The following is a 114,011-nucleotide window of genomic DNA, read 5'->3' as shown; positions in this document are numbered from 1 at the left end:
CGACGGCGCTCGCGTCCTGGTGACCGGCGCCTCCCGCGGCATCGGCCGGGCCATCGCGGTTGCTTGCGCCGAGGCCGGGGCGGATGTCGCCCTCGCCGCCCGGCGCGCCGAATCGCTGTACGACGTGGAGCAGGAGGTGCGCAAGCTCGGCCGGCAGACCGTGCTTGTGTGTGGTGACCTCGCGGACGCCGGGACGGCCGCACGGCTCGTGGACGAGGCGGCCGCAGGGCTGGGCGGCCTCGACATCCTCGTGCACAACGCGAGCGTGTTCCCGGCCGACGACAACGGCACCTCCTACCTTGTGCCCTTTGAACAGAGCGGCTCCGCCGAGTGGGACCCGCTGCTTGCCGTCAACATCGGCGCCACCGTCGACCTGTGCCGCGCCGCCCACCCCCATCTCGCCGCCTCCCCGAAAGCGGCCGTCGTCCTGGTGTCGTCCGTCGCCGGGCTCATCGCCACCCCGGCGATGGAGGCGTACGCCGTCACGAAGGCCGCCCAACTCTCCCTGATGCGTTCGCTGTCCGTCGGCTGGGCCCGGCAGGGCATCCGGGTCAACGCGCTGTGCCCCGGCTGGGTCCGCACCGACATGACCGAGCCGATGCAGCAGCACGCGCCGCTGTCGGACTGGCTCATGAGCCATGTACCGCAAGGCCGTTGGCTGACCCCCGCCGAAGTCGCCGCCGCCGCGCTCTTCCTGGCCGCCCCCGCGTCCTCGGCCGTCACCGGACACGCCCTGGTCTGCGACGGCGGCGTGTCGGTCCCGGACGGCGGTCTCGCAGGCATCCCCAAGCCCGCCTCGCCCTTCGCCGCCTGACGCCGTACCCGCCCGGCCCCGCCCTAGGTCACCAACCGCCCCAGCAGGAGCGACAGATGACGGATCAGCAGACGCACTCGCCGTCGGAGACGAACGACGACGCGTCCCTCCGACAGGACGACGAGTCTTTTCCGCGACCGCCCCACCAGTGGGTCGTGGGGGAGTCCTTCCAACACGCCAGCGTCCAGCCGGACTTCACCACCGCCGCCCAACTCCGCGACCGCCTGCGCCGACAGCCCCCCGACCAGGACAACCCCCTGCGCATCCGCCCGGGCCTCGGCGTCGACGACACCGAGTGGAGCGACCTCGCCTCCGAACTCCTCAAGGCCTACGGCACGGCAGTGCTCCCCGAAGGCCGCCCGCCCACCGCCGTCCCCCGCCACAGCGTCCTCAAGCACAGCCGCGACAACGTCCTCATCGGCGACGCACATGTCGAAGGGGACGCGTTCCAGGCACAGTTGGCCGTCGTCAACGACACCGAGATGCTCCGGGACCACACCGCGGACCAGCAGCACGTCCCCGGCATGCTCCTCATCGAGGCGTCGATCCAACTCGTCACCTGGGCCGTGTCGGAGATCTGGCTGCCGCCCGCCGGGCATCCGCCCTACTACGCCGTGATGCACGCCAGCGCCTTCGAGTTCAGCCGGTTCGTGTTCCCGCTGCCCACCCGCCTGACCGGTACGTTCACCCGCACCGGCCCGGTCGAGGACGACAAGATCCCGCTCAGCGCCGAGGTGCTGGTGCACCAGGCCGGCCAGGACTGCAGCCGGGTCCGCATCGACCTGCACGCCTTCCGCCCGGCCCTCGTCTTCGCCATCGAGGACGGCCAGGCCCGGCGCACCCTGCTGCGCGCCACCCCCGCCGCATGACCACCGACCGGACGGCCACCGGGGCCGCACCATCGCTCAGGCAACTCCTCCACGGGGAAGGCCAGTTCGCCGTCGACGGCCTGGACGGCCTGCTCGACACCCCACCCTTCAAACGGACCGCACCGCCCTGCGGCCCCGAACGCCACGCCCGGACCTACGACCGGCTGCGCGCCCTGGGGGAGTGGGTCGGCGGTGCGAACGTCCTGCACCGGGACCCCGCCCGGCTCCTCGCCGCACTGGAATGGTCCGCCACCGTCGACCCACCCCTCTTCCTCGCCGGCACCGTGCAGTACGCGGTATGCGTCGCCGCCATGACCGAACTCGGCAGGCCAGGCCCCTACTTGGCCCCGTTGCTCGACGAGGTCGACCGGCACGAGACCTTCGGCTCCATCATGATCACCGAGGTCGGCCGGGGGAACAGCCACCTCGCCACCCGCACCGAGGCCCGATTCGACCCCGCCACACGGGAGTTCACCCTACGGACCCCCGACCCCGCCGCCGCCAAGTTCATGTCGCACGTCGCCGGCACCGGCCGCGCCCACATGGCCATCGTCTACGCCCGCCTCCTCCACGGAGACCAGGAGTGTGGAGTGTTCCCCTTCGCGGTCCGCATCCGCGACGGCGACCGGATCACCGACGGCATCCGCATCACGGAACTCCCCGAGACCACCTCGGTCCCGCTCAACTACGCCCTCGTCACCTTCGACAACACCCGCGTCCCGTACGACGGTTGGCTCCGCGACGACGCCTCCATCGCACCCGACGGCCAGTTCACCGACCCCCTCGGCGACCCGGACCGACGCCTGGTGCGCTCCCTCTCGGTCTCCTCCAACGCCTCCACCGGAGCCGCCGCCGCCCTCACCGCGGCAGCCCGCGCCGCCGTCACCATCGGCATCCGCCACAGCCAACACCGCCTGACCATGGGCCGGTTGCGCACCGACCTCCCCGTGCTGAACTACCGCACCCAGCAAGAAGCCCTCTACGGCGTCCTCGCTGAGGTGTACGCGTGCAGCCTCCTCGTCGCACGGGTCAAGGCGGAGTACGTACGCCGGCGAAGTGCCCGCGCCGACCTGTCCGAGGCCCACCGGCCGGTGTGGGCACCCTGGGCCTCGGTCAGCCGCGAGCAGGCTCTGACCAAGGCGGCCGCGACCCGTATCCTCCAGCACGCGGCCGGAGTCTGCCGCGAACGGGCGGGCGCCCAGGGCCTGTTGACCGTCAACCGGCTCCTCGAGTACGAGGGCCTGGCGCAGGTGTACCAGGCCGCCGCGGGAGACAACCTCCTCATCCGGCTCGACGCGGGAAAGCAGCTCGTCGAGGACCTCACGCACACCGTGTCCGCCCCGACCACCGTGGGCGACCTTGTATCACCCAGCGGAGCACTGGCGTTGGCGCTCCTCCGCGAGCGCGGCCTCCTCACCGAACTGCGGGGCCGCGTCGACACCGTCTCGGTCGCGGAGAGGAACTCCTTCGAGACCTGGAACCCCCTCCTCCCCGACCTCGTCACCCTCGCCGACGCACACCAACAGCGCCTGCTGCTGGAGGCGTTCGCGACAGCGGTGGCCGACGCCGAATCCCCGGACACCGGCGAGGGGGCACATCTCCCGGGCCTGCACGCCCTCCACACCCTGTACGCCCTGAAGTCACTGGAACAGACGCTGACTTGGCACCTGGAGTGCGGCTCGCTCACCGCCTCGGACGCGGTCCGCGTGCACCTCGAACGCGACCGCGCCCTGGATTCCGTACACCCGCATCTCGCCGTCCTCCTGGACGGATTCGCGCTGCCGGACGCGCGGTTGGGGGCTCCGATGGCCGAACACGACGTCGTGGCGGCCCTGTTCGCGAGCGGTGAGCCGGCGCCGTGAACTCCGTAGCGGTGATCACCGGACTGGGGGCCTCCCTGCCGCCGGACCGGATCACCAACGAACACCTCGTGCGGGAGGGCCTGGAGACCTCGGACGCGTGGATCCGCAGCCGTACCGGGATCGAGAGCCGTCACCGCGTACGCCCGGGCATCGCGACCGGAGATCTCGCGGTGGCCGCCGGGCGCGGGGCACTGGAGTCGGCCGGCGCGCACGACGCCGGGCTGCTGATCCTGGCGACCACCACCCCCGACCGACGCTGCCCGGCCACCGCACCCGAGGTGGCCGCCCGGCTCGGCATGACCGGCACCCCGGCGTTCGACCTCGCGGCCGTCTGCTCGGGCTTCGTCTACGGAGCAGCCATCGCCTCGGCCGTGCTCATGGCGGGCGCGTACGACAGCGTGCTGCTCGTCGCCGCCGAGACCTACTCCACGATCGTCGACCCGCACGACCGGGGGACCGCCGTCATCTTCGGCGACGGCGCGGGCGCCGCGTACCTCACCCGAGGACACCGAGGGGATCCCGGAGCCCTCGTCCACTTCGACCTCGGCAGCGACGGCACGGGCAGCGACCTCATCACCATCCCGGCCGGCGGCTCCAGTTCGCCGTACACAGAGGCATCACCACGGCAGGACCGCTACTTCCGGATGCGCGGCCGGGAGGTGTACGCGCGGGCCGTACGGCAGATGGCCGCCTCCTCACGCGCGGTTCTCGCCCGGGCCGGGTGGTCCACCGACTCCGTCGCCGCCTTCGTCGCGCACCAGGCCAACCAGCGCATCCTCGACTCCGTGGCCCACCGGCTCGGCATCCCGCTGGACCGCTGCCACGGCAACCTCCGCGACGTAGGCAACACCGCGGCGGCCTCCCTGCCCCTCGCCCTCGCCGACACCGCCGCCCGCGACGCCGTACGACCAGGCGCCCGCACCCTCCTCACCGCCTTCGGCGGCGGCCTGACCTGGGGCTCGATCGCCATGACCTGGCCACAGGCGAAACCCGTACGGCACCCACCCCACCCCCGCCCCGCGCACAAGGAGACCGACACATGTCTGCCGTCTACGACCGTCTCGTGACCACCCTGACCCGCAAGTTCGACGTACCCGCCGACCTCGTCCGGCCGGATGCGACCTACGACGAGCTCGGCCTCGACTCCCTCGCCGTGATGGAGCTGTTCCTGACACTGCAGGAGGAATGGGCGGTACCGCTCGACGACTCCGAGGCCGTGGGCACCCTCACCGTGCGGGAGACCGCCGACCTCGTCGAGAAGCTGAAGGCGGAGGCGGAGGCGTGATACCCGCGGGGCGTGCGCCGGAAGTGGTCGTGACGGGGATCGGCCTGGTCACCCCGGCGGGCATCGGGCGCGAACACACCTGGGAGCGCGTCTGTTCCGGTCGCTCCACGGCCACGGACGACCCGGAGCTGGAGGGACTGTCCGTCGGCTTCTCCTGCCGGGTCCCCGGCTTCGACCCGGCCGCGCTGGTGCCGGGAGTGCAGCACTGGCGCGTCGACCGCTACACGTTCCTCGCCCTCGCGGCGGCCTGGGAAGCGGTCGCGGACGCCGGTCTGGCGCCGGAGAGTTGGGACGGCGACCGGGTCGCCGTGGTCATCGGCTCGGCAGCGGGCGGAGTCGCCACCCTCGCGGAACAGCAGGACCGGCTGCGGGAACGGGGGCCGGGCCTGGTCTCCCCACTCACGCTGCCCATGTTCCTGCCCAACATGGCAGCCGGCGACATAGCCGCCGACCTGCGCGCACGCGGCCCGAACCTCCACACGGGCACGGCCTGCGCCTCCGGCGCCACCGCGATCGGCATCGCCGTGGACCTCCTCCGCGCGGACGCCTGCGACCTCGCGCTGGCCGGCGGCGCCGACGCCATGGTGACCCGGCTCTGCGCCGCCGCCTTCGCCCGTATGGGAGCCCTCTCCCGGCGCGCCGAGGACCCGGCGGCGGCCTCCCGCCCCTTCGACACCGACCGCGACGGCTTCGTCCTCGCCGAGGGCGCGGGCGTCCTCGTCCTCGAACGCGCCCCCGACGCCGTCGCCCGCCGGGTCCGCCGCTACGCCACGCTCGCGGGCCACGGCGCGTCCGCAGACGCCCACCACCAGACGGCACCCCACCCGCAGGGCGCCGGCGCCGAACTCGCCCTGCGCCGGGCCCTGTTGGACGCGGACGCCTCACCCGCAGACGTCGACCATGTGAACGCCCACGGGACCAGCACCCCGATGAACGACCGGGTCGAAGGCGCGGTGATCGAACGGCTGCTGACCGGCCGCCCCTCCGTCACCGCCACCAAGGGCGTCACCGGACACACCATGGGCGCCGCCGGAGCGATCGAGGCCGCCCTCACCGCCCTCACCGTCTTCCACGCGACCACCCCACCCACGGCCAACCTCCAACGTCCGCTCAGTGAAGCTGAATTGGACCTGGTGAGCGGTACGGCCAGAACCGGCAAAGTGGCCCTGGCCCTCAGCAACTCGTTCGGCTTCGGCGGCCACAACGAGGTGCTGGCCTTCCGGCCGGCCTGAGCGGGTGGGTACGGCGGCGCTGCGCATGTCGAACGGATCAATCACCGTGGTCACGGCCCCTCAAGGAATGGGAAATGGTGGCGGCTATAGGCCGGGAATTCCAAAAAGGATAATGATCGATATCTTTATTGCAGGCTGAGGCGCGTCGTGCAGCCGCCGATCGGCCTATCCCGCTGTCCGGCCCATGCGTCCGTGCGTCCGTGCGCCCGGCGATGCGCCCCACCGGGAGTGAATCCCATGCGGGAGCGTGAACCGACGGCCTGACTCGGTCGAGGGAGTGGCGAATGGCGCGGACACGTGTTCCCAATGCCCGGCTGCGCGCGCTGTTGGAGGAGACGGAATGGACCCAGGGCGGCCTCGCCCGAGCCGTGAACACGGTGGCCGCCGAGACCGGACTGACACTTCGCAACGACCGCACCACCGTGGCCCATTGGCTGGCCGGCAGTGAGCCCATGCCGCGTGTGCGGCCACTCGTCTGCGAGGCGCTGAGTCGACGGTGCGGCCGTGTCATCACGGCGGAGGAAGCGGGATTCGCGGGGGCCGCGGAGCAAGTCCCGTTTGTTGGTGGGAAGTCGGCGTCCGGGGGCGCGAACGGCCTGGTCGGACTCCTGCACGGGTTATCCGGCTCGGTTCCCTATCGGCCCGCTCGGACCCGGCCTGCGGACCGGGTCACCGCCACCCGCGTGACCGAGGTGCAGAACAAGCGGAACCCGGCGGCGCTGTTCTTCACCCGGATCCTCCAGGCACAGGGCGGCGGCTTCGCGCGCGGCACCCTCCGTACCTATCTCGCCGAGGCGCTGGCCGGACAACTGCGGGGCGCACGAGGGGAGATGCGGCGGGAGCGCTACGCCGAGGCATCCCAACTCGCCCTGGTACTGGGCCGTATGTACGCGGACGACCTGCGCAACGGCGAGGCCCAGCACTGCTACCTGACGGCACGGGAGCTGGCGACCACCGCCGGGAACCGCGAGTTGACCGTGATAGCGCTGCGGACCCTGAGCGCGCAGGCGTACGGCCTGGGACATCTCCGGATCGCCGACGAGACGGCGCGTGCCGCTGTCGAGGCCGCGCGGAACACACCGCGCGCCGTACGGGCCTTCGCCCAGGCCCAGTTGGCGGTGACGGCCGCGAGTCGCGGTGAACGCGGGGAGTCGTTGCGTGCGCTCGCCATGGCCGAGGAGGGCGTGGGCGGGAGTGCGGCGGGGCGGCATCCGTTCGAGTCGTATGCGCGCGCGGACTTCGAATTCCAGCGGGGTGAGGCCCTGATGGCGCTGCGCCGGGCCGAGGAGGCGGTGCCCGCGTTCGAGTACGCGCTCGCTGCCCGTACCCCGGAGGATCGCCGGGGCGCGGCACTCACCCGGCTGCGGCTGGCGGACGTACTCCTGCCGCTGGGGCGTGTGGACGAAACGCGGGCGCTGGAAAGGGAGTTGGCGGAGCAAAGCGATGGGCTGCGTTCGGCGGCGGTCGTGCGGCGGAGGGAGGCCTTGCGGCGGTCGCTGCTGCGGTTCGGCGGGGGGCGGAATGCGGCCGGGGGGCGGGACGCCTCGTAGCGGATGCCGTATTCGCCGTATGCCGTTTTCAGTACGTCGAAATGTGGAATCGCGTCGGCGATTGTTCGGTATCCGGTGCTCTTTGTGGTGGACGCCCGCCCGTCCATCGAGCGGACGGGCGTCCGTCGCGGGGCAACAGGCCCGTCCGTGCGGGTGAATTACGCGTTCGTCGCGAACGACAGGGTGCCGGTGGCGGTCGGTTCGCCGTCCTGGGAGATCTGGAAGGTCCAGCCGTCGTCGGCCGGCGCGCACTCGACGTGGACGGGGGAGTTCCATTCGGTGAAGCGAAGGGCGTGCATGTGGCAGCCGTTCAGCCGGCCGGAGGAGGCCCCGGCCAGGCAGGCCGCCTGCCGGGCCGCCTCCAGGAGGACCATGCCGGGAACGTGGTCGCTGGGGTGGTCGAAGAAGCGGGGGTGGCGCAGATCGGCGGGTGCCACCAACAGGGCGCTGGAGGGGTCGCGGACCAGCATCACGTCGCCGGGGGACGGGACCGACACCTCGGCGGGCGAGGGCCGGTCGTGCACGGTGCCCGGGACGGGAGCGGCGGCCGCGTTCGGGCCGCGGAACAGCTCGTACTCCTTGTCGGACAGGACACGGACGCGTCCGACGGCCGAGCCGAAATCCCGTCCGGCTGCGGAGAATTGAAGCCGCACGCTCAGCGCGACCGGATAGGGGACGTCGTCCACGTGGCGTACGTCGAACACCTCTGCCCGGCACAACACGTCGGTGGCGCCGTAACCGACCACCGGTTCCGCGCCGTTGTCGATCCGGAAGCCGACGTTTCTGATCACGGGCCTGCTCGTGCCCGGGGCGCCGAGGAACTTCTGGCAGAGGTACAGGCCGACTTGGCGGATGGTCTCGGCGGCGAGCATGGGGTCGTGGTGCTCGGTGGGAAGGGTGCCGGAATCGGATGTGGGGGACGCGGCGTACTGGCGCGGCCACTGCGCGGCGAGGAGGAAATGGCCGTCGGACAGTTTTCGGGCGTCGGTGAGCAGGACTTCGGCGACCGCGTTCCGGTGCACGAGGGTCCGCGACACGCAGCTGTCCCAGCTCAGGGTGAGGGGTTCCAGGTCCGGGTTCAGGTCTGATTGCGGGGCGGCTTCGGGCGGTGCAGGAAGGCGTGATGCAGTCATAAAATAATAGAAGCTATGGTTCTTCGGCATGCGTGCGGGAAACGGTTGCCTGTCGGCTAGATTCACCGGAAAAGACGATCCGGAACGCACGACAGGGGCGACCGAGAAAATGCAGGAACGTGCGGAAGCCACTCGGCGGGCTGTTCTGGCGACGGCCGCCGTGCTGTTCGAACAGCATGGGTACGTCGGTACGAGCATCAGCGATGTGGCGCGTACGAGCGGGTACACCAGCGGGGCGATCTATTTCCATTTCGGCAGCAAGGAAGGGCTGGCCCGGGGTGTTCTGGAAGCCCATTTCGCCGAATGGCCGCGCTATGTGGAGCATTGGGAATCCGGGGACGCTCCCGTACTCGACCGGCTGGTGGGGCTGAGCCTCGCCGTGGCCCGGGAATTCCGCGACAACGTGATCGTCCGCGCGGGCAACAGGCTCTGGAGCGAACGCAAGACCATCCCCGTGTCCCTGCCCCGGCCCTTCGTGGGGTGGATCGACGCGACCGCGCGCATGCTGACCGCCGCTGCGGCAGCGGGCGAACTCGCCCCCGGCACGGACCCCGAGCGCGCCGCACGCGTCCTCGTCTCCAGCTTCTTCGGCACCCACACCGTCTCCGACGCGCTGAACGACCGCCGCAACGTCGAGGAAGCGGTCACCGACCTGTGGCTGATGCTGCTCCCCGGACTGCAGGCGGCGCCGACCGATCCGGTGAGGTGTCTGGACGCGGCGAGAGCGCTGTTGGAGGCCACCCGGGGGCGGATCGCGCCTGTGTGAGGGCGACGGTGGCCGAAGGTCACGCAGTGGGCGTGCCTCAGACGACGGGCCAGTTGCGCAGGGCGGCGGCGGCCAGTTCCTGGAGTTCGTCCCGGCCGACACCGCTCGCGGCCTGCACGGCGAGGCCGTAGCCGAAGGTCGTGACGTAGCGGGCCAGCAGCCCCGGGTCGGTCTCCGGCGGCAAGTCGCCCTCGTCCAAGGAGCGTTGGAACCGTTCGCGGACGCAGGAGTAGCCGTCGTTGCGCCAGGCGACGAGGAGGTCGCGGACTTCCTGGCCGGCGTCGCTGGTGGACAGCGCGCCCTGGACGCCCAGGCAGCCGTGGGGCTGGGCGGGTCGGGTGGTGGTGCGGACCGTGCCGGCGAGGATCGCCGTGGCGACGCCGAGGGCGGTGGGTTCCTCCAGGGCGCGGGCCATGTACGCGCTCGGACCTTCGGTGTAGCGCTCCAGGACCTTGCGGAACAGGTCCTCCTTGTTGCCGAAGGCCGCGTACATGCTCGTCGTGGAGATGCCCATCGCGTTCGTCAGTCTCGCGGTGCCGGCCCCCTCGTAGCCGTGTTCCCAGAACACCAGCATGGCGCGCTCGAGCGCCTCGTCGGCGTCGAATCCTCGCGGTCGGCCGATGGGGCTGCTGTTCTTCTTCCTCGTCTCCACCCCCGCAGCCTACCTCTTCCGCATCGATCGCTACAGAAGTGCTAACGTTCGACTTCCGCAGCGATCGTTGCGGAAGTCGACGGGGCTGCTCATGTCCGGCGGGGCCGCCCCGCAGAAGGGACCTCTCATGTCCGACCGCGACCTGCGCGCGTTCTACCTGCGCTACCTCGAGTCGCTCAACGCCCACAAGTTCGACGGCATGGACGAGTTCATCGACGACCGGACCACCCTGAACGGTGAGCCGGCCACGCGGGACGACCTCATCGCGGTCCAGAAGCACGACGTCGAAGCGGTTCCCGACCTCCACTGGGAACTGAAGGAACTCCTCTTCGACGGCGACCGGTTGGCCGCCCGGCTGGTCAACACCGGTACTCCGGCGAAGGAGTGGCTCGGCGTCGCTCCCACCGGTGCCTCGTTCGAGATCGTCGAGTACGCCATCTATCAGGTCCGCGACGGGCGGTTCGTGCACATGACCGCGCTGCACGACGCCGGTGAACTCTCCCGGCAACTGACCGCCTGACCAACCGACTTGGAGGACACATCATGACCATCACGCTGATCACCGGAGCCAACAAGGGCATCGGCTTCGAGACCGCCAGGCAGCTCCTGGCGCTGGGCCATGTCGTCTACATAGGCGCCCGTGACGCCGAACGGGGCGAGAAGGCCGCGGCGGCACTCGGGGCACGGTTCGTGCAACTCGACGTGACCGACGACGCGTCGGTGAGCCAGGCACTGGCGACGATCGACTCGGCCGAGGGGCGACTCGACGTCCTGGTGAACAACGCGGGCATCCTCGGGGACGGCGTCCTCGACGGCCCCACCGCCCTCCGGGCCTTCGACACCAACGCGGTCGGAGTCGTACGGGTCACCGAGGCGGCGCTGCCCCTGCTGCGCAAGTCGGCCAACCCGACGGTGGTCACCGTCTCCAGCAGCGCCGGGTCGTTCTGGGCGGTGACCAACCCCGAACGGCCGGAGTTCAACCTGCCGTTGGCGCTCTACTCCGCCTCCAAGGCCGCGGCGACCATGCTGACGGTCCAGTACGCCAAGTCCCAGCCAGGCATCAAGTTCAACGCGGTCGAGCCCGGCACCACCGCGACCGACCTGACCGCCGCGTTCGGCATCGGACGGGCGCCGGAGGAGAGCGCCGAGGTCGTCGTACGCCTGGCGACCCTCGACGCGGACGGGCCGACGGGGACCTTTCAGGACGAGGGCGGGGTGGTGCCCTGGTAAGGCCGGGGGTGTCGAAACTCCGGTCGGCTCAGTCCTCCGAACCCTGCGGTGCCCTACGGCCCTTGCGGGTGTCGATCACCGAGTCGGCGAGCGGCACCACGATCCAGCACACGTACGCCCAGTGGGTGACGAGGGAGACCGGGATCGAGATCAGGAAGCCGAGGGCGACCATGCCTATGCGGCGGATGGAGCGGGAGAAGATCTCGGGCGGGGTGCCGGGGCGGGCGAGGCCTTCGCGGGGGATCTCGCGGACCATCAGGATGAACAGGAGGCAGGCCGCGCACTGGACGGCGGCGTAGAAGACGAAACGGGACTGGAAGGCTCCGTGGCCACCGATCACGTCGGTCGCGAACGGGGTGATCACCAGGGTGAGCAGCCAGTACATGGTGTAGGACGTCAACCGGCTGTTCGTCGCCGTGACATGGCGGAACACGCGGTGGTGCGCGCGCCAGTGCGCGGCGATCACCACGAAGCTGATCATGAACGCCAGGTAGCTCTCGCGGTGCGACGTGGCCGAGTGCCACATCTCGGAGTTGGTCGATCCCTCCGGTACCGGAAGCTCCAGAGCCAGCAGGGTGAGGGCGATGGCGACCACCGCGTCGCCGAAGAACGTGAGCCGCTCGGCGGACACCGCGCGGATCTCCATGTCCTCGTCCGCGGACGGCAGTTCGTGATCATTCGAGACATCCATGGCAGCAGAGAATGCCACAAGGGGCAGGGCGGCCCGGACGCGTGGTGCGCCGGGGGTCCGGGCGGGGGAGTGGTACTGCTGGTCCTACCCGTACCGCTGGCGGCAGACGGGGAGCGAAGAGGATCATCGCAAGGGCAGCGCACGGCCCCACCCGGAGACCGAAGACAGCCAGGTGATCGCGCCGCGTTCGTCGAGACATCGTCCAACTCCCCTACGCGGGCGCCGAGTTCACCGAACGCGCAGAACGGACAGCCACATGACCATGGCCTACCTCGCACAGCCCGAACAGCAGCAGAAACTCGAATGGCTCGACGGCGGCCAGTTCGCCGTCCTCCTGGACGCGGCGGCGACCGGCGGACAGCTCACCGTGGGACGGTTCTCCGTGTCCAGGGGTGAGGCACCGCCGTACCACACGCACACCCGTGAGGACGAGGTCTTCATGCTCATCAAGGGCAGTGCGCTGCTGTGGTGCGACGACGAGGAGATGGAGCTGACGGAGGGCGGCATCGTCTTCCTGCCGCGCAACGTCCCGCACGGTTACCGGATCACCTCCGACACGGCCGACCTGCTGATGATCGCCACACCGGGCGGCATCGAGGGCATGTTCCGGCACGCGGGACGTGACCTCACGACCCCGCGCCCCGAGGGTTTCGAGATCTCGCGGGACCTCATGGCCGAGGCCGCCGACATGTACGGCCAGATCGTCGTCGGACCGCCGCGCTGACCTGGGGCTGCCGTTCGACCCGCACCACCGCATCGACCAGAACCACGAAAGGCACAGCCATGTCCCGGCAACAGCGCCAGGCCCTCGAGGAGATGCTGCGGCACGGTCCGCTCGACCTCGGCGGGGACGTCGCCCAACAGCGCGCTCTCTTCCACGACATGATGACGTCCATCCCGTTGCCGCCCGATGTCTCGACCTCGGAGGGCGAACTGGGCGGCGTGCCGGTCGTCACCGTCGAGACACCGGAGAACGGCCCGGCGACCGTGCTGCTGTATCTGCACGGTGGCGCGTACGCCATCGGCTCGGCGGCCGACGCCGCGGGACTCGCCGCCGAGGTCTCCCGGCGTACCGGCGCACGCGCCGTCTGTGTCGACTACCGGCTGGCGCCCGAGCATCCGTTCCCCGCGGCGGTCGACGACGCCCTCGCCGTGTACCGGGCCCTGCTCGACGACGGGATGTCCAGCTCCGACATCGCCTTCGTCGGTGAGTCCGCGGGTGGCGGTCTCGTCGCCGCGGCGCTGGTCGCCGTCAAGGACGCGGGGCTGCCCCAGCCCGCCTCGGCCGCGGTCTTCTCGCCGTGGGCCGACCTGAGCGTGTCCGGCGACAGCGCCGTCAGCAAGGCAGCGGTCGACGCCTCGCTGACCCCGGAGGGCCTGCGCATCCGTGCCCGCGACTACCTCCGCGACACGGACCCCACCACCCCGCACGCCAGCCCCGTCTTCGCCGACCTGACCGGCGTGGCACCACTGTTCATCCAGGTCGGTTCGTACGAGATCCTCCTGGACGACGCGGTACGGCTGGCCGCGCGCGCCGCCGCGCACGACGTCCACGTCGAGCTGCAGGTCTGGCCCGAAGTCCCGCACGTCTTCCAGGCGTTCGCCGCGATGCTCGACGAGGGGGCCGCCGCGCTCGATGCGGCCGGGGCGTTCATTCGGGCCCGCTGGAACGAGGGCGCCGACACGGTTGCCGACGCGGCCGGTGAGGCGGTCTCGGCCGTCGCGGCGTCGTAGACCGCCGAGTAAAGACTCCACCGAGCGGAGGCCGAACTTTCCTTTGTCGTGCGGTAGTTGAACGACAATGTTGTTCATGGCTACGACGAACCACTTCGGGATCGCTCTGCGGGGGTGGCGTGAACGGGTGTCGCCTCAGGACAGTGGACTGGAGGTGGACGGGGACCGGCGCATCCCCGGGTTGCGCCGGGAGGAGGTCGCCCGGCTCGCCGGTCTGTCCGTCGACTACGTGGTCCGGCTGGAGCAGGGGCGCGCCCGGAACCCCTCGGCCCAGGTGGTCACCGCGCTGGCCAGGGCGCTGCGCCTCGAACCGGCCGAGCGCGACCACCTGTTCCGCTGCGCCCACCTCGCCCCGCCCCCGGCCGGCAACGTGTCCCGGCACGTACCCGCCCGAGTGCACCGTCTGGTCGGCCAGTTGGCGGGGACTCCCACCGCGGTGTTCGCCGCCGACTGGACCCTCGTCGGCTGGAACGGCATGTGGTCGGAGACGATCGGCGATCCCCGCGCGTACGGCTGGGAGGAGCGCAACCTCGTGGCCGGCATGTTCCGGACGGCCGATGGGCGGGGGCGCGGACCGATCGGGGCCTGGCCGGTCCGGTCCTGGGCCGGCGAGGAGGTCGAGGAGGAGGACCTCGTCGCCGACCTGCGGGTGACGGCCGCCGCCCACCCGCAGGACGCGCGCCTCGCCGCCTTCGTCGACCGCATGCTCCACTCCAGCCCACGCTTCGCCCATCTGTGGTCCAACGGCACCGCCCGCCCACACGTCGGCGACCGCAAGACCGTCGAGCACCCCCGGGTCGGGGACCTCGATCTCGACCTCGACGTGGTGATGGCCGCCGGCACCGATCTGAGAATCGTCACGTACACGGCGGCCGTCGGCACGACCGACGCGGAGCGGATGGACGTGTTACGCGCCGCCTGTGCGCCGCTCGGGCCGAGGGTGCCGAGGTAGGCGACCGCGCCGGGGGACTGGGTGAAGTCCCACTCGGGGTGCGGATCTGGGAGTCCAGGCGGCGGACGAGTTCGCCGTGGTGTGGTTCGGGTGCTGTCGGGCCGGTCCGTGCTGTTTGTTAGGCTCCCCTTGCCTCCCGCGGGGGAAGTCCGGTGAGAGTCCGGCGCTGACCCGCAACGGTGTGCGTGGCGACCTCGGTCGTCGCGCGAGTCCGATCGCCCGTGGGTGGTGCGACCCGTTGACTGCTCGCCGTGGACTGCGAGAGGGGACCGAGCGGCCTGCACGGTCGTCCGGGCTGTCTCCTCGATCGAGGCTCATCAGGCGGCCCCAGGTGAAGGACCGCCGCTCGTGTTCCGTCGTTCGAAGGTCGGCTCCGGCTCTGGCCGGAGTCCGGGGCGTGACCCCCGCCGAATACCCCAACCTCTATTGCTGAGCGGGCTGTTGCTCCTGCTCTGCGTCTCCCTCTTGTGCGGTGTCGGTCTCGGCGCCGCCGGAATCGGCACGGCGGACATGTTCCGGTTCCTGTGGGCCGGGGCCACCGGCGGCACCGTCCACGCCTCCGACGCCGCCGCCTACACCATCGTCTGGGAGATCCGGCTGCCCCGGGTCGTCCTCGCGGCCGTCGTCGGCGCCGGGCTCTCGGCGGTCGGCGTCGCCGTGCAGGCCATGGTCCGCAACGCGCTCGCCGATCCCTTCGTACTCGGCATCTCCTCGGGCGCGGCCGTCGGCGCCAACGCCGTCATCCTGCTGGGCGCCTTCGCCGGACTGGGGGTGTGGGCGCTGTCGGCGTCCGCGTTCGTCTCGGCGCTCGCCGCCATGGTCCTCGTCTACGCCGTGGCCCGCTCGCCGCACGGCCTCACCCCGCTGCGGCTGATCCTGACGGGCACCGCGCTGGCCTACGGCTTCGAGGCCGTCACCACCGTGATGGTGTTCGGCGCGGCCCGGGGCGAGGCGGCCCGCTCGGCCATGATGTGGCTGCTGGGGAGCCTCGGCGGGGCGACCTGGGCGCAGGTTCCGCTGGCCGCCGTCACCGTGGTGGCCGGCTGGGTGTGGCTGCGTCGGCGCGCGGAGTCGCTCAACGCCCTCGCGATGGGGGACGAGACCTCCGCCGCGCTCGGCGTCCAACCCGCCCGTCTGCGGCGGGAGTTGTTCCTCGTGACGGCCGGCGTCACCGGGACCGTGGTCGCCGTGAGCGGTGCCATCGGGTTCGTCGGGCTGATGGTGCCGCACCTCGTGCGGATGCTCGTCGGCGCCGATCATCGCCGGGTCCTCGCGGTCGCCCCGCCGGCCGGAGCGGTGCTGCTGGTGTGGGCGGACGTACTGTCCCGGCTGCTCCTGGCGCCCGCCGAACTGCCGGTCGGCGTGATCACCGCGGTCGTCGGAGTGCCCGCCTTCCTGCTGCTGATGCGGCGCGGCGGCTATGCGTTCGGGGGGCGTTGATGAGGCTCGACATAGAAGGGCTGTCGGTCGACGCGGGCGCGGTGCGGCTCGTCGAGGACATCCGGCTCAGCGTGGACAGCGGAGCCTTCGTCGGGCTCGTCGGCCCCAACGGGAGTGGGAAATCAACCCTGTTGAGGTGCGTGTACCGGGCGCTGCGACCGGCCGACGGGGCAGTGCGGCTGGACGGCGACGACGTACACGCCATGGAACCGCGGGCCGCGGCACGGCAGTTGGCCGCGCTGCCGCAGGAGTCGTCGGCCGAGTTCGACTTCACCGTCGCCGAAGTGGTCGCCATGGGACGGCTGCCCCACCGGGACCGCACCGCCGCCTCGGACCGGGAGATCTGTGCCGGAGCGATGGAACGCACCGGTGTCACCCATCTCGCCGGCCGGGGCTTCCTCGCCCTGTCCGGCGGCGAGCGGCAGCGCGTCCTGATCGCCCGCGCGCTCGCCCAGCGGCCCCGCGTCCTGGTCCTCGACGAACCCACCAACCACCTCGACATCGCCCACCAGTTGGACGTGCTGTCCCTGGTCCGCGGCAGCGGCCTGACCGTCCTCGCGGCCCTGCACGACCTGAACCTCGCCGCCGCCCACTGCGACCTGCTGTACGTGATCTCCGGCGGCCGGATCGTCGCCTCGGGACCACCGCACGACGTCCTCCGACCCGCCCTGCTCGCCGAGGTGTTCGGGGTCCGCGCGCATCCGGTGCGGCACCCGGAGACCGGCGCCGTCCAGCTCCTGTTCGACCTGCTCCCGCCCACCGTCTGAAGGACAACTCCCGCTATGCGCAAGCTGCTTGCCGCCGCACTCTGTCTCGCCGCGACCGCCACCGCAGGGTGCGGCGCCACGGTCGAGTCCTCACCGAAGGCCGCCGAGTCGTCCGCCGTCACCCTCACCAACTGCGGCCGGAAGGTGACGTACGACAAGGTCCCCGAGCGGGTCGTCACCAATGACGTCGGCATCACCGAGCTGATGTTCGCCCTCGGACTGGAGAACCGCATGGCCGGGTTCGCCATGCCCGACGACAAGGGCGACCTCACCGACGTGCCCTGGAAGGACGGCTACCAGAAGGTGAAGTGGCTGTCCAAGGACCAGCTCACCAAGGAGAACGTCCTCGACGCCCGCGCCGACCTGGTCTTCGCCGGCTGGAACTACGGCTTCAGCGACGACGGCGGCTTCACCCCCGACGCCCTCAAGAAGCTCGGCATCCCGTCGTACATCCTCACCGAGTCCTGCCGCAACGGCCGTACGGACAGTTCGCGCGGCATCATGCCGCCCCTGAGCGCCCTCTACACCGACCTCACCAACCTCGGAAAGCTCTTCGGCGTCGAGCAGCGCGCGGCCGCACTGATCGCCGACTTCAAGAAGCAGATCGCCGCCGTCCACACCAAGGCCCCGGCGAAGAGCCCCAAGGTCTTCCTCTACGACAGCGGCCAGGACTCGCCGTTCACCTCCGGCCGCTTCGCCGCCCCCGACCAGATCATCAGCGAGGCCGGCGGCGTCAACGTCATGCATGACGTCGACGACTCCTGGACCACGGTCGGCTGGGAGAGCGTCGTGCAGCGCGACCCCGACGTGATCGTGATCTGCGACTACGGGGACGTGAGCGCCGAACAGAAGAAGAAGTTCCTCCTCTCCTACGCCCCGCTGCGCAACGTCTCGGCGATCAAGCACCACCGGATCTTCGTCCTGGACTACGTCGACCTCGTCGAGAGCCCCCGTAATCCGTCGGCCATCGCCCGCCTCGGCTCGTATCTGCGGACGGTGGCAGCTGCAGAAGGGTCCCAATAGGGACGCGGCTGTGACACCGGGGGCCGGGCACTCCGAGCGGGGTCCGATTGGTACCCCCGCGCGGGGGTACTCGGCCCCCATGATGATCGCCGAGAAAGAACACATGGAGCTCGCCGTGTCCGGTGCCGCGATGGGCTTGGTGGTGGCCGTGGCCGGTGGTCTCGTCATCGTCGCGCTGCTGGTCTGGGCCGTCCGGCTGGGGATCAAGGTACGGGAGCGGGAGCCGGCGCCGCCGCTCCCCGAGGAGCAGCCCCAGCTGCCGGAGACCGGTGCCGTCCGTGAGGTGCAGGAGCGCCGGGAGCCCGACGAGGTGCCGCAGACCGGCGACGGTGGTGAGCGGCTGAAGCCGCACGAGATCCACCAGTCCGGCAGCAAGCGCAGCGACAACCAGGACCGCCCGCGCTGGGACGCGGGGTCCGGCGGTTCCTGATGGCCGACACCCGGACCGTACGCGCGGGGCGCCGCAGCCTCACCGTCCACCGGCCCGACAAGGTGCTGTTCCCCGCCGACGGGAACGGCAAGGAGTACACGAAGGGCGACCTCGTCGCGTACTACCGCGCCGTCGCGCCCTTCATTGTGCCGCACCTGCGGGGACGCCCGCTGATGCTGGAGCGGCACCCGGACGGGATCGACGGCCCCCGGTTCATGCAGAAGAACGTTCCGGAGCACTACCCGGACTGGATCGAACGCGTGGAGGTCGCCAAGGAGGACGGGACGGTCACACACCTCGTGTGCGACGACACCGCCACCCTTGTGTACCTCGCCGACCAGGCCTGCGTCACCCCGCACCGCTGGCTGTCGCGGGCCGGCAAGGAACACCGGCCCGACCGCCTGGTCTTCGACCTCGACCCGCCGACCGGGGACGACTTCCCCGCCGTACGCCAAGCCGCCCTGCTCCTGCGGGAGTTGCTCGATGAACTGCGGCTGCCGTCCGCGCCGATGACCACAGGATCGCGCGGTCTGCACCTGGTCGTGCCCCTCGACGGACGGCAGGACTTCGACGCCGTGCGCGCCTTCGCCAAGGACGTCGCCGACCACCTCGCCGATGCGCACCCCGGCCGACTCACCACCGCCGCGCGGAAGAAGGACCGCGGGGAGCGCCTCTACCTCGACATACAGCGCAACGGTTACGCGCAGACCGCCGTCGCCCCCTACGCCGTCCGCGCGAAACCCGGAGCCCCGGTCGCCGTGCCGATCAGCTGGGATCAACTCGACGACCCGGACCTCGACGCCCGCCGCTGGACCATCGCCGACGCCGTGGACCAGGCCCACACCAACCCCTGGGCGGGACTTGTGAGTCGGGGACGATCCCTCACTCCGGCCGCGCGACGACTGGACGGTCTGCGCGGCTGAGTCACCTCCCTGCCGCCCCGAAGATCATCCCGAGACGACTGACGGCTCTCTCGCGGGGTACTCACCGGTTCATGCGAATGAGTGTGGTGGACGTGGGGTCGAACACGGTGCGGCTCGTGGTGGCGGATCTCCGGGACGGTGTACCGCTGCCCGTGCACACGGCCAAGTGGAAGCTACGGCTCTCCGAGCGCGTCGGCCAGCCGTACGGGGAGATCCCCGAGGACTCCGTACGCCAGCTCGTGAGTGCCGTGTCGGCCGCCGCTGAGACCGCCCGGAACTGGGGCGCCGCGGGGCCACTCGCCTTCGCCACTGCGGTGGTTCGCGGCGCGCCGAACCGGCTCGACGTTCTCCGCGCGGTGCGCACCGAGACCGGCGTACGGCTCTGCACCCTCCCGGGAGAGGTCGAGGGCGAGCTGACGTTCCTCGGCGCGAGACGCTGGATGGGCTGGCGCGCCGGACCGCTCGCCCTCTTCGACATCGGCGGCGGCTCCTTCGAAGTCGCCTTCGGCCGCGGCCGGTTGCCCGACTTCGTCGCGTCCCTGCCGCTCGGCGCGGGCCGGCTGACCCGGGACTTCTTCCACGGCCAGGACCCGCCGCCCGGGAACGCCGTCAAGGCGCTGCGCCGCGAGGTACGGCATCAACTCCGGGACGTGGCCGCCCGGATCCGCTGGGAAGGGCCCCGGACCACCGTCGTGACCTCCCGCACCTTCCAGCAGCTGGCCCGGCTCTGCGGCGCAGCTCCAGGACGCCAAGGTCCCTTCGTGGAACGGCGGTTGGCGCGCTCGGAGCTGCGCGATGGCCTCGATCGGCTGGCCGCGCTCCCGTCCACCGACCGGGCTCAACTCCCCGGTGTCTCGGCACCGCGCGCCGCGCAGAGCCTGGCCGGAGCGGTGGTCGGGCACACGGCCATGAAGCTCACCGGCATCAAGACCGTCACCGTCTGCCCCTGGGGCATCCGCGAGGGCGTGCTGCTGCGGTACATGGAGGACGGCGGGTCGTGGTGGAAGGAGATGACACGGATCAGCGACGACGCGGAGGCCATGGGCGCGCTCGCCCTGCGGATCGCGCCGATGCCGGAACCGGCGCCCGTCGGCGGGTAGGGGGCGCGGGCGCCGTCCCGCGCTACGCCGGGCGGGAGATCTCCGCGACCGCCAGGGAGATCCTCCGCTGCAGATGGTCGGGCAGCGGCGCTCCGTTGACCGAGTCGACCAGTTCCTCGGCCAGTTGATGGAGTTTGGTGTTCGTGTGCTGGGAGACGGAGACCAGGACGTTCCAGGCGTCCTCGGGGCTGAGGCCGAAGGAGGCCATCAGGACTCCGCGGGCCAGGTCGATGACCGGCCGGGTCAGCATCGCGCGCTTGAGCTGCACGACTTCGATGCGCAGCTCCTCGGCCTCGTCGGACACCCCGTACTCCTCCATGAGGTCATGCGTCGTCGCGGAGGGTCCGCGCCAGGCGTTGACCACCCCGTCGGCGGGCGGACGGCCGGGGTCGAACAGCGACGACGTGTCGGTGAGCGTGAACAGTCGGTCGACCTCCGCGCTGAGCGCCCGGACGGCGACCGTCTTGCCGTCCGCCAGGGCGATCCGGCGGACGCGCAGCAGGGCGTTGAGCCCGGAGCAGTCGCAGAAACCGACCCCGGCCAGATCGAGGTCCAGACCGTCGGACGACCGGGCCAGCGCCAGCCGCAGGGCGGTCTGCACCGTCTGTTCCGAGTCGATGTCGATCTCCCCGGACACCACGACGGCGATCCGGGTCCCGGCCGGCCGCGTCGCGATCTTCAGTGAGGCGGAGGCCGGGAGGGGAAGGGGAGCCGACGGAGGATCCGCCGCGAGGACGGGGGTCACCGCGCAGACCGTCCGGACCTGACTTCCGGAGGAGACGCAACGCTCGTGTTCCACCATGGCTGCCGCTCCTGAGGCATCCGCCCTGTTTTCTGCCCGTTCAAGTCTTGCCCGGTGCAGCTGACGCGTCAAGATATACACGAAATCTATTTCGTGTCTCGAGATACGTGAAAGCTGGGCCCTATGCTGGGGTCATGGACGGAGTATCCGAGACGCATACGGGGTGGACGTTCCTCACCAGCCATGCGCGCGTGCTGGCCGCGATCGCCGAGGACCGCCGCACCCGTATCCGTGACATCGCCGTGCGATGCAGGCTCACCGAAAGAGCGGTCCAGAAGATCATTTCCGATCTTGAACAGGACGGCTATCTCACCCACACGCGGGAGGGGCGGACCAACGCGTACCGCATCCAGCCCGGGACCATCCTGCGACATCCGGCCGAGGCCGGGATGACTGTCGAGGCGCTGCTGTCCGCCCTCGCACAGCACGACGATCAGCGCGACGACCGGCGGGAGCACACCGGCGCGGCGGTGAACTCGCCGAGTGATGGCGGGGATTGACCGACGCCGGTGGCCGACGAACCGGTGACGGTCCGTCGACCACCGTGTCTCTCAGGGTCGGTCGTGTGCCGTGACCTACCTACCTGTCACCGCGGCCGGTCCGCTCACCCTCCACCACGGCCTCCGCGAGTTCCCGCGCCGAGGCGTAGCGGGCGTCCCGCGGCAGGCGTTCCACCGGCTCGACCAGACTGTCCGGCGCGTACTTCTCGCGCAGCACGCCGCCCAGTTCACGCGGTCCCGCGGGGAACGAGGTGCGGCCAAGGATCTTCGCCAGCTCCAGCCGGACCGCCTCCAGCGGCACGGCCGTGCCGCCCGGGGTCACGGGCCCGCCCGCGATCACCGGGTCGTCGTCCGCGGTCGGCTCCGGGTCGTTCCACTCCTCGGTCCGGGTCGAACGCCCGGAACGCAGCAGCCCCTGCAGTTCGTGCTTCATCTCCTCGTCTCGGTGGACGCTCAGTCGGTCGCTTCCGCGTTCCATCACTCGCTCCATGTCTGTCGGGGGAGTCCGGCGCCTACCCGAGGTCGTGGGGCCGACACGTCCGTCCGACCGGCCACCTCTTTCCTCACCATTCGTCACGATTTGGCGGCTGGGAGCCATCGGCGTCGTACAGGTGTTTCAAGGTGCTCCGAGGGGGAAGGCGCCCTATGAGTGCTTCGGACAGGAGGCACGTCCGTGGGAGCTGGTGTACGCCGGATCGCGGGTGTGTTCTGCCTGGTCACAGCGTGCTCACCACCCATGGGGACCGTCCGTTCGACAACCCCACGAGGGAGTCGTGAGCACCATGGACACAGCCACCAGGAAGCGCCACCCGCACAACGACGCGCCCCGCACCGCGGCGGCCTTCGACCGTCTCTCGCACCTGCCCGCAGGCGCCGAGCGAGACGCCCTGCGCGACGAACTCGTCCGCGTCTGGCTTCCCATGTCCGAACGCATCGCCGGCCGCTATCGCGGCAAGGGCGAGCCCTACGAGGATCTCCGCCAGGTCGCGGCACTCGGCCTGGTCAAGGCCGTCGACGGCTACGACCCCGAGCGCGGCCACGCCTTCGAGAGCTACGCCGTCCCGACCGTCACCGGCGAGATCAAACGGCACTTCCGTGACCACATGTGGGCCCTGCACGTGCCGCGGCGCGTCCAGGAACTCCGCAACAGGGTGCGCATCGCCCTGCGGGAGCTGTCGGCCACGGGTTCCGACCGGCGCCCCAGCGTCGCCGAGATCGCCGAGTACGCGCAGCTGAGCGAGGAGGACGTACAGGCCGGTCTGGAGGCGCTGGACAGCTTCACCGCGCTCTCGCTGGACGCGGAGACGCCCGGTGGTGAGGACGCCGGCATGACGCTCGCCGGGCTGCTGGGGGAGTGCGACGCCGGGTTCGACCTGGTCGTCGACCGCGAGGCGGTCAAGCCCGCCCTGCAGCGGCTGCCCGAGCGCGAACGCGTGATCCTTTACCTCCGTTTCTTCCGTGGCATGACGCAGAGCGGTATCGCGGAGCGGCTCGGCGTCTCCCAGATGCACGTGTCGCGGTTGATCAGCACGTCCTGCGCCACGGTGCGCGAACGTGTCCTCGCCGACGCCGCCTGACCGCGCCGGGGAGGGGAGGCCGGCCGCCCCGCGGGACTGGTCCCGGGGCGGCCGGTGGCGGGCTCACTGCCGAACCCTCCCGGGAGCGGCTGGGCAGTCTGCCGTCCTCTTCGGACTACCGGGCTGAGGCCGGTTCAAACAACATCCGGCCCAGTGGACGGCCATGTGTCCCGGAACCTCGGCCCGACGGCTCGTAGGGCACCGGGTGCTCCGGCCTGGCATTCCCGGAGCGCGGAGCCCCGGGCCCTCGTCCGAGGACTCCTCCGTGCGGCAGTCGCTCACGCCACCCCCCTGGGATCTCCACGTTCCGGTCACGTCTACCGTGGTTCCGGACCCGTCGCACCCCTGGCGTGGCGGGGCGTACACGCGTCGTGACAGGGCGCTGAGGAAGAGGGTTCCTCGCGCCCGCACAGGTGTCCGTCGTACCCTCAACAACGGGTAACCCAGGGCGTGTTGGGCAGTGCCGCTGACGGTCGCACCGAGCGAGTACGGGACGTACCGACGTACCGGTATGCTCTCGACTGTTGTCTGACGGCAACTATGGTCTCGAGGAACCGTGCGGTGGGGAGGGCAGGACCATGGTGGTGCCACAGCCGCGGGCCGACGACCTGCTGTCGGTGGGCGGCGAAGGGGCCGGCCCGGAAGCCTGGGTGGCCTGGCAGCCCGCTGTCCTGCTCGTCGAGGACGATGCCGGAGACGCGCTCCTCGTGGAGGAGCTGGTCGCCGACAGCGCGCTGAAGATACGTCTGCAGTGGGTGCGTTCGATGGCCGAGGCCGCCGAGGCGCTCGCCGTCGACGTGCCCGACTGCGTGCTGCTCGACCTGCATCTGCCGGACGCGCAGGGACTCGAGGCCCTGTCCCGGGTGCGGGCGAACGCCGAGCGGGCGGCCGTCGTCGTCCTCACCGGGCTCGCCGAGGAGGAGACCGGCCTCGCCGCCGTCGCCGCCGGCGCACAGGACTACCTCGTCAAGGGCCGCGTCGAGCCGGGACTCTTCGGCCGCGCGGTGCGCTACGCGATCCAGCGCAAGCAGGCCGAGCGGGCGGCCGTCGCGCTCCAGGCCAGCCGCATGCAGGCCCAGGAGAACGCCCGCCTGGAACGCGGCCTGCTGCCCCGCCCCCTGCTGCGCGGCGAGGGCGTCGAAGCGGTGACCCGCTACCGCCCCGGACGCGCGCAGGCGCTGCTCGGCGGCGACTTCTACGACATCGTGCAGAGCGTCGACGGCACCGTCCACGCGGTCGTCGGTGACGTGTCCGGGCACGGGCCCGACGAGGCCGCCCTCGGTGTGGCCCTGCGGATCGCCTGGCGCACCCTGGTGCTCAGCGGTGTCACGGGCGCCGAACAGGTGGCCCGGCTGGAGGAGCTCCTGGTCGCCGAGCGCGCCCGGAGCGAGGTCTTCGCCACCCTCGTCAGCCTCTCCGCCGCACCCGGCGAACGCACGGCCAGCGTCGTGCGGGCCGGACACCACGGGCTGCTGATGCGGGACGGCGGCGCGGTGAACTGGGTGGAGGTCCCGGGCGGACCGGCACTGGGCGTGGTCCCCGGCCTCGCGGACTGGCCGGTCGAGGAACTCGCCGTGCCCCAGGACGCCGCTGTGGTGCTCTTCACCGACGGGCTGTTCGAGGGCCATGTCGGGCGGGGCTCCGAGCGGCTGGGGGAGGACGGACTGCTGAGAATCGCGCGGGAGAGGGCCGGGCTGGCACCGGAGCCGTTCGTCGACGAACTGATCGAATCCGCCGAGCGCCTGGCCGAGGCACAGGGCGGACTGGCGGACGACGTGGCCGTGATGCATCTGCACTGGACGTGAGGCAGCTGCCCCGGACGTGATTCACTGCGCCGGGGCCGAGCAGGCGGGACGAGAGGAAGTCGGGACGAGCAGAACGGTGAAGGACATGACGGGCGGAACAGGGATCGGGCGCCGACTGACAGTGCAGGGGTGGTTCTTCCTCGCGCTGTCGCTGATGGTGCTGCTGGTGGTCATCGGCACCGCGATCGGCGCCAGCCTGCTGAGCCAGACCGCCCGGGTCACCGACGACCTGCTGCTGCGGGTCCAGCCCTCCCAGACCGAGGCGTACCGGCTCCAGGCCGCGCTGGTCAACCAGGAGACCGGCATCCGCGGCTACGCCATCGCCGCCGACAAGCAGTTCCTCGCCCCGTACACCGCCGGCAAACAGGACGAGGCCCACTCGGCCGCGAAACTGCGCGCACACCTCCGTGACCGGCCCGAACTGCTCGCCGATCTCAACGCCGTCGAGCGCGGCGCGGCCGCCTGGCGCCAGAACTACGCCGAACCCCTCGCCGCCGTCGTCGTCCCCGGCAAGCCGGGAGCCATCGACCAGACCAGCGTGGACAGCGGCAAGCACGAGTTCGACCACCTGCGCACCCTCTGGGCGAAACAGAACACCGACCTCGCTAAGGCCGTGAAGCAGGGCCGGGCCCACCTCGACCACCAGCGGACGGTGCGCGACAGCGTCCTCAGCGCCATGATCGCCGCCTTCCTGCTGACCGGCGTCGCCCTCGCCGTCCTCGTACGCCTGCTGGTGACCCGCCCCCTGGAGTCGCTGAGCAAGGCCTCGGAAAAGGTCGCCGGCGGCGACTTCGCGCACCACATCACCGGGGAGGGCCCGGCCGACCTCACCGCGGTGGCCGGAGCCGTCGAGGGCATGCGCCGACGGATCGTGGCCGAACTCGACGCCTCCCGCGACCAGGAGGAGATTCTGAGCCGACAGGCCGCCGAGCTGGACGCCCAGGCCGTGGAACTGCGCCGGTCCAACGCCGAGTTGGAGCAGTTCGCCTACGTTGCCTCGCACGACCTCCAGGAGCCGCTGCGCAAGGTCGCCTCGTTCTGCCAGCTGCTGGAGAAGCGCTACGGGGACAAGCTCGACGACCGCGGCCTGCAGTACATCGACTTCGCCGTCGACGGCGCCAAACGCATGCAGGTCCTCATCAACGACCTGCTCACCTTCTCCCGCGTCGGACGCCTCGACGACACCCGGGAGAAGGTCGCCCTCGGCTCGACGCTCGACAAGGCGCTGCGCAACCTCGCGGCCGCCGTCGAGGAGTCGGGCGCCCGGATCGACCGGCCCGAGACCCTGCCCGACATCGTCGGTGACCCGACCCTGCTGACGATGCTCTGGCAGAACCTCGTGGGCAACGCCCTCAAGTTCCGCCACCCGGACCGCGCCCCGCACGTGTCCGTCACCTGCGACGCCGATCCCGAGAGCCCCGGCATGTGGCGCCTGAGCGTCGGCGACAACGGCATCGGGATCCCCGAGGAGTTCGCCGACAAGGTCTTCGTCATCTTCCAGCGGCTGCACAGCCGTGACGCCTACGGCGGTACCGGCATCGGACTCGCCCTGTGCAAGAAGATCGTCGAACACCACGGCGGCCGGATCTGGATCGAGTCCACGGTCGGCGAGGGCACCCGCTTCTGCTTCACGCTTCCGGCAGCCGAGGAAGCCGCCGACGCATCCGGTGCCGCCGCAGGCATCGAAACCACGGAGGCCCCCGTCCCCGCCGAGGGGACCGGCACCTCCACCACCACCGACGAGAAGGCTCTTACATGACCCTCCCTGGCGCGACCCCGATCGACGTTCTCCTCGTGGAGGACGATCCGGGCGACGAACTGATGACCCGCGAAGCCTTCGAGGACAACAAGATCGGCAACACCCTCCACGTCGTCCGTGACGGCGAGGAGGCCCTCGACTTCCTCTACAAGCGCGGCGACCACACCGGCGCCCCGCAGCCCGACCTCATCCTCCTGGACCTCAACCTCCCCAAGTACGACGGCCGTCAGGTCCTGGAGAAGATCAAGTCCGACCCCGAGCTCGCGCACATCCCCGTGGTCGTCCTGACCACCTCCTCCGCCGAGGAGGACATCCTGCGCAGCTACAAACTGCACGCCAACGCCTATGTCACCAAGCCCGTCGACCTCGACCAGTTCATCGCCGCGGTCCGGCAGATCGACGACTTCTTCGTGCAGGTCGTCCGGCTGCCCCACCGCTTCGGCTGAGGCGCTAGGGTTTTCGTACAAGGTGATGAACCGGGCGTCGGGGTGGTGAGGAGCATGGAGTCGGAGGACGACCGCGCGGACGAGATCACCGGAGTGTTCCTGCACCGGCTGCCGGAGGACACCTGGTGGTGGTCGGACGAGACGTTCCGGCTGCTCGGCTACGAGCCCGACGCCGTCACGCCCACCGCCAAACTGCTCCGCGGCCACGTCCACGCCGAGGACCAGGCCCGCCTGGACAGTGCCCTGGAACACGGCAGGAACACCGGGCTCCCCTTCAGCTGCTATCTCCGCGTGGTCGGCGCGACGGACGTCGAACGCAGCGTCGTCCTGGTCGGCGACGGCCGCAGCGGCGACGACGGCGAGGTGGTGGTGCTGCGCGGCTTCGCCGTCGACGTGACGTCGTCCGTACGGCAGGAGGCACGGCGCGCCGCCGACTCCGACATCGACCGGGCCCGCGTCTCGCAAGAGGACATCGACCTCGCGCGCGGAGTGCTCATGGGTCTCTACGGCGTCGACGCGGACGTCGCGATGCGCGTCCTGCGCCGCCACTCCCAGCACGCCAACGTCAAGCTCCGCACCCTGGCCCGATCCGTGTGCGAGGCCGCCCCCACGGCACCCGGCCGCCCCCAGCACGACCTGCACCAGAGGATCTCGTCGGTGCTGTATCCCGACCGCGACTGAGCGGCCGGTCAAGCTCCCGCAGACGGGGCCGCTTGGGTGTGGGAATCTCGGGTAGGCCAACCCCATGAGCGGCGAATCACCACACTGCCGACTTCCCTGAGGCGTTGAACTCTTGGCAGCCCATCGGGAGGCGGACCGGACACCGGCACAGGCGGATGGCAACGACGCCGTCGCGGGCCGGATCGCCGATGCCGTGGACGGCCTGGCCGAGCTGTGGACAGCGGCGGCGGCCGAGGCGTCGGTACGGCTGTCCCCACATCAACTGCGCGCCCTGCACGCCCTGGAGGCGGAGCCGGGCGCGAACCTGACCCTGCTGGCCGAGCGGCTCGAGGCGGGCCTGCCCACGGTGAGTAGGCTCTGCGACAGGCTGGAGGCGGCCGGGCTGCTGCTCAGGGAGGCCGCGCCGCACAACCGCAGGGAGATACAGCTCTGGCTCACCGCGCACGGCCGGGACGTGCTCGCGGAGGTGGCCGAGCTGCGGTCCCGGGCGCTGACGGAGGTCGTGAGCGGCATGGCGGCGGACGACCGCGCGGCCCTGGAACGCGGGCTGCTGGCGTTCGTAGCGACACTCACCGGGGGCGGGTGACCCCCTCGGGTCACGACTCGGTGGCGTCGCGTCCGTTCCAGTCCAGGCAGACCACGGCCGCGTCGGCGGTCAGTTCCGTGCTGCCGAAGTGCTCGATGAGGCTCGCCACCACCGACCGCGCGACCTCCTGCGGAGCCTGCGTCGGCGCCGTGTCCAGGGCCCGGCGCAGCGAGTCCTCGCCGAACAGGTCGCCCTCAGGTGAGCGCGTCCCGTGGACGCCGGTGCTCACCGCCACGAGCCGGTCCCCGGGCCGTACGGTGAAGATCTGCTCCTCGTAGGCGGTCTCCTCGAACATGCCGAGCGGGAGCTGTGCCTCCAGTTCGATCTGTTTCACCGTGTCGCCGCGCCTCCGGTAGAGCCGCGGGGAGCCAGCGTCGACGGCCTGGACCGTGCCGGTCGCGAGGTCGAAGCGGAGCAGCAGCGTCGAGGCGTAGACCTTGCCGCCGAACTGGGCGTACACCGCCTGGTCGGCGAGCCGGGCCTGGTCGGCGAGGCTCACCCCGGCCCGGCGGGCGTTGCGCAGGGCACCCACCGTGACGCTGGTCAGCAGGGAGGCGTCGATGCCCCGGCCCATGCCGTCGGTGACCGTCACGGTGAGGCGGCTGCCGTCGGTGCTCCAGTCGAAGTTGTCGCCGCCGACGGTGTACGCGGGCTCCAGATGCGCGCCGATCACGAACTCCGGGCGACCGCAGCCGCGCCCCGGCAGGAGCTGCCACTGCATCTCGGCGGCCAGCGTGAGGCGCCGGGTACGGCGGGCCAGGAGGTACAGGTCGGTGTCGCGCTCCGCCGTGGCGACCTCGTGGCCCAGGGCGGTGGCGAACTCGGCGAGCCCGCGCACCCCGGCCGGGTCGGCGCCGGCGGCGGGCAGCCGGGCGGAGAGCACACCGTGCCGGTCGCCGCGGACGGTGACGGGCACATACACGGTGGCCGTCCCGTCGCCCTCCGCCTCGACGACGGGCGTCTGCAGGGTGAACGCGCGTCCAGCGGGGCCGTCGTAGGCCGACAGAGGTTCGCCGGTGCTGTCCGCCGCCGGGGCGACCGGACGCAGCACCCGCAGGCCGTAGTCGGCGAGGAGGAGGCTGACCTCGCGGGCTCCGGCCCGGTCGGCGAGCAGGCGGCGGGCCGTCCCGACGAGATCGTTGGGCGGGGACGACCGCAGCTCGCTCTCCACAGACGGGAGCGATTCAGAGGTGCTCACGGCGTTCACCCTTCCGGCTCAGTGTCTTCACACTAGCGCCACGCGGGTGGGTGCGGGGGATGACGGGGCGCACGTCACCGCCCCCGCCAGTCCAGGCACACCACCAAGGCGTCGTCGTCCGGGGTCGGTGTGCCGCGGTGGCCGGTCAGTTCGCGCAGGACGGCCCGCGGCACCTCGGCGGCGGGCAGCAGCCTGGTGTGCTGGATCGCCCGGGCCAGCGCGGCCTCGCCGTACGCCTCACCCTTCGGAGAGGCGACCGCGTACACCCCGTCGCTGACGAAGAGGAGCCGGTCGCCGGGCTCGACCCGGAAGTCCTGCTCGATGTAGTCGGTCTCCTCGAACATGCCCAGCGGCAGCTGTGCGTCGAAGGTGATCCGCTCGACCACGCCGTCGCGCAGCCGCATCGTCTGCGGCGAACCGGCGTCCACCACCTTGGCCCGCCCGGTGGTGAGGTCGAAGTCGAACATCAGCACCGACATATGGCTACGGCCCTGGTAGTGCGCGTACACCGCCTGGTCCGCGAGAGCCGCCTGGTCGCCGAGGCGGATACCGGCCCGGCGCGCGTTGCGCAGGGCGTTGACCGCCAGGTTCGTCAGGAGCGACGCCTCTATGCCCTCGCCCATGCCGTTCGAGACGTAGAGCGTGAGGTGGTCGGCCGTGGCGGACCAGTCGAAGTTGTCCCCGTGGATCGCGTACGCGGGCTCCAGCTGCGCGCCCAGGTCGAACTCGGAGCGCGAGCACGAACGGCCCGGCAGCAGCTGCCACTGCATCTCCGCCGCCAGGGTGAGCCGGTCCTTGCGCCGGGCCCGCAGATACAGGTCCGTGTCCCGCTCGGCGACCAGCACCTCGTGGCCCAACACCTCGGCCAGTTCGGTCAGTTCGGGCAGACAGTCGCGCACGTGGTCGCCGCCGGGCAGCGTCACCGAGAGCACGCCGAGCCGGTCACCGCGCACGCTGATCGGCAGATGCACGCGCACGCTGCCGTCCCCGAGGTTCCCCTCCACGAAGGGCTCCTGGGCCCCGAAGGCGCGGCCCGCGGGCGTGTTGTGCACGGACACCGCGGGCAGGGTGTGCGGCAGTTCGGTCACGGGCTGGAGCACGGTCAGGCCGTAGTCGGCCATGAGCAGCTCCACCGAGTCCGCCTCGTACAGCCGGCCCAGCTCGCGGCCGACGACGTCGGGCAGCTCATGGGGGGCTGCCGTGCGCAACGCCCGCTCGACAGCCAGGAATCTGTTCACGATCGTAGGTATGCCAATCTCTCACCCGAGGCACGCGTCACCCGCTCCTGCGGTGGGCCGTACGGCCCCGGCGTCGCGTGTCGTCTCGTCCATCCGTGTCCGTTGCGCGTGCCTAGTAGGCTGGGGCTCGTCCCTGTGCCTGCGAGAGTGTGACTGTGACGTCCTTCCACCCCCGCCCCGAGCCCGACGAGGTCGCGCGCGTCACCTCTACGGCCGCGGAACTGCTGGAAGTCCTGTGGGGGCGTGCCTCGACGGCGCCCGCGTCCGCCTCCCAGCTGCGTGTGCTGTTCATCCTGGAGCACCACGAGGGCATCAACCTGCGGACTCTCGCCGACCATCTCGCCTCGACCCCGCCGTCGACCAGCAGGCTGTGCGACCGGTTGCAGGCCGCCGGGTTCGTCGACCGCGAAGTGAGTCCCACGGACCGGCGCGAGGTGCGCCTGTACCTCAGCAGCCTGGGGCGGGCCTTCCTGTCGGACCTGCGGGCCCGGCGCGAGGAGGCGCTCGGGGCGGTGCTCGAACAGATGCCGGCCGCCGGGCGCAACGCGCTCCTCACGGGCCTGGAAGCGTTCTGTGCGGTGGCGGCGGCGCAGATACACGACCACGACGACTCCTCGGGCAGCCGTACCGCCTGACCGAGCAGACCGACAGCCGCCCACCAGGCGGCTGTTCGTTGTTCGTGGCCGGCGCACGGAGTGGCCTCCGCCGACCGGGGCATCCCAGATCCTTCCCCTGCTGCGATGACACCCGCTACTTTCTTGCCTCATGGCCATAGTTGTCAAACGGCAAGTTTCGCGGGTGCCGGTGCCGACATGTGGTCGAGCAGGGGAAGTTGGGTGGAGACTCCGGGCCGGTCAGCCCAGTTCGGCGCCCTTGGCGGCGGCCTCGGACTCCGAGTGCGCGTCACTGGTGGCGAGGGTTCCGCCCGCGCTCTCCAGGTGCGCCCGCACGAACCACTGGAACTGCTCCAGGTCGCGCAGCTGGCCGATCAGCAGGTCCTCGGTGGCGGGATCGATGTCGCCCGCCTCCTTGACCGCGGCCCGGAGGTCCTCGATCAGCCCCGTGTAGACGAGGTTGAGCGCGCCGAGGTGGGCGATGGCGTCGGCCCGGCCGATGGAGTAGTCGTCCCAGGTGCGCTCGGCCACCAGCGCGCCCGGCGTGCCCGGTGCCACCCCGCCGAGTGCGGCGATGCGCTCCGCCACGTCGTCGGCCATCTCGCGCACCTGGTCGACCTGCGGGTCGATCATCTCGTGCACGGCGATGAAGTGCGGTCCGACGACGTTCCAGTGCACGTGCTTCAGCGTCAGGTGGAGATCGTTGAGCGAGTGGAGCCGCTGCCGCAGCACACCGATCAGTCGGCCCGCGGCCTCGCGCTCGATTCCGGGAACGGTGTACTTCGGGGTCAGGTCCTTGATCTCCGCGGTCATGGTTCACCTCTGGTCGTTCGGTAGGGCGTGCGGTTCCTTACCTGATCACGAGTGCCCCTGTCCGGCGAGGTCAGACATCCCGTTTTGTGCGTGATACGTCACGATCGGCCCGTGGGCCGTCCACCGGGCAGCAGATCCTGGATCTTCGCCTTGAACCCCTGCTTGACCATGGCCGTACGGTCGCTGTCGCCCTTGAGGACGGACGACGCGGCGGCCTCGATCTGCTCCAGGGAGGAATGCGGCGGGATCGGCGGTACGGCGGGGTCGGTCACGAAGTCCAGCACGCACGGCCGGTCCGCCGCGAGCGCGCTCTCCCAGGCGGCGGTCACCTCGTCCGGCTTCTCCACCCGGATGCCGGTCAGGCCGAGGGAGCGGGCGAAGTCGGCGTAGGCGACGTCGGGGAGCGACTGGGAGGGCACGAACTGCGGGGCGCCCTCCATGGCACGCATCTCCCACGTCACCTGGTTCAGGTCCCGGTTGTTGAGCACGGCGACGATCAGCCGCGGATCCGCCCACTCCTGCCAGTACTTGGCGACGGTGATCAGCTCGGCCATGCCGTTCATCTGCATCGCCCCGTCCCCGACCAGCGCGATGGCGGGCCGGTCGCCGTGCGCGAACTTCGCCCCGATGACGTACGGCACCCCCGGACCCATCGTGGCGAGCGTCCCCGACAGCGAACCGCGCATCGCGCCCCTCAACTTCAGGTGCCGGGCGTACCAGTTGGCGGCCGAACCGGAGTCGGCGGCCAGGATCACGTCGTCCGGCAGCAGCCCGCTGAGCGCGTGCACGACGTGCTCGGGGTTGATCGGATCGGCCTCGACGGCGGCCCGCCGCTCCATGACCTCCCACCAACGGGCCACGTTCGCCTCGATCTTGATCCGCCACGACGGGTCGTCCATCTGCTCCAGCAGCGGCAGCAGCCGGCGCAGCGTCGCGCCGGCGTCACCGACGAGATTGACCTCGAAGGGGTAGCGCAGCCCCACCATGTGCGGATCGATGTCGATCTGCACACCCCGCGCCTTTCCGAACTTCGGCAGGAACTGCGAGTAGGGGAACGACGATCCGATCACCAGCAGGGAGTCGCACTCGCGCATCATCTCGTACGACGGCCGGGTGCCCAACAGGCCGATGGAGCCGGTGACATAGGGCAGGTCGTCCTCCAACGCGTCTTTGCCGAGAAGGGCTTTGGCGACCCCGGCCCCGAGCCGGTCGGCGACCGCCTTCACCTCCTCGCGGGCACCCCGGGCGCCCTGACCGATCAAGATGGCCGTTTTTCCACCGGAGTTGAGGACATCGGCGGCCCGCCGCAGATCGTCGTCGTCCGGCACCGCCGTGTAGTGCGGCATCCCCAGACTGGAGGGCACCATCTTGAAGGCGTGCTCGGGCGGCGTGTAGGCGAGTTCCTGGACGTCCAGCGGGATGATCACCGCGGTCACCGAGCGGCGGGCCATGGCGGTGCGCATCGCCCGGTCGATGACGTTCGGCAACTGCTCGGGCACGGTGACCATTTCGCAGAAGTCGGAGGCGACGTCCTTGTACAGGCTCAGCAGGTCGACCTCCTGCTGGTAACTGCCGCCCATGGCACTGCGGTTGGTCTGCCCGACGATCGCCACGACGGGCACGTGGTCGAGCTTCGCGTCGTAGAGGCCGTTGAGGAGATGGATGGCGCCGGGGCCCGAAGTCGCCGCGCAGACACCGACCTTGCCGGAGAACTTGGCGTAACCGACGGCCTCGAACGCGGACATCTCCTCGTGCCGTGACTGGACGAAGCGCGGGTTGTCCTCCGCGCGGCCCCAGGCGGCGAGCAGGCCGTTGATGCCGTCACCCGGGTAGGCGAAGACGTGGGTGACGTCCCACTCGCGCAGGCGCTGGAGAACGTGGTCGGCGACTGTGGTGGACATGGGCGGGGTCCTTCCGGTGGCGTGGTCCGTCCGGTACGGGCTGCCTACGGGTACCCCGGAAGGTGACTTTCCTCGCCGTCTTCGGGACGACGACATGCCGCGGGCCGGAAGCCCATGGCATCCGGCCCGTCTGTCGGCGCTGTTCCTCCGGCTCGTCAGTCGTCGCCTCTGACGATGTTGCCCTCGATCAGGGTCTGCGGGGGCGGTGTCACGCTGCTGTCGTCGACGGGCGGGACACAGGTCCTCACGGCCTTCCCGCCACGGCGGCGGGCCTTGGCCCAGCCGGTCTCGGGCGGCAGATACACGTCTTCCTTCTTTGTGGTGCGCGCGGTCACAGCGCTTCAACTTCTCTCTCTGTGTCAGAAATGTGCGGTCGCGGGTGCTAGACGTTCGGGTCCCCGTCGGGCGGGGACTCAAACGCGTTCTGGGACATTCGGCACCGGGACCGCCGCGATCAACTCCGCGCGAACTCGAGAAGATCGGCGTTGAACCGCTCGGCGAACTTGGGCACCATCGCCAGTCCGTGCGGAGCACCCGGATAGACCTTGTAGACCGCGTCCTTGACGAGTTTCGAGGATTTGTCGCCGGAGGCCACGATGGGCACGATCTGGTCGTCGTCGCCGTGCACGATCAGGGTCGGCACGTCGATCTTCTTGAGGTCCTCGGTGAGATCCGTCTCGGAGAATGCCTTGATGCAGTCATAGGCGCCCTTGATTCCCACGGTCATGCTCCACAGCCAGAACTCGTCACGAGTTCCCTGGGTGACCGTCGAGTCGTCGCGGTTGGCGCCGTAGAAGGGGGCGCTGAGATCCTTGTAGTACTGCGAACGGTCCGTCTCCACACCGCTGCGGATCTCGTCGAAGACCTCGATCGGCAGGCCTTCCGGGTTCGCGTCCGTCTTGAGCATGAGCGGCGGGATCGCGCCGAGCAGCACCGCCTTCGCGACCCGGCCGGAGCCGTGTCGGCCGAGGTAGCGGGTGACCTCGCCGCCGCCGGTCGAGTGCCCGACGAGGATCACGTCGCGCAGATCCAGGGCCTCGATGACCGAGGCGAGGTCGTCGGCGTACGTGTCGAGGTTGTTGCCGTCCCAGGGCTGGTCCGAGCGTCCGCCCCCGCGCCGATCGTGGGCCACGGCCCGGAAGCCGTTGTCCACCATGAATTTCAGCTGGGGATCCCACGCGTCGGCGGTCAGCGGCCACCCGTGGGAGAAGACGACGGGCTGCCCGGATCCCCAGTCCTTGTAGAAGATCCGTGTGCCGTCCGAGGTCGTGGCGAAGGGCATGGTGATTTCCTCTCCAACCGAGTTTTCGTGCCCGAGCCGGACGGTGAACACCACGCCACGAAACCACTAGCGGACGTACGACGGGAAATCGACGGAAAAGGTCAGCAGCGAGAGGCGACCGGAATGAGCACGTCGTCGACGTCACTCTAGTCCAAGTGGGGAACTTCAGCGTGTCGAGCGGCTTCCTCCGCCACTTCCACCGTAACCCGGGGGGTGGGCGAAAAACGTCAGACTGTGGTTCGTTCTCTCGCTCCCGTGCGATGGCTACCGTTTCGGCCATGCCAGAACTGACCGCACACGACGTCGGCCCGTCCGGAATCGACATCGCCTATGAACGCTTCGGTGACCCCGGGGCACCACCGGTCCTCCTGATCATGGGAGCGGGCGCGCAGCTGATCAACTGGCCGGAGGGGTTCTGCCGGGAACTGGTGGACCGGGGCCTGCACGTGATCCGCTTCGACACCCGCGACGCCGGCCGGTCGACCCACTTCCCCGACGCGCCCGTACCCGACCTCCCGGCAGCCCTGGCAGGTGACTTCTCCTCGGCGTCCTACACGCTCTCCGACCTGGCGGCCGACACCGTCGGCCTGCTCGACGCGCTCGGCCTCACCGGCGCCCACCTCGTCGGCTCCTCGATGGGCGGGATGATCGCCCAGATGATCGCGATCGAGTACCCGGACCGGGTCCGCTCGCTCACCTCGATGATGTCCACGACCGGCCAACCCGGCGTCGGCGAGGCCGACTTCTCCGTGTTCGCCGACCTGGGAGCACCACCGCGGGACCGGGAGGCCTTCATCGACTGGCAGGTACGCGCCCTCCGCCTCGCCGCGTCCCCAGCCTTCCCCTTCGACGAGACCGCGGCGGCCGAACGGTCCGGACGCGTCTTCGACCGCGGCTACGACCCCCTCGGCATCCAACGCCAGGGCCTCGCGGTACTGGCCACCGGCGACCGCACCGAACGCCTCCGGTCCCTGCGGGTGCCCACCCTGGTCGTGCACGGCACCGCCGACATCGTCTGCGACATCAGCGGCGGCCACGCCACGGCGGCGGCCGTCCCCGACGCGGAGTTGCTGATCCTGGAGGGAATGGGCCACGGCCTTCCGGAAGAGCTGTGGCCCGAACTGGCCTCTCGTATCGGTGAGTTAGTGCACCATGCGGAGCCTGTGACCACCTGACCGCGTCGGCACGGCCCGCGCCGCGGACGTTCGGCGCGTCTAGGATCCACTGCCGTGGGGGAATCAAACACCGCACCTGCCAAGGGGGTTGTCCTGGCTGGCGGTCGCACCCGGGTGTGGGTGGAGCAGGGTGCGCTGCACTGGAGACGGGGACGGACGACAGTGGTCGTGCCCGGGATGCGGATCCGCCGGGTCGAGGCCACCGAGGAGTCGCTGACCGTACTCCTCTTCGAGGACGCGCAGGCCGACACGGCCATGACGGTCCGGCATCGCGACCGGGACACGGCCGCCGCGCTCGGCACGGAGATCGAGGCGATCATGAGCGACGCCGACCCGTCGCTGAACAAGTTGCCGCTGCAACGGTATTCGGCGCGGCCGTGGCCCCTGCGTACGCCGGCCGGCCTCCGTGACGGCAGCCCCTGGCGGCGGCGCGCGCTCTGGTACGTGGTCCTGGGGCTGCCGTCGGCCGTGTGGCTGCCGGCGGACCCCTTCCTGGGGGTCTTCGCCTGGCTGTTGCTTCCCGCGGGCGTCGCCTTGCTGCGCCTGTGGGTGATCATGTCCGAGCTGGACACACGGTGGGTGCTGTGGCGGCGGGGCATCACCGTCCACGCGACGTACGAGGCGGACCCGGACAGCGAGGGCACCCATGACTGCGTCGTCCGCTTCCGCACGCTCGACGGCCAGGAGGTCACGGCGCGCCCGGCATCGCGCGGGCGGCGCGACGAGGTCCGCTACGACCCCCAGGACCCCTCGCGTGTCCTCGCGCCGACCCGCGTGGCCTGGCTGGGAGTTGCCCTGGCCGCGTTCTCGTTGACCGGCCTCTGGGGCATTGCCCTCAGCATCCCGGCGATGGTCTGGGTGGCCGAGGTGCTGGGCTCGGCGTTGTAGACGAGACGTCCGCGACCGGAAAGTCGTTGGACAACTTCCGCTCCGGCAGCCAGCGTTGGCGTAATGCAGCAGGAGCAGATGTGGAACTCCGACGTCGCCCAGCGGTACGACACGCCCGGCACCGGAATGTTCGCGCCCGAGGCGCTGGAACCGACCGTGGAGCGGCTCGCGCAACTCGCGGGGGAGGGGGCCGCGTTGGAGTTCGCTGTTGGGACCGGGCGGGTGGCCGTGCCGCTCGCCGGGCGGGGAGTCCCCGTCACCGGGATCGAGTTGTCACGGCCGATGGTGGAGCAACTGCGCACCAAGGCCGACGAAGCGACGATCCCCGTCGTCATCGGGGACATGGCGACCACCGTCGCGCCCGGGACGTACAGCCTCGTCTATCTCGTCTACAACACCATCTCGAACCTGCTCACCCAGGCCGAGCAGGTCGAGTGCTTCCGGAACGCGGCCCGCCATCTCACGGCGGGCGGACGGTTCGTGATCGAGCTGTGGGTGCCGGAGTTGCGCAGTCTGCCGCCGGGGCGGACCGCCACCGTGTGGCAGACCGACCGGGACTACATCGGTCTGGACACCTACGACGTCCTCAACCAGCATGTCGTGTCGCACCACTTCCACTTCGACGACACCGAGCAGGCGCAGCTGTACCGCAGCCCGCACCGGTACATCTGGCCTGCCGAACTCGATCTCATGGCGCAGCTGGCCGGCTTCGAGCTGGAGAGCAGGCATGGGGACTGGTCCGGCGGCGAGTTCACCGCGGACTCGCGTTCGCATGTCTCGGTCTACCGGATCCCGCTGACCTCGTAGCCGTAGCCGTAGCCGTAGGGGTCTCGGTATCGCGGTTTCAACTTGGCGGAGTCACTGGGGACGTGTCGACAGCGGCCTCGGCGGGAACGTCCGTCAACGCTATGCGGGCGGTGATGCGCTTGCCCACCGATTCGCGTCGGGCCTCGAAGCCGTGTGCCACCGCCCGTACGATCTCGAGGCCGTGCTGTCCCACGCGTTGGGCGTCCGCGCCCTGGGCCACGGGGAGCTGTGGGTCGGAGTCCCACACCTGCACCTCGACCAGGCTGTCGACGATCCGCAGATCCATCAGCACCGGACCGGGCGCGTATTTGCGGGCGTTGGTGACCAGCTCACTGACGACCAGCTGCGTGAGATCCATCGCCCGGGCCGACACCGGCAGCCCGAACTCGGCCCGGGCCCGGGTCAGGAAGGTGGCGGCCAGTTGGCGGGCTTCGGCGATGCATGAGCCGTCACCGTCCAGTGCCGCCGTGGACCGTATGGCCCGGTCCCGGGCCTGCGGTGCTGTGTCGTCGTCGTCCGATGACTCTGGTTCCATCAGGATCGTTTCACCGCCTTCCGCGTGCCCCGCGCATACCCCGTGAGATAACAACCACTCGTCAATGTCCATAGGCTCCACCAGACCCGGGCATCAACCGTACGATGCGGGGCAGCACTTCGGATGAAATCCTGATCCGTAGCGCTCACCGACTTGTGTATGAGGACAGATGGTGGACACCGAACAAGCGGGGCAGCCGGGGCGGTTGTCGGTCAGGACCGACGTCGTCGACGGCATTTTTGTCGTGGCCCTGGCCGGAGAGATCGACCATGAGACAGGCGGCGCGGTGAGGGAGGCGCTGGACCTGCCGAACAACGCCGCACCGCATGCCGTCATCGACCTGAGTCAGGTCACCTTCATGGACTCCAGCGGTATCAACATCCTCATCGCCGTCCACCGCACCCTCGCCGAGGCGGGCGGCTGGCTGCGGCTGGCCGGGGCCGCCCCGCCCGTGCTGCGCATCATCCAACTCGTCGGCATCGACGGAATCATCACGTGCCACCCGACGGTCCAACAGGCCCTCGGGCACTGACCCACGCGGTGCCCCGGATATTCGCTGCCCGGCCGTCGGGGCGCGGTGGTAGACAGTCCGTGTGACAGAGAACCTGGAGTTCCCCGCCCTGCTGCGCCTGATCGACGAACGGTCGGCCGCGTTCCGGGCCGCTGTCTCCGCCGCGCCGAGCCTCGACGCCCAGGTGCCGACCTGCCCCGAGTGGACACTGCGGGATCTGGTCGAGCACCTGGGCGGGGTGCATCGCCGCTGGGCCGCCAACGTCGCCGCTGGACCTGCCGACGGCCCGTCCGGCACCGTCCCGGAGGCGCCGAAGGAACCCGACGCCCTGCTGGCCTGGTCGGCGGAGTCCACGGAGCAACTGCTCGGCACCCTGCGGGAGTTCGGCCCGGATCGCGGCTGTTGGACGTGGTGGGGCGGCTCCCAGTCACCGCAGACCTCCGGGGCCGTAGCCCGCCACCAGGTCCAGGAAGCCTCGGTGCACACCTACGACGCGCAGATCACCCTGGGTGCGTCGCAGGCCCAGGCGCTGCCCGAGGAAGCGGCACTCGACGGCGTCGACGAGTTTCTCTCCACCTGCTGCGCGGGCACCGACCCCTGGCCGCACGAGCCCGCCACCGTCGACTACCACGCCACCGAGGGCCGCTCCTGGCGCCTCACCCTCTCCGCCGACGGCGCCCGCGCCACCCGTATCCCCGCGGCCGCCACCGGCGCCGACGCCTCCCTCCGGGGCCCGGCCGGAGACCTGGTCCTGGTGCTGTACGGCCGCATCCCGGTCGAGTCGCTGGACGTGGAGGGCGACGGAAACCTCTTCGAACTGCTTCTGGCCTGGGACCCGAGCGCGTAGGCGGGACGGCGGGGGAGCGTCGGCGATCTGGGGCGGCCTGCCTGGGAACGATCGCGCATGCGGACGGCCGGGGCAGGCCCCGCTCTCGACTTCGAGTCGCCATGCGCGCGCTGCGCTTCCCGCACCGTGACGTCCGCTGACCCGGTGGGCCGGCCCGATCCTCCCCGCACCCGGGGTGAACAGCGACTCTAACTGTCTCTAACAAAAGTGGGTTGATCATGTGACTGTCGGCTTGATCGCTCGTTGGTGAGGGCATGGGGAAGCGTCAGTCGCGGCCGTGGATCGTGTCGGACGAACTGTGGTCGCTGATCGAGCCGTTACTGCCTGAGCCGCCGCCGAAGCAGGTCGAGGGGCGGCCACGAGTACCTGACCGTCAGGCCCTGTGCGGGATTCTGTTCGTCCTGCACACCGGGATCCAGTGGGAATACCTGCCGCAGGAGCTGGGCTTCGGTTCGGGGATGACGTGCTGGCGTCGGCTGGCGGCCTGGAACGAGGCCGGCGTGTGGAACCAGCTGCACCAGTTGCTGCTGAACAGGCTGCGGTCGAAGAACCAGCTGGACTGGTCGCGGGCGGTGATCGACTCCTCCCATGTCCGGGCCGCGCGCAGGGGCCCAAAAGCGGTCCCAGCCCGGTCGATCGCGCACGTCCGGGCAGCAAGCACCACATCATCACCGACGGCCAGGGCATCCCGCTCGCGGTCTCGCTGACCGGCGGCAACCGCAATGACGTCACCCAGCTGCTTCCGCTGCTGGACAAGATCCCGCCAGTGGCCGGAGTGGTCGGCCGGCCGCGCAGGCGGCCCGACATGCTCTTCGCGGACCGCGGCTACGACCACGACAAGTACCGCCGACTCCTGCGCCGGCGCAACATCCGGCCCGCGATCGCCGAGCGAGGCCAGCCGCACGGCACCGGCCTGGGCACCTTCCGCTGGGTCGTCGAGCGGACGATCTCCTGGCTGCACGGCTTCCGCCGGCTGCGCATCCGCTGGGAGCGACGCGACGACATCCATGAAGCCTTCCTCGGTCTCGCCGTCTGCCTGATCACTCACCGCCACGTTCAGAGGCTTTGTTAGGGCCAGTAAGCCCGCGACCGTCGCCCGTCACGCCCGCTTCATGCACGCCTCGACGTGGTCGAGCATCGAGTCCAACGCCACCTCCAGCGGCCTGACTTGGCGCTGAAGCTGGGTGAGCAGCAGGCCTCCCTGGAGTGCGGCGAGGAGCGCGAGGGCGAGATCGTCGGGGTCGGTGTCGAGCTCACCGCGGTCGTGCATCTTCTGGAGGCCCTCGCGGATCGCCGACTCCCAGCGCAGGAAGCCGCTGGCCGCGACGAGCCGTGCTTCGGGGTTGGTCTCCGCGATCTCGCTGCCGAGGGAGCCGATAGGGCAGCCGCCGCGGCACTGCAGCCGGAGCTGGTACTCCACCAGCGCGTCCCGCCACTGCCGTAGGCCCTTCATGGTGTCCAGCCCGGCGAAGAGCGGTTTCTGCATGTCCAGGACCGCCTCGGTCTGGAACTCGATGACGGCCAGCAGCAGTTCCTGCTTGTCGGCGAAGTAGTGGTAGATCTGCGAGCCGCTCACGCCGGCGGCCGCCCGTACGTCCTCCAGCGTCGCCTCGGTCACGCCCCGCTCGTACATGAGCGTCGCGGCGGCGGCCACTATCCGGCGCCGGGTCTCCTGCCCCTTGCGGGTGAGCTTCCTCTGCGCGGGCCGTCGCGTCTCGGTCGTCATGGTCGTAACGCTAACAGATTCTGGATTGGACAACCCATTTTTAGCGGACGATTGTGGGTCACCTAACCCACTCCGGCCGCAGTGCGCGGCCGGATTCCCGGAAGGAACCGGAATGGAACTCTCCGACAAGGTCGCCCTCGTCACCGGATCGACCGGCGGCATCGGCGCCGAAACCGCCCGGCTGATGGCCACCGCCGGCGCCGAGGTCGTCGTCTCCGGGCGCAACGCCGAGCGCGGGGCCGCGACCGTGCGGTCGATCACGGACGCCGGCGGCAAGGCACGCTTCGTCGCCGCCGACCTCACCGACCCGGCCGCTCTGCGCCGCCTCGCGGAAGAGGCCGGACCCGTCGACATCCTGGTCAACAACGCCGCGATCTTCCCCGGAGCGCCGACCGTGGACCAGGACCCCGGCACGCTCGACGAGACCATCGCGGCCAACATCCGCGCCCCGTACCTCCTCACCGCGGCGCTGGTTCCCGCGATGATCGCCAGGGGCTCCGGCAGCATCGTGAACGTCAGCACCATGGCCGCCCGGATCGGCATCCCCGGGCTGTCCGTCTACAGCGCCACCAAGGCCGCGCTGGAGTCGCTGACGCGCACCTGGGCGGCCGAGTTCAGTCCGGCCGGTGTGCGGGTGAACACCGTCGCGCCGGGTCCTACGCGGACCGACATGGTCCTGGACACCATGGGGGAGGAGAACGCCGAGCAGTTCGCGAAGACGACGGTGCTCGGCCGGCTCGCGGCCCCTCGCGAGATCGCCGAGGTGATCCTCTTCCTCGCCTCGGACCGCGCGAGTTATCTCACCGGCGTCACGCTTGCGGCGGACGCGGGGCGTACCGCCGTCTAGCGCTCTGACGGCACAGGTACGCCGGTCGGTGGTCATGGCGGTTGGGTGGGCGGTGACGTCGGATCCAACCGCCGGAGGCCCCGTGGCCGAGTCCGGCCGTGCGTGTGGGCTGTTCAGTCTGAGGGGCGGAACCTGTGGTGGATCGTGCGCCTGGGCCGTAGTGGCTCGGTGCGCTGCCGGTGGGCGATGGTGCCGTCGGGCTCGGTCCAAGGGCATGCCCTCGGGAGACGGCGTGGCTCCGGAGTGCCCCGCACCGCTGAAGAGGCGAGGGACGGCGTGGCCCCAGAGTGCCCCGCACCGCTGGAGGGGCGAGGGTGGTGTCCATGGTCACCCTGCCGTCGATCGCGCCCATGCTCGCGTCACCCGGCCGGCTGCCGTTGCCGGGTGGTGATGACCGGTGGGCGGTCGAGACCAAGCAGGACGGTCAGCGCGTGCTTGCCTATCTTTCGGGGGATGGGACGGCGTTGTTCCGTTCTCGTTCGGGCGAGAACATCACCTCGGGGTATCCGGAGCTGCAAGCCCTGGGAGAGGTGTTCCGAGGAATGCCGGCGATCCTGGACGGTGAGATCGTCGCCCTGGACGAACGGGGGCGGGCGGACTTCGGGCGGCTGGCGTCGCGGATGGGGCTGGTCCGGTCACCGGCCGGCGTGATCGGTCGGGCCGCCCGGCGGGCGCCTGTTCATCTGGTCCTGTTCGATGTCCTGTTCCTCGGTGGCGACAGCCTCCTGGCGGAGCCGTACACCGAGCGACGGGAGGCGCTGGAGTCCCTGGGGCTGGACGGGGAGCGCTGGTCGGTGCCGGGCGTGGTGGTCGGCAGCAGTGCGCGGGCACTTGAGGCGACCCGTGCGGCGGGTCTTGAAGGGATCGTGTGCAAGCGGCTGACGTCCCGTTACGAACCCGGGGTGCGCTCACGGTCGTGGATCAAAATCAGGAACCTGGTCACCACCGACGCGATCATCGGTGGGTGGATGCCGGGCAAGGGGCGCCTGAACGGGCTGCCGGGTGCGCTTCTTCTCGGGCAGCGGCACGAAGGGCGGCTGCGGTACATCGGCAACGTCGGCACCGGGTGGAGCGAGCGCGAACGGGCGGAACTGTCCGAACTCCTGCGCGTCGCCGCCACCGCGGACTGCCCCTTCACCCCGGTCCCGCCGGTCACGGGCGCCCACTGGGTGCTGCCCCGCCTGGTCAGCGAGGTCACCTACGCCACACGCACCCGGGCCGGCTACCTCCGCCACCCCTCCTGGCACCGCCTGCGGCCTGACCTCGCCCCTGAGGACATCGCGTAACCCGAGGACGGAGGCCGACCTGAACTGGGAACCAGCGGACGTCGCGCGCTCACCAGGTGTGAACGTGCCGTCCTCGAATCCGGCGTCGGAGACGTGCTGTTGGAGACCACAGCCGCGTCGGTCGGCCGTGTCTTCCTGGCCGTCCGGCCCGACCAACACCAGCCGTGCGGGCAGGTAGTCGTCGGGCCGGTACACCAACTGTGCGGTGTCCAGTGCCTCTTAGCTGTCCGTCAGCAATGCGAAGCCGGGTGTGCCGACTGCCGCGGGAGCGTCGCCAGGGCGCTCCGTCACGCCACCAACTCCCTTTCCCCGGAGGCTGTTTCGCCGGAGGAGCCCAGGGGGCCCGCAGAAGTGGAGGTGAGGGTGAAGGTCCGCCGATGGGGGGAGCCGGAGGCCGTCGCGCGTGAGCACAGCCGGTCCGCGGCGGTCAGGGCCTCCTCGACCGTGCGGGTGCCGGTCAGCACGCACAGGGTGTAGGCGGCGTTCTGCAGGGAGACGGCGACGGCGATGTTCCCGTCGGCCGCGAGGGCTCGATAACGGTCGACCGCCTGCTGCAGTACGGCAGGGTTCGGCACGATCACGTCAGACCTCCGCGTTCTCGGCGGAAGCCGGACTCGTCGGCTTGCTGTCGGGATGGAACGGAAGGGGCACGATGACGCTCCTCTATGGGGAAGAAGGCGTGCCTGCTGACCGAAGCACTGGGCTGCGATCGCTAGTGCCCCCTCCCGACGATCCGAAACGGGCGCAGTTTCCGACGCTGTCCCGGCCAAGGCCCGGTCACCGCACACCCGTTGAGGTCGCACCGGCCGTCGACGTCAAGTCGTCACGCGCGCTCCGGGAACGGGCCCCGGCGTCCGCCCCCTGGGTTCTGGGGGATCACCGGGAGGGGGCGTTGAGGGACGGGCCGCGGGCGATGCGGGCGCGCGGTGAACTGCCCGAACCGATCGGCCCCGACCGTTTCGCCCTCGCGCCGCTCGCCGCCGTCCAGAGCGGGCTGCTGCTGACCCGGGCCCGGCGCGACGCCGTCGCGCTGGAAGCGCCCCTCGACTGCCTGCGCGGGCACGACGACCGCTGACGCCGGTTCCTTCCTGCCCCCGGGCGCGCTCATCGTCGTAGGGAGAAGACTGCGGGCCCTGTCCACCGGCCGTGGAGGCTGGTGGACAGGGCCCGCGTACCGCTAGCCCCGACGGCTCGCCGGGTCGTGGGTGACCGCGTCCTCGTCACCCGTGCCGGAGACCGGGCCCGGGGTGTCGGAGGCGTGGCCGCCCGCGGTTTCCTGGGTGCGGTCGGCGTGGCCGGGCCACCAGGCCGCGTGGCCGATCAGCGCCGTGAGGCTCGGCGTGAAGAACATCGCCATCACGAACGCGGCGACGGCGATGCCGAAGGAGACCGCGAAGCCCATCTCCGTGAGCAGCGCGTTGCCCGCGAGCATCATCGTGGCGAAGGTCGCCGCGAGGATGAACCCGGCCGCGGCCACGGTCGGTCCCGCGTGCCGCAGCGCCATGCTCGCGGCCTCGCGTGGATCGCGGCCCTCGCGGGCCTCCTCGCGGAGCCGGGCGATCATGAGGATGTTGTAGTCCGTGCCGATGGCGACCACGAAGAGATACATGATCACCGGGAGCATGAACATCAGCCCCGGATGCCCCTGAGCGTCCTGGAAGATCCAGACCGTGGCACCGAGCGTGGCACCGAAGCCGAGACCCACCGAGGCGATGAGGTACCACGGCGCTACCACACTGCGCAGCAGCAGCCCCAGGATCAGCATGATCAGCAGGGCGGCGACGGGGAACACGGTCCGATAGTCGTGGTTGACCGCGGTGTTGATGTCCTTGTAGATCGAGGACATGCCGCCGACCAGTGCCTTCGTGCCGTCGGGCGCGGAGGCGTGCGCGACGTCCCGCACCCGGCCCACCGCGTCGATCGCCTTCTCCGTGGACGCCTCGTACTTCAGCGTGACCGTGAAGTCCGCCGTCGTACCGCCCGGGTTGAGCTGGCTCATCCGGGCGCTCGCGACACCGTCGACGGCGCCCAGCTTCTCGGCGTAGGCCGGGAAGGCGGACTTGTCGAGCGGCTTGCCGTCGGTGCTGGAGAGGTAGACGTCGGTGGGGGCGGCCGCGCCCGCCGAGTACGCCTTCTGCATCTCGTCCTGGACGACCATCGACTCCTTGGTCTTGGGCATGGAGCCCGAGGCCAGGTCGAAGGTGGCCTTGTAGCCGAGCGTGCCGAGCGACAGGGCGACGAGGACGAGCCCGGAGAGCGCGGCGGTCAACGCGGGCCTGCGCTGCACACCACGGCCGAGGGCGGCGAACCGGGCGTTCTGCGGCTCCTGTTGCCACGACTTCGATGGCCAGAAGACCTTCGGCCCGATCAGCGACACCACGGCCGGGATCAGCGTCAGGCCCGCGATCAGGGTGACGGTGACCGAGATGGCCAGCGCCGGACCCATCTGCTTGAGGAAGCCGAGCGTGGACAGCACCAGCGCGAGGAACGCGATGATGACCGCGCCGGCGGCCGAGGCGATGGCCTCGCCGACCCTGGCGACCGCGTTGATCATGGCCTGCTTCGGTTCGTCACCCGCCCGCAGGCGTTCTCTGTACCGGAACATCAGGAACAGGAAGTAGTCCGTGCCCACGCCGAACAGCACGACGATCAGGATCGACGACACGGAACTGTTCGCCTGCAGCCCGAACAGCTTGGTGGCGTACGCGATCAGCCCGTTGGCGATGGACGCCACCACGCCGATCAGGACCAGGGGGAGGACGGCGAGGATCGGCGCGCGGAAGATGATCAGCAGCGTCACCAGGATGATGAGGAACGTCCCGATGCCGATCAGTGCCTCGCCGCGTTTCGACGAGTCCTGCTGGTCGAGCGCCTGCGCGGCGGAACCGCCGAGCTTCACGTCGAGATCGGTGCCCTTGGCCAGCTGTTTGACGTCGTCGCGCAGCACCTTCGCGGCATCCGCCTGCGCCGGCTGACCGGCGTTCTTGCTGTCCATCTGCACCAGGGTCATGGTGTACCTGCCGTCCTTGGACGGCTGGCCGGGGACCACCTTCTGCACCTGGTCGATGTGCTTCTTGCCCAGCTCGGTCGTGATCCGGGCGACGTCCTTCTGGTCGGCGGCGGTGAGCTTGCCGCCGTCGGAGCGCTGGTACAGCGCGATCGCGGACGGGGTGAAGGCGCTGGGGAACGCCTTCGTCTGGAGATCCGCCGCTTTGATGGACTCGTAACTCTTGGGGAGGAAACTGCTCTCGTCACTGTTGGAGGGCAGGCTGGGCGCCGTGGCGACAATCGCCACGGCCGCGATCAGCCATGCCACGATCGTCCAGACGGGATGTCTGACGACCCCACTGCCAATACGTCGAAACATGCGGGAGGTCCTCCTGGGAAGGAAGATCACCGCAGCCCGGGGAGCGGACCCCGGCATCGGCGACCCCGACCGGCCTTCACCCGTGGGGCCGGTCGAACGGTTGTCTACGTGCTTTTCCTATCGGTCATACGGGAAGATTCATAACACACGCACAAGGGGTGCGAACTCGCGGTAGCCCCGAGCCGTCCCCGCCGCGCTCCGGCCCACGATCGAGTGGTTGCCTGTGACCCGCCCTCCACCACCACGTTGACCCCGCTGGGCAGCACATCCGCTGCCGCCGGAGAGTGCGAGGAGCGTGCGTCATGGGAACTACGAAGTGGTCTACGGCCCTGGGGGCCGCGGGGTTGGCCCTCGCCGCCACCGTCACCACCGTCGCGACACCCGCGTCGGCGCACGCGCTCCGCGCCGGGCGCATGGTGCTCACGAACACGGACAACGGCCGGACGGTCGCCGCGATCGTCGGCGGTGACGTCGAGGTCCGGCTCACCCACTACCGCGAGCGCGGACTCACCTACACCTGGACCGCGGTGGCCGCCAGCGACTCGGCCGTGCTCGGACACAGGTCCGACGTCACGAACCCGGTCGGCGACGCCTCGGCGGTCTACCGCGCGGCTGCCGCCGGCACCGCCACCGTCAGCGCACAAAGGCACTGCGTCCCCGACCCCGGGAACCTCTGCCCCCTGATCGTCGAGACCTGGAAGGCGACGATCCAGGTCAAGTGACCCGGCGGCCGGGCGCTCCGCGTCGGTAGGGTGATTCCGGAGGTGGTCAAGTGACCGACAGTGTGCGGGAGTTGAGCGAGTCCCCGGAATCCGCGACCGTGGTGGTGATCGGCGCGGGCCCGGCCGGGCTGACCGTCGCGAACCTGCTGCGGAGCGCCGGGATCGACTGTGTCGTCCTGGAGCGGCAGACCCGGGAGTACGTGGCACAGCGCCAGCGCGCGGGCATCGTCGAGACCCGCGCGGTCCGCATGTTCGACTCCTGGGGCTTGGCCGACCGCGTCCTCGGTGGCGTACCGCACGACGGCATCCTCGAACTCCGGGTCGACGGCGAGCCCCACCTCGTGTCCGACTCCGACGGCTCGGCGGGCCCCACGGCCCGTATCTGCCCCCAGCAGATGCTGGTCCAGAAGCTCACCGCCGCCTACCTGGAGGACGGCGGCGACCTCCGCTTCGAGGCGGCGGACGTCTCCCTGCACGACCTGACCGGCGAACACCCCACCGTCCGCTACCGCACCCCGGACGGCGGCCTCCGCACCATCGCCTGCTCCTACGTCGCGGGCTGCGACGGCGACCACGGCATCAGCCGCAGCGCCGTGCCCGACGGGGTCCTCACGCCGTACGCCTTCGACCACGGCATCGGCTGGCTGACGGTCCTGGCGGATGCCCCGCCGCCGGCCCACCCGCTCCTCGCCGTCAGCGAGCAGGGTTTCGCCGCGCACTTCCCGCGCGGCCCGTACACCAGCCGCTACTACCTCCAGTGCCCGCCCGACGACGAGCCCGGCGCCTGGTCCGACGCCCGTGTCTGGGATGCGCTGCGCACCCGGCTCGGCGATCCGGACCTGGTCTCCGGCCCGATCACCGACCGCGAGATCTTCCGCCTTCGCAGCCTGGTCCACGACCCGATGCAGTACGGCCGCCTCCACCTCGTCGGCGACGCGGCGCACATCGTCTCCCCGATGGGCGGCAAGGGCATGAACCTCGCTCTCTACGACGCCGACCTCTTCGCCCGCGCCGTACGGGACGCCGTCCACGACCACGACGACACGGGTCTGCGGACGTACTCGGCGCGGTGCCTGCGCCGGGTCTGGAACGACCAGGAGTTCTCCCAGTGGATGACGCGCATGCTCCACGACGCCGGTGACGCCGCCAACTCCGGGCTTTTCCAAAGGGGTTTGGCCCGCGCCCAGCTCGACCGGCTCTTCACGTCCGCCGCCGCGGGCGGCGCCTTCTCCGAACTCATGACGGGCATGGACTTCGGAGAGGACGCCGGGCCGCGGTCGCGTTGAGGGACCGGCGTCCGGCCGTCGGCCGGACGCCGGTCTCCCGTCAGGCCGCCCTGGGCACGTCGGCCCGGCTCAGATGCCGGGCGAAGAAGCGGGCCGCGCTGTCCGCCTCGAACCTCGGGAGCTCCTTGTGGCGGCCCGAGTTGACGTGCAACGACTTCTCCTTCGAGGCGAAGGCGTCGAACAGCGCGAGACCGGACGCGCGCGGGATGTGCTCGTCGTCCCACTGGAGCGCGAACTCGATCGGCACGGTGATCCGCCGCGCCGCCTCCGCCAGGGCGTCGTCGTACCAGAACTGCCCGAACACCGCGGCGGTGATGCGGGGTTCGACCGCCGTCAGCGGGACGCCGATCGCGGTGCCCATGTTGATGCCGTAGTAGCCGACGGGTCCCCCGGTGCCGATCTCCGGGAGCTCTTGGAGGGCGTCGAGGGTCGCCAGCCACTCCGGTACGGCGCGCTCGGCGAGGTGGGCGTTGTAGCGGACGACGATCTCGCCGACCGGTTCGCCCGTCGCCATCGCGTGCTGCATCGCGGCGATCTCCCGCTCATCGTGCGCGGTGCGCGGCCGGTCGCCGTGGCCGGGGGCGTCGAGGGTGGCCACGTGGAAGCCGCAGCCGTTCACGAGCCGGTCGGCCCGGCCCGCCATGGCCGGTGCCTTGCTGTCGGTGCCGCCGCCGTGGCCCATCAGGACCAGGGGAGCGCGTACGGACGGGGAGTCGGCGGGGGACCAGAGCGCGCCGGTCAGGCCGTCGACGGTGAAGTCGCGGACGAGGACGCCGTTCGACGATGTCTCCGCGGTGAACCGCACTGTTTTTGTGGAGAGTTCCATGGTGTTGCCTTTCGGGATCGCCTTGATGTGAGGCGCTCCCGGCGACACCTATGCCGCTGGCCCAACCGTGGCGAAAAGGGGGAGCACCCACCTGGTTACTGCGTTCATGGGTCCCACCTCCTCGCGGTCTTTCACGGCCTCCGGGAAGGTAGCAGCCCGGTCGCCGTCGCGGCCACCGCTTTTTCCGACCCGCCTCCGCTGCATGCGCGTACATCTAATGTTCTTGACATCTTCCGGGGGCGGCGCCCAAGGTTGAGGCGATCGATCCCGGACGGGTGGAGGCCCCGATGCGCGTTTGCGACGCCGCACCTCGCGGTGCCGGTCCGGGCGCGCGGCTGATCATCCGCCGGCATGTCGACTACTGCCGTACCGCCTCCGCCGTCTGTCCTTCCGCACGCCTCTGACCCCTGCCGGCCCACGGGCCGGCCGTCTCGACGTGTTCTCGGAAGGAACCCCCATGTCCGGCCCCGCCCTGCGGCTCGCCCTCGAAATCGACGGTGACGGCGCCCATCCCGCGGCCTGGCGCCGCGCCGCCCACTCGCCCGACCACCTGTTGAGCCCGCGCCGGGTGGCCCGTGTCGCCGCCGCGGCGGAGAACGCCGGGTTCACCCTGCTCACCCTGGACGACGGCGCGCTCCCGCCCGGCGCCGCGCCCGACGTGGTCGGCCGGATCGGCGCGGTGGAGCGGGCCGCGTTCCTCGCCGCGTCGACGAGCGTCATCGGCATCGCGCCGGTCGTGCCGCTCACGTACGCCGAACCCTTCCATGTCTCAAGCCAGTTGGCGTCCCTGGACCACATCTCGGTCGGGCGCGCCGGGTGGGTGGTGAGCGAGGAGGTACGGCCCGAAGCGGCGTCCGTCTGGGGGCGTCCGCTCGTCGACGGGGACGCGGCACGCGCCCGTGAGTCGCGTGACGGGGTCGAGGTCGTCCGCGAGCTGTGGGACTCCTGGGAGGACGACGCGGTCATCCGCTCCGTCGCCACGAGCCGCTATCTCGACCGAGACCGGCTGCACTACGTCGACTTCACCGGCGACACCTTCGCGGTGAAGGGACCGGCGATCGTGCCGCGTCCGCCGCAGGGCCAACTCGTCGTGCTCGGCAGCCCGGACCGGGTCCCCGCCGATCGACTCGACGTCGCCCTCGTCGAGGGCCGCGATCTGGCGGCCGTCACCGCGAGCGCCTCCGCCGCCGGAACACCGCGTACCTTCGCCGAAGTCGACGTCGCCCTCGACACCGCCGACGCCGCCGCCGAGGAACGCGTCGCCGACCTCGAACGGCACGCGCCCTGGAGCGACCGGGGACGCCTGCGCCACATCGGCTCCGCCGCCGGACTCGCCGCGCTGCTCGGGGAGTTGAGGGGAGTGGTCGACGGAGTGCGCCTGCACCCCCTGGTGTTGGACGAGGACCTCCCGGAACTGTCCCGGCTCGTCCTGCCGCAGCTCGTCGAACGACGGTACGCCGTACGGCCGTTGCCCGGCGCGTCGCTGCGCACCCACCTGGGCCTGGACCGGCCCGCCAACCGCTACGCCGCCGTGGCCGCCCAGGAGGACGTCCGATGACCCGCACCGACCCTCTCGACGTCCCCCGCCCCGACGCCCAGCTGCACCTCGGTGTCTTCTTCCAGGGCGTCAACCACTGGACGGTCTGGTCCGATCCGGCGAGCGGCTCCCAGATCGACCCCGCCAACTTCCGGCGCGTCGCGCAGACCGCCGAACGCGGCCTGTTCGACGCGTTCTTCCTGGGGGAGGGGCTGCGGCTGCGCGAGGTCGACGGCCGGATCCACGACCTCGACGTCGCCGGACGGCCGGACGCCATCACCCAACTCGCCGCGCTGGCCGCCGTGACGGACCGCATCGGCCTGGTCAGCACGTCCAACACCACCTTCAACGAACCCGCCGACCTCGCCCGCCGTCTGTCCGGCCTCGACCTGCTGTCCGAGGGCCGCGCGGGCTGGAACGTGGTGACCACCGACAACGCCTGGACCGGCGCCAACTTCCGGCGCGGCGGCTACCTCGACCACGCCGACCGCTACCGCCGCGCCGAGGAGTTCCTCACCGTCGCCCGCGCGCTCTGGGACAGCTGGCAGGACTCGGCCGTCTCCGGCTCGGCAGGCGCCCCGGCCTGGGCGGCACCCGGCGCCGTACGCCAAGTCCGCCACCAGGGACCGCAGTTCGACGTCGACCTCGCGCCCACCCTGCCGCGCAGCGTCCAGGGGCACCCGGTGATCTTCCAGGCCGGGGACTCCGGCGAGGGCCGGGACTTCGCCGCCCGCAACGCCGACGTCATCTTCTCCGCGCACGGCAACGACTTCGACGACGCGCTCGCCTTCGCCGAGGACCTGCGGCGCCGGCTGCGGGCCGTCGGCCGGCCCGACGACGACCTGCGCATCCTCCCCGGCACCGAGATCATCATCGGCGCCACGGAGGAGGAGGCCCTGGAGAAGAAGCGCTGGATCCGCCTCCAACAGGTGACCCCGGCAACGGCGTTGGGCATCGCCGGACTCCTGTGGGGCATCGACCTCTTCGGCCGGGACGCCGACGGGCCGCTGCCCAAGGAGGACCCGGTCGTCGCCGAGAACGACGGCTCCTTCGGGGCACGGCGGATCGCCGACCCCCGTCAAGTCGTCGCGGAATGGCGGGAGAAGGCCGACGCGAACCGCTGGTCCCTGCGCGAGACCGTCATCGCGCTGGGCCCGCAGCGCGGCCATGTCGGCACCCCGGAGGGACTCGCGGACAAGTTCGCCCACTTCGTGCGGCACGGCGCGATCGACGGCTTCAACGTCACGCCGTACCTGATCCCCGACGGCCTCGACGACATCGTCGACCTGCTCGTCCCCGCACTCCAGGAACGCGGCGTCTACCGCACCGAGTACACCGGCACGACCCTGCGCGAACACCTGGGCCTGCGCGAGCCCCTCACCCACCGCGCCGCGGCGGACCGGCGCCGAGCGGGCTGACCCGCAGACGACACGCCGAGGGCGCGGTGGCCACCGTCCCCCTGTGCACGGTGGCCACCGCGCCCTCTTGCGCTATGCCCTCAGCCGTTCTCGATGACGGCGGACTTCGGGATGCCGCTCGTCAGCACCTCGCCGAGGCCGGCAGGTTGCCGTACTGGTCGCCCTTGAAATAGACCGCGCTGCTGTAGCCGTCGGCGAACGAGATCCAGATGTTGTTCGTGATCCCGTGGTCCGTGATGGTCTCGCCGATGGTCCAGCAGTACGCCGTGTAGGAATGGCCCGCGGTCAGCGTCGCCAGGTAGGCGCTGTTCTTCTGCGGCAGCTGCCGCACGTTGACGTTCTCGTACGGCACGACGGTGTACGACGGCTCGGCGGGAGCCGCCGCGGCCATGCCCGCCGGGGCGAGGAAGGCGAGCGTGGCGGCTGCGGTGCCGATGACGGCCGAGGTGCGGCGCATGTGGTGTCCCCCTGTGGGTGATGACGTGGTCGGTGTCAGGTGTGGCGAACTGGTCGGGTCCGTCACTGGCAACGGCCCACGCCGTCGATCCAGTTGGTGGTGTTCTTGATGTAGTAACTGGCCATGAAGCCCATGTGGTTGCCGTTGGTGGTGCTCACCAGCACCCAGTACGGGTTCCCGCCGACGGTCTGCCCCGGCTGCTGGCAGATGACCGTGACGGTCTCCCCGGCGCGAGCGCGGCGGTGATGATTCCCCGTTTCCTCATGTACCTCTCCGGTGTTCGTGTGCGATCGACACAAACGATGGCCGTGGGGGTCATGGGATGGCAATGAATTCGAAGCCGTTCGAAGTGGCGCCGGGCGAGGTTTGCGCGGCGCCACTCCGTCCGTCCCTTCGGTCGTTCACCGGTCAAGCAAGCGCAGCCCCAGGGGAGTTGCGGAGTGCCGTACGAACTGGCCCTCCCGGTGGCTGGCGATCAGGCCCCCGTCGCGCAGCACCCCGAGCTGGTAACTGGCGCTGGGCAGCGCGATGTTGGCGGCCGAGGCGACCTCGGACGTGGTCCGCGCCCCATGGTTGGCGAGATGCGCCAGGACCACCGTGCGGGTGCGGCCCAGCAGCCGTTCAAGCCCGTCCTTGCTCGCACGGGCGACCTCTAACGGCTGCTTGGCGACCGGGTAGACGAGCACGGGACCGAGCGTGGGATCCGCGAGCGCGGTGGGCCTGCGCCAGCAGAAGTACGACGGGACGAGCAGCAGACCGCGCCCTTCCAGGTACAGCTCGCGGTCGACGGGATAGTTCACCTCCAGTACGGGAGCGTTCCAACGGGCGTGCGGGCGCAGCGCGTCGAGGAGAGCGGACGTGCCGCCGTCGAGGAGCGCCCGTGAGCGCAGCTCGACATCGTTGCCGATCGCTGTCTGTATGCGCGGCCAGTACGGTTCCAGCAGTGTCTTGCAGGACAGTTCCAGCGCCCGCGTCAGCGTCCCCAGCGCCTTGACGCCCGGCCGGTTGAGGCTGGACACCCAGGACGGCAGCGGACGCGACTCCGCGAGCCGGGTCAGCTCACGGGTCAGCCGGGTGCGGGACGTGGAGCGCACCTCTTCGAGCCCGACGGCCAGCCCGCCGCCCGTGACCGACGGGGTGAGGAAGTCGGGGATGTAGCCCACCGGCGGAATCAGCGTCTGCAGCGGCAGGAGCGCCCGCCGGGCCCGTGGATCCTTCGCCAGTCCCTCACGTACGGACCGGCGCCAGTGCCCGAACTCGAGCGCCCCCTGCCGGGTGTCCAACCGGCAGACACCGCAGACGAGTTCCCACAGAGCATGGGGCTGACGGGCGACCCGGACGCTCTGGAGATCCTGCGACGTGAAGTGGATACGGAGCATGCGGCCTCTTTCCTGCGCGTCGTCCGTGCGCAGCGTCTGTGGGGGGTGCGACCGCGCGTGAACCTGCGCGCACTAAAGGGGACGACTCAGAGGCACGCATGGTTGTCGAAATCCGGGCCACGGACCGAACGTCTTTTCGGGCCGGCGGCGCCGATCAGGCACCGGTGCCGGCCCGGTCACGTCAAGGCCGGAAATCAGGCCGCGCCGCCCCGCTCACGGGGGATCTTCTGCCCGGCCTCGACCGACACCGGCAGCCGGTTCTCCGCCGGCGGCAGCGGGCAGGTCGCGAGGTCGGTGTAGGCGCACGGCAGGTTCGTCGCGCGGTTGAAGTCCAGGACGACCGTGCCGTCGGCGTCCGGCGCGGGGAGCGTGAGGGAGCGGTTCGCGGCGTACGTGGTCACCCCGGAGGTGGCGTCCGTGAAGAGCACCATCAGCCCGCCCGGCCCACGCCCCGGGAACGCGGTGAGGGCCAGTGACTGCCCGTCCAGTTCGAACTCGACCCGGCCCGGCGCGTCGTAGACATGCTCCAGCCCCTCGACCGCGGCGCCCACCGTCGTCGGACGCGGTGCGTCGAACGCCGTGTAGCGGCCCTGGACCACCCAGCGGGGATCCGGCGCGTAGGCGGGGGTCCCGGCGAACGCGGTGCGCAGCGGGGCGTCCGGGTGCCGGGGCCGCACGATGTCGTTCCCGCCGCGCTTGGCCACCTCGATCACGGCGTCGCCCCACACCGCGTCGACACCGCCCCGCTCGGGCAGCACGCCGAAGCGGTGCTCACCGCGCACGGTCTCTCCCGCCACGACGAGTTCCTCGCCCTCGTCGAGCGCCACGGCGACCCCGTCGGCGTCGGTCCACCAGGCGCCGGGCGCGTCCGAGAAGCGCTGCGGACGCTCGTCCAGCCAGTGCAGGCCGGTGATCGCGAGGAAACCGTGCGGAGCGGCGAGCCGTTCCTCCTGCCCCCGGTACCACTCCAGCCAGTCCTGGGTGAAGCCCTGCAGGTCCGTCGTGGTCAGGTCAACGGTCATGGTCACTCCTTCGTCGCACGAGGCCGGGCCTCGCAACGGGGTCGTGCCAGTTCCAACCACGACGGCCGGGCGGGGGATTCCGATCCGTATGTGACAGCTTCTTTTCAGGATGACGACGCCGCGGGCCCCGGGGACGATGTTCCGTCCCCGGGGCCCGCGGTACGTTCCGACCCGCTACGGGTGGGGTCAGGCCTCGACGACGCCGGACGCGGCGATCTCGATCTTCGCCTTGGTGGCGCCCGAGTCCGAGCCCAGGGACTCGATCTTGTCGATGACCTCCTGGCCCTCGACGGCCTCGCCGAAGACGACGTGCTTGCCGTCGAGCCACGAGGTGACGATGGTGGTGATGAAGAACTGCGAGCCGTTGGTGTTGCGGCCGGCGTTCGCCATCGACAGCAGGTACGGGCGGTCGTGCTTCAGCGTGAAGTTCTCGTCCGCGAACTTCTCACCGTAGATGCTCTTGCCACCGGTGCCGTTGTGGTTGGTGAAGTCACCGCCCTGCAGCATGAACTGGGGGATGACGCGGTGGAAGCCGGAGCCCGCGTAGCCGAAACCGTTCTGCCCGGTGGCCAGCTCACGGAAGTTGCGCGCGGTCTTCGGGACGACCTCGTCGAAGAGGTTGAAGACGATGCGGCCCGCGGGAGCGCCGTCGATGGTGATGTCGAAGTAGACGTTACTCATGATCAATTCTTCACTTTCGGTGTGTTGCACACTCTGCCTGGCGTGGCCGTGTGCCGAGCGTCAGGCCGTTACGTCAAAGAACCCTGATCGGAGTCCAGTTCTCTGAACTCTATCCACAGACCGGAGTGATCACGGTCGGTGCCGGGGGAGTGCGCCTGCCGACGGAGCCGTGTGGTGCGGAAACCCCCGTGGTAGCGTCGGTATACAAACTGTATGCGATGTCTGGGGGTTGCCGTGGCGTCCGGTCGGGAGAAGGCCTACGCGTATCTCAAGGACACGGTGCTGACCGACCCCGAGATGCAGGGGGCCTTCCTGTCGGAGCAGGACCTCGCCGATCGTATCGGTGTCTCCCGCACCCCCATCCGCGAGGCGCTCCTGATGCTCGCCGCGGAGGACCTGGTCGAACTCGTCCCCAAGCGCGGCGCCCGCGTGGCAGCGCTGACGGGGCGCGAGGTGCGCGAGCTGATGGAGCTGCGCGGCATGGTCGAGCGGTACGCGGCCGAGCGCCTCGTCGCGGCCGGGCGGGTCCCCCTGGCCGAGCTGCGCGCCCTCCTGGACGAGCAGCGCGCCCTCACCGGCGAGGAGGAGACCCACGAGTTCATCGCCGTGGACCACCGCTTCCACGCCTCCCTGGTGTCGGCCGTCGGCAACACCCTCCTGGACCGGCACTACGACGGCCTGCGCAGCCGACAGGTCCGCGCCGGCGTCGTCGCCGTCTTCAACCAGCAGGGCCGGCAGAAGGCGGTGCTCGACGAGCACGAGGCCATCGTCGACGCCCTCGCCGCCGGTGACGCGGGAGCCGCGTGCGCGGCCATCGACCACCACCTGCAGTCGACCCTCAAGGTCCTCCTCGACGGCTGAGGCGACGCGTCAGGCTCCGGGGTACGTGATCACGAGCATCGTCACCCCGTCCGGCGCGGTCCACGGCCCGTGCGGCATGCCCGGCGGACGGCAGGCGTACATGCCCGCGGTGAAGGTCCGGTCCAGCGTCAGGTCGTGCATCGCGCCCTCGACGAGATAGACCTCCTCCCACACGTCGTGCAGGGCCACGCCCGCCGCCGAGGAGTCCGCGCCCGGCGCCCACCGCACCAGCGCGGTGCGCCTGCCGCTCTCGGGATCCTCGGCCAGCACGCACTCCTCGACACCGGGCCCGGCACCCGCCGGAGCGCGCCAGGGCCCGTCGGGACGGTGGAACTCCAGCTCGGGCCCGCTCATCCCCACACCTCCGGCCGCCGGTTCGCCAGCACGGACGTCTTCTCGCGGACCGCGCCGACCTCGTCGACGTCCAGGTCCGTCACCAGCAGCTCCGGCTCGGCGCCGAGAGCGGCCCGTACGGTCCCGTCGGGCCCCACCACCAGGCTGTGCCCGATGCCGGTCGGCACCGAGCCAGGACCGGTGCCGGGATCTGCCTGGCCCGCGGCGGCGACCCACACGGTCGCGTCCAGCGCGCGGGCCCGCACCAGCAGCTCCCACTGGTCGACCTTCCCGGGTCCCGCACCCCAGGACGCCGCCAGCAGGGTACCCACCGCCCCGGCGTCGGCGTGCGCACGGAACAGCTCAGGGAACCGGACGTCGTAGCAGGTGGCCAGCCCCAGCCGGACACCGTCCACGTCGATCAGGGCGGTGCGGGAACCCGGGGCGACGGTCTCGGACTCACGGAAGCCGAAGGCGTCGTAGAGATGGATCTTGTCGTACGACTCCTCGACGCCGGGGCCGGTGGCGAGGAGGGTGTTGGCGACCCGTCCTCCGTCGGCCGGGGTGAACATGCCGGCGACGACGACCGTGCCGGTCGTGCGGGCGATCTCGCGGACGCCGTCTGCCCAGGGGCCGTCGAGGGGCTCGGCGAGCGGGGTGAGGGGGGTGCCGAAGCAGGCCATCGACGCCTCCGGGAAGACGACGGCGCGGGCTCCGGCATCCGCCGCGCGACGGGTCCACTCCTCGATGAGACGCAGGTTCTTGTCGGGTTCGGGGCCGGTGGTGAGCTGGCTGAGGGCGATCCGCATGGGCGGTGCCTCCTTCTCTGGGGCCGGGGTCAGTGGGACAGGGGGAGGTCGGCCGCGGCCGGGGTCTTCGGCGCGGCGAGCTGTGCGTCCTCGTCGACGGCGGCCTCGGGGTTGCGCCCGAGGAGGACGCCGACCAGGGAGATCGCGGAGGCGAGGGCGATGTAGAGGGCCAGCGGCACCCAGCTGTCGTAGGCGCTGAGCAGGGTGGTGAAGAGCAGCGGGGCGATGGCGCCGCCGATGATGCCGGCCAGGGTGTAGGCGAGTGAGGAGCCGGTGTAGCGCAGCCGGGGTGAGAACTGTTCGGCGATGAAGGCGGCCTGCGGGCCGTAGAGGCAGCAGTGGATCACCAGGGCGACCAGGACTCCGGCGGCGAGGGGCAGCCAGGAGCGCCGGACGCCATCGGGAAGAACACGAACGGCCACACGGCGGCTGCGACCGCCGAAACGCCGTACAGCAGGCGCCTGTTGACGCGGTCGGAGAGGGCGCCGGCCAGGGGCATCAGGAAGACCTGGACCGAGGAGCCGATGAGGACGGCCGCGAGGGCGGAGCCACGCGACATGTCGAGTTCCTGGGTGGCGTACGTCAGCACGAAGACGGTGAACATCGCGTACAGCACGTCCGGGCCGACCCGGCACAGGATCGCGGCGGTCAGCGCGCGGGGCTGGGTGGTGAAGACCTCACGGATCGGGGTCTGGGGGCGGGACTGCTCGGCCTCCATCGCCTTGAAGACCGGGGTCTCCTCCAGCTTGGCCCGGATCCACAGCCCGAAGCCGACCAGCACGCCGGACAGCAGGAACGCCACCCGCCAGCCCCACGACTCGAACTGTGCCTCGGTCAGCAGCGCGCCGAGGGCGGCGAGCACACCGTTGGCCAGCAGGTTGCCCGCGGGCGGGCCGACCTGGGCGGCTGAGGCGTAGAAGCCCCGGCGGCGCGGGTCGCCGAACTCGCTGGACAGCAGGACGGCGCCGCCCCACTCGCCGCCCACGCCGACGCCCTGGGCGAAGCGCAGCACGACCAGCGCGATCGGCGCTGCCACACCGATCGTGCCGTAGGCGGGCAGCAGGCCGATGGCGAAAGTGGCCACGCCGATCAGAACGAGTGTGGCGATCAACACCTTCTTGCGGCCGATCACATCGCCGAGCCGGCCGAAGACGAAGCCGCCGAGAGGGCGGGAGACGTAGCCGACCGCGTAGGTGGAGAACGCCAGGAGCGTGCCGGTGAGCGGGTCCTCGGACGGGAAGAACAGATCGCCGAAGACCAGCGCCGCGGCGGCGGAGTAGACGGCGAAGTCGTACCACTCCAGGGCCGTGCCGGTGAGGCTCGCGACGAAGGCGCGGCGGACGCCGGAGCGCCTCTCCGCGGCGCCGGTGTCGCTCTTCGGGGTGTCGTGCATGGTGCCCATCCTTGCTCGGGGACATCGACCTTCCGGCATACTTCTTGTATACAGGTCGTATGCGCAAGCCCTGCGCCGGAAGTTAACCGCGGAGAAATCAGGATCCGCAGGGGTCCGTCCTCCGTGTCCCGTTCCCTGTTCCCCGATCCCTGGGAGTGCCCTCATGGCCGTGCTGACCTTCGAACTGCCCGACGGATCGACGCGCGAGGTCGACGTCGTCCAGGTCCTCAACGCCGGATACGCCGGGCGCAGCCAGGACGATGTCGCCGCACACGTCGCGGAGCTGGCCGAGCTGGGTGTCCCCGGACCGTCCGTGACGCCCGCGCTGTACCCGGTCTCCCCGTACCTCGCCCAGCAGACCGAGCGCGTCGCGGTCCAGCACGGCCGCACCTCGGGCGAGGCGGAGTGGGCGCTGGTGGTCGCGGAGGACGGGGAGTTGCTGCTGACCGCAGCCTGTGATCACACCGACCGCGACCTGGAGGTGCACGGGGTGGCGTGGAGCAAGAACGCGGGCCCCGACGTCCTGGCCCGCCGTGCCTGGCGCCTGGCCGATGTGGAGTCCCGCATCGACGAACTCACTCTGCGCGCCTGGGTGAGCCACGGCGGCACCGAGACCGAGATCCAGACCGGCACGCTCGCCGAACTCCTCACCCCGGGCTACTGGGTGGACGTGCTGCGCTCCCGCGGTGACCTGGTACCGGGGACCGTGCTGATCTCCGGCACCATTCCCATGGCCGCGGGCGTCGACCAGTTCGCCGACGGCTGGCGCGTGGAGCTGGCCGACCCGGCCGGTGGGGATGTCATCGGCCTCGCGTATGACGTGCGGCCGATGCCTGAGCCCATTGGCTGACGCGCTGGTCGAGCGGGTGCGGGCAACTGGTATGTGGGCAAGGGGAGTTGGCGGCGAGTGGGAGGAGGGGGACCGGACGGTCCGCGCTCACCACTCGCCAACAGCGGCTTCGGCAAAGCCTGTTGCTCATCTCGCTACGGGAAGTACAGTGCCGCCTTCTCCAGGACGTGCCCGGTGAACATTCCGCCGTACCTGCTGCCGCCCCGGTACATGGTGACCCGGGTGACCCCCGAACCCGTGGTCTCCACCGTGATGGGCCGCCCGATCAGGGACGTTCCGAGGACCCGGGCGTCTTGGGCCGCCCAGGTCCGCGCGGCCGGCTGGGCGCTGGGGGTGACCAGCGCGGGGAGGATCAGCGCCGCGTTGCGGGCGCCGGAGAGGCCGCCCCGCAGGTTCTTCGCGTAGTCCAGCGCCCACCCGGTGAACTCGGTCAGCAGCGCCTGGTCGACGCCGGGGACCGCGGCGGCGAGGACGAACAGTTCCGCCTTGGTGCCGAACCACCGCGCCTTGCGGTCCGACCGGCTGCCTATCGTCACCGGGCGGTCGCGCCAGGTGGTCCCGGTCACCAACGTCCCGTCGGCGGCGAGCCGTTGACGGAGTGCCGCGAGATAGGAGTCGGCCGCGCCGGTCGCCGGTGCCGGGTCGCTCTGATGCTGTGTCATGTGGGGATCTTCCGTCACAACACGACCCGGGCACACGGGAATTCGTGAAATCGGGCACCGGGGAACACCTGCCCCGGTGCCCTCGCCGTCCCCGTCAGCCGACCTCGTTCAGCTTCCCCGTGGCCACGTCGAACACGAAGCCCCTGACGTGGTCCTTGTGCACGATGAAGGGGTCGGCCTTGATGCGGGCGATCGACTGGCGTACGTCGGCGTCCAGATCGCCGAAGGCCTCCGCCGCCCAGGACGGGCGCAGCCCGGTGTCCTCCTCGATCGCGGCCTTGAAGCCGTCGTCCGTGAAGGTGAGCATGCCGCAGTCCGTGTGGTGGATGAGGATGATCTCCTCGGTGCCCAGGAGCCGTTGGCTGATGGCGAGCGAGCGGATCTCGTCCTGCGTGACGACACCGCCCGCGTTGCGGATGACGTGGGCCTCGCCCTCGTGCAGGCCGAGGATCGCGTAGACGTCGAGGCGCGCGTCCATGCAGGCCACGACGGCGAGATGCCTGGCGGGAGGGAGGGGGAGCGGACCTACGAAGGTCTCGGCGTACCGGGCGTTGTTGGCCAGCAGTTCATCGGTCACGGACATGGTGGACCTCTGTTCTCGCGAGTTCTACAGGTGCTGTGCGGGTGTCGGGGACGGCGCACGGCAACAGAACACGTCGAAGACGTAGACACGACGCGAGGGCCAGAAGCCCGTCAGCGTGGTGGCGAAGGTCGGCACCCGTCCAGTGAACCCTCGCCGCCGACACCTGGCAAGAAACCACCGTCAGAAGCAACGAGCACGCAACGATCAGCCACAGCGGCCGATCCGGGCCGCCCCACCCACCAGGGAGCACCTGCCATGAGTACGTTCCCCACCGCACAGGACGTCAGGACCACCCCCGAAGGACTCCTCTGGGAGCCCAGCCCGCGCTGGGTGCGCGGCCGGAAGGGCGACACCACCGTCGTGGACAGCCGCCACCCCGTCCTCGTCTGGGAGCCCGGCATCCCCGTACCGCTCTACGCCTTTCCGCACGACGAGGTACGCGAGGACCTCCTCCGCCCTGCGAAGAACCCGCCGACCGGCACGCACACCGGCTCCCGGATCTTCTACGACCTGGTGACCGGCCAGGAGTTGACGGAGAACGCGGCCTGGACCTACCCCGCCGACGACCTCGCCGGGCACATCGCGTTCGAGTGGTTCCGGCGGGTCGGCCGGGGGCTCGACCACTGGTACGAGGAGGAGGAAGAGATCTTCATCCACCCCCGTGACCCGCACAAACGCGTCGACGCCATCCCCAGCAGCCGTCACGTCCGGGTCGAGATCGACGGCACGGTCGTCGCCGACACCCACCGCCCGGTCCTGGTCTTCGAGACCGGCCTGCCGACCCGCTACTACATCCCGCGCGAGGACGTCCGCCTGGACCTGTTCGAGCCGACCGACCACAACACCGGCTGCCCCTACAAGGGCACCGCCACCTACTGGTCCTGGCGGGGCGAGGCCGGTGTTCCCGCCGTCCCGCCGAACATCGTCTGGAGCTATCCGCAGCCCCTGCCCGCGGTCGGCGCCGTCAAGGATCTCCTCGCCTTCTACAACGAGGCGGTCGACATCGTCGTGGACGGCGACCCCCTGGAGCGGCCGGTCACGCCCTTCACGAACGCGCTCCGGGAGCAGTCGTCGACGTGACGGCACCGGTGAAGTCCGGCCCTGTTCCGTCCAGTTGAGGTGAAACAGCGCCGACAGGGCAGTCGACACCTTGCACATGCCTCTTCGACGGCTGTCGTGCTCCGGGACTGTCAAAGGATGTTGAAGGACGTTGATGGAGAGTCACACCAAGGACGACAAGAAAGACGACAAGAAGCGGGAGCCGAAGCGCAAGGTGCTCGATCTGACCGCTGTCCAGGTGGTGGCGAGTGCGCTCGCCACCGTGGTGGGCGCGGTGCTGGCGTCTCTGCTGGGGGTGACCGGGACGATCGTCGGCGCGGCCGTGGTCAGCGCCAGCGCGACGACCGGCGCCGCGGTCTTCCAGCACGCCTTCCGGCGGACGGGAGAGGGGATCCGCAGAAGAGTGCCGTCGGTGGCGATGGCGCTGACCCCGAGCGAGGAGCGGGCGCTGCAACGCGCGGACGCCCGGGCGGCGTTCGGGGGGCGGGGCGGCTCCTCGGGCGAGACCACGACATCGCCCGCCGATTCGCCCGACACCCCCTCCGAATCCTCCGACGGCGATTCGGAATCGGTGGGCAGCCACCGGACCGGTTCGTTCTGGAAGTCCGTCGGCTGGAAGAAGTACGCCCTGGCGACCGGCCTGATCTTCGCCCTGGCGATGGTCACGGTGACCGCGGGGGAGCTCATCATGGGCAAGCCGCTGGCGGCCGCGGTCAGGAACGAGTCGGGCACTGGGACGTCGTTCGGCGGAGGTTCGGCCGGAAAGCACACTCCCGCACACAGCCCGACGCCCACGCCGCTCACGTCGAGCAGCGCGGGATCGTATTCGGGCGGTACCGCAGCGCCGTCCGCGAGCGCGGAGCCGAGGACCAGCCACAGCTCCGGTGCCACCCCGAGCCACAGCGCCGCCTCCAGCCCCGAGGCCTCGGCGTCGAGCGTGCCGTCCGCGAGCGGTGACGCCGAGATCGACTCCGGCGCCACCGCTCACTGACCGGCGTCGGCCCTACTGGGGCGACTGGCCCGCATCGGCCAGCGCCCGACGGTCAGGAAGGCCGGCGAGGTCCAGCTGCCTGCCGAACCTCCGCGACGCCAGCAGCGCGAGCAGGGCCGTGAGCGCCGCGAGTGCGGCGAGTACGGCCATCAGTCCGGCGAACCAGGACGGCGCGGCGGTGAGCCGCAGCGCCTCGGAGACGCGTGAGGAATGGAACCGCCCGTCGAACAACTGAAGGGCGGCCAGCACGGCAGGCACCACCACGGACACGGCGAGGACGGTCGCACCGCCCTGGAGCACCAGCGCCGATGCCAGCAGGACGCACAGGATCGAGACCCCGAGCGCGGACCCGTAGGCGGCGGCGGAGGCTCCGTCGCGGTGCAGCGGGAAGTACGACAGCCCGCACAGCACGAGCGCCACCGCCGCGACCAGCCTCGGCCAGACCGGGGGAGCGGTGCGCCGCGCCGTCGTACGCGGACGGCGTGGACGGTGCTGACGCGCGGGGCGGTCGTCGGCCGCGGGCTCCGGGGCGTTCGCCGCCGCCTGGTCGCGGCCGAGGGACTCGTAGTCCGCGGCGGTCGCGGCGACGGACCGGCTGGTCGCCCGGGAGGTCGCGTCCTGGTCCTCGGCCAGGCGGCCGATGAGCTGGACGAGTTCCTCGACAGGCCGGCCGGCCGCGGCCCGTAGCGCCTCCTCGCCGCAGTGCGGCTCCAGCGGGGGCCGGTGCAGCAGGGCCATCAGCCGGGTGACGTCCTCGACGGGACGGTGCTCGGCTGCCGCGCGGATCGCCTCGTCGGCGCTCTCGGGGTTGCGTGGTGGCTGGGTCAGCAGGGTCACCAGACGCGTGACGTCCTCCACGGACCGGTCCACCCCGACCGCCCGGAGGGCGTCGACGGTGGCCTGCGCGTACTTCGGTGACTGCTCCAGCATGGTGATGAGCTGGAGCACCTCCTCCAGCGGCCGGTCGGCGATGGCGGCGTGCAGCAGTCCGTGCATCGGATCGGCGTAGTCGCCTTCGGGGCCGAACCGGGCGGGAGCCTCCTGCGACGGACGTGACGTCGGCGGCGTTCCGTCGGCCGGTCCCCGGTCGGAGGACGCGAGCGGATGGGGTGCGGCGCCGTGAGGTATCTCGGGTTGGTCCGGGCTGGGCGAGAAAGAGCGGGTGGTCATGCTCGGCTCCATGAAGAGGCTGATGCTGCTATCGCCCCCCGAAGTGCGATGAACAAGCTGATCCAGTCCATTACTAGGTGTCCGCCCGCCACCACGCCACGCGAGTACGCCACCCGTGTGACCCCGGCCCGCCGCCCCGACGGCCGGCGCGGTCCGCACCCTCATCCGTTCGGTGGCCGTCTGCTCGCACACCGGACGGCCCGCGCATCAGATGGGAACGACCCGTGTCGGGGGCCCGCGTGAGAAGCGGCGGACGACGGGTACCTGGGAAATCGCCGGAAAACAGCCGAGTACGCCGGAGGCCGTTCCCGAGCGGAGAGAAAAGGAGAACACCGTGCCGCGAGGATCCAGCGCGAAGCGAGAGCGTCAGTACGAGCACATCAAGGAAGGTGCCGAGAAACGAGGTGTCTCCGAGGGCAGGGCGAAGGAGATCGCCGCGCGCACCGTGAACAAGGAGCGGGCCCGCGCCGGTGAGTCCGCGACCGCGAGCAGGACGTCCCTCCGCGACCCCAAGTCCGCCTCGCAGCGCGGCGGCGAGCGCTCGCACCGCGGGGCGCAGGGACCGACGAAGGACCAGCTGTACGCGGAGGCGAAGAAGCGCGGCATCGAGGGCCGTTCGTCGATGAACAAGCAGCAGCTGGCCCGCGCCCTCGGCCGCTGACCCACCTGACCGCCCCCGCCGCACCACCTCAAGGAGAGTGACCCCCATGGCAACCGTGTCCCTCACCGGAGCGTCCAAGGAGGACGCCGCGACCGTCTTCGGCGTCCTGCGGACCGCGTTCCCCACCGACCGGCCGTTCGACGACGTCCCCCAGGAACAGCCGGGCGACCGCAACGCCGTCTGGACCGCGGAGTTCGAGCCGACGCAGGAGTGGATACCCACCGACCCCCTCCCCCTGGAGGGCTCGGTCTCCGCCACGATCCAGGGCGGCTACGTCGCCGTCGACCAGCTCCGCGAGGCCCTGAACGTCACGTTCGCCGTGGACGAGCGGGGCACGGCGTCGGGAGACCAGGAACAGGAGGTCGACCTGCGGCTCACGAGCAAGCGGTGAGCGTCGCGGTCCGGGTCCCGGGCGCCCGTCAAAAGCCGTAGTCACAGCGGTAGTCGGAACGGGCCTGATTGACGGTGCGCAGACACGCGCCGTACTCTCCCCCTGTAGTGATGGCATAAGGAAGCTGGTGAAATTCCAGCACGGTCGCGCCACTGTGAGCCCGCCGCCGGAAGGCGACGGGTGAGTCAGACACTGAACCTTCACTCGCCCGTACACGCAAGGGACGCACGATCCCGAAGGAGGGCTCACTGTGAGCAGCATTTCCACATCCCGTCCGGTGTCCACGCCGGTCGTCCTGCCGGTGTCCAAGTCGATCGTCTGGCTGGTCGGCACGGCTCTGATCGCGCTGGCGATCTACTACTTCATCGGTGTGGACCAGGGTGCGGTGTCGGTGTTCGGCAACGACATGCACGTCCACGAGTTCGTCCACGACGCCCGGCACTTCCTGGGCTTCCCCTGCCACTGACCCTCCGCCGGCATCTGGACGTACGGACAACTCGACATGGAAAAGAAGCTCATCCTGCGCGGCATACTCGCCGGCGCGGTGGCGGGCCTGCTCGCGTTCGTGTTCGCGCGGATATTCGCCGAGCCTCAGATCGCGAAGGCCATCGACTACGAGAGCGGCCGTGACGCCGCCCAGAGCGCGCTGGACAAGGCGGCCGGCCTCCCCGCCGAGGCGGCCGACCCGGACTTGTTCAGCCGCACCATCCAGGCCAACGTCGGCATCGGCGTCGGCATGGTGTTCTTCGGCATGGCGATGGGCGCCCTGTTCGCCGTCGCGTACACGGTCTGTCTCGGCCGCACGGGAGGCCTCAGGGCCCGCAGTCTCGCCCTCCTCGTCGCCGGGGGCGGCTTCCTCGGCATGTACCTGGTGCCGTTCCTGAAGTACCCGGCGAACCCGCCCGCGATCGGCCACGAAGAGACCATCAAGCAGCGCAGCGCCCTGTACCTGATCATGGTCGTCTGCTCGATCGCCTTCCTCGCGGGCGCCGTCTACCTCGGCAAGTACCTGCAGAAGCGCTACGGCAACTGGAACGCGACCCTCCTCGCGGGCGCCGCGTTCGTCGTCGCGATCGGGATCGTGATGCTGCTCCTGCCGCAGCTGGGCCATCTCTCGTACAACAAGGCCAACTTCGGCAACCAGGCCACCGAGACCCCGCTCCCGCTGAAGGACTCGAAGGGCAACATCGTCTATCCGGGCTTCCCGGCGGACGTGCTCTACACCTTCCGCTTCTACTCGGTCGCGGCGCAGTTGATCCTCTGGACGGCCCTGGGCCTGATCTTCGCCCCCCTCGCCGAGCGCCTCCTCAACCCCGCGCGGCCGGACGCGAACACCCCCTCACAGGAGCCCGATCCCGTCCCGGCGTGACGAACTCCCTTCCACGGCGGGCGCGGTGATCGACGAGATCACCGCGCCCGGTCCGTTTTCGCCACAAGGGCACGGCAGTTGGGTCGACCGGTCCGGACACGTGCCGGGATACGGCGTTAGTCTTCTGCTCGCGCCGCCGACCGCGTGCGCGGAGTCGTCGGACAGGACCAGGACGGAAGCATGTCGGGAGAGATTTCGCCCACCGGGAGGGAATCCGGCAGCGGCCCCGGCCCGTCGCCCGAGCTGCGGGCCTCGCATGCGGACCGGGACCGGGTGGTGGACGTGCTGCGGGTCGCCGCGGGGGACGGCCTGCTGACCGCGGACGAGCTGGACGAGCGACTCGAAGTCGCCCTGTCGGCACGCACGTTGGGCGAACTGGCGGTGCTCACCGCCGACCTGCCGCCCGCATTGGCGACAGTCGGCGGGACCGGAGCGGCGGCCAAGGACGTCGTCCGGATCGAGCAGGTCCACAGCGGCGCGATCGAGCGCATGGGCCGCTGGGTGGTACCGCGCAAGCTCGAACTCGCCGTCACCTACTGCGAGGTGACCCTCGACTTCACCGACGCGGTGATCACCCACGACACCCTGCGGATCGAAGTGGGCATGACGGGCAAGACCCTGACGCTGATCACGAGACCGGGTGTCGTCGTCGACACCGACGGTCTGCAACTCGTGCACAGCGGGGTCAAGTACCGCCGCACACCGGTGAGTCCGGACACCCCGGTCGTCCTGCGCGTGGAACTGGTCGGCCTCAAAGCGCACGGACGCGTGGTGGTACGGCCGCCCCGCCGGACGTTCGCGCAGTGGCTGCTCCGGAGGCCCGCCGGGAGCGGGCCCGCGAACCGGGCCGAGTAGTCCTACGGCTTCCGGGCCACCCCGACGTACAACGGGATCCGGTCGGTCCCGCCTGGTTGTCCGCCCGGCTCGGGGTACCAGTCCGCGGCGAGTGCTATGCCGGGTTCAATGAGCTCAAGTCCCGTGAAGAAACTGGCGAATTCGTCGCGTGAGCGTACTTGCGCGGTGGTGCCGCCCTGGCGGTAGACCTCGACGACGCGCTGCCAGGTCTCCGGATCGAAGTCTCCGGTCGCGTGGGACAGGGCCAGATAGCTGCCGGGGGCAAGGGAGTGGAGGAGTTCGGCGACGATGCGTCGGGGGTCGTCCTCGTCGGCGACCAGGTGCAGGAGGGCCACCAGGGAGAGCGCGATCGGCTGCCCGAAGTCCAGGATGTCCCTGGCAGCCGCGAGGATTTTTCCCGGCTCACGCACATCGGCCTGGATGTAGGTGGTGCTGCCCTCCGGAGTGCTGTGGAGGAGCGCTTCGGCATGCCGGAGGACGATCGGGTCGTTGTCCGCGTACACCACGCGGGCGCCGGGGTTGATGCCCTGGACCACCTGGTGGAGGTTCGGCCTGGTCGGTATCCCCGTGCCTATGTCCAGGAACTGGCTGATTCCCCGCTCGGCCAGCGACCGGGAGGCGCGGTGCATGAAGTCACGGTTCACCCGCGCCATCTCCCTGACGGCGGGAAACAAGGAGATGACCTGCTCGGCGGCGGCCGCGTCCACGGGGTAGTTGTCCTTGCCGCCGAGGAAGTAGTCGTACATGCGGGCCGATTGAGGCTTGCTGGTGTCTATGTCGGCCGAGCTGAAGCCTGCGTCTGTCACTTAGGTTCTCCCGTGAAGTAGCGAACCAGTTCCCGCGTCCCGGTGACCGTACCGCCGGGGGCCGGACCGCGGACCTCATTGGTCCCTCCGTGCCAGCCGTACCCCGCGACGCAGCGGGACTTGGACGAGGGACGCGGCCGGCGGGTGGTAGCCCCCTTCAGAGCGGTGTGTCTCCGATCACGGTTGTAACCGGCGATCGGGCTACGACCACACCGTTCCCGACAGGCCTCAGTGCGCGGAGAATCCACCGTCCACGAACAGCGACTGCCCGGTGACGTACGCCGAGGCGCGGCTCGCCAGGAACACGGTCGCGCCGGCGAAGTCCTCGGCGAGGCCGTTGCGGCCGATCAGGGTGCGGGCGGCCAGGGCTTTCACCATCTCCGGGTCGGAGGAGAGTCGTTCGTTGAGCGGGGTCAGCACGAAACCCGGGACCAGGGTGTTGCAGGTGACGCCGTGCGGGGACCAGGCCTCGGCCTGGGAGCGGGCCAGGGACTCCAACGCGCCCTTGGACACGCCGTACGCACCGCTCTGGGCGAACGCGCGGTGTGCCTGCTGGGAGGTGATGTGGATGATCCGGCCGAAGCCGCGCTCGGCCATGCCGGGGCCGAAGCGCTGGCTCAGGAGGTGCGGGGCTTCGAGGTTCAGGGACATCGTGGTGTCCCACACGTCCTCGCTCAACTCACCCAGCGGCGGGCGGAGGTTGATACCCGCGCTGTTCACGAGAATGTCCGGCTCCCCGAACACCCCGGCCACCGCGTCCGCCGCCGCCCGGATGCCGTCCCGCGTCCCCAGATCGCCACTCACCCACGCCGCCCGACACCCCTCCGCCGTCAACTCGTCCACCGTGGCGGCCAGCTCCCGCTCCCGCCGCGCCACCACCACGACACTCGCCCCGGCCCGCGCGAGCGCCCCGGCGGCGGCCCGTCCGATACCGGAACTGCCACCGGTCACGACGGCGACCCTGCCGTCGAGGGAGAAGAGTTCGGAGAGGTAGTCGCTAGAGATCATTCCCGCAGCCTAGGCGGCGGGGCGGACGGGCATGTCCGTACCCCCTCGCCGGCCCCGGGAGGGCACACCCCTCCCCCCGACGGCACCAACTAGGTACCATCGCCCTATGCCATCGCTGAATGTGTCCTTCACCGAAGAGGAACTCGAGGGAGTGCGGGTCGCCGCCGCGGCCGAGGGGAAGAGTCTCAAGCAGTATCTGCATGACCTCGGGGTGCGGGAGATGCAGCGCGGTCGGTTCGTCGCGGGGGCGTCCGCGTGGGCCGAGCGGTTGCGTGGGGAGTTCGACGACGCGTTTCCCGACGAGGTGCCGCCCTCCGAGCGTGGCGGGGCCGCGGCCGCCTGATGCAGCTGTACATCGACGTCTCCTGGCTGCTCGACGTCCAGGAGGCCGCCCTCGGCCACGAGGACATGTCCGTGTCGGACTACTCCGCGCTCGTGGCCGCCGTATCCCGGCACAAGACCAAACTGCCGACCCTCGCCGCGGCCGACCCGGACGCCGCCTGGCGGGCCGCCGCGCTCATGCACACCATCGTGCGCCTGGAACCGCTGCCGCACCGCAACAGCCTCTACGCCGCGTTCGTCGCCGCGCAGTACATGGGCCAGTCCGGCGAAGGCATCGACCCGCCCTACGGCGCCCTCTCCGACCTCGTGCGCAAGATCCGCGACACCCGGGTCGGAGTCCTCGCCGTCGCCGACCAGCTGCGCTCGTGGAAGGTCTGACCTGCGGCGGGGCGGTACGGCACCCCGGACGTCCTGCGTAGGCTGTTCCCGTGTCCACCGCCCGTCTGCGTCGCGTCGCCGTCCTCGTCCTCGAAGGCGCCAAGCCGCTCGACGTCGGCATCCCCGCGCAGGTCTTCACGACGCGGGCGAGCATGCCGTACGAGGTGCGGCTGTGCGGTGCGGCCCCGGGACTGGTGACGGGCGGGGACGGGCTGTCGTACCACGTCGCCGACGGGCTCGACGCGCTGACCTGGGCCGACATCGTGTTCCTGCCGGGCTACCGGTTCCCGGACCGGGAGGACCCGCCGCAGGCCGTGCTCGACGCGCTGATCGCCGCGCACGAGCGGGGCGCGCGGCTCGCCGCGATCTCGACCGGCGCCTTCGCGCTCGCCGCCACCGGGCTGCTCGACGGCAAGCGCGCCACGACGCACTGGCACTACACGCGAGCGCTCGCCACGAAGTACCCGCTCGTCCGGGTCGACGAGAACGTCCTGTTCGTCGACGAGGGCAGCGTGCTCACCTCGGCCGGCGCCGCCTCCGGCATCGACCTGTGCCTCCACATCCTCCGCGGCGACCTCGGAGTGGCCGCCTCCAACCACGCCGCCCGGCGCCTGGTCGCGGCCCCCTACCGCAGCGGCGGTCAGGCCCAGTACGTGCCGCGCAGCGTGCCCGAGCCGCTCGGTGAACGGTTCGCCGCCACCCGCGAGTGGGCGCTGCACCGGCTCGGTGACCCCCTCACCCTGGAGACACTGGCCCGGCAGGCCGCCGTCTCACCGCGCACCTTCTCGCGCCGCTTCGTCGACGAGACCGGCTACACCCCGATGCAGTGGGTCATGCGCGCCCGCATCGACATGGCCCGCGAACTGCTCGAACGCTCCGAGCGCAGCGTCGAGCAGATCGCCGCCGACGTCGGCCTCGGCACCGGCGCGAACCTGCGCCTGCACTTCCATCGGCTCCTCGGGACGACGCCGAGCGAGTACCGGCGGACCTTCGCCCAGGGGGAGTAGCCGCGCCCCGTCCCACGGTGTGGCGGGATCCTTTTGAACCATGGCGATCACGCCACTGTCCGGCCCGGACGCCGCGCGCGAACCTGGTGGCATACCGAAGGGACATCACTCATGACTCGCATTGCCATCAACGGATTCGGCCGCATCGGACGCAACGTGCTGCGCGCCCTGCTCGAGCGCGACAGTACCCTGGAGGTCGTCGCCGTCAACGACCTGACGGAGCCCGCGACGCTGGCCCGGCTGCTCGCCTTCGACACGACGTCCGGCCGGCTCGGCCGCCCGGTGACCGTCGACGGGGACACCCTCGTCGTCGACGGCCGCCGCATCAAGGTCCTCGCCGAGCGCGAGCCGGCGGACCTGCCGTGGGCCGAGCTCGAGGTGGACCTCGTCCTGGAGGCCACCGGCCGCTTCACCTCCGCCAAGGCGGCCCGCGCCCACCTCGACGCGGGCGCGCGCAAGGTCCTCGTCAGCGCGCCCTCCGACGGCGCCGACGTCACGCTCGCGTACGGGGTGAACACCGACGCCTACGACCCGGCCACGCACACCATCGTCTCGAACGCCTCCTGCACCACCAACGCGCTGGCACCCCTCGCCGCGGTGCTCGACGAACTCGCCGGTATCGAGCACGGGTTCATGACCACCGTGCACGCGTACACCCAGGAGCAGAACCTCCAGGACGGCCCGCACCGCGACCCCCGCCGTGCGCGTGCCGCCGCAGTGAACATCGTGCCGACCACGACGGGCGCCGCCAAGGCGATCGGCCATGTGCTGCCGAACCTCGACGGCAAGCTGTCGGGCGACTCGATCCGCGTGCCCGTACCGGTGGGCTCGATCGTCGAGCTCAACACCACCGTCGCCCGCGACGTGACCCGCGAGGACGTGCTCGCGGCCTACCGCACCGCGGCCGAGGGCCCCCTCGCGGGCGTCCTCGAGTACTCCGACGACCCGCTGGTCTCCTCCGACATCACCGGCAACCCGGCCTCGTCGATCTTCGACTCCGCCCTCACCCGCGTCGACGGCCGCCACATCAAGGTCGTCGCCTGGTACGACAACGAGTGGGGCTTCTCCAACCGGGTGATCGACACGCTCGAACTCCTCGCCGCGGGCTGACCCACAGAGCGGCCCCACGGATCGTCAGGGCACGGGTGGAGTCGCCCCCGTGCCCTCAGCACATCGCCGAGCCCGTCAATTCGGGCTCGGCATCCGTGACTTGGCGGCAGGGGCGACCGATCCCGGCCTACACGTCGCGCTGGTACCACGTGCCCTGTTTACCGCCGATGTCGGACGGATCGGCGGGGCCGACCGGCGTGAAGCCGGACTTGGCCAGCACCTTCTGGGACGCGATGTTGTCGTGGGAAGTGGCCGCTCTGAGCGTGCGCAGGGCGTGTCGCGTGGCCGCAAGTCGGCACAGCTCCTTGACCGTTGAGGTCGCCAGGCCCTGACCGGCCACGCGCTGCGCCACCCGGTAGCCGAGATCCGCCGTGTGCTCCTCGCCGATGTCGTACAGGTTGAATCTGCCGAGCACCGAACCGTCCTCGGCGACGAGCACGTAGAAGGCGCAGACACCGGCCTCCTGCTCGGCGAGCAGCGCGTCGAACCTCGCGGTGAACTCCTCGAAGTAGGCGTCGCCGCGGTCGGAGATCGTGGTGGCGAAGTAGGCGCGGTTCGCGGACTCGAAGGCCAGCACCGCCGGGGCGTGCTCCGCGCGGAGCAGCTGCAGTTCGGACATCTTCCTTACCTGTTCGGGCAGTTGGTCAACCAGGGCACCACGCCGGGACCGACCGGGCGTACCTCGTCGGAATCGCCGGTGTCTACGGTGTGATGGCACCGCGGGCATTCGACTGCGTGGGACACGTGGGCCATTGAAGCCCGCCCACCCCTTGAGCCACATCGGCCTGAGGTCGTAGAGGGGGTAAGGGTGGTCGGAGAACCCGGTGGGTCAGCGAGGTTCCAGCCCCGCGTCCCGTGCCAGCAGTGCGGCCTGTACCCGGTTCTCGCACCGCAGCTTCGTCAGGATCCGGCTGACGTACGTCTTCACCGTCGCCTCGCTGACATGGATCCGCTCGCCCGCGTCGGCGTTCGACAGGCCCTCACCGAGCAGGGCGAGCACCTCGAGTTCCCGGGTGCTGAGCGACTCCAGCCGGCGGCGCGCCTCCTCGCCGCGCGCCGCGGCCTGGCCCGAGGCGAGCTGGTCGACGACATGGCGCGTGGCGGCAGGTGACAGATACGCGTCCCCGGCCGCCGCCGCTCGCACCGCCTGGATCAGCTCGGCCGGCGCCGAGTCCTTCAGCAGGAACCCGGCGCCGCCCTGGCTCAGCGCCCGCAGGACGTTCTCCCGCTCGCCGAACGTCGTCAGGATCAGCGGCCGTACGGCCGGTGCCACCCGCCGCAGTTCCGTCAGCGCGGACAGCCCGTCCAGCACGGGCATCTGGATGTCGAGCAGCGCCACGTCGACCGCGTGGGCACGGACCAGGTCGACCGCCTCACGGCCGTTGGCCGCCTCCGCCACGACATCGATGTCGGCGGCGGAGGTGAGGATCATCCTGATGCCCGCCCGGATGAGGGGTTCGTCATCCGCGACGAGGACTCTGATCACAACTCTCCTGCGGGGCGTGCGACGGGGGCGGCGGGCGGCCCAAGACTACGACTTGGTCGCGAAGGCCCGCTTCTCGATCAGTCTGCCGTCCTTGAAACAGAAGCGGAAGGCAGGCATGTCCCCTCCCTTGGTCGGCCAGTTCTTCGTGGAGAGATACGACGAGCAGCTCGCCCCTCGCGGTTCGGCCGGCGCCGCGTCCTTCAGGGCCGGGCCCAGGAACGACTTCCCGTGCGGCAGTTTGTCCCGTACGGCCGTCTCGGAGTCCCCGACCTTCACCGACTCGTAGACCTTCGGATCGAGCATGATCTTGTCGCCCTCCTTGCCCACGAGGTTGACGATCAGTACGACGGCGAGCACCCCGAGCACCACGAAGGCCAGCACGGCGCTGCCGCAGCCGATCATGAAACCCTTCTTCTTGCGTCCCATGGCGATGTCGAACTCCTTCTGCCTGTCCGGCGCGCCGGACCAGTCGATGTCCGCATCACCATCGCCCGGCACCGCCCCCTCGCTCTGCCCCCGGAAGTCGCTCGCCGCATCGACGAAGGTCGCTTCCTCCGGCTCCGGGCTCGCGGGCCATGGGCCGCTCTGCGCCGCGCGCGGCGACCGGGAGGCGTACGGCAGCACGCCCGCGACACGGAACCCGCCATCCGTCGCGGGACCCGCGTGCACCATGCCGCCGACCAGCCGGGCCCGTTCCTGCAGCCCCGTCAGCCCCTGCCCGCCGCTCACCACGGGCCGTCGTACCGCTGAAGTCAGCACAGGTACCGGCCCGTTGGCGACCTCGACGACCAACGAGTCGGGCTCATAGCGCAGTTCGACGGCAATCGACGCTCCCTGCGCGTGCTTGAGGGCGTTGGTCAGCGCCTCCTGGACGATCCGGAACGCGGCGTGGTCGGCGGCCGGAGCCAGCGGCCGTGGCCGCCCCGTACGCCGCAGCGCCACGACCGTCCGCGCGCCCCGGGACGCCTCCACCAGCCCGTCGATGCCTGCCACGCCCCGGGACTGGGGCTGCAACTCGCCCTCGTGGTCCCGCTGTTGATCGGGCGTGCCGTCGCGCAGGATGCCGACCGCCTCGCGCAGTTCGTGCATCGCGGACACCGACGCCTCCCGCAGCACGCCCACCACCTCGCGCTGGCCGCCCGTGAGGTCACGGTCGACCTCCAGCGCGCCGGTGTGGACGGCGATGAGGGCGAGTTGGTGGCCGAGGCTGTCGTGCATGTCCTGCGCTATGCGCTGGCGCTCCCGCAGGCGCGCGTGGGAGGCGATGATCTCGCGTTCGCGCAGCAGTTGGGCGTTGTGTTCGTGCAACGCGCTGATCAGCGTGCGGCGTTGGGCGCGGTTGCGGCTGGCGAGGGCGGGCACGACCGCCGTCACCAGGAACGAGAGCGTGATGAACACCAGCGTCTGCACGGCGGACAGCGGCTGTGTCGGGTTGGGGACGGACAGCCCGACGTAGAGGAGGTAGGTGGCCGCGAACCACCCGAGGGCACGTCGTGTCGTCTCGATCCGCGCGCCCGCCGACCAGCTGACCACGATCAGCACCAGGCCGAACCCCCCGAGCACACCGGAGACCGCGCCGGTGGCGAGCAGGGCGGCGACGGGGAAGACACGCCGCAGCAGGGAGATCACCGCGGCGGCGAGCCCCGTGGCGACCATCTGCAGCGGGCCCTTGCTCCACTGGGTCATGGCCATGCACAGAGCCAGGACGACGGCCAGCGTCGCCTCGCCCGCCAGCTGCCGCCGGGACCACATGCGTATCGTGGCCAGGCGGTTCCGGGCATCGAGGGCCATCATCTTCACGTCCACGCGCCAACGGTAGACACCATCGGCGACACGCACAGCATCCGTTCGTCGCGCCCACGAACAACCAAAGTCGTACGGTCCCGATCGCACGCGGACCCGCGCCCGCGTTCTTCCCGTGCCGGTCAGCCGTCGTTCTTGACCCCGCGCTCGGTCAGACAGTGGGGCCGGCAGGAGGGTCACGCCCGACGCGACGAGGGTCAGCAAAGGACCGGCAACGCCCCGGCGGGGGAGAGGGAGGGAGGAGGGCACGGCGTCAACGTGCCGTCCGCGTACGAAGATCCTGTCGGCGATCCATCAGCTTCCCGTGGGGCCGTCCACCCGTCGCGGGACCCCTCATTCCGGACGGAACGCATCGGGAACTACTTCTGTCCCAACGCTGTACGGGCATCCGGTGTTCGAGATAGCGTCACCACGCAGCTGCCGAGTGAAACGATTCAATCCACTGCCGCTCAAGGGGACAGCATGGCGTCGAACAACACACCGGACAAGGGCATCTCCCGTCGCGTGGCCCTGGCCGCCGCGGGCACCGCGGGACTCACGGCGGTGTCCCTCTCCACCGGACTCCCCTCGGCGGCGGCGCTCCCCGCGGCAGGAGACTCCGCTTCCGCCACCGGCAACGCGCCGCGCCGCTCCGGGGGTTGGCACCGGTACGTGCAGGGGCCGTCCTCGCGCACGGTCCGCCCGGTGCGGATCGTCACGACGACCGGGGACGTGAAGAACGCGGACGGGCTGCTGAAGCCGGGCGGGGCGAGATCCGTCCTGCGGCGCCCGCAGCCCGCTGCGGCTCCGGCCTGGCCCGCCGGCACCACGGCCGAGGCCTCGTCGGCGCACGCGGGCAACAACGGCAACGACGGGCAGCCGCGCACCTACGACGCCTCCAACGCGATCGACGGCAACCCGGACACCTTCTGGAACGACGACACGCTCGGCGTCTTCCCCGACGTCCTCACCATCACGGCACCGCAGGTCACGGACCTGCAGGGCATCACGGTGATCTCCAACAGCGACGGCGTCCCGACCGACTACACCGTCGACGTGTGGACCGACGGGGACTGGCACACCGCCGCCACGGTCACCGGCAACGACGCGGTGCAAAAGGCCGTCCCGTTCACGGCGAAGGTCAGCACCGACCGCGTCCGCATCACGGTGACGCACGCGCAGGACACCTCGCGCGGCAACTTCACCCGGATCAACGAGGTCTGGCCCGCGCCGGTCGAGCCGATACCCGTGCCGAGCGTCACCGTGGACTTCGGCAAGGTCGTCGTCGGCTACCCGCAGATCAAGTTCACCTCGGCCTCCACCAACTCCCCAGGTGTACGCGTCGCGTTCTCGGAGACCCGCCAATTCCTCACCGACCGCTCGGACTTCACCCGCTCCGACCAGGCGGGCGGCGCGGGACAGGGCACGGACCAGTTCGCCGTGCCCGCCAAGGGCGCCAACTGGACCGACCACAAAGGCTTCCAGGCCGGCGACAAGGTCTTCGCGGACGGCCTGCACGGATTCCGCTACCTCAAGATCAGCCTCGACGCGCTCGCCGCGGACAGCCCCGCCGCCCAGCCCTGGGGCACGGTCGAAATCGACTCCGTGGCACTCCAGTTCACCGCGTACGTCGGCACACCGAGCACCTACCGCGGCTGGTTCTTTTGCTCCGACGACGAGTTGAATCGTTACTGGTACGGCGCCGCGTACACCAACGAACTCGTCACCGACACCTTCCGCCAGGACGACGTCGACCCCCGCAACGCGTGGAGCGCCACGCTGGAAGGGAAGTTGGTCCTCCAGGACGGCGCCAAGCGCGACCGCGACCCGTACGTCGGCGACCTCGCCGTCTCCGCGCGCACCCTCTACCTCACCCACGACGACGCGGCGGCCGCGTCCCGCAACGTCCTGGCCGACCTCGCCGACCACCAGCGCGCCGACGGCTGGATCCCGCCGGCCTCCATCGGCAACTACACCCTGCCGCTCTTCGACTATCCGCTGTACTGGGTCACGTGCAGCTGGGACTACGTCCTCTACACCGGGGACCGGCAGTACGCGACCCGCTACTACCCCAACCTGCTGAAGGTGCTGGACACCTGGTACCCGAGCGTCACGGACGACGCCGGTCTGCTGAGCAAGGGCCTCAACGGCACCGACAACTACGGCGACTACGCCTTCCTGGGCCGCACCGGCCGCGTCACCTACTACAACGCGCTCTACGTACAAGCCCTGCAGAACGCCGCCCAGTTGGCCCGCCTGCTCGGACAGAGGGCCGACGCCGCACGCTGGAGCACCCGGGCCGACAAGGTCGCGCAGGCCGTCAACTCCCTTCTGTGGGACGCGGATGCGGGCGCCTACCTCGACTCGGGGACGGGCGCGGTACGGCACGCGCAGGACGGCAACTCCCTCGCCGTCGTCACCGGCATCGCCGACACGGCCCGCGCCGCCTCCGCGCTCGCGCATCTCGACGCGACGACGAAACGGCCGTACGGCAACGCCTTCATGGACAACGACACCCTCTTCGACCAGGCCTCCCAGCGGGTCTACGCCTTCACCTCCTACCCGGAGATCGAGGCCCGCTTCCTGAGCGGCCAGGGCGAGTCGGCGCTCGACCAGATCCGCCGCATGTACGGCTGGATGGACAAGAACGACCCCGGCATCACCCACTGGGAGGGCATCGGCCCCAACGGGTCCCTGTACGAGGACGCCTACACGAGCATGGCCCACGGCTGGTCCACCGGTGTGCTGCCGGCCCTGACCAACAACCTGCTGGGCGCCCGCCCGACCTCACCCGGATTCGCCACCTGGGAGGTACGCCCGCAGCCCGCCGGCGTCGACTGGGCTACCGGCCAACTCCCCACCCCGCACGGCCCCTTGGGCGTCGAGTGGGAGAACAGTGCCCGTGTCTTCCGGCTCACCGTCAAGGTGCCCCGGAACACCGAGGGCTCGGTCGTGCTTCCCGGTGACGCGCGCGGTCTGCGTGTGAGTGCCGGCCGGCGGACGCTGTGGGACGGGCGGCGGGCGTCGAGCCGTGACGTGAGCGTGGTGGACGGAGCGGTCACCGTGTCGGGACTCGGCGCGGGCGACCACAGCTTCGTGGCCGAGCGGCGCGGCAACTGACCTTGTCCGCCTGATGCCTTGATGCGCTCGCCTTTGGCGGGCGCATCAGGTCTAACCCTGCCAGCACGCCCCCGCCTGTGAGGACTTGGCGTGGGGCCTGTGAACAGGGTGTTCCTTTGGCTGATTGTGGCGGGTGTTTTGCCTGTCCTTGCGTTGCCCGCCCCACCGTGCGCACCTAGCGTGACCTGCGGACCGAGGGAGGGCCGGGATGCTGAACACCGTCCGGGAGCAGGCAGCGGGACTCACCAGGGATCAGCGCAACGCCTTCGTCGCCGCCTACTTGGGCTGGGCGATGGACGCCTTCGACTACTTCCTCGTCGTCCTCGTCTACAGCGAGATCGCCGACGACTTCCACGTCTCCCTCACCGACATGGCGTTCCTCACCACCGCCACCCTGGTGATGCGGCCGGTCGGCGCCCTCCTCTTCGGCCTGTGGGCCGACCGCAAGGGCCGCCGCACCCCGCTCATGGTCGACGTGGCCTTCTACTCGGTCATCGGCTTCGCCTGCGCCTTCGCCCCGAACTACACCGTGCTGCTGGTCCTGCGCCTGCTGTACGGCATCGGCATGGGCGGCGAGTGGGGTCTCGGCGCGGCGCTCGCCATGGAGAAGATCCCGGCCGACCGGCGCGGCTTCTGGTCGGGCCTGCTGCAGAGCGGTTACTCGCTGGGCTATCTGCTGGCCGCCGTGGCGTTCTTCGTCATCGAACCGGCCTTCGGCTGGCGGGGGTTGTTCGCCTTCAGCCTGGTGCCCGCCCTGGTCTCGCTGTGGGTGCGCTCCCGGGTGGAGGAGAGCGAGGTGTGGGAGAAGAGCGTCAAACTCAACCGCACCCCGGCCTACCAGGTGTTCAAGAACCCGGCCGTCCTGCGGCGGTTCGTGTACCTGGTGGCGCTGATGACCGCCTTCAACTGGATGTCGCACGGCACCCAGGACATCTACCCGACCTTCGTGAAGAAGGGCCTCGGCCTGTCCCCGGACACCGCGATCGCGATCGCCGTGGTCTACAACATCGGCGCCATCATCGGCGGCATGGTCCTCGGGGCGTACTCCGAACGGCTGGGACGCCGCCGGACGATCATGATCGCGGCGGCGGCGGGCCTGGTCGTCGTTCCGTTCTTCGTGCTGTCCACCGCCGTGGGCTGGCTGATGCTCTCGTCCTTCCTGATGCAGCTGTGCGTGCAGGGCGCGTGGGGTGTCATCCCCGCGCACCTGACCGAGATGAGCCCCGACACGATCCGCGGCTTCTATCCCGGCGTCACCTACCAGCTCGGCAACCTGATCGCCGCCCTCAACCTCCCGATCCAGGAAGCCATCGCCGAGCACCACGGCTATCCGGTGGCGATGGCGTGGACCGTGACTCCCGCACTGGCGCTGGTGATTGTGCTGAGTGCGGTCGGCAAGGAGGCCAAGGGGATCAGATTCGGCAATACGGGGACGGAGGCACCGAGCACTGCGGCGGCGGACCCGGCGTAGGACGGACGGCCGCCGCGGCGAGGTCCGCCTTCACGGCGCGGGAGGGCCGGCCGCGCCGTAGCAGAGGCCGTTCGACGAGGGCGTACGAGGCGAGGGCCGCTACGAACGTGGCCGCGAGACCTGCGGGGAGCAGGGCGTCGCCGACCACACCGAGGTCGTGCAGCAGACGGATGACGGGGTAGTGCCACAGGTACATCCCGTAGCTGAGGTTGCGTCCGATCCAGACCGGCACGGAGAGCGACAGCACGCGGGTCGGCCAGGACCGGGGGCACAGTTCCAGGGCGGCGACGACGCAGGCCGTCAGCAGGGCGGCGACGAGGAAACCGACCGTGTACCAGACGGGGTTCCACGCGCTCACCTCGGTGATCGGGATCTGCCAGGCGATCAGCCCCAGCAGCGCGAGCGCGGGCCAGCAGAGGCGTCCCGCCCAGCGGCGCAGCGTCGCGAGGCGGGGGTCGTCGGCGCGGAGCCGGGCCAGGACGAGGGCCAGCAGGGCGCCCACGAGGAGCTGGTCGGCGCGGGTGTCGGGGCCGTTGTAGATCCGGTGCGCGGCCGTCGGATCCCAGAGCATCGTCCGCCAGAGCACCGGCAGGACGCACAGCACCCCGACCCAGGCCAGCACGGCGCGGGCGGTGGCGTGCCGCAGCAGGACGAGCAGCAGGAGCGGCCAGGCGAGGTAGAACTGCTCCTCCACGCCCAGGGACCAGGTGTGGCTGAGCGGCGCGGTGAGATCCGAGTACGTCCCGGAGTTCCCGGCCCGTACGAGATTGACCACCGACCCCGCGGCCAGCGCCGCCGCGACCCAGGCCCCGCGGAACAGCGGCAGCGCGAACGACACGGACAGCAGGGCGGTCACCGCGCACATCACCAGCAGGGCCGGCATCAGCCGCTGCCACCGGCGCTTGTAGAACGACCACAGTCCGATGCCACCGGTACGGGCGTACTCGCCGACCAGGACCCGCGTGATGACGAAACCGCTGATCGTGAAGAACACGTCCACGCCGATCGAGCCGCCCGGGATCAGCTCCGGCCGCACGTGATAGACGATCACCAGCACCACGGCGACCGTCCGCAGTCCGTCGAGTCCCGTCACCCGACCGCCACCGCGCAGCACCGACGAGAAGCCCCGCCCGCCACCTCTGCCCCGTGCTCCCGACACGGGCACGAACGGCGGCGCCGCCCGTACATCAGGGCTCTGCTCCGTGACTTCGTCCGCCGTGCTCCGCTGGAGGGTGCTCATATTCGCCGCGTCTGCCCAGGTCTGCGGGGCTCACACAAATTCTCATGCTGCGCTCAGACTCGGGGGGCTCTTCGGACGGCATACGTGTGCGGCGGGCCCGAGGGTCGTCGGGCCCGCCGCGTGTCGTCGCCCGGGTGCGGTGCCGGTCAGGCCGCGCCGTCGCGCAGGGCCGGCAGGGTCGCCGAGGTCAGGGGGCGGGGTGCGGTGTCGGGGGCGACGAGGACGACCGTGCAGGTGGCCGCGTGGGTGAGGGCGGTGGTGAAGCTGCCTTCCGCGAACTGGGTGAGTGGGCCGTGCGGTGAGCGGCCCACGGCGATGGCGCGGGCGCCGGTGTCGGTGGCGTGCCGGGCCAGGACGCGGCCTGCGGCGGTGTGGTCGCCGACGGTGGTGAGGATCTGGCCGGTCGCGATGACACCCTGTCCGGCGAGGCGGTCGAGGTGGGCGGTGACGGCTGCGCGGGCCTCGTCGTGGGTCTCCGTGTCGGAGGCCTGTTCCTCGACCACGGCGGTCAGTTGGACGTGCACGACCTCCAGCGGGCTGCGCGTGTCGCGGGCGAGCCGGGCCGCGGCGTCGACGATCGCGGCGGCCCGCTCGTGCGCCGCTACGGCGACGATGACCGCAGGCGTGGTGCCCTCGGCGGCGCGGCCCACGGGGATGAGTGTCGGGCCGACGGACTCGCCCTCGCCGCCGCGCTCTTCGGCCTGCCGGAGCAGCCCGTGACCGCTGGCCAGCACCGGGACGGCGAGCAGGAAGGTGGCCGCGCCCAGGTAGAAGGGGACGCTCAGGTCGGTGGCGTCGGCGAGCTTGCCCGCCACGTACGGGGCCAGTCCGCCGCCGATGAAGCGCAGGAAGCCGTACGCGGAGGAGGCGACCGGGCGCTCCACCGGCGAGACCAGCATGACGGCCTGCGTGGTCAGGGTGTTGTTGATGCCGATGAACGCGCCGCTGACGATGACCGCCACGATGACCACGGTCGGCGTGGCGACGCCCGCCGCTATCACCGCCATCACGATGGCGAGGCCGACCAGATTGACGTAGAGGACGGGCGCCGTGCCGAACCGGGCCTGCAGACGCGGCGCGAAGAACACGCTGAACGCGGCCACGAGCAGTCCCCACCCGGTGAACACGAGACCGAGCCGGTGGGCGTCCAGCTCCATCGGGTAGGGGGCGTAGCCGAGCATCGTGAAGAAGCCCCAGTTGTAGAGCAGCGCCATGACGCCCATCGTCAGCAGACCGCGGTGGCGCAGCGCCTTCAGCGGGGCGAGGGGTGACGTGACCCGCGCGGGCTTGGGCAGGTCCGGCACGAACAGGACCGTGGCGATCAGCGCCACGGCCATGAGGACCGCGACGCCGAAGAACGGGCCGCGCCAGCTGATGCCGCCCAACTCACCGCCGAGCAGCGGCCCTACGGCGATCCCGAGGCCGAGGGCCGTCTCGTACAGGATGATCGCGCCGCCGAACCCGCCGCTGGCCGAGGCGACGATGACGGCCAGGGAGGTGGCGATGAACAGGGCGTTGCCGAGACCCCAGCCGGCGCGGAAGCCGACGATGCCGTTGATGGAACCGGAGGTGCCGGCCAGGGCGGCGAAGACCACGATGACCGCGAGACCGGTGACGAGGGTGCGCTTGGCGCCGAAGCGGCTGGAGAACCAGCCGACGAACAGCATCGCGACCGCCGTCACGATCAGATAGCTGCTGAACAGCAGGGAGACCTGGCTCGGTGTGGCGCGCAGGCTCTTGGCCAGGGCGGGCAGGATCGGGTCGACGAGCCCGATGCCCATGAACGAGATGACGCAGGCGAACGCGACGGCCCAGACAGCCTTGGGCTGCCGGAACGGGCCGGCCGCAGATCCGTTTCGTACGCTCATGTGTGCTGGTCCTCCAAGGAGTTGAAGGGGGATGCGGCGACGTCAGGCCCGGTCGTGGTGGTCCTGGATCGCACGGGCGAGGGCCGGGAGGGCGATGCGCACCGCCTGTTGTTCCGGCTCGCTCAGTTCCTCGATGAGCAGGTCGAGGGCGTGGGCGCGTTCGGCGCGCCGCTGCCGGGAGACCTCCAGGCCCGCTTCGGTCGCCTCCACGAGGACGCCCCGGCCGTCGCTGCTGTCCGCGGTGCGCCGCACCAGGTCAGCGCGCTCCAGCCGGGTGACGAGCTGCGTCATGTTCGGCTGGGAGGCGCCCTCGGCCCTGGCCAGGTCGGTCAGGCGGCACGGGCCCTCACGGCCGAGCCGCCCGAGCACGGCGGAGGCGGCCATGCTCAGCCCTCCGGTGACGGCGCTCTGGCGGACGTAACGGACCATCCGCTCGACGGCGATGATCAGCTCCTCCGGCGAGGTCTCGGGGAGCGCCGGTTCCATAACCCGCTTATGCATAACGCCATTATGTACTTAGATGTAGCTTGAAACAAGATCTCGGCGTGGATCGTGTGTGCGACCAACCGCCGTGCCCGCGCCGGACGCTGAAAGGAACCGGCCGCTGCCGGACAGTACGGGGTGTGGAATCCATGACGGAACAGGAGGCGCGCCGGATGCGGCGGGCGCGCTTCGAAGGACTGGCGCACCTGGTGGTGGAACCGCTGCACCGGTATCTGCTGCGCCGCACGAGCGCCGACCTGGTCGAGGACGTCCTGTCGGAGACGATGCTCGTGCTGTGGCGCCGGATCGACGATGTGCCAGGGCTCGGCACGGACCCGTTGCCGGACCCCGCTGACGTACTGCCGTGGTGCTACGGCGTGGCGCGCGGGTGTCTCGCGAACGCGCGCCGGGCCGACGGGCGCAGGCTCCGGCTGGTGGAGCGGCTGATCCGGACCCAGGAGGACGCGCCGGCGGCCGACGCCGATCACAGCGAGCTGCATGCCGCGCTCGACGCCCTCGGGGCACTGGACCGCGAGGTGGTGCGGCTGTGGGCGTGGGAGGGGCTGGCGCCCCGGCAGATCGCGGAGGCGACCGGGCTGACCGCGAACGCGGTGAGTATCCGGCTCCACCGGGCGAAGGCACGACTCGCCGCACAGCTGGAGCGAAAGGATGCCGGACGGCCCGGACACAAAAGGGACGAAGGAAGGAGCAGTCAGTGAATGACGACGAGTTGCTGGCCCGGCTGAAGTCCGCGGACCCGGCACGGACCCGCCTTGCTCCGCCACCCGACATCGACCGCCTTGTGGAGGCCACCTTGAACACCGACACCGCACTTCAGTCGGCGACCGCAGCCGTCGCCGCGACCACCGCGGGATGGGGACGCCGTCATCTCGTCGGACTCGCGGCGGCCGGCGCACTGCTCGTACTCGGCGGCGGCGTCGCGGGAGGAATCATGGCCAACAGCGGTGACGGCAACGGCCGTTCGGCCGCCACCAGCACCTCGGCCCCGACCGGCGCGCTACGGCTCACCGCGCAGGGCGGCTCCGCCAAGTGCGTGGAGCCGAGCCCCGAGACACTGGGCTCGTACCCGATCCTCTTCGCAGGCACGGTCACGTCCGTCAAGGACGCGACGGTCACGTTCCATGCCGACGAGTGGTTCAAGGGCGGCGGCGCGAAGACGGTCGTGCTCGTCTCCGACACCAAGGTGCCGGAGACGCTGACGTTCTCCGAGGGCGAGCACTACATCGTGGGCGCCAAGGACGGCGTCGTCCCGCCGTGCGGCGCGAACGGGGCCTCGCCCGAGACCATCGCCAAGTTCCGCCAGGCGTTCGGGAAGTGACCCCGCCCGCTCACGCGGGGTCGTCCAGCAGACTCCGGGCGAACTCGTGCGCCGGGTCCGCCAGCCTGGCGCGGAGCGCGGAGAAGAGGTCCGCCGCCGTCGTGCCGGACCAGGTGGCCGGGAGGAGGGCGGCGGGCAGGCCCGGGTCGAGATAGGGCAACCGGCGCCAGGCGGTCAGGACATGGACGTAGTCGACGAACGCCTCCTGCTCCGACCCCCCGGCGCCGGTCCCGGTCCATCGCGCGGCCATCGGCGTGAACTCGGCGACGAAGTCGTCGTACAGCTTCTGGAGCGCGGCCAAGTCCCACCAGCGGCCCACCAGTTGGGCCGGGTCACCGAAGGCCACATAGTCGGCGCGGAAGAGATCGACGTACTGCTCAAGGCCGTGCTGAAGCAGATGGTCGCGGGTGTCGTCGAGGGCGTGGGCCGGGGCGATCCAGACCCCGGACGAGACCGTGCCGAAGCCCAACCAGGCCAGCCGGGACCGGAGTTGGTGCCGGTGCTGGCGCTCGCTCTCCGGTACAGAGAAGACGGCGATGACCCAGCCGTCGTCGGTGACAGCGTGCCGTTCGAAGATGCGCCGGTCACCGGTCTCCAGGACGGAACGGGCGTACGGCGAGAGCGCGTACCCCGCGCGGCCGTCCCGGCGCTCGGACACCAGGATCTCGCGCCGTTTGAGCCGGGAGATCGACGAGCGGACCGCCTGCGCGTCGACGTCCAGCTCGGCGAGCAGCCGGATCAGGGTGCTCACGCTGATCCAGCCGCCGACCTCGCGCGCGTAGAGGCCGTACACCGTCACGATCAGGGATCGCGGCGGGGCGGGCTGGCCCGGGCTGTCGTCTTCGAGCTCGCTTGCCGTCACGATCGTAGTATTTCAGTGCGCATGCCCGGCATCCGATCCCGCCCGGCCGCCCAGCGCCGCACGCCAGGCGGCGGGCCAGGGCGCGCTGCCGCCCTTCTCCTTGTCGGGGACGTGCACGGTGACGTAACTGCCCCGGGCGGCACGACAGTTCGGCCCGCCGTCCGCGGCGGTCCGCCACACCTCGAAGCCGAAGGTCATCGAGGAGCGGCCGAGGCGGATCAGCTCGACTCGGGTCTCGACCTCCTCGCCGAACCTGACCGACGCCTCGAACTCCACCTCGTACCGCACCCTCGGCGCCACCGGGAAGTAGCCCGGGATGTCGTAAGCGCGCATCAGCTCGGCCTCCGCCGCCTCGGCGAACCGGACGACGGTGGTGTTGTGGTAGATCCCGGCCGCGCCGGTGTCGATCCACTCGACACGGGTCCGATGGACGGCGCAGGGCCCGCTCATTCCGCCGCCCGGCCCGGGGTCCACCGCAGATGGACGGCGTCCTTCGGGGTCTCCCGCAGCAGCGCGAGCCGCGGCCGGACCGCGTCGGTCCGCGAGGTCGGCGGCTTGCGCCGCCCGGCCGCGAACTGCGCCGGCCAGTCGGCCCCCGCCCCCCGGTACTCCTGCTCGGCCGCCGCCTGCAGCGTCCACTGCGGGTTGTACAGGTGCGTACGACCCAGCGCGCACAGATCGGCCCGCCCGGCGAGCAGGATCGAGTTGACGTCGTCGTACGACGAGATCGCTCCTACGGCGATCACGGCCGCGCCCGCCGGAGCGGCCACCTCGTGCCGGATGCGGTCGGCGAACGGGGTCTGGTACGAGCGGCCGTACGCCGGCTTCTCGTCCTGGGTGACCTGGCCGGACGACACGTCGACAGCTGCCGCGCCGTGCGTGACGAACGCCCGCGCGATCTCCACCGCGTCGTGCTCGGTGTTCCCGTCCGGGACCCAGTCGGTGGCCGAGATCCGGACCGTCACCGGCCGGTCGGCGGGGAACGCGGACCGTACGGCGTCGAAGACCTCCAGCGGGAAACGCAGCCGGTTCACCAGGTCGCCGCCGTACTCGTCGGTGCGGTGGTTGGCGATGGGGGAGAGGAACGAGGAGAGCAAGTAGCCGTGGGCGGCGTGCACTTCGAGCAGGTCGAAGCCCGCGTCGGCGCCGCGCCGGGCGGCGGCCACGAAGTCGGCGACCACCGCGTCCATGTCGGCCCGGGTCATCTCGCGCGGCTGATGGCAGCCCGTGCCGTACGGCAGCGGGGACGGACCCATGACCTCCCAGTTGCCCTCGGTGAGGGGCTCGTCAATGCCCTCCCACATCAGGCGGGTTGAGCCCTTGCGGCCCGAATGGCCCAGCTGGAGACCGATCTTGGCGGTGCTGCGCCCGTGCACGAAATCGGTGACCCGGGTCCACGCGTCGCGCTGCGTGTCGTTCCACAGGCCCGTGCAGCCCGGGGTGATGCGGGCCTCGGGGGAGACGCACACCATCTCGGTCATGACCAGGCCGGCTCCGCCGAGCGCCTTGGAACCGAGGTGGACGACGTGGAAGTCGTCCGGGACTCCGTCGACGGCGGAGTACATGTCCATCGGGGAGACGATGATCCGGTTCTTCAGTTCCAGGCCGCCGATGCTGAACGGCTGGAACATCGCCGGGACGGACGGGGCGGGTTCGGCCTCGGGCCGGCCATGGCTTCGGCTCTGGCTCTGGCGCCGGTTCTGGTTCTGGGCTTCGGCGAAGCCGCGCTCGATCAGGTCGGCGAAGCCCGGGTCGCGGTCCTTGAGGTTGTCGAAGGTGATCCGGCGCGAGCGCGTGAGGAGGTTGAAGCAGAACTGCGCCGGGTCCTGGTCGGCGTAGCGGCCGATGTTCTCGAACCACTCCAGCGAGGCCTGGGCGGCGCGCTGCGTGGACTCCACCACCGGGCGGCGCTCGGTCTCGTACGCCGTCAACGCCTCGTCCACGCCGATGTGTTCGTGCAGACACGCGGCCAGCGCGAGGGCGTCCTCCATGGCCAGCTTGGTGCCGGAGCCGATGGAGAAGTGCGCGGTGTGGGCCGCGTCGCCGAGCAGGACCACGTTGTGGTGGTGCCAGCGTTCGTTGCGGACCGTCGTGAAGTTCAGCCAACGGGAGTTGTTCGTAAGGAGGTTGTGCCCGGCGAGTTCCCCGGCGAAGATCTCGCGGATCCGGGCCACCGACCGCTCGTCGCTGACACCGGGCGCGAACTGCGTGCCCTCCGTCGCGTCGAGGCCCGCCGCGCGCCACACGTCCTCGGCCATCTCCACGATGAACGTCGAACCCGAGTCGGAGAAGGGGTAGCCATGGATCTGCATGGTCCCGAACTCGGTCTGCTTGACGAGGAATTGGAACGCCTCGAAGACCCGGTCGGTGCCCAGCCACATGTACTTGTTCGTCCGCTGGTCCAGGGAGGGCACGAACGCGTCGGCGTACTTGGTGCGCACCGCCGAGTTGATGCCGTCCGCGGCGACCACGAGGTCGTAGGACGCGCGGAGTTCGTCCACGTCCGGGGCGAGGGTGCGGTAGTGCACGGCGACACCGAGTTCGGCGGCCCGCTCCTGGAGGATGTGCAGCAGGTCCTTGCGGGCCATCGCCGCGAAACCCTGGCCGCCGACGGTGAAGGGGTGCCCGTCGAACTCGATGTCGATGTCCGTCCAGCGGGCGAACCGGCTCTCCATCGCGTCGTGCACGACGGTGTCCGCGTTCTCGATCCCGCCCAGGGTCTCGTCGGAGAAGACCACGCCGAAGCCGAAGGTGTCGTCGGGGGCGTTGCGCTCCCACACGGTGATCTCGTGCGCGGAATCGAGCTGCTTCATCAGCGCGGCGAGGTACAGCCCACCAGGCCCGCCGCCCACGATCGCGATCCTCATGCCTGGTTCTCCTTCTCGCTCTCGACGAGCCGACGCAGCAGGAAGTGCTGAAGCTTTCCGCTGGTGTTGCGGGGCAGCGCCTCACAGAAGCGCACCGCCCGTGGGTACTTGTACGGCGCGAGCTGCGCCTTCACGTGGTCCTGGATGTCCTTGGCCTTGGCGTCGTCACCGACGACTCCCTCGACCAGGACGACGAACGCGCAGACGACGGAGCCGCGTTCGGGGTCGGGCTTGGCGACCACCGCGGACTCGACGACGTCCGGGTGGGTGTTGATCGCGGACTCGACCTCGGGACCGCCGATGTTGTAGCCGGAGGACACGATCATGTTGTCCGTGCGGGTGCGGTAGTAGAAGTAGCCGTCCTCGTCGCGCACGAAGGTGTCCCCGGTGACGTTCCAGCCGCCCACGACGTAGTTCTCCTGGCGCCTGTCGTCGAGGTAACGGCAGCCGACCGGGCCGATCACGGCGAGCCGACCCTCCACACCGGGGCCGACCTCCTCGCCGTCGAGATCGAGAATGGTGGCCCGGTAACCGGGGACCGGGCGTCCCGTCGAGCCGGGCCGGATGTCGTCACCGGCGGCGGAGATGAAGATGTGGATCATCTCCGTGGCGCCGATGCCGTCGATGACCTTGATGCCGGTCTCCGCGCGGAGCTGCTCCCACACCTCCTCCGGTATGTGCTCTCCGGCGCTCACCGCACCGCGCAGACCGTGCAGCCGGTCCGCCTTCCCGGCCTTGAGGATCTGCCGGTACGCCGTCGGCGCGGTCGCCAGCACGGTGACCCCCGCCTCGGCGACCAGCTCCGCGAGCGGCTCCGGCGCGACGGCCTCCGTGAGCAGCGCGCACGCACCGGCCCGCAGGGCGCAGACGACGAGGATGCCGAGGCCGAACGTGAACGCGAGCGGGGCCGTGCACGACACCAGATCGTCCGGCCGCAGACGGAGCGTGTGCCGGCCGAAGGTGTTGTCGATGGACAGGATGTCGCGGTGGAAGTGCGTGGTGATCTTCGGTACGCCGGTGCTCCCCGAGGTCGGTCCGAAGAGGGCCACGTCGTCGGCGGCGGTGTCGACGGCGGTGAACTCCCCTGATTTCGACTCCACTTGGCGCGTCAGGTCGTCGGCCGCGTCACCGCCGTACGCCACGATCCTGAGGTCCGGCAGGACGTCGTCGCGTACGGCCTCCACGTCCGCCGTGAACCGGTGGTCGACCAGGGCGACGGCCGGGCGGGTCTTCTCCACGACAGGGGTGAGTTCACGGGCCCGCAGCGCCGCCATGGTGGTGACGACGATGCCCCCGGCCTTGAGGACGCCGAGCCAACACGCCACGACCCAAGGGTTGTTGGGGGAGCGGAGCAGCACCCGGTTGCCGGGGACCAGGGCGAGGTCCTCGGTGAGAACCTGGGCGATCTGGTTGGCACGGCGGAGGAGTTCGCCGTAGGTCCACATCTCGCCCTCAGGCGTGCGCAGGGCCGGGCGGTCGGGACCGAACGCGGCGGTGGGGACGTCGATCAACTCGGCGCCGGCGTTGAGGCGTTCGGGGTAGCGGAGCTCGTCGGTGGTGAACTCCAGGACCGGCCACTGGGCCCGCGGCGGAAGGTGGTCGCGGGCGAACGTGTCCGGATAGGCGGAGGGCGAGAGACCCATCTGGTCCAGCTGGTCCATCGGGAGGTTCCTTTCCGCAGGCCGGGGGCGGGCCGTGCAGGGATCAGGAGCTGCGTGGGAGTCAAGAGCTGCGGATCAGGCCTTCCTGGACGACCGTGGCCAGGTGCGTCCCGGTGGGAGTGAAGAAGCGCCCTACGGCGAGACCGCGACCGGCGTCGGCGGCGACGGCCTCCTGGGCGTAGAGGAGCCAGCCGTCCACCGGGGCGGGCCGGTGGAACCACATCGCGTGGTCGAGGCTCGCGGTGACGAGTCCCGGGAGTGCCCACGGCAGATCGAGCATCCGCAGGACGGGTTCGAGGATCGTGTAGTCGCAGACGTAGGCGAGCGCGGCGAGGTCGCGCTGCTCGTCGGTGAGGCCCTCGACGGGCCGCAGCGCGTCGAACGGCCTTACCCACACCGCCTGTTGGGGGACCCGCTCGCCCTCGACCGTGAGGTAGACGGGCCCCGGCACGTGCCGCATGTCGAAGCTGCGCCCGCCGCTCCAGTACTCCTCGGAGGCGTCGGTCATCGTGCCCCGGGGTGCGGCGGTGTCGCGCAAGTACGAGGCGGAGCTGGGCAGTTCGGTGGGATCGGGTACGCCGGCCGGGGGCTCGGCGGCAAAAGTGCCACCGGCCTCGCCCGCCGCGAAGTTGGCGAGGCAGGTGTAGACGGGCTTGCCGTTCTGGAAGCCGCGGACCTGCCGGGTCGCGTAGCCGCGGCCGTCGCGCAACAGCTCGACCTCGTAACGGACTTCGGCGCCGATGTCGACCGGCCGCAGGAAGTAGGAGTGCATCGAGTGCAGCGTCTTGCCCTCGACCGAGCGCATCGCGGCGGCCGTGGCCTGCGCGACCATGTCACCGCCGTAGGCCTTCGGCCACGGGCAGGGCTGGGTGGTCGCGGTGAAGGCGAGGTCGAAGTGCTCGGGCTCGGCAGGCGTGAGGGCGATCGCGGCGGTGAAGGCCGCCGAGGTCGGGACGGAGCGGAGGTCGGCGCCGGTGGCGCGGGAGTCGGTCACGGCCGGTCCAGCCAGTCGCGCAGGTCGGCGTCGGCCACCTCGGCGAGGTTGACCACGATGTTCTCCGGCGTACGGGTCGTCATCCAGGTCAGCGGGTTGTTGCGGTCGAGGTTGCACTCGACGTGCGGCATGAACGGCGGGACGAAGACCCAGTCGCCCTCCGCGAGGTCGAGGTAGTCCTCGAAACGCTCACCGAAATAGATCCGGGCCCGGCCCGAGAGGACATAGCCCCCGGTCTCGGCCTCGCCGTGGTGGTGCGGCACCGAGCGGTAGCCCGACTCGTTGCTCACCTTCCCGAACCACAGTTTGGTCGCCGGCGTGTGCTGCGCGGAGACGCCCGAGATCCGGGTCGCGCCCGCCGACTGACCCGTGGCGCCGACCTCCAGACCACCGCGCGTCACCACCGGGACGACCAGGCCTGACTCGCTCGCGTACGACGAGTTGTCGCCCTCTAGGACGTACTTGGAGAAATCGGGTTCCATGATCAGCTCCTGGGGTCGGTGAGACGGAAGCGGTTGCGCAGGGTGCCGATGCCGGGGATCTCCGTCTCGACGAGATCGCCGTCGGCGAGGAAGACCGGCGGGGTCATGCCCGAGCCCACGCCGCCGGGGGTGCCGGTGAGGACGAGGTCGCCGGGGCGCAGGACGGTGAAGGTGGATACGTAGGCGAGCAGGTCGGCGGCGTCGAAGACCAGCGTGCGCGTGTTTCCGCGCTGTCGCTCGACGCCGTCGATCCGGCAGATCACCTCGACGCCCGCGACCGGGTCGAGCTCGTCGGGCGTGACGACCACCGGGCCGAGCGGGGTGGTGCGGTCCCAGGCCTTGCCCTGGAACCACTGCAGGGTGCGCTTCTGCCAGTCGCGCACGCTGATGTCGTTGGCGACCGTGTAGCCGGCGATGGCCCGTTCGGCCGTGTGCCGGTCCGCGTCCCGGATCTCGGTGCCGACCACGACCGCCAGCTCCGCCTCCCAGTCCACGTCGACGCTGGGCGGGAGGACCAGGTCGTCCTCGGGGCCGGTCAGGGTGTCGGCGAACTTGGCGAAGAGGGTCGGGTGGGCCGGCAGTTCGCGGCCCATCTCGGTTATGTGGTCGGCGTAGTTGAGTCCGCAGCAGACGACCTTGCGCGGCGAGGGCAGCGGCAACACGGGGGTGGCGCCCGGCAGTTCGGCCCCGGCGAGGTCCGGGATGCGGTCGGCCGCCGTGGTCGTGAGCAGCGCGGAGAGGTCGTCGGCCGGCAGCGCCCGCCAGCGGTCACCGTCGAGGACGGCGGCCGTGGTGCGGCCTCCGTGGGCCACGGTGGCGAGCTTCATGGGTGGTCTCCCTCGGGGTGGGGGCGGACTGTGCCAACCGGAGTGGGCGGGCGGGCTGCGGCGGTGGCTGGACTGCGCGAGTGGCTGAGCTGCGGCGGGTGGCCGGGCTGCGTTATAGCGAGATTTTCACGACCGTCGAAAACAGTCAATAGATGAGTTACGCTGGCCGCGTCAGCCAGTCCGGTCCACTTGATCCACCCGGTCCGCCTGAGCCGCTGACCGCTGATCCGCCCGCCAGATCCCTCCGGTCCGCCCGACCCACCCCGAGGAGCACCCAGCCATGACTCCCATCCCGGTGAACCCGCCCTCGCTCCCCGCCCCGAGCGGCTACTCGCACGGCACCCTCAGCGGCAACACCCTCTACTTGGGCGGGCAGACGGCCCTGGACGCGGACATGCGGATCGTCCCCGGCGGCATCGTCGAGCAGTTCCGGCAGGCGTTCGGCAACGTGCTCACCACGCTGCGGGCGGCCGGCGGCATCCCCGAGGATCTGGTGAGCCTGACGATCTACCTCACCGATATCCCCGACTACCAGGCCCACGGCAAGGAGATCGGCAAGGTCTGGCGCGAGCTCGCGGGCCCGGTCTACCCGGCGATGGCCGGCATCGGCACGACCGCGCTGTGGCAGCCGGAGGCGATGATCGAGATCCTGGGCGTGGCGGTCATCCCGGACGAGCGACTCGTCCAGGTGGGTGGGGACGCCCCCAGGGCATGACGGATCGCCGCGGCCGTCGCGAAGGACCCTGGTGATCGCCGAACGCGGTGGTGGAGTTGGTCAGGCTGGTCCGGCCGGGAGTGCGATCACCTCGCGCGGGCCTATCGGGGCTGGTACGACCTGCTGACTACTGGGAGAACCGGTGGCGGCGGTCCTGCGCACGGGTCGCTGCTGCGCCCGCGCGGGCGACGTCCTCCGGCGCGCATGCCGCCGAAGCCGGCGGACACCGGTCATTGGCCGGGCAGGAACCCCCGCGACTGCGAACGGCGCGTCGATGCTTCGGGCGGCCAGGTCCCAGACCCCCGCACGAGTTCCTCGCTGTCCCGGGAGTCAGGCCATGGTGGTGTTGTAGTTGACGATTCGTTCCACGAGGAGGGCGACCGCACCGGTCAGTGGGCTCTCCGCCCCTTTGCTCGCGACGTCGGGCAGCCGGTGTGCCTCCTTCTCGGTGACTGCCACCATGCCCCAGAACGCGTTGTACCCCGACGGATCCGACGGCTTGTCGGTGGCCGCCCGGACCGTCAAGATGCCGTCCCCCTCGACCACGGCCAGCGCGCCCATCTGCCGGAGGGTGTCGGGATCCCGCTCCTCGGCGGCCACGACGCTCCAACCCGTGAGCTCTGTCTGCCGAAAGGCGCCAAGGAGACTGCCGGCACTGCCCGCGCCGGAGACAACGATGTCGGGCAGGACAAGGGCCACCGGCCCCTGCGTCATCGGCAGGGCGGACCGGATCGCGCCGTCGAGATCTGGCTCGAGCGAATGGTCCTGGTAGACGAAGACCATCTGAAAGGTGTCGGCGTACCGCGCGAGATAGCTCACTGTGTCCAGCTTGTGCGCTCCGAACACCACGACCAGGCGCACGGTGAGTCCGCTCTTGGCCAGCTCGACAACGGTCTCCAGGCTGCGGTCCAGCACAGTGACCCCGGGAGCCAGACAGTGCAGCTCCTTCGAGTACGGCGCCCCGAAACGCGTCGCGAATCCGGCGCAGGGCAAGATGATCGAAACGTCGGGTATGGGCACGGACGAACTATGCATTGAGTGGCCCTCAGCTTGTGTCGACGATCGGGAACCTTGCGCACTTCGCCGGTGAACGGTGATCGACGACATTGTCCCCAAGGTGCCCCGTGGGTATTCGCCGCTGCCGACGAAGAACGGAGTCGGCCCCGAGGCAGGCGAGTTGGCCCATTAGCCCATCCAAGTCCGTTGCGGGGAAGCCGACTTGCGTGTGCACCCGGGCGACGGTGAGGCGCGTGGATCACGGTGCCCCGGTGTTCGAGGACCACTGCCGCGTTCAGGATCATGCGACGTACACTGCTGCCGCCGCACCCGCTGACACCGAACCCTCGCCGTCGGCGAGGACCTCGTGGAGACCGGGCGGGCACGGGCCGAAACGTACGGGAAGACCGAACGAAAGAGGACGCCGAATGCGGGTGCTGTTGTCCACGTATGGGACGCGGGGCGATGTCGAACCGCTGGTGGCACTCGCGGTACGGCTGCGGGAACTCGGCGTGGAGGTGCGCATGTGCGCGCCGCCCGACGAGGAGTTCGCGCAGCGGCTGGCAGGTCTCGGGGTGCGACTGATACCGGTCGGGCCGCCGGTGCGGGCGCTGATGAGCGGGACGAAGCTGCCGTCGGCGGAGGAACTGGCCCGGTACCGGGACGAGATGCTCGACGCACAGTTCGAGATCTTCCCCGCGGCGCTCGACGGATGTGACGCGCTGGTGGCGGCGGGCCTGGCGCAGATCGCCGCGCGGTCCGTGGCCGAGGCGGCGGGCGTCCGCTACGTGTACACGAGCTACTCGGCGGTCAATCTGCCGTCGCCGTACCACGCGCCGCCACCCCGGCCGGGCTGGCCGGAGCCGGAGGCGCACGACAATCCGACGCTGTGGGAGCTGGACGCCCGCAGCGTGAACGCGCAGTTCGCCGAGCCGCTCAACGGCCACCGGGCTACCCTCGGTCTGCCACCCGTGGACAACGTCCGTGACCACGTCTTCACCGACCGGCCCTGGCTTGCGGCGGACCCGGTCCTGGGACCCTGGCGGAAGACCCCGGGACTCGACGTGACCCAGACGGGTGCGTGGACGCTGCCGGACGAACGCCCGCTGCCGGCCGACCTGTTGACGTTCCTGGACGCGGGCGCACCGCCGGTCTACGTGGGTTTCGGCAGCATTCGCCCGTCCCCGGACATCGCCCGCAGGGCCGTCGAGGCGATCCGCGCACAGGACCACCGCGTACTCGTCTCACGCGGCTGGGCGGACCTGGACCTGGGCGACGACCGGGACGACTGCCTCGCCATCGGCGAGGTCAGCCATCAGAGTCTGTTCGGGAGGGTGGCCGCGGTGGTCCACCACGGCGGTGCGGGCACGACGCTGACGGCCGCCCGGGCGGGTGCGCCGCAGGTGGTCGTACCTCTCCAACTGGCGGACAACCCCTACTGGGCCGGTCAGGTGGCACAGCTGGAACTTGGGGCGGCACTGGACAGTCCGACGCCGACGGCCGAGTCCCTGAGCGTCGCGTTCAAGACGGCCCTGGCACCTGAGACACGGGCTCGGGCCAAGGCCGTGGGCGGCAGGATCCGCAGCGACGGAGCGGCGGTGGCCGCGCATCTGCTGGTCGACGCCATCCGGTGAGCGGGAATGCGGCGGGAACTCCGGCGGGCGTGCGCGTAGGCGCTCGGCACCCTGTCTGCGCCGCGATGGCCGACTGCTAGCGTTCCGGCGCATGGAAGACGGCGTGTACGTGGGTAATGCGGGCAAAGACGCGGCACTTGACCGGGGGTGGCTGCTCGGGCACTTCAAGGAGGAAGGCACTCCTCTCCACAGCGACGCTGTGGAGGTCAAATGGGGCGTACACCCGCGTGGCGAACAGCGAGCGCAGTGGGTGAAGGGGGAAGTGCGCGCAGCTCTCCTGGTCCTGATCTCAGGTCGCTTCCGTATGGAGTTCCCCGGTCGAAGCGTGCTGTTGGAAGAACAGGGCGACTATGTCGTCTGGGGCCAGGGAGTGGATCACTCCTGGACCGCGGAGGACGACTCCGTGGTACTGACCCTGCGCTGGCCTTCTGTGCCCGGATACGCCGTCCCGCAGGAGGAAGAGCGGACGAATTCGCAAGGCCGCGCAGCGCCCGGCGCCCCCTGACGGGGTCGGGTCCGCCGGAAGATGAGGCATTCTTTGCCCGTAATGGCGTTTCGTCGAACTCCGGGGGAAACGTGTGAGGTTGTGGAACCATTGTTTCGATATGGGAGTTTCGTGGGACTCTTTTTCGGTGTGGGTGTTCTGTGAGGTGTCGCGGAATGTTGAGCATTGACATGTCCTGAGCCTGTGATCGATGATTACGGCTGTGTCACGGAGTTCCGGAAGGGAATCCGGGAGGACAGGAAAAAGACGTGACCAGGTAATTGGCCAGTAATTTCGAGAATCGAATTATCTAATCCCCTGACCGTCATAGGCCACTTCGCAGCGTGGACCCGCCCCTGTCAACCACCTGACGTGTCGTCCCGTCCCGAGGTGACGGTTCCGCGGTGACGATGCCGCGCGTATCCCGGCCGTCGGCCCGCGCCCGCCCCCACCACAACGCCCGCCCGACGGCGAGCACACCTCTTCAGGACCTACGGCAGTCCGGCGATCCCGGCTGCCCGCGCCCGATGTCACCCCGCCCCACACCGATGGGAAGGCCAGGTACCGCCGGTGCACACCACCCCCCACCCTGTCCCCACTCCACGCGCGTCCACCGGGACGGCCACGGGCGGCGCCGAGCGAGCGCCCCGCATCCGGCCCGCCTCCTTCGCCCAGCGGCGACTGTGGTTCCTGGCCCAACTCCCGGGCGCGAACGCCGCGTACAACGAGACGATCGCCTTCTCCCTGGCCGGCCCGCTCGACGCCGGGCTGCTGTCCCGGGCCTTCGACGCGCTGACCGACCGTCACGAGACGCTGCGGACAAGGCTGGTGGCCACGGAAGGGGACGTGTACCAGCACATCGACCCACCGGGCGGGGGATTCGCCCTCACCGTCGAGGACCTCACCACCGACGACGACCCCGAGGCGGGGGTGAGAGCCCGCCAACTCGACGAGGAACAACAACCGTTCGACCTCGACACCGGACCGCTCGGCCGCGGACGCCTGCTCACCCTCGGACCCGAGCGCCACGCACTTCTGCTGACGTTCCATCACAGCATCTACGACGGCGTCTCGATGAACGTGATGATGCACGAACTCGGCCTGCTCTACGAGGCGTTCGCGGCCGGCGCCCCGGACCCGCTGCCCCCGCTCGCGGTGCAGTTCGCCGACCACGCGCAGACCCGGGAACAGGCCGTCGTCGACGGTGGGCTCACCGACCAGGAGGAGTACTGGCTCCGCGCGCTGGACGACGCGCCGCCCGTCCTGGAACTGCCCACCGATCGCCCACGGCCGACGGAACAGCAATACGCGGGCGGGCGGGCCGAGTTCAGCCTCGACGCCGAGACCACCACCGCACTCCGGGGCCTGGCCAGGCGGCACGGGGCCACCCCCTACGTCGCCGTGCTGGCGGGCTGGGCGATTCTCCTGTCGCGTCTCTCCGGACAGGAGGACATCGTTGTCGGCAGCCCCTTCGCGAATCGGCGCGGCCCCGGAGCGGCCGGACTCATCGGCTTCCTCGTCAACTCCCTCCCGTTGCGCATTGATCTGTCCGGCTCCCTCACCGTGTCCGAGGCCCTCACCCGCACCCGCGCCGTCGTCCGCGAGGCCCTCGCCCACCAGGACCTGCCCTTCGAGCGGATCGTCGAACTGGTCAACCCGCCCCGCAGCGCCTCCCGTACACCCCTCTTCCAGACCATGCTGGCCTGGGTGCCCGAACGCGCGGATCTGCTGCACCTGCCCGGAGTCGACGCCCAGCCGCTGCCGATCGCTCACGCCCCGGCCAAGTTCGACCTCGCCCTCTCGGCGACTGATTCCGACGGCCGGATATCCGGGCACCTCGACTATGCGACGGCCCTCCTCGATCACGACACGGCCGAGCGATGGGCCGGGCATCTGCGACGCCTGCTCACGGACATGGCCCGGCATCCCGAACGGGACGTGCGCGCACTGGAGTTGATGGAGGCGGAGGAACGCCGACGGGTGCTGCTGGACGGGGATGCCGCGAGGTCGGACATCGTGCTGGACGGTGACGCAGCGCAGCCGAACAACGTGCTGGACGGTGACGCAGCGCAGCCGAGCAACGCGCTGGACGGGGATGCCGCGCAGTCGAGCAACGTGCTGGACGGCGATGCCACGCGAGCGGGCATCCTGTTCGACGGTGATGCCCCGCCGTCGAGCACCCCGCCCGACCGAGCCACCCCGCAGCCGATGCCCCCCGCTCCCTTCCCCCGCACCGCGACCGGACTCGTCGAGCTCTTCGAGACCCAGGCCCGCCAGCGTCCCACCCACACCGCCGTGGTCGACCGCGACAGCGCGCTCGACTACGCGACCCTCGACCAGCGCGCCAACCACCTCGCGCACGCCCTCGTCGCCCGCTCCGTCCGCCCCGGTGACGTCGTCGGCCTGCACGCGAAGCGTTCCTGTGACCTGGCCGTCGGCATCCTGGGCATCCTCAAGGCGGGCGCGGCCTATCTCCCGCTCGACCCGGGCCAGCCCGCCGAGCGCCTCGCGACCATGGTCGAGGACGCGGCCTGCCCGGTCGTCCTGAGCGACCACGACGACGCGGACCGCGCACCGGAGTGGCTCGACCTGAGCGTCGTGGAAGCCGAAGGGGCGAACCGGCAGGGACCACCCACGGGTATCGATCACGCTCCGGACCAGCTCGCCTACGTGATCTTCACCTCCGGGTCCACGGGACGCCCCAAGGGCGTCGCGGTCGAGCACCGCAGTGTCCTCAACCTCTTCGCCACCTGGCACGCCCGCATGGGCACCGCCCCCGGTGAGGTCGGGTCGGCCTGGTCCAGCATCGGGTTCGACGCGTCGATCCATGAGCTGCTGCTGCCGCTGACCACCGGTGGTGAACTGCACATCGTTCCGGAGGAGTTGCGCGGCGACCCCGAGGAACTGCTGGCGTGGATGCGTGAACACGCCGTGATCCAGGCGTTCCTGCCGCCCGCGTACGTCAAGTGGATCGACGAGGACCCGGCCGTACGACTGCGCGGTCTCCCCATGCGCAAGCTGCTCACGGGAGTCGAGTCGCTCACCGAGGCCGGGCTGCACCGCATGACACAGCATCTCCCGGGCCTGCGGATCTGCTTCGGCTACGGTCCCACCGAGGCGACTCTCTACAGCACCGCCTACTACGAGCCCGGCCCGCTGGAGCGGTCGTGCCCCATCGGGCGTCCGCTGCCCGGGACCCGGATGTACATCCTCGACGGCCGCATGGAACCCGTCCCGCCCGGCGTGGTGGGGGAGGTGTACCTCGGCGGGGCGTCGCTGGCGCGGGGTTATCTGGGCCGCCCCGACCTGACCAAGGAACGGTTCCTGCCCGACCCGTTCGTGCCCGGTGAACGGATCTACCGCACGGGAGACCTCGCCCGTCGCCTGTCCGATGGCCAGGCCCATTACATGGGACGCGCCGACGACCAGGTCAAACTCCGCGGCTTCCGCATCGAACCCGCCGAGGTCGAGGCCGCGCTCATGTCCCTGACCGGCGTCCGCGAGGCCGCCGTCCTCGTCGACCAGGACGCGGCCGGCCAGCCCCGCCTGATCGCCGGCATCGGCCGGGGCACCGCACCGGCCCGCACCACCCACGACTGGCGCACCGCCCTCGCCCGCCGGCTGCCCGACTACATGATCCCCGCCGCCTTCCTCGACCTCGACACCCTGCCGCTCAACCGCAGCGGCAAACTCGACCGGCCCCAACTCCTGCGCCTGGCACAGGAGTCGACCTCCACCCAGGTCAACACGGCCGCACCGCGCGACCACATCGAACACGGCCTGTACCGGATCTGGCAGCGGATCCTGCTCCACCCCGACATCGGCGTCAGCGACAACTTCTTCGAGATCGGCGGCACTTCGCTCTCGGCCATCAAGATGGCCCACGCCGTCACCGAGACCTTCGGCCGCCGTCTCCCGGTGGGCGAGGTGATGACCCGCCCCACCATCGAGACCCTGGCCGCACTGCTCCGCGAGGACCGCACCGCCCGCGCCCCCGGCAGCCTCATCGAGTTCCGCCCCGGCACCGGCCCACGCGTGGTCTGCGTCCACCCCGCGGGCGGCACCGCCTTCTGCTACCTGCCCCTGGCCACGCTCCTGCCCGACACCGTCGCCCTGTACGGCATCCAGTCCCCGGGCGTGAACCCCGACGAGGACCTCCTGCCCAGCGTCGAAGCCATGGCCGAGGAGTACCTCCGCCTCCTGGACCCACTGGGCGACCAACCTCTGGTCCTGACCGGCCTGTCCTACGGCGGCCTCGTCGCCCACGAGATGGGACGCCTGCTGGCCGGCGCCGGACACCGGGCCGTCAGCGTCGTCCTCCTCGACACCCAGGCCACCGACGACGCCTCCGCACGCGCGGAGATCGGCGCCGTCGACGCGGCCGAGTTCCGCGACAAACTCGTGAGGTTCAACGGGATGTACCCCGGCATCGACGACGCCCAGGTCGACCGCTACTTCCACCTCTACAACCACAACCGCCTCACCGCGCGCGAACACCTCCCGGCACCCTCCCAGGCCCGGCTGATCCTCGCCCAGGCCGTCCCGGACGGTGACGACACGCCCTTCCACGGGAAGGTCCGCGAGTTCTGGCAGCGCCGTGCCGAGGGCGAGTACCGCGTCGAGACGATGGAGTGCGACCACTGGGAGATCCTGGAAGGCGTCGGAGCCACCCAGGTCGCCACCCTGCTGGGCGCCGAACTGGCCCACCACGGAGCGCAGTTGACCCTCTCCATACGGGAGGCCTGATGGACCTCCGTCCCGCCCCCGGCACATCCCCGGCCCCTTCGAGATCCGCCTCCCTCGCCGAAGCCGTACTGGCCCAGGCCCGCCGCACCCCCTCCGCCATCGCCGTCGAGGACGGCAGCCGGACCCTCAACTACGCGGAACTCGAACGAGCCAGCAGTCGAGTGGCGACACGGCTGCACACGGCCGGAGTTCGCCCCGGCCACGCGGTCGCCGTATACCTGCCCCGCTCCTGGCAGCTGATCTGCGTCATGCTCGGCATCCGCCGCGCCGGAGCCACCGTCGTCCCCCTCGACCGGCTCAGCCCGCCCGACCGGCAGCGCCACATCCTCGACGACTCGGGCGCCGTCGCCGTCGTCCACGACAACGGACGCGCTCCCCAACTGCAGGAGCGCATAGCCGCGTTGGACGCCCACCTGCTCCTCGGTGCTGACGACACCGACCTGCCCGCTGTGCCGCCGGTGCACCCCGGCGACACCGCCACGGCCTTCGTCTTCTACACCTCCGGCAGCACGGGACACCCCAAAGGCGTCGAGGTCACCGACGACGGAGTGCTGCGCCTGGCCCGCCCCGGATACGTGGACCTGCGGCCCGGCGCCCGCATGGCGTGCCTGGCCAACCCCGCCTTCGACGCGCTCAGTTTCGAGGTGTGGGTCCCGCTCCTGACCGGCGGTGTCTGCGTCGTGCTCGACGACGCCCAGGCGCACAGCGCGCAGCGGCTCGCCGAAGCGCTGGCCGAGCGCCGCGTCGACACGCTGTTCATCACAACGGCTTTGTTCAACGCGGTCGTTGAGCAGGTGCCCGACTGCTTCGCCACCATCGGGCAGGTGCTCGTCGGCGGTGAACAGCTCAACGCCCGCATCATCCGCCGCTGGTACGCGGCCAACCCCGCCGCCCCCACCGTCCTGCACAACGTGTACGGCCCGACCGAAGCGACGACCTTCGCCCTCTGCGGGCCCATCCCACGCGACTTCGACGGCGACACCATCCCCATCGGCACCGCGCTCCCCGGCACCGGCACCCTCCTGCGCACCGAGGACGACCGCACCGCCGAGCCCGGCGAGGTCGCCGAACTCCTGCTCTCCGGACCGGCGTTGGCGCGCGGCTACCGCAGCCTCCCGGAACAGACCGGCCGCAGCTTCGTACGCCTGCCGGACGAGCACGGCGGCGAACAGCGCTGGTACCGCACCGGCGACCTCGTGAGCCAGGACGCAGCGGGCCGGATCACCTACGTCGGCCGGGCGGACCGGCAGGTCAAGGTGCGCGGCTTCCGTATCGAACCGGGCGAGGTGGAGCGTCAGATCCTGGCCCAACCCGCCGTCCGCCAGGCCTACATCTGCACTCGTCGCGACACGGCGGACCGCAGCGAACTGCTCGCCTTCCTCGTCCCGGGCGACGACCTCTCCTACGACGCCTACGACCGGCACCTCGCGGCCGTTCTGCCCTCGTACATGCGGCCGCACCACACGTACCTCGTCGCCGAGTTGCCGCGCAACGCCAACGGCAAGGTCGACCGGGCGGCCCTGCTGCGCGACGCCGGGCCCCCGTGGCGCGGCACACCCGAGGGCGACGCACCCGTCAGCGCCGAGCAACAGCGCGTACTCGCGGTCGCCGAGGAGATCCTCGCCGTCAACGGCCTGCACCCAGGCGACCGTTGGGCCGCGAGTGGTGGTGACTCCCTGAAGGCGCTGCGCTTCCGCTTCGAGATCCTCAGCCGCTTCGCCGTCGACCTCCCGCACGACCTCGTCCTGCGCGCCGACTTCGCCGCCCTCGCCGAGGCCGTACACGCCCCGGGGGCAGCCGTAGGCGAACACCCACCCGTGCCCGCCCGCTCCGGTGAACCGTCGGCACCGGCCACCAGCGAGCAGGAACGCCTCTGGCTGCTGCACCAGCGGGATCCCGAGGACCGTGCCTACGACGTGCCGCTCGCCTTCCGCGTCCGGGGGCGCGTCGACACGGCCGGTCTGCACCGCGCGGTGCGCGCGATGGTGGAACGGCACGTGGCCCTGCGCACCCGGCTGGTCCCCACCCCCGAGGGGCTGGTCCAGCAGGTCGGCGATCCCTACGACCCGTGGCACCGCCTGACAGCCCGACCGGGGGAGGAGTGGCAGGACACCGCGGACCGGTTCTTCGCCCACCGCTTCGACCTCGGCGACGCACGGATGCTGCGGGCCGTCTGGGTGACACAACCCGATGGCGGAGTCCTGCTCCTGCACCTCCACCACATCGCCGTGGACGGCTGGTCCCTCAACCTCCTCCTGCACGACCTGACCGACGCCTGCGCCGAGGCCGGAGAGCAGCCGTCACCCGCCCTCAGCCCCCTCGACTTCGCCCGCTGGCAACGCACTTGGCACACGAGCCCCGCCTACGACGAACGCCGGGCACGACTGCGCTCGCACTACGGCCGCGACGGCGAACCGTCCCCCGCACTGCCGGCCCCCCTCGTGCCAGGGGCCCGCCTCCTGCGCACCTCGCTCGATCTCGTCCGCCGCAGTGCGCTGGACCGACGTGCCGCGCAACTCGGTCTGACCCGCTTCCAGTTGCTGGTGTCGGCGTTCGCCGCGAGCCTGTACGGCGTGACCGGGCAAGGCCGTCCGCTCGTCGCCACGCCGGTGGTGAACCGGCCCCGCCCTGAATTCGCCGACACGGTCGGCATGTTCGCCAACACCGTGCTCCTGGACCTCCCGACGGAACCGAACCGCTCCCTGGACGCCCAACTCGCCGCCCACGCCGAGGCCGTCCACGGTGTGCTCAAGGACCAGGAGGTCGCCCTCGCCGACGTCCTCGCGGATGGCGCCTTCCGCGAGCGAACCCCCTTGTTCGACTACCTCTTCGTCCTGGAGAACACCGACTTCTCGGCCCTCCGCCTGGACGGCTGTGAAGTACGGCCGGAATGGCCCGAGCCGTTGGGCGCCAAGTGCGCGCTCACACTGTCGGTCGTGGAACACGAGGGCGGGTTCGACTGCCTGTGGGAGTACCGCGACGACATCGGCGCCGAACGCGCCCAGGCCGCAGCCCTCCTCTTCCGCCAGACCCTCGACCACCTCACCGGCGACACCGACATCACCCTGCGCGAACTCGTCGCCGACTACCGCCGCACCCTCCCCGACCACGGCCAAGGCCCCACGCGCACACCGGACTTCACCACCGTCGCCGATGCCTTCGCCCGACAGGCCGCCGACACCCCGCACGCCCCGGCCGTCACCACCGGCGAGTCCACTCTCACCTACGCCGAACTCGACGCCCAGGCAGCCCAGTTGGCGACCGCGCTCGCCACCCGTCTCCCGGCCGACCCCGCCGCGCCGGCGGCCGCGGCGCTCTACCTCCAGCCCTCCGCCGAACACATCGTGGCGCTCCTGGCGGCGGCCCGCCTCAACCTCACCGTCGTACCGCTCGACCCGGCCTACCCGCCGCACCTCCTGCGGCACGTCCTCGACCAGGCCGACCCCCTGTGCGTGCTCGTCGCACCCGAGGACGAGGACATCCTCGACGCGATAGCGCCCGCGTCCCTGCCCCGGCACGTCCTCACCCTCGCCGACGGTCCCACCGCGGCGGCGCGCCAACTCCCCACGCACCAGGGCCTCCGCCCGCTGTACACCCTGTTCACGTCCGGCTCCACCGGTACACCCAAAGGTGTCCAGGTCTCCGACCGGACCCTGTGCAACCTGCTGACCTGGCAGCGCACCGACGGCGGCCTGCGAGGGCCCGCCGTCACCCAGCAGTTCTCCATGCTGTCCTTCGACGTCTCCTTCCAGGAGATCTTCACCACGCTCTGCTCCGGCGGCCTCCTGCGTCTGGTGAAGCCCGCCTGGCGGCACGATGTCCCGTCCCTGCTGCGGGAGTTGGAGACCGGGGGAGCGGAGCGCATCTTCTTGCCGTACGTCGCGCTGCAACTCCTCGCCGAACACGGAGTGCGCACAGGGCAGTTCCCGTCCCGGCTGCGTGAAGTCATCACGGCTGGAGAGCAGTTGGTGTGCACCGGCGCGATCCGCCGCTGGTTCGACGGCCTGCCGGACGCCCGTCTGTTCAACCACTACGGCCCCACCGAGACGCACGTCGTCAGCAGCCTCTGCCTCGAAGGCGACCCCACAGCCTGGCCGTTGCGCCCCGCGATCGGACGGCCGGTGTCGAACGCCGTCCTGCGCGTCGTCGACGAGGACGGGCACCCCGTCCCGCCCGGCGTCACCGGCGAGTTGCGGATCGGCGGCCTCATGGCCAACCGCTGCTACGTCGGCGACGGCACACCGCACGCCGACCGCTTCACCGACGACCCCGACCTCGGTACCTTCTACCGCACCGGCGACTTGGCCCGCTTCGACGCACAGGGCCTGCTGCACTACGCGGGCCGTGACGACAGTCAGGTCAAACTCGGCGGCCACCGACTGGAGTTGGGGCAGGTCGAGGCCGCTCTGCTGCTGTACCCCGGTGTGACCCACGCGGTCGCGGCGGTGCAGGACGGGCGACTGGTGGCGTGCCTGCAATGCCGGGGCGACGACCCCGACATCGCGGACCTCACGGATCACCTGGCCGGACTGTTGCCCACCTATGTGCGCATCGGGCGCTTCCGCCGCCTGACCGAACTGCCGCGCACACCCAGCGGCAAACTGGACCGCCAGGCGGCCCTCACCGCCCAGGGCCGCGAACTGCGCCCGGCCGGCGCGACCGCCCCGACCCTGTCGCCGCTCGAAGGACGGCTGGCCGCGCTGTTCGAGACGGTGACCGGCAAGACGATCGGCGTGGACCAGCGGTACTTCGACGCGGGCGCCACCAGCCTGGACCTCATGCGCTTCCAGCTCCGCTGCGCGGGCGAGCACGAACTCACCTTCACCGTCCCGGAGTTGTTCGAGCACGTCAGCCTCCGCGCCCTGGCCCGCCTCATCGAGGGCCGTGCGACGGAGGGCACTCGGGCCACTGCCGCCATCGCCCAACGACCGCCGGGGGAGCGGGCCGACGAGCCCATCGCCGTCATCGGCATGGCCGTACGACTGCCCGGCGCCCCTGACCTGGCGGCCTTCTGGGACCTGGTCGTCTCCGGCCGACGGGGCATCGAGCACTTCCCGACCTCCGACGAACGGGTGGGCGCCCGCAGTCAGTTGGCGGGGCTGCTCGACTTCGATCCGGGCCGCTTCACCATCAGCCCGCACGAGGCCCGGCTCATGGACCCCCAGCAGCGGCAGCTCCTGATGAACTGCGTCGAGGCACTCGCCCACGCCGGCATCGGGGACCCGTCGGCCCACAGCGTCGGACTGCTGGCCGCCTGCGGGGAGAACACCTACTTCCAGAACATGCTGCGCGAGGCCGACCAGACCGCCCTGCCCGACACCTTCCGGCTCGCGCTGCACCACGAGAAGGACTTCCTCGCCACCAAGGCCGCCTACCATCTCGGCCTGACAGGACCGGCGTTCACCGTGCAGTCGGCGTGCTCCAGTTCGCTCGTCGGCGTGCACGTCGCCGCCGGGCTGCTCCGGCAGGGAGACGCCGACGTGATGCTCGTCGGCGGTGTCCTCGTCGACACCGACCTGACCGACGGCTACACCTACCGGCCGCAGCACATCTTCTCGCCGGACGGCCACTGCCGCCCCTTCAGCGCGGACGCCGCAGGCACCGTCGGGGCCAGCGGAACCGGCGTCGTCGTCCTCAAGCCGCTCTCCGCCGCCCGCCGGGACGGGGACACCGTCTACGCCGTCGTCACCGGCTCGGGAATCAACAACGACGGTTCGGACAAGCTCAGTTACAGCGCGCCCGCCCTCGCCGGACAACGCGCCGCGCTCCGCACCGCCCTGCACCGCAGCGGCCGTACCGGCGCAGACCTCGGCTACGTGGAGGCACACGGCACCGGCACCCGCCTCGGTGACCCGGTGGAGGCGGCCGCACTGCGCCAGGCGTACGGCCTGACCGACGACTCGCGCGTGGCGCTGTCCTCCGTGAAGAGCCAGATCGGACACCTGGGCGCCGCCGCGGGCGTCGTCGGCATGATCCGCGCCGTGCTCGCCGTGCACCACGGGATCGTCCCGCCCACGGCGGACTTCGACCGGCTCAACCCGGAGATCGACGACGGCCCCTTCCGTATCCCGATCACGGCCGAACCCTGGCCGCAGGACCGCCCGCGCGTGGCCGCCGTCAGCAGTTTTGGCATCGGCGGGACCAACGCGCACCTGCTGGTGGAGCGACCGGACGCGGATCAAGTCGCCGACGGTGTGGACGAGTTGGTGACGTGCCTGGTGCTGTCCGGCAGCTCCGCAGCGGCCGTACGCGCGGATGGGCGCCGTATCGCCGCATACCTGAGGGCGCACCCCGAGACCTATCCGCAGGTCCTGCGTCATCTCCAGGCGGGGCGGCCGGCGCTCGGGCACCGGGCCGCTGCGGTCTGCCCGGACGTCACCTCCGCCGTCGCGTGGCTCGACGCGCCAGAGGTCGTGGCGACACAGCCGCAGAACGGGCCGGCGGAGGTCGGGGACCCGCACGACCTCGCCGAGGCATGGACGGCCGGGCATACCCTCGTCTGGCCCGAGGGCTCCGCGTCCGCGCCCTGGGACTTTCCGCCGCCCGCCTTCGAGACGGCGGAGTACGACTTCCCGCGCCCGCCCGTCGCGACCCCGGCCGACGACCCCGAACTGCCGCTCGGACCAGGACGGTTGCCCGCCGACCAGTGGCTGCACCAGCCTCAGTGGACGCGGTTGCGCCGGGCCCGTATCGGTACCCACGAACCGCGGCGTACCGCCGTGGTGGTCGCACCGGTGGACATGGGCGACGCGTCGTGGCGGTTCCTGGAGCGGCACTACGCGCGGGTCGTGACCGTGCGTGCCGGGGAGACCTTCACCCGTCTCGACGAGGACCGCTACGAAGCCGATCCCGCCGACACCGGACAACTCGCCGCGCTGCTGGAGCAGTTCACCGGGGAGACCGGACCCGGCGTCGACTGGCTGCACGCGTTGCCGCTCGCTCTCGACGGCAGCCTCGACGAACACGCCCTGGAGGCGGCGCAGTTGGCGTGCCTGGACTCGGTCGCCGCGCTCGCCCGCGCCCTGGCCGATGTCCCCGAAGCCGTGCGGCCCCGCGCCTGGCTGTTGTCCCATGGGGCGCAGCCGGTCACGGGTTCCGTGTACATCCCGGAGGCGGGGCTCCTCGCCGCCGGACTTGAAGTGCCTCGGCAGGAGTTGGGCGTGACCCTGCGCTGGATCGACCTGCCCGGGCCCCGCCCGGCCGACTGGGCGGCACACCTGCCCGACCTGCTCCTGGACGACACGATCACCGAATCGGCGACCGCCCTGCGCGACGGCTTCTGGTGGCAGCGGACTCTCCAGCCGGTCCAGGCTCCCAACTCCCTTACGTCCGCTGTTCGTTCGGCCGCGCCAGGCGTCCACCTCGTGCTCGGTGGCACCGGAGGCATCGGCGCCACGCTGGCCGCCCGCCTCCTCGAACAGCCCGGCAACCGCGTGGTCCTCGTCGCCCGAGGCACCGAGAGGCCGCCCGCGCTCCGTCCGCACCAGGACCGCGTCACCCTGATCCCGGCCGACCTCGCAACGGACGACCTGACCACCGTCGCCGACCGGCTGGCCCCGCACCTCGACGGCCTCGCCGGCATCGTCCACGCCGCCGGAACCGCCGCTGGGGGACTCCTCGCCCGCCGCGACCCCGCCACCGCCCGGCGCGCCACGGCCGTGAAGCTGCGCGCCGCCCTGCTCGTCGAACGGCTGATCGCCGAGCACGACCCGGACTACGCGGCCTACTGCTCGTCCACGGCTGCACGGTTCGGGGGAGTCGGGCAGTTCGACTACGCGGCGGCCAACGCCTGCCTGGACGCCTACGCGCACCACGCGCCCCCCGGCGACGACGCCACCACCGTGCGCATGAGCATCGGTTGGGACGCGTGGCGGGACGTCGGCATGGCACAGCACGCCCTGACCACCGACACCCGCCACCAGGAGCACCTGAAGGTGGCACTCACCCCCGAGGAAGGAGCGGACGTCTTCGAGCGGGCCCTGCACCTGCAGTTGCCGCAGCTGATGGTCAACACCACGCCTCTGACGGAGACTTGGTTCTTCTACGAGCAGGCACCCGACGAGCGGGCTGTGTCCTCGGCGCACCCCGCGCCCGACTCCCACCCGGCGTCCTCCGTGAACCCCATCCCGACCGATCCCACGGCCGAACTCACCGAGATCCTGCTCGACCTCCTCGGCGTGGACACCGTCGACCCGCAGGCCGCCCTGTACGACCTCGGCGCCGACTCGCTCACTCTCCTGGAACTCATCGACGAGGTGAAACGCCGCTTCGGCACCGACATCGATCTCTCCCGGCTCAGCCACCGGGTGAGCCTCGACGAGATCCTGGGTCATCTCGACTCGGGCACGCGCGCGTCCGCCGCCGTCGTGGACGTAGAGGTGTGGCAGCGCGGTGCCGGCCGGGACGTGCTGTGTCTGGTGCATCCGGTCGGCGGTGACATCCAGGCGTACCGGCCTCTGGTGGCGTCCCTGCCCGACGAGTTGACCGTCTGCCTCATCGCCGACCCGAAGCTGCGCGACCCGGCACAGCCCGCCCGTTCGATCACCGACCGTGCAGCTCACTACCTTGACGCCGTTCGGGCCGCGTTCCCGGACTCCACCACCCGGCTCAGCCTCGCCGGTTGGTCCTTCGGGGCCTGGACTGCCCTGTCCATGGCGGCACTTGCCGAGGCCGACGGCCGACCCGTCGAGGCCGTCCACCTCCTCGACCCACCGCCACCCGGCTCCGGACAGCGGCTCGCCGCCTACGACGATCAGCAGGTGGACGCCGTATTCGCACGGGAGTTGAGCGGCAACGGCGGCGGTGACGGACGGCTGCCGGAGTCCGGCCGTGCCTACGCCGAACGCCTCGCCGACTGCTGCCGCACCAACCTCGCCGCCATGGCCGAGCACCGGCTCCCACGCCTCGACCGGACGCCCGCAGAGGTGTGGATCGCCGAACGCGCCGTAGAGGAAGGCGCGTTGGGGCCGGAGGCGACCGCGCCCGATGCCTGGGACGCTCATCTGCCTCGCCCCTCCCGGCTTCACCATGTCGATGCCGACCACTACGAACTCGTCGCGGAACCCCACGTGCGGGCGATCGCCGACGTCCTCGCGGCAGGGGTGCGGACCGCGTTGCCGCAGTCCGCCGGAAGAGCCTGAGGAGGGCACCGTGGAGCACCCCTACACCCGTCAGCCCGCGCGGTCCTTCTGGCGTACGGCGGTCGCCGAGCCCGACGCGACGGACATCGGCGAGCTGTGGACGCCGAAGTTCGCGATCGGGCAGGACGCCCCTGTCGTCACCGCCGGTTCGTGCTTCGCCGCGCACATCGGGCGGGCGCTGCTGGAGGAGGGCATGCACTGGTACGACGCCGAACCGCCGCCGCCGGGGCTCACCCGCGCCGAGCAGGCGGCACGCGGGTACCGTCGTTTCTCCTTCCGGACCGGGAACATCTACACCGCCGCCGCGCTGCGCCAGTGGGTGGCGTGGGCGCTGGACGAGGAGAAGCCGCCCGAGGAGAGCTGGGCGGAGGACGGGGCGTTCTACGATCCGTACCGGCCGACCCTCGAACCTGACGGCCATGCCTCGCCCGAGGACCTGCTGCGCGCCCGCGACCTCACCCTCGCCGCCGTCCGCGCCGCCCTCACCACGGCCGACGTCCTCGTCTTCACCCTCGGCCTCACCGAGGCCTGGCACGACACCGTGACCGGCACGGTGCTGCCCATGTGCCCCGGCACCGTACGCGGCACCTTCGACCCCGCCCGGCATGTGCTGCGCAACCACACGGTGGCGCAGGTGCACCGCGATCTGACGGACGTGCTCGCTCTCGCCCGTGGCATCAACTCCCGGCTGCGCATGGTCCTGACGGTCTCCCCGGTGCCGCTGACAGCCACGGCCACCGGCCGCCACGCGCTCGTCGCCACCACCCACTCCAAGTCCGTACTGCGGGCGGCTGCGGGGCAGTTGGCGGACGAGTCGGACGACGTCGACTACTTCCCGTCGTACGAGATCATCACCGGCTTCCCGTACCGGGCGGCCTTCTACGAACCCAACCTCCGCACGGTCACCCCCGACGGCGTGGCCTTCGTGATGCGGCACTTCTTCGAGGCCCTCCAGGGCCGGTCCGCCCGGACGCGACCCGAGCCCGGACCCCGACCCACCACGCCCGTCGCCGGCGGAGAGGACCACTGGTGTGACGACGCCGTGCTCGACTACTACAACCCCCGCCCGCTTCCTTCTGCTGGGTGACTCCCACGCAGGCTGCGTCGGACAGGCCGCCCGAGCCGCCGAACTCCCCTTCGTGGGCGGCCCGTTGGGCTCGGGGCGCGACTTCCTGGGCCCCTTCTTCGACACGGACGGCACCTTTCGGCGGGAGGAGTCGCAGCGGCTGTACCGCGAGTTCCTCGACACCCTCGACGTGCGCGGACTCGCCGCACTGTCGATCCCCCTCGTGTGCACCTTCGGGCTGAGCGCCCACACGGTGGCCACCCGCCAGAACTGGGATTTCTACCGCGACCGCCACGGCACCGTCCCGGACACCTTCCTCGACAGCCACCTCTTCGCCGACCTGGTCAGGGCGACCGTCCGGGGCGCGCTCGCCTTCTACGACCACGCCGTCGCCCTCGGCCTACGAGTCCTGGCACCCCTGCCGCCCCAGCGCGTCCCCGGCACGTCCGACCCGGACGTCTTCTTCGCCGCGCAGGACATCGTCGTAGACGAACTCACCGCGCGAGGAGTCGAGTTGATCGACCTCCGCTCCCGCGTCGCCGACGCCGACGGTCTGCAACGCCCCGCCTTCTGCAAGGCGGACGACACGATCCACGGCAACCTCGCCTTCGGCCGCCTCGTCCTGTCCGAACTCCTCGACCGAGGCCTGTAGACAACCCGCACGCTCACCCCGCCACCCACCCCGACACACCATGGAGGTCCCTCATGGAGGAGTACGCGCTCAAGGCCGTCGAGCGGCTCACCACCCGCCCCGCCGAGCCCTACGAGACCCTGTCCGTCGCCCCGATCACCCCGGTGCTCGGCGCGGAGGTCACCGGCCTCGACCTGTCCCAGGAGCTGACGCCCCAGCAGGAGAAGGAACTCAAGCACGCGTTCCAGACCCACCACGTCCTCGTCTTCCGCGACCAGGACATCACCCCCGAGGAACACAAGCGGTTCGCGGGCGTCTTCGGCGAACTGCATCCCGTGGCCCTCGCCCCGGAGGGGTCCGACCCGTACATCCTGGAGATCAAGGCGACCAAGGAGTCCAAGGCCGTGGCCGGCAACGGCTGGCACTCCGACGGCACCGCCGACGCCGAACCCTCCCTCGGCTCACTGCTCTACATCACCACCATCCCCGAGGGCGGCAGCGGCGGCG

General features: G+C 70.8%; 106 protein-coding genes, 1 pseudogene and 1 riboswitch (2 of these 108 cut by a window edge). Of the genes and pseudogenes, 65 read left to right on the top strand and 42 right to left on the bottom strand.

What is annotated here, in order from left to right:
* From OHT77_RS03000 to OHT77_RS02970, 7 genes are all read left to right on the top strand, one after another.
* Positions 1–814, top strand: the 3' portion of a protein-coding gene (locus OHT77_RS03000) for an SDR family NAD(P)-dependent oxidoreductase (protein WP_328826358.1). The gene continues 53 nt to the left of window position 1, outside the view; the window shows 814 of its 867 coding nt (coding positions 54–867); its start codon lies off the left edge, out of view; its stop codon occupies positions 812–814.
* A gap of 56 nt (positions 815–870) precedes the next feature.
* Positions 871–1,683, top strand: a complete 813-nt coding sequence (locus OHT77_RS02995; RefSeq protein ID WP_328826357.1) for an AfsA-related hotdog domain-containing protein — start codon at positions 871–873, stop codon at positions 1,681–1,683.
* On the top strand, positions 1,680–3,545 hold the full coding sequence (locus OHT77_RS02990; protein WP_328826356.1) for an acyl-CoA dehydrogenase: 1,866 nt from the start codon (positions 1,680–1,682) through the stop codon (positions 3,543–3,545). The genes OHT77_RS02995 and OHT77_RS02990 overlap by 4 nt, the downstream gene beginning before the upstream one ends.
* Complete coding sequence (locus tag OHT77_RS02985) at positions 3,542–4,612, top strand: beta-ketoacyl-ACP synthase III (RefSeq protein WP_328826355.1); 1,071 nt, start codon at positions 3,542–3,544, stop codon at positions 4,610–4,612. Before OHT77_RS02990 ends, OHT77_RS02985 begins: the two co-directional genes overlap by 4 nt.
* Positions 4,585–4,830, top strand: coding sequence for an acyl carrier protein (locus OHT77_RS02980; protein ID WP_328826354.1), 246 nt, complete (start codon positions 4,585–4,587; stop codon positions 4,828–4,830). The genes OHT77_RS02985 and OHT77_RS02980 overlap by 28 nt, the downstream gene beginning before the upstream one ends.
* Positions 4,831–4,859: 29 nt before the next feature.
* Positions 4,860–6,062: a beta-ketoacyl-[acyl-carrier-protein] synthase family protein gene (locus OHT77_RS02975; protein WP_328826353.1), complete on the top strand. Its 1,203-nt coding sequence runs from the start codon at positions 4,860–4,862 to the stop codon at positions 6,060–6,062.
* Positions 6,063–6,346: 284 nt separating this feature from the next.
* Entirely contained in the window at positions 6,347–7,612 is a 1,266-nt protein-coding gene (locus tag OHT77_RS02970) for a hypothetical protein (RefSeq protein ID WP_328826352.1), read from the top strand.
* Between the two features lie 158 nt (positions 7,613–7,770).
* Here the strand turns inward: OHT77_RS02970 and OHT77_RS02965 are convergent, their stop codons facing one another.
* Entirely contained in the window at positions 7,771–8,745 is a 975-nt protein-coding gene (locus tag OHT77_RS02965) for a ScbA/BarX family gamma-butyrolactone biosynthesis protein (protein WP_328826351.1), read from the bottom strand.
* A 109-nt stretch (positions 8,746–8,854) separates the two neighbouring features.
* On the opposite strand from OHT77_RS02965, the gene OHT77_RS02960 reads away from it, so the two are divergent.
* Positions 8,855–9,511: a ScbR family autoregulator-binding transcription factor gene (locus OHT77_RS02960; protein ID WP_328834131.1), complete on the top strand. Its 657-nt coding sequence runs from the start codon at positions 8,855–8,857 to the stop codon at positions 9,509–9,511.
* 37 nt (positions 9,512–9,548) lie between these two features.
* On the opposite strand, the gene OHT77_RS02955 is transcribed toward OHT77_RS02960, so the two are convergent.
* Positions 9,549–10,163 (bottom strand): TetR/AcrR family transcriptional regulator, encoded by a 615-nt coding sequence (locus OHT77_RS02955; protein ID WP_328826350.1) that lies wholly within the window; start codon positions 10,161–10,163, stop codon positions 9,549–9,551.
* A gap of 127 nt (positions 10,164–10,290) precedes the next feature.
* On the opposite strand from OHT77_RS02955, the gene OHT77_RS02950 reads away from it, so the two are divergent.
* Complete coding sequence (locus tag OHT77_RS02950) at positions 10,291–10,683, top strand: ester cyclase (protein ID WP_328826349.1); 393 nt, start codon at positions 10,291–10,293, stop codon at positions 10,681–10,683.
* A 23-nt stretch (positions 10,684–10,706) separates the two neighbouring features.
* Positions 10,707–11,393 carry an SDR family NAD(P)-dependent oxidoreductase gene (locus tag OHT77_RS02945; protein WP_328826348.1) on the top strand — a complete coding sequence of 229 codons (687 nt, stop codon included), beginning with the start codon at positions 10,707–10,709 and terminating at the stop codon, positions 11,391–11,393.
* A gap of 28 nt (positions 11,394–11,421) precedes the next feature.
* Here the strand turns inward: OHT77_RS02945 and OHT77_RS02940 are convergent, their stop codons facing one another.
* Positions 11,422–12,084 (bottom strand): TMEM175 family protein, encoded by a 663-nt coding sequence (locus OHT77_RS02940; RefSeq protein ID WP_328826347.1) that lies wholly within the window; start codon positions 12,082–12,084, stop codon positions 11,422–11,424.
* 256 nt (positions 12,085–12,340) lie between these two features.
* Between OHT77_RS02940 and OHT77_RS02935 the strand changes: the two genes are divergently transcribed.
* The 9 genes from OHT77_RS02935 to OHT77_RS02895 all read left to right on the top strand — a co-directional run bounded on the left by OHT77_RS02935 (position 12,341) and on the right by OHT77_RS02895 (position 20,453).
* Positions 12,341–12,808, top strand: coding sequence for a cupin domain-containing protein (locus OHT77_RS02935; protein WP_328826346.1), 468 nt, complete (start codon positions 12,341–12,343; stop codon positions 12,806–12,808).
* Positions 12,809–12,867: 59 nt separating this feature from the next.
* Entirely contained in the window at positions 12,868–13,818 is a 951-nt protein-coding gene (locus OHT77_RS02930) for an alpha/beta hydrolase (RefSeq protein WP_328826345.1), read from the top strand.
* Positions 13,819–13,894: 76 nt separating this feature from the next.
* Positions 13,895–14,770, top strand: coding sequence for a helix-turn-helix transcriptional regulator (locus tag OHT77_RS02925; protein WP_328826344.1), 876 nt, complete (start codon positions 13,895–13,897; stop codon positions 14,768–14,770).
* A gap of 411 nt (positions 14,771–15,181) precedes the next feature.
* Positions 15,182–16,210 carry a FecCD family ABC transporter permease gene (locus OHT77_RS02920; protein ID WP_328834130.1) on the top strand — a complete coding sequence of 343 codons (1,029 nt, stop codon included), beginning with the start codon at positions 15,182–15,184 and terminating at the stop codon, positions 16,208–16,210.
* Complete coding sequence (locus OHT77_RS02915; protein ID WP_328826342.1) at positions 16,210–16,977, top strand: ABC transporter ATP-binding protein; 768 nt, start codon at positions 16,210–16,212, stop codon at positions 16,975–16,977. The genes OHT77_RS02920 and OHT77_RS02915 overlap by 1 nt, the downstream gene beginning before the upstream one ends.
* Before the next feature lie 15 nt (positions 16,978–16,992).
* A complete protein-coding gene (locus OHT77_RS02910; protein ID WP_328826341.1) occupies positions 16,993–18,000 on the top strand; it encodes an ABC transporter substrate-binding protein in 1,008 nt (335 codons plus the stop codon).
* Positions 18,001–18,079: 79 nt separating this feature from the next.
* On the top strand, positions 18,080–18,430 hold the full coding sequence (locus tag OHT77_RS02905; protein WP_328826340.1) for a DUF6479 family protein: 351 nt from the start codon (positions 18,080–18,082) through the stop codon (positions 18,428–18,430).
* Entirely contained in the window at positions 18,430–19,353 is a 924-nt protein-coding gene (gene ligD / locus OHT77_RS02900; RefSeq protein WP_328826339.1) for a non-homologous end-joining DNA ligase, read from the top strand. The genes OHT77_RS02905 and ligD overlap by 1 nt, the downstream gene beginning before the upstream one ends.
* A 71-nt stretch (positions 19,354–19,424) precedes the next feature.
* Positions 19,425–20,453, top strand: coding sequence for a Ppx/GppA phosphatase family protein (locus OHT77_RS02895; RefSeq protein WP_328826338.1), 1,029 nt, complete (start codon positions 19,425–19,427; stop codon positions 20,451–20,453).
* 22 nt (positions 20,454–20,475) lie between these two features.
* Here OHT77_RS02895 and OHT77_RS02890 read toward each other — a convergent pair whose 3' ends face one another.
* Positions 20,476–21,255 (bottom strand): ANTAR domain-containing protein, encoded by a 780-nt coding sequence (locus tag OHT77_RS02890; RefSeq protein ID WP_328826337.1) that lies wholly within the window; start codon positions 21,253–21,255, stop codon positions 20,476–20,478.
* A gap of 134 nt (positions 21,256–21,389) precedes the next feature.
* Between OHT77_RS02890 and OHT77_RS02885 the strand changes: the two genes are divergently transcribed.
* Entirely contained in the window at positions 21,390–21,755 is a 366-nt protein-coding gene (locus tag OHT77_RS02885) for a helix-turn-helix transcriptional regulator (RefSeq protein ID WP_328826336.1), read from the top strand.
* A 79-nt stretch (positions 21,756–21,834) separates the two neighbouring features.
* Here OHT77_RS02885 and OHT77_RS02880 read toward each other — a convergent pair whose 3' ends face one another.
* Entirely contained in the window at positions 21,835–22,233 is a 399-nt protein-coding gene (locus OHT77_RS02880; protein WP_328826335.1) for a DUF2795 domain-containing protein, read from the bottom strand.
* 304 nt (positions 22,234–22,537) lie between these two features.
* On the opposite strand from OHT77_RS02880, the gene OHT77_RS02875 reads away from it, so the two are divergent.
* The 6 genes from OHT77_RS02875 (at position 22,538) to OHT77_RS02850 (ending at position 28,609) form a co-directional block, all read left to right on the top strand.
* Complete coding sequence (locus OHT77_RS02875) at positions 22,538–23,332, top strand: SigB/SigF/SigG family RNA polymerase sigma factor (protein WP_328826334.1); 795 nt, start codon at positions 22,538–22,540, stop codon at positions 23,330–23,332.
* 578 nt (positions 23,333–23,910) lie between these two features.
* Positions 23,911–25,137 (top strand): PP2C family protein-serine/threonine phosphatase, encoded by a 1,227-nt coding sequence (locus tag OHT77_RS02870; protein WP_328826333.1) that lies wholly within the window; start codon positions 23,911–23,913, stop codon positions 25,135–25,137.
* A gap of 85 nt (positions 25,138–25,222) precedes the next feature.
* Positions 25,223–26,896, top strand: a complete 1,674-nt coding sequence (locus OHT77_RS02865) for a sensor histidine kinase (protein ID WP_328826332.1) — start codon at positions 25,223–25,225, stop codon at positions 26,894–26,896.
* Positions 26,893–27,342 carry a response regulator gene (locus OHT77_RS02860; protein ID WP_328826331.1) on the top strand — a complete coding sequence of 150 codons (450 nt, stop codon included), beginning with the start codon at positions 26,893–26,895 and terminating at the stop codon, positions 27,340–27,342. The genes OHT77_RS02865 and OHT77_RS02860 overlap by 4 nt, the downstream gene beginning before the upstream one ends.
* A gap of 54 nt (positions 27,343–27,396) precedes the next feature.
* Positions 27,397–28,023: a PAS and ANTAR domain-containing protein gene (locus OHT77_RS02855; RefSeq protein WP_328826330.1), complete on the top strand. Its 627-nt coding sequence runs from the start codon at positions 27,397–27,399 to the stop codon at positions 28,021–28,023.
* Between the two features lie 112 nt (positions 28,024–28,135).
* On the top strand, positions 28,136–28,609 hold the full coding sequence (locus OHT77_RS02850; RefSeq protein ID WP_328826329.1) for a MarR family winged helix-turn-helix transcriptional regulator: 474 nt from the start codon (positions 28,136–28,138) through the stop codon (positions 28,607–28,609).
* Positions 28,610–28,619: 10 nt separating this feature from the next.
* Here the strand turns inward: OHT77_RS02850 and OHT77_RS02845 are convergent, their stop codons facing one another.
* Both OHT77_RS02845 and OHT77_RS02840 read right to left on the bottom strand, forming a co-directional pair.
* Complete coding sequence (locus OHT77_RS02845; protein WP_328826328.1) at positions 28,620–29,816, bottom strand: PP2C family protein-serine/threonine phosphatase; 1,197 nt, start codon at positions 29,814–29,816, stop codon at positions 28,620–28,622.
* A gap of 65 nt (positions 29,817–29,881) precedes the next feature.
* The gene (locus tag OHT77_RS02840) at positions 29,882–31,045 is read right to left on the bottom strand and encodes a PP2C family protein-serine/threonine phosphatase (protein ID WP_328826326.1); all 1,164 of its coding nucleotides are present in this window, start codon (positions 31,043–31,045) and stop codon (positions 29,882–29,884) included.
* 149 nt (positions 31,046–31,194) lie between these two features.
* Here OHT77_RS02840 and OHT77_RS02835 point away from each other — a divergent pair, with 149 nt between their 5' ends.
* Positions 31,195–31,680, top strand: coding sequence for a MarR family transcriptional regulator (locus OHT77_RS02835; RefSeq protein ID WP_266778821.1), 486 nt, complete (start codon positions 31,195–31,197; stop codon positions 31,678–31,680).
* Positions 31,681–31,899: 219 nt separating this feature from the next.
* Here OHT77_RS02835 and OHT77_RS02830 read toward each other — a convergent pair whose 3' ends face one another.
* The 4 genes from OHT77_RS02830 to OHT77_RS02815 form a co-directional block, all read right to left on the bottom strand.
* Positions 31,900–32,472 carry a Dps family protein gene (locus OHT77_RS02830; protein ID WP_328826325.1) on the bottom strand — a complete coding sequence of 191 codons (573 nt, stop codon included), beginning with the start codon at positions 32,470–32,472 and terminating at the stop codon, positions 31,900–31,902.
* 98 nt (positions 32,473–32,570) lie between these two features.
* Entirely contained in the window at positions 32,571–34,373 is a 1,803-nt protein-coding gene (locus tag OHT77_RS02825) for a thiamine pyrophosphate-requiring protein (protein ID WP_328826324.1), read from the bottom strand.
* Positions 34,374–34,528: 155 nt separating this feature from the next.
* The gene (locus tag OHT77_RS02820) at positions 34,529–34,708 is read right to left on the bottom strand and encodes a hypothetical protein (RefSeq protein WP_328826323.1); all 180 of its coding nucleotides are present in this window, start codon (positions 34,706–34,708) and stop codon (positions 34,529–34,531) included.
* A 119-nt stretch (positions 34,709–34,827) separates the two neighbouring features.
* Positions 34,828–35,655 carry an alpha/beta fold hydrolase gene (locus tag OHT77_RS02815; protein ID WP_328826322.1) on the bottom strand — a complete coding sequence of 276 codons (828 nt, stop codon included), beginning with the start codon at positions 35,653–35,655 and terminating at the stop codon, positions 34,828–34,830.
* A 278-nt stretch (positions 35,656–35,933) separates the two neighbouring features.
* Between OHT77_RS02815 and OHT77_RS02810 the strand changes: the two genes are divergently transcribed.
* From OHT77_RS02810 to OHT77_RS02800, 3 genes are all read left to right on the top strand, one after another.
* Entirely contained in the window at positions 35,934–36,830 is an 897-nt protein-coding gene (locus tag OHT77_RS02810) for an alpha/beta fold hydrolase (protein ID WP_328826321.1), read from the top strand.
* A gap of 168 nt (positions 36,831–36,998) precedes the next feature.
* Positions 36,999–37,718 (top strand): DUF3592 domain-containing protein, encoded by a 720-nt coding sequence (locus tag OHT77_RS02805; protein WP_443047901.1) that lies wholly within the window; start codon positions 36,999–37,001, stop codon positions 37,716–37,718.
* A gap of 63 nt (positions 37,719–37,781) precedes the next feature.
* Positions 37,782–38,525, top strand: a complete 744-nt coding sequence (locus OHT77_RS02800) for a class I SAM-dependent methyltransferase (protein WP_328826320.1) — start codon at positions 37,782–37,784, stop codon at positions 38,523–38,525.
* Between the two features lie 37 nt (positions 38,526–38,562).
* On the opposite strand, the gene OHT77_RS02795 is transcribed toward OHT77_RS02800, so the two are convergent.
* Complete coding sequence (locus OHT77_RS02795) at positions 38,563–39,060, bottom strand: ATP-binding protein (RefSeq protein WP_328826319.1); 498 nt, start codon at positions 39,058–39,060, stop codon at positions 38,563–38,565.
* Positions 39,061–39,229: 169 nt separating this feature from the next.
* On the opposite strand from OHT77_RS02795, the gene OHT77_RS02790 reads away from it, so the two are divergent.
* The 3 genes from OHT77_RS02790 (at position 39,230) to OHT77_RS02780 (ending at position 41,490) form a co-directional block, all read left to right on the top strand.
* Positions 39,230–39,592 (top strand): STAS domain-containing protein, encoded by a 363-nt coding sequence (locus OHT77_RS02790; protein WP_328826318.1) that lies wholly within the window; start codon positions 39,230–39,232, stop codon positions 39,590–39,592.
* Between the two features lie 61 nt (positions 39,593–39,653).
* A complete protein-coding gene (locus OHT77_RS02785; RefSeq protein ID WP_328826317.1) occupies positions 39,654–40,418 on the top strand; it encodes a maleylpyruvate isomerase family mycothiol-dependent enzyme in 765 nt (254 codons plus the stop codon).
* Between the two features lie 254 nt (positions 40,419–40,672).
* Positions 40,673–41,490 (top strand): IS5 family transposase gene (locus OHT77_RS02780; protein WP_328826315.1). Its coding sequence is split into 2 segments (ribosomal slippage): positions 40,673–41,024 and positions 41,024–41,490, totalling 819 coding nucleotides; the frame shifts between segments, so codons are not numbered across the junction.
* 27 nt (positions 41,491–41,517) lie between these two features.
* On the opposite strand, the gene OHT77_RS02775 is transcribed toward OHT77_RS02780, so the two are convergent.
* Complete coding sequence (locus tag OHT77_RS02775) at positions 41,518–42,144, bottom strand: TetR/AcrR family transcriptional regulator (protein WP_328826314.1); 627 nt, start codon at positions 42,142–42,144, stop codon at positions 41,518–41,520.
* A 112-nt stretch (positions 42,145–42,256) separates the two neighbouring features.
* Between OHT77_RS02775 and OHT77_RS02770 the strand changes: the two genes are divergently transcribed.
* Positions 42,257–42,991 carry an SDR family NAD(P)-dependent oxidoreductase gene (locus OHT77_RS02770; protein WP_328826313.1) on the top strand — a complete coding sequence of 245 codons (735 nt, stop codon included), beginning with the start codon at positions 42,257–42,259 and terminating at the stop codon, positions 42,989–42,991.
* A gap of 323 nt (positions 42,992–43,314) precedes the next feature.
* On the top strand, positions 43,315–44,277 hold the full coding sequence (locus OHT77_RS02765; protein ID WP_328826312.1) for an ATP-dependent DNA ligase: 963 nt from the start codon (positions 43,315–43,317) through the stop codon (positions 44,275–44,277).
* A 287-nt stretch (positions 44,278–44,564) separates the two neighbouring features.
* Here OHT77_RS02765 and OHT77_RS02760 read toward each other — a convergent pair whose 3' ends face one another.
* Positions 44,565–44,858, bottom strand: coding sequence for a DUF5133 domain-containing protein (locus tag OHT77_RS02760; RefSeq protein ID WP_328826311.1), 294 nt, complete (start codon positions 44,856–44,858; stop codon positions 44,565–44,567).
* Positions 44,859–45,169: 311 nt separating this feature from the next.
* On the opposite strand from OHT77_RS02760, the gene OHT77_RS02755 reads away from it, so the two are divergent.
* Positions 45,170–45,352 carry a hypothetical protein gene (locus OHT77_RS02755; RefSeq protein WP_328826310.1) on the top strand — a complete coding sequence of 61 codons (183 nt, stop codon included), beginning with the start codon at positions 45,170–45,172 and terminating at the stop codon, positions 45,350–45,352.
* Between the two features lie 102 nt (positions 45,353–45,454).
* Here OHT77_RS02755 and OHT77_RS02750 read toward each other — a convergent pair whose 3' ends face one another.
* Positions 45,455–47,644, bottom strand: coding sequence for an MMPL family transporter (locus tag OHT77_RS02750; protein WP_328826309.1), 2,190 nt, complete (start codon positions 47,642–47,644; stop codon positions 45,455–45,457).
* 302 nt (positions 47,645–47,946) lie between these two features.
* Between OHT77_RS02750 and OHT77_RS02745 the strand changes: the two genes are divergently transcribed.
* Both OHT77_RS02745 and OHT77_RS02740 read left to right on the top strand, forming a co-directional pair.
* The gene (locus OHT77_RS02745) at positions 47,947–48,366 is read left to right on the top strand and encodes a hypothetical protein (protein WP_328826308.1); all 420 of its coding nucleotides are present in this window, start codon (positions 47,947–47,949) and stop codon (positions 48,364–48,366) included.
* A 50-nt stretch (positions 48,367–48,416) separates the two neighbouring features.
* A complete protein-coding gene (locus OHT77_RS02740) occupies positions 48,417–49,652 on the top strand; it encodes a 4-hydroxybenzoate 3-monooxygenase (protein ID WP_328826307.1) in 1,236 nt (411 codons plus the stop codon).
* Between the two features lie 40 nt (positions 49,653–49,692).
* Here the strand turns inward: OHT77_RS02740 and OHT77_RS02735 are convergent, their stop codons facing one another.
* Positions 49,693–50,478: an alpha/beta hydrolase gene (locus tag OHT77_RS02735; protein WP_328826306.1), complete on the bottom strand. Its 786-nt coding sequence runs from the start codon at positions 50,476–50,478 to the stop codon at positions 49,693–49,695.
* A 457-nt stretch (positions 50,479–50,935) separates the two neighbouring features.
* Between OHT77_RS02735 and OHT77_RS02730 the strand changes: the two genes are divergently transcribed.
* Positions 50,936–52,036, top strand: a complete 1,101-nt coding sequence (locus OHT77_RS02730) for an LLM class flavin-dependent oxidoreductase (protein ID WP_328826305.1) — start codon at positions 50,936–50,938, stop codon at positions 52,034–52,036.
* The gene (locus OHT77_RS02725; RefSeq protein WP_328826304.1) at positions 52,033–53,433 is read left to right on the top strand and encodes an NtaA/DmoA family FMN-dependent monooxygenase; all 1,401 of its coding nucleotides are present in this window, start codon (positions 52,033–52,035) and stop codon (positions 53,431–53,433) included. Before OHT77_RS02730 ends, OHT77_RS02725 begins: the two co-directional genes overlap by 4 nt.
* Before the next feature lie 121 nt (positions 53,434–53,554).
* Here OHT77_RS02725 and OHT77_RS02720 read toward each other — a convergent pair whose 3' ends face one another.
* The 4 genes from OHT77_RS02720 to OHT77_RS02705 form a co-directional block, all read right to left on the bottom strand.
* Positions 53,555–53,890, bottom strand: a complete 336-nt coding sequence (locus OHT77_RS02720; protein WP_328826303.1) for an SH3 domain-containing protein — start codon at positions 53,888–53,890, stop codon at positions 53,555–53,557.
* Between the two features lie 401 nt (positions 53,891–54,291).
* Positions 54,292–55,269, bottom strand: a complete 978-nt coding sequence (locus tag OHT77_RS02715) for an ArsR/SmtB family transcription factor (RefSeq protein WP_328826302.1) — start codon at positions 55,267–55,269, stop codon at positions 54,292–54,294.
* 194 nt (positions 55,270–55,463) lie between these two features.
* On the bottom strand, positions 55,464–56,291 hold the full coding sequence (locus OHT77_RS02710; protein ID WP_328826301.1) for a DUF1684 domain-containing protein: 828 nt from the start codon (positions 56,289–56,291) through the stop codon (positions 55,464–55,466).
* 186 nt (positions 56,292–56,477) lie between these two features.
* Positions 56,478–56,972, bottom strand: a complete 495-nt coding sequence (locus OHT77_RS02705) for a peptidylprolyl isomerase (protein ID WP_328826300.1) — start codon at positions 56,970–56,972, stop codon at positions 56,478–56,480.
* Between the two features lie 234 nt (positions 56,973–57,206).
* On the opposite strand from OHT77_RS02705, the gene OHT77_RS02700 reads away from it, so the two are divergent.
* Positions 57,207–57,833 carry a GntR family transcriptional regulator gene (locus tag OHT77_RS02700; RefSeq protein WP_328826299.1) on the top strand — a complete coding sequence of 209 codons (627 nt, stop codon included), beginning with the start codon at positions 57,207–57,209 and terminating at the stop codon, positions 57,831–57,833.
* Between the two features lie 9 nt (positions 57,834–57,842).
* On the opposite strand, the gene OHT77_RS02695 is transcribed toward OHT77_RS02700, so the two are convergent.
* The 3 genes and pseudogenes from OHT77_RS02695 to OHT77_RS02685 all read right to left on the bottom strand — a co-directional run bounded on the left by OHT77_RS02695 (position 57,843) and on the right by OHT77_RS02685 (position 60,368).
* On the bottom strand, positions 57,843–58,187 hold the full coding sequence (locus OHT77_RS02695) for a cupin domain-containing protein (protein ID WP_328826298.1): 345 nt from the start codon (positions 58,185–58,187) through the stop codon (positions 57,843–57,845).
* A complete protein-coding gene (locus OHT77_RS02690) occupies positions 58,184–58,975 on the bottom strand; it encodes a carbon-nitrogen hydrolase family protein (protein WP_328826297.1) in 792 nt (263 codons plus the stop codon). Before OHT77_RS02690 ends, OHT77_RS02695 begins: the two co-directional genes overlap by 4 nt.
* 29 nt (positions 58,976–59,004) lie before the next feature.
* Positions 59,005–60,368: pseudogene (locus OHT77_RS02685) on the bottom strand (MFS transporter).
* 163 nt (positions 60,369–60,531) lie between these two features.
* Between OHT77_RS02685 and OHT77_RS02680 the strand changes: the two are divergent.
* Positions 60,532–61,218: a DUF2848 domain-containing protein gene (locus OHT77_RS02680; RefSeq protein ID WP_328826296.1), complete on the top strand. Its 687-nt coding sequence runs from the start codon at positions 60,532–60,534 to the stop codon at positions 61,216–61,218.
* A 134-nt stretch (positions 61,219–61,352) separates the two neighbouring features.
* On the opposite strand, the gene OHT77_RS02675 is transcribed toward OHT77_RS02680, so the two are convergent.
* Positions 61,353–61,880 carry a hypothetical protein gene (locus OHT77_RS02675; protein WP_328826295.1) on the bottom strand — a complete coding sequence of 176 codons (528 nt, stop codon included), beginning with the start codon at positions 61,878–61,880 and terminating at the stop codon, positions 61,353–61,355.
* Between the two features lie 94 nt (positions 61,881–61,974).
* A complete protein-coding gene (locus tag OHT77_RS02670; RefSeq protein ID WP_328826294.1) occupies positions 61,975–62,463 on the bottom strand; it encodes a beta-class carbonic anhydrase in 489 nt (162 codons plus the stop codon).
* Between the two features lie 255 nt (positions 62,464–62,718).
* On the opposite strand from OHT77_RS02670, the gene OHT77_RS02665 reads away from it, so the two are divergent.
* Together OHT77_RS02665 and OHT77_RS02660 are read left to right on the top strand one after the other, a co-directional pair.
* Complete coding sequence (locus OHT77_RS02665; RefSeq protein ID WP_328826293.1) at positions 62,719–63,543, top strand: DUF427 domain-containing protein; 825 nt, start codon at positions 62,719–62,721, stop codon at positions 63,541–63,543.
* A 133-nt stretch (positions 63,544–63,676) separates the two neighbouring features.
* Positions 63,677–64,513 carry a hypothetical protein gene (locus OHT77_RS02660; RefSeq protein WP_328826292.1) on the top strand — a complete coding sequence of 279 codons (837 nt, stop codon included), beginning with the start codon at positions 63,677–63,679 and terminating at the stop codon, positions 64,511–64,513.
* A 12-nt stretch (positions 64,514–64,525) separates the two neighbouring features.
* Here the strand turns inward: OHT77_RS02660 and OHT77_RS02655 are convergent, their stop codons facing one another.
* Positions 64,526–65,683 (bottom strand): hypothetical protein, encoded by a 1,158-nt coding sequence (locus OHT77_RS02655; RefSeq protein ID WP_328826291.1) that lies wholly within the window; start codon positions 65,681–65,683, stop codon positions 64,526–64,528.
* 334 nt (positions 65,684–66,017) lie between these two features.
* Here OHT77_RS02655 and OHT77_RS02650 point away from each other — a divergent pair, with 334 nt between their 5' ends.
* The 5 genes from OHT77_RS02650 (at position 66,018) to OHT77_RS02630 (ending at position 68,959) form a co-directional block, all read left to right on the top strand.
* Positions 66,018–66,344, top strand: coding sequence for a plasmid stabilization protein (locus tag OHT77_RS02650; protein WP_328826290.1), 327 nt, complete (start codon positions 66,018–66,020; stop codon positions 66,342–66,344).
* A 46-nt stretch (positions 66,345–66,390) separates the two neighbouring features.
* On the top strand, positions 66,391–66,735 hold the full coding sequence (locus OHT77_RS02645; RefSeq protein WP_328826289.1) for a hypothetical protein: 345 nt from the start codon (positions 66,391–66,393) through the stop codon (positions 66,733–66,735).
* Between the two features lie 119 nt (positions 66,736–66,854).
* Positions 66,855–66,928: riboswitch (cobalamin riboswitch) on the top strand.
* 57 nt (positions 66,929–66,985) lie between these two features.
* Positions 66,986–67,201 (top strand): CbtB domain-containing protein, encoded by a 216-nt coding sequence (locus tag OHT77_RS02640; RefSeq protein ID WP_329550818.1) that lies wholly within the window; start codon positions 66,986–66,988, stop codon positions 67,199–67,201.
* 36 nt (positions 67,202–67,237) lie between these two features.
* Positions 67,238–68,104, top strand: a complete 867-nt coding sequence (locus OHT77_RS02635; protein ID WP_328826288.1) for a CbtA family protein — start codon at positions 67,238–67,240, stop codon at positions 68,102–68,104.
* 180 nt (positions 68,105–68,284) lie between these two features.
* Positions 68,285–68,959 carry a DUF1707 SHOCT-like domain-containing protein gene (locus tag OHT77_RS02630; protein WP_328826287.1) on the top strand — a complete coding sequence of 225 codons (675 nt, stop codon included), beginning with the start codon at positions 68,285–68,287 and terminating at the stop codon, positions 68,957–68,959.
* Positions 68,960–68,961: 2 nt separating this feature from the next.
* Here the strand turns inward: OHT77_RS02630 and OHT77_RS02625 are convergent, their stop codons facing one another.
* Positions 68,962–69,765 carry an SAM-dependent methyltransferase gene (locus tag OHT77_RS02625; protein WP_328826286.1) on the bottom strand — a complete coding sequence of 268 codons (804 nt, stop codon included), beginning with the start codon at positions 69,763–69,765 and terminating at the stop codon, positions 68,962–68,964.
* A 228-nt stretch (positions 69,766–69,993) separates the two neighbouring features.
* Entirely contained in the window at positions 69,994–70,773 is a 780-nt protein-coding gene (locus OHT77_RS02620) for an SDR family NAD(P)-dependent oxidoreductase (RefSeq protein ID WP_328826285.1), read from the bottom strand.
* Positions 70,774–70,879: 106 nt separating this feature from the next.
* Between OHT77_RS02620 and OHT77_RS02615 the strand changes: the two genes are divergently transcribed.
* The 4 genes from OHT77_RS02615 to gap all read left to right on the top strand — a co-directional run bounded on the left by OHT77_RS02615 (position 70,880) and on the right by gap (position 73,610).
* Positions 70,880–71,116, top strand: a complete 237-nt coding sequence (locus tag OHT77_RS02615; RefSeq protein ID WP_328826284.1) for a hypothetical protein — start codon at positions 70,880–70,882, stop codon at positions 71,114–71,116.
* On the top strand, positions 71,116–71,493 hold the full coding sequence (locus OHT77_RS02610; protein WP_266778913.1) for a toxin Doc: 378 nt from the start codon (positions 71,116–71,118) through the stop codon (positions 71,491–71,493). The genes OHT77_RS02615 and OHT77_RS02610 overlap by 1 nt, the downstream gene beginning before the upstream one ends.
* Before the next feature lie 50 nt (positions 71,494–71,543).
* Positions 71,544–72,500, top strand: a complete 957-nt coding sequence (locus OHT77_RS02605; protein WP_328826283.1) for a GlxA family transcriptional regulator — start codon at positions 71,544–71,546, stop codon at positions 72,498–72,500.
* A 111-nt stretch (positions 72,501–72,611) separates the two neighbouring features.
* A complete protein-coding gene (gene gap, locus OHT77_RS02600; RefSeq protein WP_328826282.1) occupies positions 72,612–73,610 on the top strand; it encodes a type I glyceraldehyde-3-phosphate dehydrogenase in 999 nt (332 codons plus the stop codon).
* Positions 73,611–73,737: 127 nt separating this feature from the next.
* Here gap and OHT77_RS02595 read toward each other — a convergent pair whose 3' ends face one another.
* The 3 genes from OHT77_RS02595 to OHT77_RS02585 form a co-directional block, all read right to left on the bottom strand.
* Positions 73,738–74,229: a GNAT family N-acetyltransferase gene (locus OHT77_RS02595; RefSeq protein WP_328826281.1), complete on the bottom strand. Its 492-nt coding sequence runs from the start codon at positions 74,227–74,229 to the stop codon at positions 73,738–73,740.
* A 210-nt stretch (positions 74,230–74,439) separates the two neighbouring features.
* A complete protein-coding gene (locus OHT77_RS02590; RefSeq protein WP_328826280.1) occupies positions 74,440–75,096 on the bottom strand; it encodes a response regulator transcription factor in 657 nt (218 codons plus the stop codon).
* 45 nt (positions 75,097–75,141) lie between these two features.
* Positions 75,142–76,902, bottom strand: a complete 1,761-nt coding sequence (locus tag OHT77_RS02585) for a sensor histidine kinase (RefSeq protein ID WP_328826279.1) — start codon at positions 76,900–76,902, stop codon at positions 75,142–75,144.
* Between the two features lie 459 nt (positions 76,903–77,361).
* On the opposite strand from OHT77_RS02585, the gene OHT77_RS02580 reads away from it, so the two are divergent.
* A complete protein-coding gene (locus tag OHT77_RS02580) occupies positions 77,362–79,998 on the top strand; it encodes an alpha-L-rhamnosidase-related protein (RefSeq protein ID WP_328826278.1) in 2,637 nt (878 codons plus the stop codon).
* A 208-nt stretch (positions 79,999–80,206) separates the two neighbouring features.
* Positions 80,207–81,469 (top strand): MFS transporter, encoded by a 1,263-nt coding sequence (locus OHT77_RS02575; RefSeq protein WP_266778931.1) that lies wholly within the window; start codon positions 80,207–80,209, stop codon positions 81,467–81,469.
* Here the strand turns inward: OHT77_RS02575 and OHT77_RS02570 are convergent.
* The 3 genes from OHT77_RS02570 to OHT77_RS02560 form a co-directional block, all read right to left on the bottom strand.
* Positions 81,411–82,709 carry an acyltransferase family protein gene (locus OHT77_RS02570; RefSeq protein WP_328826277.1) on the bottom strand — a complete coding sequence of 433 codons (1,299 nt, stop codon included), beginning with the start codon at positions 82,707–82,709 and terminating at the stop codon, positions 81,411–81,413. The genes OHT77_RS02575 and OHT77_RS02570 overlap by 59 nt on opposite strands.
* 146 nt (positions 82,710–82,855) lie before the next feature.
* Positions 82,856–84,577, bottom strand: coding sequence for an MFS transporter (locus OHT77_RS02565; protein ID WP_328826276.1), 1,722 nt, complete (start codon positions 84,575–84,577; stop codon positions 82,856–82,858).
* A 42-nt stretch (positions 84,578–84,619) separates the two neighbouring features.
* The gene (locus tag OHT77_RS02560) at positions 84,620–85,078 is read right to left on the bottom strand and encodes a MarR family winged helix-turn-helix transcriptional regulator (protein ID WP_328826275.1); all 459 of its coding nucleotides are present in this window, start codon (positions 85,076–85,078) and stop codon (positions 84,620–84,622) included.
* Positions 85,079–85,209: 131 nt separating this feature from the next.
* On the opposite strand from OHT77_RS02560, the gene OHT77_RS02555 reads away from it, so the two are divergent.
* Entirely contained in the window at positions 85,210–85,779 is a 570-nt protein-coding gene (locus OHT77_RS02555; protein ID WP_328826274.1) for an RNA polymerase sigma factor, read from the top strand.
* The gene (locus OHT77_RS02550) at positions 85,776–86,399 is read left to right on the top strand and encodes a hypothetical protein (RefSeq protein WP_328826272.1); all 624 of its coding nucleotides are present in this window, start codon (positions 85,776–85,778) and stop codon (positions 86,397–86,399) included. The genes OHT77_RS02555 and OHT77_RS02550 overlap by 4 nt, the downstream gene beginning before the upstream one ends.
* A 10-nt stretch (positions 86,400–86,409) precedes the next feature.
* Here the strand turns inward: OHT77_RS02550 and OHT77_RS02545 are convergent, their stop codons facing one another.
* The 7 genes from OHT77_RS02545 to OHT77_RS02515 all read right to left on the bottom strand — a co-directional run bounded on the left by OHT77_RS02545 (position 86,410) and on the right by OHT77_RS02515 (position 94,092).
* Entirely contained in the window at positions 86,410–87,261 is an 852-nt protein-coding gene (locus OHT77_RS02545; RefSeq protein WP_328826271.1) for a PaaX family transcriptional regulator, read from the bottom strand.
* A 12-nt stretch (positions 87,262–87,273) separates the two neighbouring features.
* A complete protein-coding gene (locus tag OHT77_RS02540; protein WP_328826269.1) occupies positions 87,274–87,711 on the bottom strand; it encodes an acyl-CoA thioesterase in 438 nt (145 codons plus the stop codon).
* A complete protein-coding gene (locus tag OHT77_RS02535; protein WP_328826268.1) occupies positions 87,708–90,128 on the bottom strand; it encodes a bifunctional salicylyl-CoA 5-hydroxylase/oxidoreductase in 2,421 nt (806 codons plus the stop codon). The genes OHT77_RS02540 and OHT77_RS02535 overlap by 4 nt, the downstream gene beginning before the upstream one ends.
* A complete protein-coding gene (locus OHT77_RS02530; protein ID WP_328826267.1) occupies positions 90,125–91,789 on the bottom strand; it encodes an AMP-binding protein in 1,665 nt (554 codons plus the stop codon). Before OHT77_RS02530 ends, OHT77_RS02535 begins: the two co-directional genes overlap by 4 nt.
* A gap of 61 nt (positions 91,790–91,850) precedes the next feature.
* Entirely contained in the window at positions 91,851–92,783 is a 933-nt protein-coding gene (locus OHT77_RS02525; RefSeq protein WP_328826266.1) for an acyl-CoA thioesterase, read from the bottom strand.
* Entirely contained in the window at positions 92,780–93,265 is a 486-nt protein-coding gene (locus OHT77_RS02520) for a cupin domain-containing protein (protein ID WP_328826265.1), read from the bottom strand. The genes OHT77_RS02525 and OHT77_RS02520 overlap by 4 nt, the downstream gene beginning before the upstream one ends.
* Before the next feature lie 2 nt (positions 93,266–93,267).
* Positions 93,268–94,092, bottom strand: a complete 825-nt coding sequence (locus OHT77_RS02515; protein WP_328826264.1) for a fumarylacetoacetate hydrolase family protein — start codon at positions 94,090–94,092, stop codon at positions 93,268–93,270.
* 280 nt (positions 94,093–94,372) lie between these two features.
* Between OHT77_RS02515 and OHT77_RS02510 the strand changes: the two genes are divergently transcribed.
* Positions 94,373–94,807, top strand: coding sequence for a RidA family protein (locus tag OHT77_RS02510; RefSeq protein ID WP_328826263.1), 435 nt, complete (start codon positions 94,373–94,375; stop codon positions 94,805–94,807).
* 330 nt (positions 94,808–95,137) lie between these two features.
* Here the strand turns inward: OHT77_RS02510 and OHT77_RS02505 are convergent, their stop codons facing one another.
* Complete coding sequence (locus OHT77_RS02505) at positions 95,138–95,827, bottom strand: hypothetical protein (RefSeq protein WP_328826262.1); 690 nt, start codon at positions 95,825–95,827, stop codon at positions 95,138–95,140.
* A gap of 404 nt (positions 95,828–96,231) precedes the next feature.
* Here OHT77_RS02505 and OHT77_RS02500 point away from each other — a divergent pair, with 404 nt between their 5' ends.
* The 7 genes from OHT77_RS02500 to OHT77_RS02470 all read left to right on the top strand — a co-directional run.
* On the top strand, positions 96,232–97,437 hold the full coding sequence (locus OHT77_RS02500; protein WP_328826261.1) for a glycosyltransferase: 1,206 nt from the start codon (positions 96,232–96,234) through the stop codon (positions 97,435–97,437).
* Positions 97,438–97,528: 91 nt separating this feature from the next.
* The gene (locus tag OHT77_RS02495) at positions 97,529–97,942 is read left to right on the top strand and encodes a signal peptidase I (protein WP_328826260.1); all 414 of its coding nucleotides are present in this window, start codon (positions 97,529–97,531) and stop codon (positions 97,940–97,942) included.
* A gap of 549 nt (positions 97,943–98,491) precedes the next feature.
* On the top strand, positions 98,492–102,667 hold the full coding sequence (locus OHT77_RS02490) for a non-ribosomal peptide synthetase (RefSeq protein WP_328826259.1): 4,176 nt from the start codon (positions 98,492–98,494) through the stop codon (positions 102,665–102,667).
* Positions 102,667–111,807: a non-ribosomal peptide synthetase gene (locus OHT77_RS02485; protein WP_328826258.1), complete on the top strand. Its 9,141-nt coding sequence runs from the start codon at positions 102,667–102,669 to the stop codon at positions 111,805–111,807. Before OHT77_RS02490 ends, OHT77_RS02485 begins: the two co-directional genes overlap by 1 nt.
* A gap of 10 nt (positions 111,808–111,817) precedes the next feature.
* Entirely contained in the window at positions 111,818–112,894 is a 1,077-nt protein-coding gene (locus tag OHT77_RS02480; protein ID WP_328826257.1) for a GSCFA domain-containing protein, read from the top strand.
* 52 nt (positions 112,895–112,946) lie between these two features.
* On the top strand, positions 112,947–113,525 hold the full coding sequence (locus tag OHT77_RS02475) for a hypothetical protein (RefSeq protein ID WP_328826256.1): 579 nt from the start codon (positions 112,947–112,949) through the stop codon (positions 113,523–113,525).
* A gap of 53 nt (positions 113,526–113,578) precedes the next feature.
* Positions 113,579–114,011, top strand: the beginning of a protein-coding gene (locus OHT77_RS02470) for a TauD/TfdA dioxygenase family protein (RefSeq protein ID WP_328826255.1). Its footprint extends 446 nt past the window's final position; only the first 433 of its 879 coding nucleotides appear in the window; the start codon lies at positions 113,579–113,581; the stop codon falls past the right edge of the window.

Origin of the sequence: Streptomyces sp. NBC_00252, from assembly GCF_036187565.1 — a bacterium.
Taxonomy (GTDB): Bacteria; Actinomycetota; Actinomycetes; order Streptomycetales; family Streptomycetaceae; genus Streptomyces.
This window is presented reverse-complemented; position numbering and strand designations above follow the sequence as displayed.

Coding starts and splice junctions, on each gene's coding strand:
- OHT77_RS02995 (WP_328826357.1), top strand. CDS start 871: ATGACGGATCAGCAGACGCACTCGCCGTCGGAGACGAACGACGACGCG.
- OHT77_RS02990 (WP_328826356.1), top strand. CDS start 1,680: ATGACCACCGACCGGACGGCCACCGGGGCCGCACCATCGCTCAGGCAA.
- OHT77_RS02980 (WP_328826354.1), top strand. CDS start 4,585: ATGTCTGCCGTCTACGACCGTCTCGTGACCACCCTGACCCGCAAGTTC.
- OHT77_RS02970 (WP_328826352.1), top strand. CDS start 6,347: ATGGCGCGGACACGTGTTCCCAATGCCCGGCTGCGCGCGCTGTTGGAG.
- OHT77_RS02965 (WP_328826351.1), bottom strand. CDS start 8,745: ATGACTGCATCACGCCTTCCTGCACCGCCCGAAGCCGCCCCGCAATCA.
- OHT77_RS02960 (WP_328834131.1), top strand. CDS start 8,855: ATGCAGGAACGTGCGGAAGCCACTCGGCGGGCTGTTCTGGCGACGGCC.
- OHT77_RS02950 (WP_328826349.1), top strand. CDS start 10,291: ATGTCCGACCGCGACCTGCGCGCGTTCTACCTGCGCTACCTCGAGTCG.
- OHT77_RS02945 (WP_328826348.1), top strand. CDS start 10,707: ATGACCATCACGCTGATCACCGGAGCCAACAAGGGCATCGGCTTCGAG.
- OHT77_RS02940 (WP_328826347.1), bottom strand. CDS start 12,084: ATGGATGTCTCGAATGATCACGAACTGCCGTCCGCGGACGAGGACATG.
- OHT77_RS02935 (WP_328826346.1), top strand. CDS start 12,341: ATGACCATGGCCTACCTCGCACAGCCCGAACAGCAGCAGAAACTCGAA.
- OHT77_RS02930 (WP_328826345.1), top strand. CDS start 12,868: ATGTCCCGGCAACAGCGCCAGGCCCTCGAGGAGATGCTGCGGCACGGT.
- OHT77_RS02925 (WP_328826344.1), top strand. CDS start 13,895: ATGGCTACGACGAACCACTTCGGGATCGCTCTGCGGGGGTGGCGTGAA.
- OHT77_RS02915 (WP_328826342.1), top strand. CDS start 16,210: ATGAGGCTCGACATAGAAGGGCTGTCGGTCGACGCGGGCGCGGTGCGG.
- OHT77_RS02910 (WP_328826341.1), top strand. CDS start 16,993: ATGCGCAAGCTGCTTGCCGCCGCACTCTGTCTCGCCGCGACCGCCACC.
- OHT77_RS02905 (WP_328826340.1), top strand. CDS start 18,080: ATGATGATCGCCGAGAAAGAACACATGGAGCTCGCCGTGTCCGGTGCC.
- ligD (WP_328826339.1), top strand. CDS start 18,430: ATGGCCGACACCCGGACCGTACGCGCGGGGCGCCGCAGCCTCACCGTC.
- OHT77_RS02895 (WP_328826338.1), top strand. CDS start 19,425: ATGCGAATGAGTGTGGTGGACGTGGGGTCGAACACGGTGCGGCTCGTG.
- OHT77_RS02890 (WP_328826337.1), bottom strand. CDS start 21,255: ATGGTGGAACACGAGCGTTGCGTCTCCTCCGGAAGTCAGGTCCGGACG.
- OHT77_RS02885 (WP_328826336.1), top strand. CDS start 21,390: ATGGACGGAGTATCCGAGACGCATACGGGGTGGACGTTCCTCACCAGC.
- OHT77_RS02880 (WP_328826335.1), bottom strand. CDS start 22,233: ATGGAACGCGGAAGCGACCGACTGAGCGTCCACCGAGACGAGGAGATG.
- OHT77_RS02875 (WP_328826334.1), top strand. CDS start 22,538: ATGGACACAGCCACCAGGAAGCGCCACCCGCACAACGACGCGCCCCGC.
- OHT77_RS02870 (WP_328826333.1), top strand. CDS start 23,911: ATGGTGGTGCCACAGCCGCGGGCCGACGACCTGCTGTCGGTGGGCGGC.
- OHT77_RS02865 (WP_328826332.1), top strand. CDS start 25,223: ATGACGGGCGGAACAGGGATCGGGCGCCGACTGACAGTGCAGGGGTGG.
- OHT77_RS02860 (WP_328826331.1), top strand. CDS start 26,893: ATGACCCTCCCTGGCGCGACCCCGATCGACGTTCTCCTCGTGGAGGAC.
- OHT77_RS02855 (WP_328826330.1), top strand. CDS start 27,397: ATGGAGTCGGAGGACGACCGCGCGGACGAGATCACCGGAGTGTTCCTG.
- OHT77_RS02830 (WP_328826325.1), bottom strand. CDS start 32,472: ATGACCGCGGAGATCAAGGACCTGACCCCGAAGTACACCGTTCCCGGA.
- OHT77_RS02825 (WP_328826324.1), bottom strand. CDS start 34,373: ATGTCCACCACAGTCGCCGACCACGTTCTCCAGCGCCTGCGCGAGTGG.
- OHT77_RS02815 (WP_328826322.1), bottom strand. CDS start 35,655: ATGCCCTTCGCCACGACCTCGGACGGCACACGGATCTTCTACAAGGAC.
- OHT77_RS02810 (WP_328826321.1), top strand. CDS start 35,934: ATGCCAGAACTGACCGCACACGACGTCGGCCCGTCCGGAATCGACATC.
- OHT77_RS02800 (WP_328826320.1), top strand. CDS start 37,782: ATGCAGCAGGAGCAGATGTGGAACTCCGACGTCGCCCAGCGGTACGAC.
- OHT77_RS02795 (WP_328826319.1), bottom strand. CDS start 39,060: ATGGAACCAGAGTCATCGGACGACGACGACACAGCACCGCAGGCCCGG.
- OHT77_RS02790 (WP_328826318.1), top strand. CDS start 39,230: ATGGTGGACACCGAACAAGCGGGGCAGCCGGGGCGGTTGTCGGTCAGG.
- OHT77_RS02775 (WP_328826314.1), bottom strand. CDS start 42,144: ATGACGACCGAGACGCGACGGCCCGCGCAGAGGAAGCTCACCCGCAAG.
- OHT77_RS02770 (WP_328826313.1), top strand. CDS start 42,257: ATGGAACTCTCCGACAAGGTCGCCCTCGTCACCGGATCGACCGGCGGC.
- OHT77_RS02765 (WP_328826312.1), top strand. CDS start 43,315: ATGGTCACCCTGCCGTCGATCGCGCCCATGCTCGCGTCACCCGGCCGG.
- OHT77_RS02750 (WP_328826309.1), bottom strand. CDS start 47,644: ATGTTTCGACGTATTGGCAGTGGGGTCGTCAGACATCCCGTCTGGACG.
- OHT77_RS02745 (WP_328826308.1), top strand. CDS start 47,947: ATGGGAACTACGAAGTGGTCTACGGCCCTGGGGGCCGCGGGGTTGGCC.
- OHT77_RS02735 (WP_328826306.1), bottom strand. CDS start 50,478: ATGGAACTCTCCACAAAAACAGTGCGGTTCACCGCGGAGACATCGTCG.
- OHT77_RS02730 (WP_328826305.1), top strand. CDS start 50,936: ATGTCCGGCCCCGCCCTGCGGCTCGCCCTCGAAATCGACGGTGACGGC.
- OHT77_RS02725 (WP_328826304.1), top strand. CDS start 52,033: ATGACCCGCACCGACCCTCTCGACGTCCCCCGCCCCGACGCCCAGCTG.
- OHT77_RS02720 (WP_328826303.1), bottom strand. CDS start 53,890: ATGCGCCGCACCTCGGCCGTCATCGGCACCGCAGCCGCCACGCTCGCC.
- OHT77_RS02715 (WP_328826302.1), bottom strand. CDS start 55,269: ATGCTCCGTATCCACTTCACGTCGCAGGATCTCCAGAGCGTCCGGGTC.
- OHT77_RS02710 (WP_328826301.1), bottom strand. CDS start 56,291: ATGACCGTTGACCTGACCACGACGGACCTGCAGGGCTTCACCCAGGAC.
- OHT77_RS02705 (WP_328826300.1), bottom strand. CDS start 56,972: ATGAGTAACGTCTACTTCGACATCACCATCGACGGCGCTCCCGCGGGC.
- OHT77_RS02695 (WP_328826298.1), bottom strand. CDS start 58,187: ATGAGCGGGCCCGAGCTGGAGTTCCACCGTCCCGACGGGCCCTGGCGC.
- OHT77_RS02690 (WP_328826297.1), bottom strand. CDS start 58,975: ATGCGGATCGCCCTCAGCCAGCTCACCACCGGCCCCGAACCCGACAAG.
- OHT77_RS02680 (WP_328826296.1), top strand. CDS start 60,532: ATGGCCGTGCTGACCTTCGAACTGCCCGACGGATCGACGCGCGAGGTC.
- OHT77_RS02675 (WP_328826295.1), bottom strand. CDS start 61,880: ATGACACAGCATCAGAGCGACCCGGCACCGGCGACCGGCGCGGCCGAC.
- OHT77_RS02670 (WP_328826294.1), bottom strand. CDS start 62,463: ATGTCCGTGACCGATGAACTGCTGGCCAACAACGCCCGGTACGCCGAG.
- OHT77_RS02665 (WP_328826293.1), top strand. CDS start 62,719: ATGAGTACGTTCCCCACCGCACAGGACGTCAGGACCACCCCCGAAGGA.
- OHT77_RS02660 (WP_328826292.1), top strand. CDS start 63,677: ATGGAGAGTCACACCAAGGACGACAAGAAAGACGACAAGAAGCGGGAG.
- OHT77_RS02655 (WP_328826291.1), bottom strand. CDS start 65,683: ATGACCACCCGCTCTTTCTCGCCCAGCCCGGACCAACCCGAGATACCT.
- OHT77_RS02645 (WP_328826289.1), top strand. CDS start 66,391: ATGGCAACCGTGTCCCTCACCGGAGCGTCCAAGGAGGACGCCGCGACC.
- OHT77_RS02635 (WP_328826288.1), top strand. CDS start 67,238: ATGGAAAAGAAGCTCATCCTGCGCGGCATACTCGCCGGCGCGGTGGCG.
- OHT77_RS02630 (WP_328826287.1), top strand. CDS start 68,285: ATGTCGGGAGAGATTTCGCCCACCGGGAGGGAATCCGGCAGCGGCCCC.
- OHT77_RS02620 (WP_328826285.1), bottom strand. CDS start 70,773: ATGATCTCTAGCGACTACCTCTCCGAACTCTTCTCCCTCGACGGCAGG.
- OHT77_RS02615 (WP_328826284.1), top strand. CDS start 70,880: ATGCCATCGCTGAATGTGTCCTTCACCGAAGAGGAACTCGAGGGAGTG.
- OHT77_RS02610 (WP_266778913.1), top strand. CDS start 71,116: ATGCAGCTGTACATCGACGTCTCCTGGCTGCTCGACGTCCAGGAGGCC.
- gap (WP_328826282.1), top strand. CDS start 72,612: ATGACTCGCATTGCCATCAACGGATTCGGCCGCATCGGACGCAACGTG.
- OHT77_RS02595 (WP_328826281.1), bottom strand. CDS start 74,229: ATGTCCGAACTGCAGCTGCTCCGCGCGGAGCACGCCCCGGCGGTGCTG.
- OHT77_RS02580 (WP_328826278.1), top strand. CDS start 77,362: ATGGCGTCGAACAACACACCGGACAAGGGCATCTCCCGTCGCGTGGCC.
- OHT77_RS02575 (WP_266778931.1), top strand. CDS start 80,207: ATGCTGAACACCGTCCGGGAGCAGGCAGCGGGACTCACCAGGGATCAG.
- OHT77_RS02570 (WP_328826277.1), bottom strand. CDS start 82,709: ATGAGCACCCTCCAGCGGAGCACGGCGGACGAAGTCACGGAGCAGAGC.
- OHT77_RS02565 (WP_328826276.1), bottom strand. CDS start 84,577: ATGAGCGTACGAAACGGATCTGCGGCCGGCCCGTTCCGGCAGCCCAAG.
- OHT77_RS02560 (WP_328826275.1), bottom strand. CDS start 85,078: ATGCATAAGCGGGTTATGGAACCGGCGCTCCCCGAGACCTCGCCGGAG.
- OHT77_RS02555 (WP_328826274.1), top strand. CDS start 85,210: ATGACGGAACAGGAGGCGCGCCGGATGCGGCGGGCGCGCTTCGAAGGA.
- OHT77_RS02540 (WP_328826269.1), bottom strand. CDS start 87,711: ATGAGCGGGCCCTGCGCCGTCCATCGGACCCGTGTCGAGTGGATCGAC.
- OHT77_RS02535 (WP_328826268.1), bottom strand. CDS start 90,128: ATGAGGATCGCGATCGTGGGCGGCGGGCCTGGTGGGCTGTACCTCGCC.
- OHT77_RS02530 (WP_328826267.1), bottom strand. CDS start 91,789: ATGGACCAGCTGGACCAGATGGGTCTCTCGCCCTCCGCCTATCCGGAC.
- OHT77_RS02520 (WP_328826265.1), bottom strand. CDS start 93,265: ATGGAACCCGATTTCTCCAAGTACGTCCTAGAGGGCGACAACTCGTCG.
- OHT77_RS02515 (WP_328826264.1), bottom strand. CDS start 94,092: ATGAAGCTCGCCACCGTGGCCCACGGAGGCCGCACCACGGCCGCCGTC.
- OHT77_RS02510 (WP_328826263.1), top strand. CDS start 94,373: ATGACTCCCATCCCGGTGAACCCGCCCTCGCTCCCCGCCCCGAGCGGC.
- OHT77_RS02500 (WP_328826261.1), top strand. CDS start 96,232: ATGCGGGTGCTGTTGTCCACGTATGGGACGCGGGGCGATGTCGAACCG.
- OHT77_RS02495 (WP_328826260.1), top strand. CDS start 97,529: ATGGAAGACGGCGTGTACGTGGGTAATGCGGGCAAAGACGCGGCACTT.
- OHT77_RS02485 (WP_328826258.1), top strand. CDS start 102,667: ATGGACCTCCGTCCCGCCCCCGGCACATCCCCGGCCCCTTCGAGATCC.